The 115,343-nt window shown below is 72.4% G+C and carries 94 protein-coding genes, 2 tRNA genes and 1 pseudogene (2 of these 97 cut by a window edge); 66 read left to right on the top strand and 31 right to left on the bottom strand.

The window, feature by feature from the left end; all coding sequences use genetic code 11:
• Together P3H78_RS02765 and P3H78_RS02760 are read right to left on the bottom strand one after the other, a co-directional pair.
• Positions 1-1,089, bottom strand: the 5' portion of a protein-coding gene (locus P3H78_RS02765) for an ROK family transcriptional regulator (RefSeq protein WP_276107088.1). 210 nt of this gene lie to the left of the window's left edge; 1,089 of the gene's 1,299 nt are visible here — the first part of the coding sequence; its start codon is at positions 1,087-1,089; its stop codon lies beyond the left edge, outside the window.
• 221 nt (positions 1,090-1,310) lie between these two features.
• Positions 1,311-2,408 (bottom strand): mechanosensitive ion channel family protein, encoded by a 1,098-nt coding sequence (locus P3H78_RS02760; protein ID WP_276107087.1) that lies wholly within the window; start codon positions 2,406-2,408, stop codon positions 1,311-1,313.
• Positions 2,409-2,742: 334 nt separating this feature from the next.
• Between P3H78_RS02760 and P3H78_RS02755 the strand changes: the two genes are divergently transcribed.
• The gene (locus tag P3H78_RS02755; RefSeq protein WP_276107086.1) at positions 2,743-3,279 is read left to right on the top strand and encodes an HNH endonuclease; all 537 of its coding nucleotides are present in this window, start codon (positions 2,743-2,745) and stop codon (positions 3,277-3,279) included.
• Positions 3,280-3,395: 116 nt separating this feature from the next.
• On the opposite strand, the gene P3H78_RS02750 is transcribed toward P3H78_RS02755, so the two are convergent.
• Entirely contained in the window at positions 3,396-6,425 is a 3,030-nt protein-coding gene (locus tag P3H78_RS02750; protein WP_276107085.1) for a glycoside hydrolase family 84 protein, read from the bottom strand.
• A gap of 228 nt (positions 6,426-6,653) precedes the next feature.
• Between P3H78_RS02750 and P3H78_RS02745 the strand changes: the two genes are divergently transcribed.
• The 3 genes from P3H78_RS02745 to P3H78_RS02735 all read left to right on the top strand — a co-directional run bounded on the left by P3H78_RS02745 (position 6,654) and on the right by P3H78_RS02735 (position 9,793).
• The gene (locus P3H78_RS02745) at positions 6,654-6,947 is read left to right on the top strand and encodes a hypothetical protein (RefSeq protein WP_276107084.1); all 294 of its coding nucleotides are present in this window, start codon (positions 6,654-6,656) and stop codon (positions 6,945-6,947) included.
• 9 nt (positions 6,948-6,956) lie between these two features.
• Positions 6,957-9,446 carry a 4-alpha-glucanotransferase gene (gene malQ, locus P3H78_RS02740; RefSeq protein WP_276107083.1) on the top strand — a complete coding sequence of 830 codons (2,490 nt, stop codon included), beginning with the start codon at positions 6,957-6,959 and terminating at the stop codon, positions 9,444-9,446.
• Positions 9,447-9,523: 77 nt separating this feature from the next.
• Positions 9,524-9,793, top strand: coding sequence for a hypothetical protein (locus tag P3H78_RS02735; RefSeq protein ID WP_276107082.1), 270 nt, complete (start codon positions 9,524-9,526; stop codon positions 9,791-9,793).
• 271 nt (positions 9,794-10,064) lie between these two features.
• On the opposite strand, the gene P3H78_RS02730 is transcribed toward P3H78_RS02735, so the two are convergent.
• On the bottom strand, positions 10,065-10,655 hold the full coding sequence (locus P3H78_RS02730) for a TetR/AcrR family transcriptional regulator (RefSeq protein ID WP_276107081.1): 591 nt from the start codon (positions 10,653-10,655) through the stop codon (positions 10,065-10,067).
• Positions 10,656-10,786: 131 nt separating this feature from the next.
• Here P3H78_RS02730 and P3H78_RS02725 point away from each other — a divergent pair, with 131 nt between their 5' ends.
• On the top strand, positions 10,787-12,262 hold the full coding sequence (locus tag P3H78_RS02725; protein ID WP_276107080.1) for an FAD-dependent monooxygenase: 1,476 nt from the start codon (positions 10,787-10,789) through the stop codon (positions 12,260-12,262).
• 162 nt (positions 12,263-12,424) lie between these two features.
• A complete protein-coding gene (locus P3H78_RS02720; RefSeq protein ID WP_276107079.1) occupies positions 12,425-13,195 on the top strand; it encodes an SDR family NAD(P)-dependent oxidoreductase in 771 nt (256 codons plus the stop codon).
• Positions 13,196-13,400: 205 nt separating this feature from the next.
• On the opposite strand, the gene pepN (P3H78_RS02715) is transcribed toward P3H78_RS02720, so the two are convergent.
• Together pepN (P3H78_RS02715) and P3H78_RS02710 are read right to left on the bottom strand one after the other, a co-directional pair.
• Entirely contained in the window at positions 13,401-15,980 is a 2,580-nt protein-coding gene (gene pepN, locus P3H78_RS02715; protein ID WP_276107078.1) for an aminopeptidase N, read from the bottom strand.
• Between the two features lie 207 nt (positions 15,981-16,187).
• A complete protein-coding gene (locus P3H78_RS02710; RefSeq protein ID WP_276107077.1) occupies positions 16,188-17,204 on the bottom strand; it encodes an aspartate-semialdehyde dehydrogenase in 1,017 nt (338 codons plus the stop codon).
• 339 nt (positions 17,205-17,543) lie between these two features.
• Between P3H78_RS02710 and P3H78_RS02705 the strand changes: the two genes are divergently transcribed.
• Complete coding sequence (locus P3H78_RS02705) at positions 17,544-17,993, top strand: NUDIX hydrolase (RefSeq protein WP_276107076.1); 450 nt, start codon at positions 17,544-17,546, stop codon at positions 17,991-17,993.
• A gap of 281 nt (positions 17,994-18,274) precedes the next feature.
• On the top strand, positions 18,275-20,038 hold the full coding sequence (locus tag P3H78_RS02700) for a TIGR03767 family metallophosphoesterase (RefSeq protein ID WP_276107075.1): 1,764 nt from the start codon (positions 18,275-18,277) through the stop codon (positions 20,036-20,038).
• 17 nt (positions 20,039-20,055) lie between these two features.
• Here the strand turns inward: P3H78_RS02700 and P3H78_RS02695 are convergent, their stop codons facing one another.
• Both P3H78_RS02695 and pepN (P3H78_RS02690) read right to left on the bottom strand, forming a co-directional pair.
• A complete protein-coding gene (locus P3H78_RS02695; protein ID WP_276107074.1) occupies positions 20,056-21,105 on the bottom strand; it encodes a hypothetical protein in 1,050 nt (349 codons plus the stop codon).
• Between the two features lie 218 nt (positions 21,106-21,323).
• Positions 21,324-23,909: an aminopeptidase N gene (gene pepN, locus P3H78_RS02690; RefSeq protein WP_276107073.1), complete on the bottom strand. Its 2,586-nt coding sequence runs from the start codon at positions 23,907-23,909 to the stop codon at positions 21,324-21,326.
• A 162-nt stretch (positions 23,910-24,071) separates the two neighbouring features.
• Here pepN (P3H78_RS02690) and P3H78_RS02685 point away from each other — a divergent pair, with 162 nt between their 5' ends.
• The gene (locus P3H78_RS02685) at positions 24,072-24,740 is read left to right on the top strand and encodes a mycothiol-dependent nitroreductase Rv2466c family protein (protein ID WP_276107072.1); all 669 of its coding nucleotides are present in this window, start codon (positions 24,072-24,074) and stop codon (positions 24,738-24,740) included.
• Here P3H78_RS02685 and P3H78_RS02680 read toward each other — a convergent pair.
• Entirely contained in the window at positions 24,727-24,969 is a 243-nt protein-coding gene (locus P3H78_RS02680) for a hypothetical protein (RefSeq protein WP_276107071.1), read from the bottom strand. The genes P3H78_RS02685 and P3H78_RS02680 overlap by 14 nt on opposite strands.
• 333 nt (positions 24,970-25,302) lie before the next feature.
• Complete coding sequence (locus P3H78_RS02675; RefSeq protein ID WP_276107070.1) at positions 25,303-26,694, bottom strand: amino acid permease; 1,392 nt, start codon at positions 26,692-26,694, stop codon at positions 25,303-25,305.
• A gap of 430 nt (positions 26,695-27,124) precedes the next feature.
• Here P3H78_RS02675 and P3H78_RS02670 point away from each other — a divergent pair, with 430 nt between their 5' ends.
• The gene (locus tag P3H78_RS02670) at positions 27,125-27,706 is read left to right on the top strand and encodes a biotin transporter BioY (protein WP_276107069.1); all 582 of its coding nucleotides are present in this window, start codon (positions 27,125-27,127) and stop codon (positions 27,704-27,706) included.
• Positions 27,707-28,573: 867 nt separating this feature from the next.
• Here P3H78_RS02670 and P3H78_RS02665 read toward each other — a convergent pair.
• On the bottom strand, positions 28,574-30,049 hold the full coding sequence (locus tag P3H78_RS02665; RefSeq protein WP_276107068.1) for an amino acid permease: 1,476 nt from the start codon (positions 30,047-30,049) through the stop codon (positions 28,574-28,576).
• Between the two features lie 217 nt (positions 30,050-30,266).
• Between P3H78_RS02665 and P3H78_RS02660 the strand changes: the two genes are divergently transcribed.
• Positions 30,267-30,752, top strand: coding sequence for a ribose-5-phosphate isomerase (locus tag P3H78_RS02660; RefSeq protein ID WP_276107067.1), 486 nt, complete (start codon positions 30,267-30,269; stop codon positions 30,750-30,752).
• Positions 30,753-30,822: 70 nt separating this feature from the next.
• Positions 30,823-31,635, top strand: coding sequence for an Fpg/Nei family DNA glycosylase (locus tag P3H78_RS02655; RefSeq protein WP_276107066.1), 813 nt, complete (start codon positions 30,823-30,825; stop codon positions 31,633-31,635).
• 82 nt (positions 31,636-31,717) lie between these two features.
• On the opposite strand, the gene P3H78_RS02650 is transcribed toward P3H78_RS02655, so the two are convergent.
• Entirely contained in the window at positions 31,718-32,956 is a 1,239-nt protein-coding gene (locus P3H78_RS02650) for a GNAT family N-acetyltransferase (RefSeq protein WP_276107065.1), read from the bottom strand.
• 162 nt (positions 32,957-33,118) lie between these two features.
• On the opposite strand from P3H78_RS02650, the gene P3H78_RS02645 reads away from it, so the two are divergent.
• On the top strand, positions 33,119-34,300 hold the full coding sequence (locus P3H78_RS02645) for a PP2C family protein-serine/threonine phosphatase (protein ID WP_276107064.1): 1,182 nt from the start codon (positions 33,119-33,121) through the stop codon (positions 34,298-34,300).
• A gap of 97 nt (positions 34,301-34,397) precedes the next feature.
• Positions 34,398-34,889 (top strand): HD domain-containing protein, encoded by a 492-nt coding sequence (locus P3H78_RS02640; RefSeq protein ID WP_276107063.1) that lies wholly within the window; start codon positions 34,398-34,400, stop codon positions 34,887-34,889.
• On the opposite strand, the gene P3H78_RS02635 is transcribed toward P3H78_RS02640, so the two are convergent.
• Positions 34,879-35,982, bottom strand: coding sequence for an acyltransferase family protein (locus P3H78_RS02635; RefSeq protein WP_438827895.1), 1,104 nt, complete (start codon positions 35,980-35,982; stop codon positions 34,879-34,881). The two genes, P3H78_RS02640 and P3H78_RS02635, sit on opposite strands and share 11 nt — an antisense overlap.
• Positions 35,983-36,544: 562 nt before the next feature.
• On the opposite strand from P3H78_RS02635, the gene P3H78_RS02630 reads away from it, so the two are divergent.
• On the top strand, positions 36,545-36,739 hold the full coding sequence (locus P3H78_RS02630) for a hypothetical protein (RefSeq protein WP_276107061.1): 195 nt from the start codon (positions 36,545-36,547) through the stop codon (positions 36,737-36,739).
• A 369-nt stretch (positions 36,740-37,108) separates the two neighbouring features.
• On the opposite strand, the gene nicT is transcribed toward P3H78_RS02630, so the two are convergent.
• Positions 37,109-38,188, bottom strand: coding sequence for a Nickel transporter NicT (gene nicT / locus P3H78_RS02625; RefSeq protein WP_313884378.1), 1,080 nt, complete (start codon positions 38,186-38,188; stop codon positions 37,109-37,111).
• Between the two features lie 466 nt (positions 38,189-38,654).
• On the opposite strand from nicT, the gene P3H78_RS02620 reads away from it, so the two are divergent.
• Positions 38,655-39,263 (top strand): superoxide dismutase, encoded by a 609-nt coding sequence (locus tag P3H78_RS02620; protein WP_276107334.1) that lies wholly within the window; start codon positions 38,655-38,657, stop codon positions 39,261-39,263.
• Between the two features lie 446 nt (positions 39,264-39,709).
• Here P3H78_RS02620 and P3H78_RS02615 read toward each other — a convergent pair whose 3' ends face one another.
• Positions 39,710-40,801 carry an alcohol dehydrogenase family protein gene (locus tag P3H78_RS02615; protein ID WP_276107059.1) on the bottom strand — a complete coding sequence of 364 codons (1,092 nt, stop codon included), beginning with the start codon at positions 40,799-40,801 and terminating at the stop codon, positions 39,710-39,712.
• Positions 40,802-41,259: 458 nt separating this feature from the next.
• Positions 41,260-41,333: transfer RNA gene (locus P3H78_RS02610), tRNA-Gly, on the bottom strand.
• A gap of 197 nt (positions 41,334-41,530) precedes the next feature.
• Between P3H78_RS02610 and P3H78_RS02605 the strand changes: the two genes are divergently transcribed.
• The 5 genes from P3H78_RS02605 to clpX all read left to right on the top strand — a co-directional run bounded on the left by P3H78_RS02605 (position 41,531) and on the right by clpX (position 46,422).
• Positions 41,531-41,607, top strand: a tRNA-Pro gene (locus P3H78_RS02605).
• Positions 41,608-41,786: 179 nt separating this feature from the next.
• Complete coding sequence (gene tig / locus P3H78_RS02600) at positions 41,787-43,190, top strand: trigger factor (RefSeq protein ID WP_276107058.1); 1,404 nt, start codon at positions 41,787-41,789, stop codon at positions 43,188-43,190.
• A gap of 290 nt (positions 43,191-43,480) precedes the next feature.
• On the top strand, positions 43,481-44,086 hold the full coding sequence (locus P3H78_RS02595) for an ATP-dependent Clp protease proteolytic subunit (protein WP_276107333.1): 606 nt from the start codon (positions 43,481-43,483) through the stop codon (positions 44,084-44,086).
• Positions 44,087-44,255: 169 nt separating this feature from the next.
• Positions 44,256-44,936 (top strand): ATP-dependent Clp protease proteolytic subunit, encoded by a 681-nt coding sequence (locus P3H78_RS02590; protein ID WP_276107057.1) that lies wholly within the window; start codon positions 44,256-44,258, stop codon positions 44,934-44,936.
• A 199-nt stretch (positions 44,937-45,135) separates the two neighbouring features.
• On the top strand, positions 45,136-46,422 hold the full coding sequence (gene clpX, locus P3H78_RS02585; protein ID WP_276107056.1) for an ATP-dependent Clp protease ATP-binding subunit ClpX: 1,287 nt from the start codon (positions 45,136-45,138) through the stop codon (positions 46,420-46,422).
• 76 nt (positions 46,423-46,498) lie between these two features.
• Here the strand turns inward: clpX and P3H78_RS02580 are convergent, their stop codons facing one another.
• Positions 46,499-47,500, bottom strand: a complete 1,002-nt coding sequence (locus P3H78_RS02580; RefSeq protein ID WP_276107055.1) for a hypothetical protein — start codon at positions 47,498-47,500, stop codon at positions 46,499-46,501.
• Positions 47,501-47,636: 136 nt separating this feature from the next.
• Here P3H78_RS02580 and P3H78_RS02575 point away from each other — a divergent pair, with 136 nt between their 5' ends.
• From P3H78_RS02575 to P3H78_RS02500, 17 genes are all read left to right on the top strand, one after another.
• Positions 47,637-50,261 carry a valine--tRNA ligase gene (locus P3H78_RS02575; protein ID WP_276107054.1) on the top strand — a complete coding sequence of 875 codons (2,625 nt, stop codon included), beginning with the start codon at positions 47,637-47,639 and terminating at the stop codon, positions 50,259-50,261.
• A 178-nt stretch (positions 50,262-50,439) separates the two neighbouring features.
• Entirely contained in the window at positions 50,440-51,897 is a 1,458-nt protein-coding gene (gene folC / locus P3H78_RS02570; protein WP_438827900.1) for a bifunctional tetrahydrofolate synthase/dihydrofolate synthase, read from the top strand.
• A gap of 6 nt (positions 51,898-51,903) precedes the next feature.
• Positions 51,904-52,269 carry a DUF4233 domain-containing protein gene (locus P3H78_RS02565; RefSeq protein ID WP_276107052.1) on the top strand — a complete coding sequence of 122 codons (366 nt, stop codon included), beginning with the start codon at positions 51,904-51,906 and terminating at the stop codon, positions 52,267-52,269.
• A gap of 64 nt (positions 52,270-52,333) precedes the next feature.
• Entirely contained in the window at positions 52,334-52,747 is a 414-nt protein-coding gene (ndk, locus tag P3H78_RS02560; RefSeq protein WP_276107051.1) for a nucleoside-diphosphate kinase, read from the top strand.
• A gap of 288 nt (positions 52,748-53,035) precedes the next feature.
• Positions 53,036-54,055, top strand: coding sequence for a rod shape-determining protein (locus P3H78_RS02555; RefSeq protein ID WP_276107332.1), 1,020 nt, complete (start codon positions 53,036-53,038; stop codon positions 54,053-54,055).
• 159 nt (positions 54,056-54,214) lie between these two features.
• A complete protein-coding gene (gene mreC, locus P3H78_RS02550; RefSeq protein WP_276107050.1) occupies positions 54,215-55,153 on the top strand; it encodes a rod shape-determining protein MreC in 939 nt (312 codons plus the stop codon).
• A 14-nt stretch (positions 55,154-55,167) separates the two neighbouring features.
• On the top strand, positions 55,168-55,839 hold the full coding sequence (gene mreD / locus P3H78_RS02545; protein ID WP_276107049.1) for a rod shape-determining protein MreD: 672 nt from the start codon (positions 55,168-55,170) through the stop codon (positions 55,837-55,839).
• 138 nt (positions 55,840-55,977) lie between these two features.
• Entirely contained in the window at positions 55,978-58,230 is a 2,253-nt protein-coding gene (mrdA, locus tag P3H78_RS02540; protein WP_276107048.1) for a penicillin-binding protein 2, read from the top strand.
• Positions 58,227-59,426: a rod shape-determining protein RodA gene (gene rodA / locus P3H78_RS02535; protein ID WP_276107047.1), complete on the top strand. Its 1,200-nt coding sequence runs from the start codon at positions 58,227-58,229 to the stop codon at positions 59,424-59,426. The genes mrdA and rodA overlap by 4 nt, the downstream gene beginning before the upstream one ends.
• Positions 59,427-59,855: 429 nt before the next feature.
• On the top strand, positions 59,856-60,371 hold the full coding sequence (locus P3H78_RS02530; RefSeq protein WP_276107046.1) for a hypothetical protein: 516 nt from the start codon (positions 59,856-59,858) through the stop codon (positions 60,369-60,371).
• A 4-nt stretch (positions 60,372-60,375) separates the two neighbouring features.
• The gene (locus P3H78_RS02525) at positions 60,376-61,404 is read left to right on the top strand and encodes a COG1361 family protein (protein ID WP_276107045.1); all 1,029 of its coding nucleotides are present in this window, start codon (positions 60,376-60,378) and stop codon (positions 61,402-61,404) included.
• Between the two features lie 365 nt (positions 61,405-61,769).
• Entirely contained in the window at positions 61,770-62,480 is a 711-nt protein-coding gene (locus tag P3H78_RS02520; protein WP_276107044.1) for a hypothetical protein, read from the top strand.
• A 301-nt stretch (positions 62,481-62,781) separates the two neighbouring features.
• Positions 62,782-64,281: a CYTH and CHAD domain-containing protein gene (locus P3H78_RS02515; protein WP_276107043.1), complete on the top strand. Its 1,500-nt coding sequence runs from the start codon at positions 62,782-62,784 to the stop codon at positions 64,279-64,281.
• 72 nt (positions 64,282-64,353) lie between these two features.
• Positions 64,354-66,333, top strand: a complete 1,980-nt coding sequence (locus tag P3H78_RS02510; protein ID WP_276107042.1) for a TIGR03960 family B12-binding radical SAM protein — start codon at positions 64,354-64,356, stop codon at positions 66,331-66,333.
• 355 nt (positions 66,334-66,688) lie between these two features.
• Positions 66,689-67,135 (top strand): replication initiator, encoded by a 447-nt coding sequence (locus P3H78_RS33270; RefSeq protein ID WP_313884377.1) that lies wholly within the window; start codon positions 66,689-66,691, stop codon positions 67,133-67,135.
• A 373-nt stretch (positions 67,136-67,508) separates the two neighbouring features.
• Positions 67,509-68,396 (top strand): hypothetical protein, encoded by an 888-nt coding sequence (locus P3H78_RS02505; RefSeq protein ID WP_276107041.1) that lies wholly within the window; start codon positions 67,509-67,511, stop codon positions 68,394-68,396.
• 44 nt (positions 68,397-68,440) lie between these two features.
• Positions 68,441-68,713: a hypothetical protein gene (locus P3H78_RS02500; protein WP_276107040.1), complete on the top strand. Its 273-nt coding sequence runs from the start codon at positions 68,441-68,443 to the stop codon at positions 68,711-68,713.
• Positions 68,714-68,825: 112 nt separating this feature from the next.
• Here P3H78_RS02500 and P3H78_RS02495 read toward each other — a convergent pair whose 3' ends face one another.
• A complete protein-coding gene (locus P3H78_RS02495) occupies positions 68,826-69,023 on the bottom strand; it encodes a hypothetical protein (protein ID WP_313884376.1) in 198 nt (65 codons plus the stop codon).
• Positions 69,024-70,007: 984 nt separating this feature from the next.
• Between P3H78_RS02495 and P3H78_RS02490 the strand changes: the two genes are divergently transcribed.
• Together P3H78_RS02490 and P3H78_RS02485 are read left to right on the top strand one after the other, a co-directional pair.
• Complete coding sequence (locus P3H78_RS02490) at positions 70,008-72,158, top strand: SpoIIE family protein phosphatase (protein WP_276107039.1); 2,151 nt, start codon at positions 70,008-70,010, stop codon at positions 72,156-72,158.
• A 299-nt stretch (positions 72,159-72,457) separates the two neighbouring features.
• The gene (locus P3H78_RS02485) at positions 72,458-73,987 is read left to right on the top strand and encodes an MFS transporter (RefSeq protein WP_276107038.1); all 1,530 of its coding nucleotides are present in this window, start codon (positions 72,458-72,460) and stop codon (positions 73,985-73,987) included.
• A gap of 304 nt (positions 73,988-74,291) precedes the next feature.
• Here P3H78_RS02485 and P3H78_RS02480 read toward each other — a convergent pair whose 3' ends face one another.
• A complete protein-coding gene (locus P3H78_RS02480; RefSeq protein ID WP_276107037.1) occupies positions 74,292-75,677 on the bottom strand; it encodes an NAD(P)-binding domain-containing protein in 1,386 nt (461 codons plus the stop codon).
• A gap of 238 nt (positions 75,678-75,915) precedes the next feature.
• On the opposite strand from P3H78_RS02480, the gene P3H78_RS02475 reads away from it, so the two are divergent.
• Complete coding sequence (locus P3H78_RS02475) at positions 75,916-76,287, top strand: ArsR/SmtB family transcription factor (RefSeq protein WP_276107036.1); 372 nt, start codon at positions 75,916-75,918, stop codon at positions 76,285-76,287.
• Positions 76,288-76,349: 62 nt separating this feature from the next.
• On the opposite strand, the gene arsB is transcribed toward P3H78_RS02475, so the two are convergent.
• Together arsB and P3H78_RS02465 are read right to left on the bottom strand one after the other, a co-directional pair.
• Positions 76,350-77,447, bottom strand: a complete 1,098-nt coding sequence (gene arsB, locus P3H78_RS02470; protein WP_276107035.1) for an ACR3 family arsenite efflux transporter — start codon at positions 77,445-77,447, stop codon at positions 76,350-76,352.
• Positions 77,444-77,752, bottom strand: coding sequence for an ArsR/SmtB family transcription factor (locus P3H78_RS02465; RefSeq protein WP_276107034.1), 309 nt, complete (start codon positions 77,750-77,752; stop codon positions 77,444-77,446). Before P3H78_RS02465 ends, arsB begins: the two co-directional genes overlap by 4 nt.
• 128 nt (positions 77,753-77,880) lie before the next feature.
• Between P3H78_RS02465 and P3H78_RS02460 the strand changes: the two genes are divergently transcribed.
• The gene (locus P3H78_RS02460) at positions 77,881-78,306 is read left to right on the top strand and encodes an arsenate reductase ArsC (RefSeq protein ID WP_276107033.1); all 426 of its coding nucleotides are present in this window, start codon (positions 77,881-77,883) and stop codon (positions 78,304-78,306) included.
• Between the two features lie 239 nt (positions 78,307-78,545).
• Here the strand turns inward: P3H78_RS02460 and P3H78_RS02455 are convergent, their stop codons facing one another.
• Positions 78,546-78,941, bottom strand: a complete 396-nt coding sequence (locus P3H78_RS02455; protein ID WP_276107032.1) for a hypothetical protein — start codon at positions 78,939-78,941, stop codon at positions 78,546-78,548.
• 182 nt (positions 78,942-79,123) lie between these two features.
• Here P3H78_RS02455 and P3H78_RS02450 point away from each other — a divergent pair, with 182 nt between their 5' ends.
• The 4 genes from P3H78_RS02450 to P3H78_RS02435 all read left to right on the top strand — a co-directional run bounded on the left by P3H78_RS02450 (position 79,124) and on the right by P3H78_RS02435 (position 82,741).
• Positions 79,124-79,936 carry a hypothetical protein gene (locus tag P3H78_RS02450; RefSeq protein ID WP_276107031.1) on the top strand — a complete coding sequence of 271 codons (813 nt, stop codon included), beginning with the start codon at positions 79,124-79,126 and terminating at the stop codon, positions 79,934-79,936.
• A gap of 242 nt (positions 79,937-80,178) precedes the next feature.
• The gene (locus P3H78_RS02445; RefSeq protein WP_276107030.1) at positions 80,179-80,778 is read left to right on the top strand and encodes a YcxB family protein; all 600 of its coding nucleotides are present in this window, start codon (positions 80,179-80,181) and stop codon (positions 80,776-80,778) included.
• 773 nt (positions 80,779-81,551) lie between these two features.
• Positions 81,552-82,106 (top strand): hypothetical protein, encoded by a 555-nt coding sequence (locus tag P3H78_RS02440; protein ID WP_276107029.1) that lies wholly within the window; start codon positions 81,552-81,554, stop codon positions 82,104-82,106.
• Between the two features lie 182 nt (positions 82,107-82,288).
• The gene (locus P3H78_RS02435; RefSeq protein WP_276107028.1) at positions 82,289-82,741 is read left to right on the top strand and encodes a hypothetical protein; all 453 of its coding nucleotides are present in this window, start codon (positions 82,289-82,291) and stop codon (positions 82,739-82,741) included.
• Positions 82,742-82,861: 120 nt separating this feature from the next.
• Here the strand turns inward: P3H78_RS02435 and P3H78_RS02430 are convergent, their stop codons facing one another.
• A complete protein-coding gene (locus P3H78_RS02430; protein ID WP_276107027.1) occupies positions 82,862-83,698 on the bottom strand; it encodes an alpha/beta fold hydrolase in 837 nt (278 codons plus the stop codon).
• Positions 83,699-83,772: 74 nt separating this feature from the next.
• Here P3H78_RS02430 and P3H78_RS02425 point away from each other — a divergent pair, with 74 nt between their 5' ends.
• Positions 83,773-84,738, top strand: coding sequence for an ArsR/SmtB family transcription factor (locus tag P3H78_RS02425; RefSeq protein ID WP_276107026.1), 966 nt, complete (start codon positions 83,773-83,775; stop codon positions 84,736-84,738).
• Positions 84,739-84,787: 49 nt separating this feature from the next.
• On the opposite strand, the gene P3H78_RS02420 is transcribed toward P3H78_RS02425, so the two are convergent.
• A complete protein-coding gene (locus P3H78_RS02420) occupies positions 84,788-85,315 on the bottom strand; it encodes a hypothetical protein (protein ID WP_276107025.1) in 528 nt (175 codons plus the stop codon).
• Between the two features lie 434 nt (positions 85,316-85,749).
• A complete protein-coding gene (locus tag P3H78_RS02415) occupies positions 85,750-86,049 on the bottom strand; it encodes a hypothetical protein (protein ID WP_276107024.1) in 300 nt (99 codons plus the stop codon).
• A gap of 196 nt (positions 86,050-86,245) precedes the next feature.
• On the opposite strand from P3H78_RS02415, the gene P3H78_RS02410 reads away from it, so the two are divergent.
• Positions 86,246-86,464 carry a hypothetical protein gene (locus P3H78_RS02410; protein WP_276107023.1) on the top strand — a complete coding sequence of 73 codons (219 nt, stop codon included), beginning with the start codon at positions 86,246-86,248 and terminating at the stop codon, positions 86,462-86,464.
• Positions 86,465-86,516: 52 nt separating this feature from the next.
• Here P3H78_RS02410 and P3H78_RS02405 read toward each other — a convergent pair whose 3' ends face one another.
• From P3H78_RS02405 to P3H78_RS02395, 3 genes are all read right to left on the bottom strand, one after another.
• Positions 86,517-87,041: a hypothetical protein gene (locus P3H78_RS02405; RefSeq protein WP_276107022.1), complete on the bottom strand. Its 525-nt coding sequence runs from the start codon at positions 87,039-87,041 to the stop codon at positions 86,517-86,519.
• 520 nt (positions 87,042-87,561) lie between these two features.
• A complete protein-coding gene (locus tag P3H78_RS02400) occupies positions 87,562-88,359 on the bottom strand; it encodes a VOC family protein (protein WP_276107021.1) in 798 nt (265 codons plus the stop codon).
• 125 nt (positions 88,360-88,484) lie between these two features.
• On the bottom strand, positions 88,485-88,883 hold the full coding sequence (locus tag P3H78_RS02395; RefSeq protein ID WP_276107020.1) for a BBE domain-containing protein: 399 nt from the start codon (positions 88,881-88,883) through the stop codon (positions 88,485-88,487).
• Between the two features lie 180 nt (positions 88,884-89,063).
• Here P3H78_RS02395 and P3H78_RS02390 point away from each other — a divergent pair, with 180 nt between their 5' ends.
• Complete coding sequence (locus tag P3H78_RS02390) at positions 89,064-89,255, top strand: antitoxin (RefSeq protein WP_276107019.1); 192 nt, start codon at positions 89,064-89,066, stop codon at positions 89,253-89,255.
• A 349-nt stretch (positions 89,256-89,604) separates the two neighbouring features.
• Here the strand turns inward: P3H78_RS02390 and P3H78_RS02385 are convergent, their stop codons facing one another.
• Together P3H78_RS02385 and P3H78_RS02380 are read right to left on the bottom strand one after the other, a co-directional pair.
• Positions 89,605-90,501, bottom strand: a complete 897-nt coding sequence (locus P3H78_RS02385) for a MerR family transcriptional regulator (protein WP_276107018.1) — start codon at positions 90,499-90,501, stop codon at positions 89,605-89,607.
• A 54-nt stretch (positions 90,502-90,555) separates the two neighbouring features.
• Positions 90,556-91,675, bottom strand: a pseudogene (locus P3H78_RS02380) (glutathione-independent formaldehyde dehydrogenase).
• A 330-nt stretch (positions 91,676-92,005) separates the two neighbouring features.
• Here P3H78_RS02380 and P3H78_RS02375 point away from each other — a divergent pair.
• The 14 genes from P3H78_RS02375 to P3H78_RS02310 all read left to right on the top strand — a co-directional run bounded on the left by P3H78_RS02375 (position 92,006) and on the right by P3H78_RS02310 (position 112,815).
• Positions 92,006-92,791 carry a TIGR03936 family radical SAM-associated protein gene (locus P3H78_RS02375; RefSeq protein WP_276107017.1) on the top strand — a complete coding sequence of 262 codons (786 nt, stop codon included), beginning with the start codon at positions 92,006-92,008 and terminating at the stop codon, positions 92,789-92,791.
• Positions 92,792-93,053: 262 nt separating this feature from the next.
• Entirely contained in the window at positions 93,054-97,151 is a 4,098-nt protein-coding gene (locus tag P3H78_RS02370) for an Rne/Rng family ribonuclease (protein WP_276107016.1), read from the top strand.
• 246 nt (positions 97,152-97,397) lie between these two features.
• Complete coding sequence (gene rplU / locus P3H78_RS02365) at positions 97,398-97,718, top strand: 50S ribosomal protein L21 (protein WP_010041937.1); 321 nt, start codon at positions 97,398-97,400, stop codon at positions 97,716-97,718.
• Between the two features lie 14 nt (positions 97,719-97,732).
• Complete coding sequence (gene rpmA, locus P3H78_RS02360) at positions 97,733-97,987, top strand: 50S ribosomal protein L27 (protein WP_061922958.1); 255 nt, start codon at positions 97,733-97,735, stop codon at positions 97,985-97,987.
• Between the two features lie 149 nt (positions 97,988-98,136).
• Positions 98,137-99,573: a GTPase ObgE gene (gene obgE, locus P3H78_RS02355; protein ID WP_276107015.1), complete on the top strand. Its 1,437-nt coding sequence runs from the start codon at positions 98,137-98,139 to the stop codon at positions 99,571-99,573.
• Between the two features lie 621 nt (positions 99,574-100,194).
• Positions 100,195-101,766, top strand: coding sequence for an alkaline phosphatase D family protein (locus tag P3H78_RS02350; RefSeq protein WP_276107014.1), 1,572 nt, complete (start codon positions 100,195-100,197; stop codon positions 101,764-101,766).
• A 539-nt stretch (positions 101,767-102,305) separates the two neighbouring features.
• Positions 102,306-103,805: a bifunctional cytidylyltransferase/SDR family oxidoreductase gene (locus tag P3H78_RS02345; protein WP_276107013.1), complete on the top strand. Its 1,500-nt coding sequence runs from the start codon at positions 102,306-102,308 to the stop codon at positions 103,803-103,805.
• 268 nt (positions 103,806-104,073) lie between these two features.
• Positions 104,074-106,161: a CDP-glycerol glycerophosphotransferase family protein gene (locus P3H78_RS02340; protein WP_276107331.1), complete on the top strand. Its 2,088-nt coding sequence runs from the start codon at positions 104,074-104,076 to the stop codon at positions 106,159-106,161.
• Positions 106,162-106,409: 248 nt separating this feature from the next.
• Entirely contained in the window at positions 106,410-107,636 is a 1,227-nt protein-coding gene (locus tag P3H78_RS02335; RefSeq protein WP_276107330.1) for a glycosyltransferase family 2 protein, read from the top strand.
• Between the two features lie 143 nt (positions 107,637-107,779).
• Positions 107,780-108,907: a glutamate 5-kinase gene (gene proB / locus P3H78_RS02330; RefSeq protein ID WP_276107012.1), complete on the top strand. Its 1,128-nt coding sequence runs from the start codon at positions 107,780-107,782 to the stop codon at positions 108,905-108,907.
• A 144-nt stretch (positions 108,908-109,051) separates the two neighbouring features.
• Entirely contained in the window at positions 109,052-109,513 is a 462-nt protein-coding gene (locus tag P3H78_RS02325) for a DUF8830 family protein (protein WP_276107329.1), read from the top strand.
• Positions 109,514-109,650: 137 nt separating this feature from the next.
• Positions 109,651-110,937, top strand: coding sequence for a glutamate-5-semialdehyde dehydrogenase (locus P3H78_RS02320; RefSeq protein WP_276107011.1), 1,287 nt, complete (start codon positions 109,651-109,653; stop codon positions 110,935-110,937).
• A gap of 134 nt (positions 110,938-111,071) precedes the next feature.
• A complete protein-coding gene (locus P3H78_RS02315; protein ID WP_276107010.1) occupies positions 111,072-111,644 on the top strand; it encodes an SCO2584 family spore wall biosynthesis protein in 573 nt (190 codons plus the stop codon).
• 100 nt (positions 111,645-111,744) lie between these two features.
• Positions 111,745-112,815, top strand: coding sequence for an SCO2583 family membrane protein (locus tag P3H78_RS02310; protein ID WP_276107009.1), 1,071 nt, complete (start codon positions 111,745-111,747; stop codon positions 112,813-112,815).
• Between the two features lie 48 nt (positions 112,816-112,863).
• Here P3H78_RS02310 and P3H78_RS02305 read toward each other — a convergent pair whose 3' ends face one another.
• Complete coding sequence (locus P3H78_RS02305) at positions 112,864-114,042, bottom strand: M48 family metallopeptidase (RefSeq protein ID WP_276107008.1); 1,179 nt, start codon at positions 114,040-114,042, stop codon at positions 112,864-112,866.
• Positions 114,043-114,150: 108 nt separating this feature from the next.
• Here P3H78_RS02305 and P3H78_RS02300 point away from each other — a divergent pair, with 108 nt between their 5' ends.
• The 3 genes from P3H78_RS02300 to nadD form a co-directional block, all read left to right on the top strand.
• Positions 114,151-114,318: a hypothetical protein gene (locus tag P3H78_RS02300; protein ID WP_276107344.1), complete on the top strand. Its 168-nt coding sequence runs from the start codon at positions 114,151-114,153 to the stop codon at positions 114,316-114,318.
• A gap of 131 nt (positions 114,319-114,449) precedes the next feature.
• Positions 114,450-114,605, top strand: a complete 156-nt coding sequence (locus P3H78_RS02295; protein WP_276107007.1) for a hypothetical protein — start codon at positions 114,450-114,452, stop codon at positions 114,603-114,605.
• Positions 114,606-114,708: 103 nt separating this feature from the next.
• On the top strand, positions 114,709-115,343 hold the 5' portion of the coding sequence (gene nadD / locus P3H78_RS02290) for a nicotinate-nucleotide adenylyltransferase (protein WP_276107006.1). 40 nt of this gene lie beyond the right edge of the window; the window shows 635 of its 675 coding nt (coding positions 1-635); it begins with the start codon at positions 114,709-114,711; its stop codon lies off the right edge, out of view.

The raw sequence follows: 115,343 nt of genomic DNA, 5'->3' as shown, positions 1-115,343 counted from the left end.
CGCGGTGAGCGACTCCCCGGCGAGGACGACGAGTTCGGGGTCGACGACGCAGACCAGGGCGGCCAGGCCGGTGGCCAGCCGGGTCGCGTACGTTCGCAGCAGCTCGCGGTGCGGCCCGTCCGTGCGGTCCGCGGCGCGGGCCACGAGGGCCGCGGCGGCCCCCGGCCGGGGCCGGGCGGGGACGTCCGGGACGCCCAGCTCGCGGGCCAGCGCCAGCAGCGCCCGGGAACCGGCCAGTTCCTGGAAGCCGCCGCTGCCGGCCCGGCCCACCCCGCGGACCAGGGGGGCGCCGGGCACGGGCAGGAAGCCGACCTCGCCGGCGCCGCCGGTCCAGCCGCGGTGCAGCCGGCCGCCGAGCACGAGGGAGGCGCCCAGCCCCTCCTGGTTCCACAGCAGGACGACGTCCTCGTGGCCGCGGGCGGCACCGAGGCGCTGCTCCGCGACGGCGGCGAGGTTCACGTCGTTCTCGTGGTCGACCGGCATCGGCAGCGCGGCGGCGAGTTCGTCGAGCAGGGCGGGGGAGTGCCAGCCGGGCAGGTGCGAGGCGTAGCGCAGCCGCCCGGTGCCCGGGGCGAAGGCGCCGGGCGTGCCGACGACGAGCCGGCGGACGTCGCCGCGGGCCAGTCCCGCCTCCTGCAGCGCGCCGTCCAGGGCCTCGGAGACCTGCCGGACGGCGGACGAGGACGAGGGGGCGGCCGCGTCCGGCCGGGGTGGGCGGCCGGCGGACCGGGACCGGCCCGGCGTGGACAGGGTGTACGTGCCGACGGTGCGGCCGGTGACGTCGGCGACGGCGGCGTGGATGCGGCCGGGGGCCACGTCCAGTGCGGCGGCGTGGGCGGCGGCCGGGTCGATGGCGTAGAGCCGGGCGCCGGGTCCCGGACGCCCCGCGCTGGTGCCGGTGGCCCGGACCAGTCCGGCCGCCTCCAGCCGGGCCAGCAACTGCGAGGCGGTCGGCTTGGACAGGCCGGTGAGGCGGCCGATCCGGGTGCGGGACAGCGGGCCGTGCTCCAGGAGCAGGTCGAGGGCGGCGCGGTCGTTCATGGCGCGCAGAACGCGCGGGGTGCCGGGCGTGCCGGCCGGTCCGGCCATCGTGCGGTGACACCTGCCCCTCGCCGTCCGCCGTCCGGCGGGACCGGCCCGAAGTCCGCCGCGGGGCGGCGGACTCCCGTGCCTCCGCCCACTGTCAGGAAGGTTTCCTGTTCGGCTGGGAGGACGGTAGGCCCGTGGCTGAGGGGTCGTCAACAGGCGGCGCCCCCGCGGGCGACGGGGTCGTCACCTGCGGGGGCGCGGGCCGGTTGCGGGGCCGGCGGCTACTTCGCGGGCCCCGGGCGCTGCGCCGTGAGCGGCGTGGCCGCCTCGGCCTGCGGGGAGGCGGCGTTGGAGTACACCGAGGGTGCGGCCACCGCCGCCGTCGGGTCGGGCTCGTCCTCCTCCACAGGGGCGGTGGCGCCGCCGACGATGCGGATGTCCGCCGCGTCGAAGGCGCGCTTGATCCGCCAGCGCAGCTCCCGCTCGACCGCGAGGGCCTTGCCCGGCATGGTCCGGGCGGAGACGCGGACCACCATCGAGTCGAGCAGGACGCTGTCCAGGCCGAGGACCTCGATCGGGCTCCACAGGAGCTCGTTCCAGGGCTCCTCCTTGCTCATCGTCGCGGCGACCTCGTCCAGCGTCTCCTTCAGCCGGTCCAGGTCCTCCGCGGCCCGGACGGTCACGTCCACGCCCGCCGTCGCCCAGCCCTGCGACAGGTTGCCGATCCGCTTGACCTCGCCGTTGCGCACGTACCAGATCTCGCCGTTGTCGCCGCGCAGCTTGGTCACGCGGAGCCCGACCTCTATCACCTCGCCGGAGGCGATGCCCGCGTCGACCACGTCGCCGACGCCGTACTGGTCCTCCAGGATCATGAAGACGCCGGACAGGAAGTCGGTGACCAGGTTGCGCGCGCCGAAACCGACGGCCACACCGGCGACACCGGCGGACGCCAGCAGCGGGGCCAGGTTGATCTGGAAGGCGGACATCACCATCAGCGCCGCGGTGCCGAGGATCACGAAGCTCGCCACCGAGCGCAGCACCGAGCCGATCGCCGAGGAGCGCTGGCGGCGCCGCTCGGCGTTCACCAGCAGACCGCCCAGCGCCGTGCCGTTCGTGCCCGGGGACGTGCGGTTCATCCGGTCGATGAGCTTGGTGATCGCCCGGCGCACCGCGACTCTCAGGACCCCGGCGATCACCAGGATCAGCAGGACCTTCAGGCCGATCGCCAGCCATGTGGACCAGTTCTGCTCGACCCAGCTCGCGGCGTTCGTCGCGCTCTCCTGGGCGTCCTGGAGCGTGGGGACCGTCTGGGTCGGCGTCCCGGACGGGGACGGCGACGGCGACGGACCGGCGGCCAGCAGGACGGCGGACAAGGACACGGCAGGTACCTCCAGGGTGCGTTCCGCCCGCCGGTGCTGCGGTCAATATCGTCTGGGTCACGAAAAGGTCACCGGACGGGGCAGACCCCCCACAGTAACGGGGCGTGGTGTGTGGATCCGCGTGAAGTTCCGGGGAGATCCGCCACGAGGCGCGCCCCACCCCGCTGAACAGGCCGTGTGAAGGGGGCGCCCCGCGGGGGATGCATCAGGTGTGGTCGAAAACACTCCCAGCCCGTTACCGGGACATGGTGGCGCTTCCACCAGGCATGAGGGGAGACTGGCTGCAGATCGTCCCGGCGCGAGCCACGCGCCGCCGGCGTACAAGGAGGCATCCGTGCCGCATGTCCTGGTCCTCAACGCGTCGTACGAGCCCCTCGGCGTCGTACCGCTCCGCCGCGCGCTCGTCCTCGTCCTGGAGAACAAGGCCGTCTCCCTCGAGGAATCCGGCGCCTTCCTGCACAGCACCACCGTCACCGTCCCCGCACCCAGCGTGGTCCGGCTCAAGCGTTTCGTCCGGGTGCCCTACCGCGGCCCCGTACCTCTGACCCGGCGGGCGCTCTTCGCCCGCGACGGGGGCCGGTGCATGTACTGCGGTGGCGTCGCCACCAGCGTCGACCACGTCGTCCCCCGCTCCCGCGGGGGCAAGCACGTCTGGGACAACGTGGTGGCCTCCTGCCGCCGCTGCAACCACGTCAAGGCCGACCGCCACCTCGTCGAGCTGGGCTGGCGCCTGCGGCACAAGCCCGCCCCGCCCGCCGGCCTGGCCTGGCGCATCATCGGCACCGGCCATCGCGATCCGCGCTGGCTGCCCTACTTGCAGCCGTACGGCGCGGACGACGCGCTGGCCCGGATCGACGGCATCTCCGCCTGAGGGTCCGGGCCTTCGTCCGGCCCGGCCCGCAGGGGCGCCTCAGGTGCCCGGGAGCGCCGGACCGCGGGCGTGCCCGGCGCGCGGCCGGCCCAGGAGGAGCGGGCCGCGGCACGCGCTCAGTCCGCGACCGCGTACGCCTCCACCGACCACAGGGAGTAGCCGTACGGCGTGGCCCGCCTCTCGCCCTGGATGCGGACGTAGCGGACGTCCTTCTCGTCCATGCGCAGGGACTCGCGGCCGCCGTGGCCGTCGCGGACGGAGGCGGCCGTGCGCCAGCGGCGGCCGTCGGGGGAGACCTGGACCCGGTACGCGGCCGCATAGGCGTCCTGCCAGTGCAGGACGACCTGGCCGAGCCGGACGGGGCGGGCCAGCTCCACCTGCCACCAGGCGCCGTCGTCGGCGGGGGACGACCAGCGGGTGCCGGTGGTGTCGCCGTCGTTCGCCGCGGACGCCGGGAAGTCGGCCGTCTCGTCGCCCGAGGAGCTCGCCGTGCCCGTACGGGCGGCGTCCGGGCCCGCGGTGCGGGGGAAGGCGCGCAGCGTGAGCGTGCGGGTCGTCCCGCCGAAGGAGAGCCGGACCTCGTACGGCCGCGACGGCGTGTGCGCCGGCACGGTCACCTCGACCGGGACGGTCACCGCGGTGCCGCGCGGCACCGTCGGCGCCACGGCGGGCACCCGCACGTGGACGCCCTGCGGGGCCCGCACGGTGAGCCGGCCGCGCACGTCGGCCGGGCGCTGCGCGGTCAGCCGCACGGACAGTCTCTCGGTGCCGCCGATCTCCGCGTCCGCGACCGCGCCCGGCAGGTCCATGCGGACGGCGGGGGAGTCGGCGAACCAGGGCACCAGATGGCGTACCCGCCCGGAGTCCGCGCCGGTCACCCGGACCGCGTCGGCCTGCGTGCCGGCGACCGCGGCGGGGGACGGCACCAGGGCCGGCGGGTGGGTCACGGGGTCCGCGGGCGGCGGCGTGCGGGGCACGAGCGCCGGGGGGTGCGTCACCGGGTCGGGCGACGGCGGCTGCCCGACCGTCAGCTCCGTCGCGCCGCGGTCCGCCAGCGGCCCCAGCCGGCACCAGCCCTGCCCGGGGACGTGCACCTCGACGTCCCCGCGGGTCCCCGGGTCCGCCAGCACCGACACGGCGGCCAGGGGCCGGGCGTGCGGGAAGCGCACGAGGCTCCCCTGCGCGGCGCCCGCGGCCGGTTCCTGCGCCAGGCCCGCCCAGGTCTCGTAGGCCGTCCGCGCGCGGTCGAGGAAGGGGTCCAGGACGCCCTCCCCGACCGTGACCCCGCCGCGCCGCAGTCCGGTGCGCAGCCGCTCCAGCGCCCGGTACGCCGTCCACGCCGCCGCGGCGTCGCCGGAGCGCTGGGCGCGGAGCATGTCCAGGGCGGTCGTGCCCGCCTCGCCGTAGCGCGCCGCCTGCGCCGACCAGGGCGCGACCTCCGCCGCCAGGCCGCGGTCGCCGGCCAGCCGCGACGGCAGCTCCCGCAGGACCTCGAAGGCGGACCGCAGCCGCCGCTCGGCCGTCCGGTCCGCGGCGGCGCCGGTGCCCTCGCGGGCCCGCCACAGGTCCGCGATCAGCGGGCGCAGATACGCCGACTCGGTGCCGCCGAGCACCGACGACGCGTCGTTGCCGGCCAGCGCCGACAGCGCCTCGGCGCGCCGTCCGTCGCCCGCCGCCAGATCGGCGACCGCCGCCCGCCAGGACTCCTCCGGGCGGTAGTCCCGCGGGTTCCAGGCGTAGTCCGCCGCCGTGAACAGCGGGATGCGGGAGGCCTCAGCCTGCTCCATCGCGTTGGCGAGGAGTCCCGCCGACCCGCTCGCCACGGCCGGCTCACGGCCCGTGTAGGGGCCGAGGAAGATGCGGTCCTCGGCGTAGTCGTTCACCGGGTAGTTGTCCATGGTCACCAGCGGGTGCCCGAACGCGTCCCGGGCCTCGGCCAGCTCGCCCCCGGTGATGGTCCGCGGCACCACGCCCACGCCGGTCCAGGCCACCTGCACGCTCTCGTCCAGGGCGCCGGCCAGGGTGGTGCGGTAGGGCGTCGCGCCGTCCTCGTAGTACTCGGTCGGCATCAGGGACAGCTGCGCGGCCTCGGGGTGGCGCTCCGCCAGGTACCGGGCCACCGTGTTCGCCACCTGCGCCTGCGCCCGGGCCGCCGCCTCGGGACCCGACCCGAACCGGGCCGGGTCCGCCGTGCAGTGCCACTCGCTGTAGCTGACGTTCTGGAACTGCAGCTGGAAGGCGCGGAAGCCGAGCGCCCACATCGCGTCCAGCTTCCGGGTCAGCGCCCGTGTGTCCGCGTCCGAGGCGAAGCACAGCGACTGGCCCGGGGCGACCGCCCAGGCGAGGGTGACGTGGTTGCGCCGCGCCCGCTCGGCCAGCTCCCGGAACGCCGCCCGCTGCCCCGCCGGGTACGGCTCGCGCCAGCGCTCCTGCCGGTAGAGGTCGTCGCCCGGGGCGTAGAGGTAGCGGTTCTGCTTGGTGCGGCCCATGAAGTCCAGCTGCCCGAGCCGCTGGGCCTGCGTCCAGGGGGTGCCGTAGAAGCCCTCGGTGGTGCCGCGCACGGCGGTGCCGGGCCAGTCGCGGACGGTCACGCCGGGCAGCGACCCGTCCGGGCGGACCAGCTGGCGCAGCGTCTGCACCGCGTGGAACAGGCCGTCCCGGCCCGCCCCGGTGAGCGCGACCGCACCGTGGCCCGATCCCCGGCCGACGGTGAGCAGATAGCCGCCCGCGGGCAGTGCGTGGTGCGGGTCGCCGTGCGGGAGTTCGGCGCCCGCCCGCACCACCAGGGCGTCCGCGGGCACGGGGTCCGTCGCCACGAGGTCCGTGACCGTCCGGGCCCCGGCCCGGCGCAGCAGGTCGCGCAGCGCCTCCAGGGCGTACGGGTCCGTCCCCGGGTCCGCGACCAGGGCCACCCGGCCGGGCACCCGGACCGGGCCGCCGGTCGTCCGCAGCGACTGCGGGCGCGGCCAGACGGCGACCCCGGCGGAGGACACGGGGGCGGAATCCGAAGAAGTGGGCGTGTCCGGGTGTGCGGGCCCGGTGCCCGGGTACGCGGGAGCCGCGACGGCCGCCGGACCGGCGCCCAGGGTTCCTGCGAAAACGGCGAACGCCAGGGCCGCCGCTCCCTTTCCGCGCCGAAGCTGCACGGACCCCCTCCTCGTCGTCGGCCCCCCCGGGGCGGTGCGAAGAACAACGAGCCCACCATCCGGGCGAACAGGTGTCAACGAGAGTGGCCGGAGTGCCGATTTTGCCCCACCCTGAAGCGAGCGGAATGTGACCAGAGGCACGTTCTCGGCCTTTCTGCGTCTGCCTTCGCGCGCACGGGGTAGGGCTGCGGTAATCCACCGATCGCCGCACTCGACAAGGAGGCCCCCGTGGCCGCACCGGCACAACTTCTGCTCCCGGCCCTGTCCAAACCCGCCGCGGATCCGTCCGCCGCAGATCTCGACCTGTCCGCCTTCAGCACGCAGGGCACGGGCGCCGAGGCCCCGCTGACCAGCGAGCCGCCGCTGCCCGACGCCGAACCCCTGACCAGCGAGCCGCCGCTCGCCGAGGCCTCGCCCCTGACCAGCGAGTCCGCCCCCGACTTCTCGGACCCGCTCGGAGCCGAGCCCCTCCCGGCCGACGCGGACCCCTCCGGCGCGCATCCCTCCCCCGCGAAGAGGTAGACGACGCAGATGACGGCGCCACGGCCGGCCTTACCCTCACCCGAGGACCTGACCCGCCTCGCCGAGCTGCACGGCGTGGCCACCTCCTACAGTCCCTCGCCGGGCCGGACGGTCGCGGTCTCCGCCGCCGCGGTCGTCGCCGCCCTGGCCGCCCTCGACGTCGACGCGAGCACACCCGAGGCCGCCCGCGCCGCCCTCACCGCCGGTGAACGCGCCCTCACCGGCCGCCTGCTGCCCCCGACGGTGGTCCTCTGGACCGCCGCGCCCGCCCGGAGCGCCCTGCCCGGGGCCGCGACGGCGCCGCCCGCGCCCGTGACCGCGGCGCCCGGGGCCCCGACCGCGGCACCCCCGGCCCGCACGGTGGCCGCGGGGTCCTCGACCGCAACCGTGACCGCGGGGTCCGGCCGGGCGGACGGCGGTCCCCGGGAGACGGGGACGCCCCCCGCCGTGGCCGCGCTGCCGGCCGGCACCCGGCTGGCCGTCGAGACCGAGCAGGGGTACGTCCTCTCCTCCGCCGACGGCCTCCCCCCGGGCCTCCCGCCCGGCGTCCACCGGCTGACCGCCACCGCTCCCGACGGCCGCACCGGACAGGCCCACCTCGTCGTCGCACCGCCCCGGCTGCCCACCCCGCCGGGGCGGTCGTACGGCCTCCTCGTCCAGCTGTACTCCCTGCTCTCGCAGCGCTCCTGGGGCATGGGCGACCTCGGCGACCTCGGCGAGCTGACCGCATGGGCCGGCCGGACGCTCGGCGCCGGATTCGTGCAGGTCAACCCCCTGCACGCGGCCGTCCTCGGAACCCCCACCGACCCCTCCCCGTACCGGCCCTCCTCCCGCCGCTTCCCCGACCCCGTGCATCTGCGCGTCGAGGACGTCCCGGAGTACCCCCACGTCGAGGACCGCGAGCGGCTGCACGCCCTGCGGGAACGCGCCGCACGGCTGCGCACCGGGGTGCTCGGCGAGGGCGCGCTGATCGACCGCGACGCGGTCTGGGCGCTCAAGCGCGAGGCGCTCGACCTGGTCGCCCGGGTCCCGCTCGGCCCCGGCCGCAGCGCCGCCTACGCCGCCTTCCTCGCGGAGGAGGGCCGGGCGCTGGAGGACCACGCCACGTGGTGCGCCCTCGCCGAGGTCCACGGCTCCGACTGGCACGCCTGGCCCGCCGCGCTGCGGGACCCGCGCTCCCCGCAGACCGCCCGCGCCCGCGCCGACCTGCGGGACCGCGTCGAACTCCACCGCCGCCTCGCCTGGCTCACCGACACCCAGCTCACCGCCGTGCAGCGCACCGCGCGCGAGGCGGGCATGCCCGTCGGCGTGGTGCACGACCTGGCCGTGGGCGTGCACCCCGGCGGCGCCGACGCCTGGGCACAGCAGGACCACTTCGCGGCCGGCATGTCGGTCGGCGCCCCACCGGACGCCTTCAACGCCCGCGGCCAGGACTGGGGCTTGCCGCCGTGGCGCCCCGACCGCCTCGCCGCTTCCGGCTACGCGCCCTTCCGCCGCCTGCTGCGCGCCCTGTTCCGCTACGCGGGCGCCCTGCGTATCGACCACGTCATGGGCCTGTTCCGCCTCTGGTGGGTCCCGCAGGGCGAGCCGCCGACCCGGGGCACCTACGTCCGCTACGACGCCGAGGCCATGCTGGCGGTCCTGGTCCTGGAGGCGTCCCGGGCCGGAGCGGTCGTGATCGGCGAGGACCTGGGCACCGTCGAACCGGGCGTGCGCGAGACCCTCGACCGGCGCGGGGTGCTCGGCACCTCGGTGCTGTGGTTCGAGCGGGACTGGGAGGGCGACGGCCGCCCCCTTCCGCCGGAGCGGTGGCGCGCCGACTGCCTGGCCACCGCCACCACCCACGACCTGCCCTCCACCGCGGCCCGGCTCACCGGCGACCACGTCGCCCTGCGCGACCGCCTCGGCCTGCTCACCCGCCCCCTCGCGGACGAACAGGCGGAGGCGGCGGCGGACGTGCGGGAGTGGCTGGGGCTGCTGCGGGAGCTGGGACTGCTGGGGGACGCGGGTGCGGCCCCGGGCCCGGCCGCGGGCGCCTCGGCCCTGAACGCGGGCCCCTCGGCCCTGCACGCGGGCGCCTCGGCCCTGCACGCGGGCGGAGGCCCGGCCCGGGCGCCGTCGGCGGAGGAGGCCGAGATCCAGGCGCTGCACCGCTTCCTGCTGCGCACCCCCGCCCGGATGGTCGGCCTCTGGCTGCCCGACACCGTGGGCGACCGCCGTCCGCAGAACCTCCCCGGCACGTGGGACCAGTACCCGAACTGGCGGCTGCCCGTCGCCGACGCGGAGGGCCGCCCGGTCACCCTGGAGCAGCTCGCCGCCTCCCCGCGGCTGCACGCGCTGACGGAGGTGCTGCGCACCGGGCTGCGGGCCGCCCCCGCCGTTCCGGCCGCGGCCACCCCGGTTGAGGTTCCGGCCGCTCCCGACGCCGTCCCGGCCGCTCCCGACGCCGTCCCGTCCGGCCCGGGCAGCTTCCCCGCCGGCCCGGGCGGCGCCCCGTGAACGGGGGAGACCGGCTGCCCCGGGCGATACGGCACCCCGGACGCGCGGCCGGTTCCGGCGTTCGCTACTTTTGCACCGTGGACAAGAAGAACGCCCTGCGCGCCGGCGCCCTGGCCGCCGGTACGACGCTGATGATGCTGCTCATGTCGTCCCCCGCCCTCGCGCTGACCCGCGACGACGGCGACGACCCCGGTCCGGGCCTGAGCGTCGTCCAGACGCTGGGGCTCTTCGTCGTCGCCCCGATCGTGCTCTTCGTGGTGATCGCCGGCCTGGTCATGGTGCTGGACAAGTCCCGCAAGACGCAGAAGGGCGCCGGCCGCAGCGTCGAGGCCAAGGCCAAGGCCTGACCGGCCCCACCGGCCCGTCCGCCGCGGCTCCGACCGCACCGGACGGCCGCGGCGGTACGCCCGCCGCGCTCTGACACCGAGGGCGCCGGCCCCGCCCCCGTACGCGCACCGCCGTACGGGGGCGAGGCCGGCGCCCTCGCCGTTCGCCCCCCCGCGCCGCTGTGACGGCCCCCGGGCCGTCCGCACCGGCTCCTGCCTCCCCGCACCGCCCGCGCCGTCCGTGTCACCCGGCGCGCCCGCGTCGCCCCGTGCCGCCCGCACCGCCCCCGGCTCACGGGCTCGGTGCCGTCAGGTACCTCTGGAGTGTGGGGCCCAGCCAGGCCACGACCTCCTCGGGGGCCAGTTCCACCGCCGGGGGCAGCCGCAGGACGTACCGGGTCAGCGCCAGCCCGAGCAGCTGTGCCGCGCACAGGGCGCTGCGCGTCGGGACCTGCTCGGGGTCCGGGCACACCAGCCGGGTGACCGGGAGCAGCTGGTCCCGGAACACCGACCGCATCCGCTCCGCCCCCACCGGGTTGGTCACCCCCACCCGCAGCATTGCGGTCAGCTCCCCGTTGTCCTCCCACAGGCCGAGGAAGTGCGCCACCAGCGCCCGGCCGACCTCCTCGCGGGGCAGCGCCGCGATGTCCGGCAGCCGCAGGTCGACCGCGACGGCCGTGGCGAACAGGGCCTCCTTGTTGCCGAAGTACCGCATGACCATCGACGGGTCGATGGACGCGTCCCGGGCGATGGCCCGGATGGTGGCGCGGTCGTAGCCGTCGGCGGCGAAGCGGGCCCGTGCCGCGTCGAGGATGGCGGCGCGCGTGGCGTCGGAGGAGCGGCGGGAGGGGCCGGGAGTGGCCCCCGGGGCGGAATCCAGCATGCCTACAACCGTAGGCCAACATGCGTAGGCCAACAAGCGTTGACATCTCCGCCGGAGCGGGTCTACGTTGGTCAACGAGTGTTGGTCAACAGGTGTTGGCCAGCGTGCGTCGGCTTGTCAGGAGGCTTCCCATGACCGGCATCACCGGCAGCTCCACCCCCGCCCACGCCCCCGACCCGGCGTCCGTGACCGTCGTCGGCGCCGGACCCACCGGCCTGCTCCTGGCCGGCGACCTCGCCGCCGCCGGCGTCCCCGTCACCCTCGTCGAGAAGCGGCCGCAGGGGATCAGCAACCTCTCCCGCGCCTTCGTCCTGCACGCCCGCAGCCTCGAACAGCTCGACGCCCGCGGCCTCGCCGACGACCTGGAGTCCGTCGGCCGTCCCCTCGGCCGGCTCGAGCTCTTCGGTGGTTCCTTCCTGGACCTCACCGCGCTGCCCTCCCGCTTCCGGCACGTCCTGGTCCTCCCGCAGTACGAGGTCGAGGAGGTCCTGCTGCGGCGCGCGATCAAGGCCGGCGTGGACCTCCGCCACGAGACCGAGGTGACCGGGCTGACCCAGGACGCGGACGGTGTGACGCTCGGCCTCCGCGGGCCCGGCGGCCGTCCCGACTCGCTGCGTGCCGGGTACGTCGTCGGTACGGACGGGATGCGCAGCGCGGTGCGCCGGGCGATCGGGCTGCCCTTCCCGGGCCGTTCGGTGATCCGCTCCGTGGTCCTCGCGGACGTGCGGCTCGCCGAGCCGCCGGAGACCCTGCTCACCGTCAACGCCGTCCGCGGGGCCTTCGCCTTCCTCGCGCCCTTCGGCGACGGCTACCACCGGGTCATCGGCTGGCGCCGCGGCCACGAGGCGTCCGAGCGGGAACCGGTCGGCCTCGACGAGGTCAGGGAGATCACCCGGCTCGCCCTCGGCCGCGACTTCGGCATGCACGACGCGCGCTGGATGTCCCGCTTCCACAGCGACGAACGCCAGGCGCCCGCCTACCGCGTCGGCCGGGTGCTCCTCGCCGGGGACGCCGCCCACGTCCACAGTCCGGCCGGCGGCCAGGGCATGAACACCGGCCTGCAGGACGCCGCCAACCTCGGCTGGAAGCTCGCCCAGGTCGCCCGCGGGCACGCCCCGGACGCGCTGCTCGACACCTACCAGGACGAACGCCACCCCGTGGGCAGGTCGGTGCTCCGCAGCAGCGGCGGCATCATCCGCCTGGCGATGGCCGCGAACCCGGTGACGCTGGCGCTGCGGGCCGGGCTCGTCACCCTCCTGGCCGGGGCCTCCCCCGTCCGCCGTGCGATGATCGGCCGGATCACCGGCCTCGGCTACCGGTACCCGGCCCCCCGCGGCGCCCACCGCCTCGCCGGCACCCGCGTCCCCGACGTCGCGCTCGCGGGCGGCGGCCGGCTCTACGAGGCCCTGCGCGGCGGGCGGTTCGTGCTGATCGGCCCGCGATCCCACGACGTCCGGCCGGACCGCGCCGGGCGGCTGACCGCGGCCCGCTGGGCGAGCGGCCGCCGCACGACGGTGCTGGTCCGCCCCGACGGCTACGTCGCCTGGGCCGCCGACTCCGCCGACCCGGCCGCCGTCGAGGCCGCCCTCGACACCCACCTGGGCTGAGCCGGCCCGCCCGGCCGGCGCGGCACGGACGGGAACGCGCCGCGGACCGACGAGAACGGGCCCCGTACGCGATGAGTACGGCGGCCGAGGCCAGTCTTCAGGTACGGGACGTCGACGTCCCCGCCATGACCGGCCGGCTTCACCGACCTCCAGGAGACCACCATGCTGCTCACCGACAGGACCGCCGTCGTCTACGGAGCCGGCGGGGCCATCGGCGGCGCCGTCGCCCGTGCCTTCGCCCGCGAGGGCGCCCGGGTGCACCTCGCGGGACGGACCCGGGCGACGCTGGAGGCGGTGGCCCGGGACATCGAGGGGGCCGGCGGACAGGCGGAGCCGGCCGTGGTCGACGCCCTCGACGAGGCCGCGGTGGAGAAGCACGTGGCGGGCATCGGGGACATCGACGTCTCGTTCAACCTGGTCACCCGGGGAGACGTGCAGGGCGCCCCGCTGACGGAGCTGTCCGTCGACGACTTCCTGCGCCCGGTCCTGAACGGCACCCGCTCCGCCTTCCTCACCGCCCGCGCCGCCGGCCGCCGCATGGCCGCCCGCGGTTCCGGCGTGATCCTGGCCCTCAACAGCGGTTCGGCCCACGGCAGTCCGATGATGGGCGGCACCGGTCCCGCCGACGCGGCCGCCGACGCCCTGGTGCGGAACCTGGCGACGGAGCTGGGCCCGAGCGGTGTGCGGGCCGTCGGGATGTGGGCGGCCGGGGTGCCCGAGACGCTCACCCGGGACAAGCTCGCCGCGGTCGACCCGGCCATGGCCGAGGTGGACCTCGACGCCGTGCTCGCCGGGCTCGCCGGGATGCGCATGACCCGCCGCAACCCGACCCTCGCGGAGATCGCGGCCACGGCCGTCTTCCTCGCCTCCGACCGCGCCGCCGGCATCACCGGCACCTTCGTCAACGTCACCGGCGGCATGGTCCCCCGCTGACCGCACGCGGGACCCGCACCCACGCTCCCTGACGCGCCCGCACGTACGCCCCGCGCCCCCGGACGCCCCCGTCCGCCGCCGCACGCGGACCCGCCGCACGCGGACCCGCCGCACGTGGGCGCGCCGTACGGCGAAGGGGGCGCCCGGCCGGTCGCCGGGCGCCCCCCAGGGCTTCATCGAGCCGGGCCCGCGGGCCCGGCTCGGGTCACGCCCCGGCCGCCGCCGCGTCCGCCGCCTGGGCGCGCAGCGCGCGCTCGACGCCCGAGCGGGACTCCGAGACCAGCCGGCGCAGGGCCGCGTTCGGCTCCGCGGAGGCCAGCCACTCGTCCGTACGGCGCAGGGTGTCCTCGGACACCTGGACGGTCGGGAAGAGACCGACCGCGATCTGCTGGGCCATCTCGTGCGAGCGCGCGCCCCAGACGTCCTTGACGCTCGCGAAGTACCGCTCCACGTAGGGAGCCAGCAGCTCGCGCTGGTCCGTCTGCACGAAGCCGCCGATCACGGCCTCCTGCACGGCGTTGGGCAGCTTGTCGGACTCGACGACCGACGCCCACGCCTCCGCCTTGGCCTCCGCCGTCGGGCGGGCGGCACGGGCGGTGGCCGCGTGGCGCTCGCCCGCGGCGGTCCGGTCGCGCTCGTACTCGGTCGCGATCTCCGCCTCGTCGAAGCGGCCCACGGACGCCAGCCGCTCCACGAACGCCCAGCGCAGCTCCGTGTCCACGGCCAGGCCCTCGACCGTCTGGGAGCCGTCGAGCAGGGCCTCCAGCAGGTCCAGCTGCTCCGGCGTCCGGGCCGTCGCCGCGAAGGCGCGCGCCCACGCCAGCTGGTGGTCGCTGCCCGGCGCGGCGGTGCGCAGGTGCGCGAGCGTGGCGTCGGTCCAGCGGGTGAGCAGGGCCTCGCGCGCGGCCGGGTCGGCGTACAGGTCGACGGCCAGCTTGACCTGGCGGTGCAGGGACTGCACCACGCCGATGTCCGACTCGCGGGCGATGCCGGACAGCGCCAGGGAGAGGTAGTCGCGGGTGGCGAGTTCGCCGTCGCGGGTCATGTCCCAGGCGGACGCCCAGCACAGGGCGCGCGGCAGCGACTCCTCGAAGTCGCCGAGGTGCTCGGTGACGAAGGCGAGCGACTGCTCGTCCAGCCGGACCTTGGCGTACGACAGGTCGTCGTCGTTGAGCAGGACGACGTCCCCGCGGTGCTTGCCGGTCAGCTGCGGCACGGCGGTCAGCTCGCCGTCCACGTCCAGCTCGACGCGCTCGCCGCGCACCAGCCGCCCGCTCGCCGCGTCGCGCGTGTACAGGCCGACGGCGATGCGGTGCGGGCGCAGCGTGGGCTCGCCCTGCGCGCCGGCCGGCAGCGCGGGGGCCTCCTGGCGCACGGCGAAGGAGGTGATGACGCCGTCGGCGTCGGTCTCGATCTCCGGCCGCAGGACGTTGATGCCCGCCGTCTCCAGCCACGCGCGCGACCAGGTCTTCAGGTCGCGGCCCGAGGTCTCCTCCAGCGCGGTCAGCAGGTCGGTCAGGCGGGTGTTGCCGAACGCGTGGCGCTTGAAGTACGCCTGCACGCCCTGGAAGAACTCGTCCTGCCCGACGTACGCGACGAGCTGCTTGAGCACGCTGGCGCCCTTGGCGTACGTGATGCCGTCGAAGTTGACCAGGACGTCGTCCAGGTCCCCGATCTCCGCCATGATCGGGTGGGTGGACGGCAGCTGGTCCTGGCGGTAGGCCCACGTCTTCATCGAGTTCGCGAAGGTGGTCCAGGCGTGCGGCCAGCGGGAGCCCGGCGCGTGCGCCTGGCAGGCGATGGACGTGTACGTGGCGAACGACTCGTTCAGCCACAGGTCGTTCCACCACTCCATGGTGACCAGGTCGCCGAACCACATGTGCGCCAGCTCGTGCAGGATCGTCTCGGCGCGCATCTCGTAGGCCGCGTCGGTCACCTTCGAGCGGAACACGTACTGGTCCCGGATGGTCACCGCGCCCGCGTTCTCCATCGCGCCCGCGTTGAACTCCGGCACGAAGAGCTGGTCGTACTTCTCGAACGGGTACGCGTAGTCGAACTTCTCCTGGAACCAGTCGAAGCCCTGCCGGGTGACCTCGAAGATCGCGTCCGAGTCGAGGTACTCGGCGAGCGAGGGGCGGCAGTAGATGCCGAGCGGCACGCTCTGCCCGTCCTTCTCGTACACGCTGTGCACGGCGTGGTACGGGCCCGCGATCAGCGCGGTGATGTACGTCGAGATCCGCGGCGTCGGCGCGAAGGCCCAGACGTTGTCCTGCGGCTCCGGCGTGGGCGAGTTGGACACGACGGTCCAGCCCTCGGGGGCGCGCACGGTGAACTGGAAGGTGGCCTTCAGGTCCGGCTGCTCGAAGGACGCGAAGACGCGGCGGGCGTCCGGCACCTCGAACTGGGTGTAGAGGTAGGCCTGGTCGTCGACCGGGTCGACGAAGCGGTGCAGGCCCTCGCCGGTGTTGGTGTACGCGCAGTCGGCCACGACCCGCAGGACGTTGCGGCCCGGCAGGAGGCCCGGCAGGGCGATCCGCGAGTCCGCGAAGACCGCGGCGGGGTCGAGCGCGTCACCGTTGAGCGTGACCTCGTGGACGGCGGGCGCCACCAGGTCGATGAAGGACTCGCCGCCGTCGCCGGCGACGTCGAAGCGCACGGTGGTCACGGACCGGTAGGTGCCGCCCTCCTGCGCTCCCGAGAGGTCGAGATCGATCTCGTACGAGTCAACGGTGAGCAGCTTCGCCCTGTGCTGCGCCTCTTCGCGAGTCAGGTTTGTGCCAGGCACGCGGTCATCTCCTCGTGAATGTGTGGGTTGCGCCATCCTTCCACGTCATGTCCGTCCAAGGCGATGTCCGGATCCCGGCGGTGCCCCGGACCCGCAGGACGGCCCGGACCCGCGCGATCCCCGGAACGCAGGACGGCCCGTCCGTGGCACGCGTCCACGTCCGGGCCGTCGGGTGCGGGGAGGGCGGGTCCCCGCGGAGGAGCCGGGTCAGCTGCGCAGCTCCGCCGCCACCAGCTCGGCGATCTGCACGGCGTTCAGGGCCGCGCCCTTGCGCAGGTTGTCGCCCGAGAGGAAGAGCGCCAGGCCGTTCTCCACGGTCTCGTCGCGGCGGATGCGGCCCACGAACGACGGGTCCTTGCCGGCCGCCTGCAGCGGGGTCGGGATGTCGGAGAGGACCACGCCCGGGGCGCCCGCCAGCAGCTCGGTCGCGCGCTCCGGGGACAGCGGCCGCGCGAAGCGGGCGTTGACCTGGAGGGAGTGCCCGGAGAAGACGGGGACGCGCACACAGGTGCCGGAGACCTTCAGGTCCGGGATCTCCAGGATCTTGCGGGACTCGTTGCGGAGCTTCTGCTCCTCGTCGGTCTCGTTCAGCCCGTCGTCGACGATGCTGCCGGCGAGCGGGAGCACGTTGAAGGCGATGGGGCGCTTGTAGACGCCCGGCTCGGGGAACTCCACGGCCTCGCCGTCGTGGGTGAGCCGGTCGGCGTCGGCGACCACCTTCTGGGCCTGGCCGTGCAGCTCCGCCACGCCCGCGAGACCCGAGCCCGACACCGCCTGGTAGGTGGCGACGACCAGCGCCTCGAGCCCCGCCTCCGCGTGCAGCGGCTTCAGCACCGGCATCGCGGCCATGGTGGTGCAGTTCGGGTTGGCGATGATGCCCTTGGGCCGGTTCACGATCGCGTGCGGGTTCACCTCGGACACCACCAGGGGCACGTCCGGGTCCCGTCGCCAGGCGGAGGAGTTGTCGATCACGACGGCGCCCTGGGCGGCGACCTTCTCGGCGAGCGCCTTCGAGGTCGCGCCGCCCGCGGAGAACAGCACGATGTCCAGGCCGGAGTAGTCCGCGGTGGAGGCGTCCTCGACCGTCACCCCGTCGAGGACCGAGCCCGCCGAGCGGGCCGAGGCGAACAGCCGCAGCTCGGTGACCGGGAAGTCGCGCTCCGTGAGGATCCTGCGCATGACCGTGCCGACCTGACCGGTGGCTCCGACGATTCCGACCCTCACGGTGTCTCCCTACTGTGTCGCGTACGTGCCCGAGTGCCGGACCCGGGCCCTACCATCATGCGGCCGACCCCGGTCCGGGTGTCCAATTCTTTGCACGGCCTGCCCGAGGGCTGGGACGACCCGTACCGCGCCGCGGTTGCGGTTCTGCGGTGCGCGCCGCGCCCGGGCCGCAGGAAAACGCCCGCCCGGCTCCCGCGACCGCAAGCTGTGCTGCCGGGGCCCCTGCCCCCCTCCCGGCGCCGCATACGGCGATGTGACGCATCCCTCGGAAGCGGAGGGCGGGTGCCCGGTTGCCCGGACCTGCGGGTGCGGCCCGCCCGCACGGGCTAGCGTCGCGGTGTGCGCCAGACCTTGAGGGTGGCGGCCTACGCCGTGTGCGTCCGCGACGGACGCCTGCTGCTCGCCCGCGGCCGCGACGGCCACGGCGACCCCGAGTGGACGCTGCCGGGCGGCGGTATGGAGCACGGCGAGGACCCCCACGACACGGTGCTGCGGGAGGTGGGGGAGGAGACCGGCTACCGCATCGAGGTGGCCGCCCTGCTCGGCGTGGACTCCGTCCGCCTCCGCCTTCCCCGGGGTTTCGGCCGCCGGCGCGACCATCACGCCGTGCGCCTGCTGTACACGGGCCGGATCACCGGCGGCGAGCTGCGCCCCGAGGTCGGCGGCACGACGGACCTCGGGGCCTGGCACCCGCTCGAGGAGGTCCCCGCGCTGCACCGGGTTCCGCTGATCGACACCGCCCTCGCCCTGTGGCGCACCCACCCCGCCCCGGGCCCCGCCGCCACCTGACCCCCGCCCCCGTCCCGAGTCGGGCCCCCGGCTCCGGCCCCCGCGAGCCCCTCCCCGCTCCGCGAGATGAACGGGGCGTGACCGGTTCCGGACCGGCCGGCGAGCGGGCGAGGACGCGCAAGGTGGCCGCAGGTCCACGTACCGTGATCGGCGCCGCGCGTTGCCGCCGCGTTCACGCACAGGTCACCCCCGGTGCCAACCATCCCAGGAGAGCGGGACGTCCGCGCCAGCGGCCGCCCCGCGACCACTGCCGCCGCGTTCGCACCCGGGGAGACCGCGCCATGCCGCGCACACGTTCTGTCACCACCCCCGCGCTGGGGGTCAACCGCCGCACCCTCCTCGCCGCCGCCGGCGCGGCGTCCGTCTCCGCGGGCGTCGGCTACGCCCTGCGGCCCACCGACAGCGCGGCCGCCACCCGCGCGCCCGGCGCGGGCGCCGAGGCGCCGGTCGCGTCCTCGCGCCGGGCGGCGCCCGCGGCCCCGCCCGCCCCGTACACCAGGGGCACGACCCTCGCGACGGTCGCCGCGCCGCACGGCGGCACCGGCTACCGCAGGCTCGGCGACGGCCCGGGCTGGTCGCGCGTGGTGCGCTCCGAACTGGCCGCGGCCAAGCCCGGCCGCGCGGCCCGGCGCACGGCACTCGCCGCGTTCGTGCAGTTCACCGACATGCACCTGATGGACACCCAGCACCCGCTGCGCCTGGAGTTCCTGCGCTCCGCGGACCGGCACGCCTGGCGCCCGCAGGAGGCGCTCACCGTGCACGGCGCGATCTCGCTGGTGGAGCGGGTCAACGCACTGCGGGGCGCCCCCGTCACCGGCGCCCCGCTGCACTTCGTGATGACCACCGGCGACAACACCGACAACAACGCCCACTCCGAACTGGAGTGGTTCATGAAGATCATGAGCGGCGGCCGCTTCGCCGCGAACACCGGCGACCCGCACCACTACGAGGGCGTCCAGAACAGCGGCCTGAAGCTGTACTGGCAGCCCGACTCGCCCCTGCGCGACGCCGACAAGCAGTCCGGTTTCCCCCAGCTCCACGGCTTCCTCGCGGCCGCGTTGCGCGAGGTCCGCAGCCCCGGCCTGAACCTGCCCTGGTACTCAACCGTCGGCAACCACGACGCCCTGCCGCTCGGCTGCTACGCGCACGGCGACCCGTACCTCGCCGAGTACGCGCGGGGCGGGAAGAAGCTGATGACGCTGCCGGCGGCCGAGGCGAAGAAGCTCCAGAGCGCCATCGCGAACGGCACGGACCCGAGGGGCACCGGCTTCCGCGACCTGCTCAAGGCCCACGCCCGGGACATGCGGTCGGTCACCCCGGACGCGAGCCGGGCCCCGTACACGCCCGCCGACTACCTCCGGGCCCACCTGGACCCCGCGCACGCCGGCCACGGACCGGTCGGGCACGGCTACTCCTCCGCCAACCTGGACGCGGGCACGCAGTACTACAGCTTCCGCATCGCCGACGACGTGATCGGCGTCAGCCTCGACACCACCGACCCCGGCGGCCACTTCGAAGGCTCGATCGGCACCGCCCAGCTGGACTGGCTGGACCGCACCCTGAGCGACCACAAGGACGCGCACGTGGTGGTGTTCAGCCACCACACCAGCACGACGATGAAGAACACCCGCCCCGACCCGGCCCGCCCCGGCGAGCGCCGGCACGACGGCGCCGAGGTCCTCGCCGTGCTGGGCCGCCACCCGAACGTGCTCGCCTGGGTGAACGGCCACATCCACAAGAACGTGGTCACCCCGCACCGGACGTCCGGCGGCCGCTCCTTCTGGGAGATCTCCACCGCCTCCCACATCGACCACCCCCACCTGGCGCGGATCGTGGAGCTGGTGGACAACGGTGACGGCACCCTGTCGGTGTTCACCACCCTCGTCGAGTCCGCCGCGCCGCACCGTACGGACTTCGCCGACCTGAGCCAGACCGGACTCGCCGCCCTCTACCGCGAACTCGCCTTCAACGCGCCCGGCGCGAACCCCTCGCTCGCGGGCGGCCCCGGGGACCGCAACACCGAGCTGCTGCTGAAGAAGGGCTGAACCGCCCCGCTCCGCCACTACCGGGGCAGCACCACGACATACGCGGCCGGATCGCGGTCGGCGGACGCCATCAGGGCGGTGCGCACCACCGCCGCCTGCTGCTCCATCGTGTCCCGCAGCCTGCGCGGGGACATGTGCACGACCGTGATGCCCAGGCGCTCCAGGTGCTCGCGCTTGCGCGCGTACTCCGACCCCGCGGCGTCCTCGTCCTGGCGGGGCGCCCGGGTGTCCAGCTCCACCGCGACGGCCTGCTCCGGCCAGTAGGCGTCCAGGCCGCCCAGGTGGGGGCCGCCGGGCAGCCGCAGGTCCACGTTCCACACCGGGTCCGGCAGCCCGTGCTCCCGCACCATCCGGTACAGCCGGTCCTCCGCGACCGACCGGCCCTCGGCCAGCAGCGAGTCCACCGCGTCCACGATGTGCGGCAGGTTCAGCAGCCGTGCCTCCGTCAGTTCCCGTACCACCGCCGCCGGTTCGCAGTGCCCGCCGCGCACCGCCTCCGTCAGCAGCCGCCGTACCGCCTCCGCGTCCGGGAGCCCGGCCACCGCGTCCGCGAGGGCGCGCGGGACCGGCGCCACCGGCAGGCCCGTGACCGTCGCGGGCGCGGGCAGGTCGGCGGTGCGGACGATCCGCGCGCAGCCCGCCGACCGCAGCCGGCGCAGCCGCGGCACCAGGACGTCGATCCGCTCCAGCGACAGCAGGGCGGGCGCGGTGGAGAAGCCGTGCAGGGTCAGCGCGGCGAGCCCGGTGACCATCACCTCCGCGTACGCCGGCCGGTACGGCCGCTGGGCGGTCGGCTGGGACGGCACCCCCGGGGTGGTGCGTGCCTGCGGGGTGCGGGCGGCGTACTTCAGCACCGCGTGCAGCAGCTCCTCGCCGGTGGGCGGTCCGGGGTGGAGCAGGAAGACGCCGGGAAGGACCTGCTGCCAGCGGCCGCCGGGGCGGCACCGCTCGCTCGTCTCGGCCGCGGAGAACCCCTGGGCGCGGAGCTGAGCGGCCGTCAGCACCTGGCGGTGGACCTCGCCGAGGTGGTGGAGGGTGCGGGGGGAGAGCGGGGTGTTGTGGTTCATGAACGGGACTTTCCCGCCCTCGGGACCCCCGCGAACCGCTGTTACACGCCCGTCGACAAATCCAGACAAGCCCGCACTAAAGGACGGGTGTTCGGATGCCGAAAACCCCTGGTCCGTCCGCGGAGGGCCAGGGGTTACGGCGCATCATGGCTGTATTTCGTAACGGTCACCCGGGGCCCGGGCCTTGGCCATGGATCCGGGTGGGGAGGTGCGGGCGGCTACCGTCCGGCCGCCGCGTCGCACTCCTGTGCACGCAGCGCCCGCGCCAGGTCGTCCCGCGCCTCCAGCACCAGCCGGCGCAGGGCGGGCGGCGCGTCCTCGTGCGCGGCGAGCCAGGCGTCGGCCTCGGCCAGCGTCCGGGGGGAGTGCCGCAGCGAGGGGAACAGCCCGCGCACCACGTCCATCCCGATCTGGATCGACCGCTCCGCCCAGACCCGCTCGATCGCCGCGAAGTACCGCTCCGCGTACGGGTCGAGCAGCTCCCGCTGCGAGGGCTGCTGGAAGCCCGCGATGGTCGCCTCGACCAGCGCGTTCGACAGGGCGTCGGACTCCACCACCTGCGCCCACGCCTGCGCCTTGACGGCGGCCGCGGGCCGCGCCGCCAGGCAGCGCACCTGGTGGCGCTTGCCGGAGGCGGTGTCGTCCCGGGCCAGCTCCTCGGCGAGCACCTTGTCGTCCGCGGCCCCGTGCACCGCCAGCGGCTCCAGGAACGCCCAGCGCAGCTCCTGGTCGACGGCCAGTCCGGGGATCTCCTCCGTCCCGTCCAGCAGCCCCCGCAGCAGCTCCAGTTCGTCCGGGGCCGAGGCCACCGACGCGAAGAAGCGCGCCCAGGCCAGCTGGTGCTCGCTGCCGGGCCCGGCCTGCCGCAGCTCCCGCAGCGCGCCCTCGGCGACCAGGCGCTCCCCGGTCTCCCGCCAGTCGGGTGCGACGTAGTGGACCAGCGCCGCATCCGCCCACGCGTGCAGCATCTGCAGCACGCCGATGTCGGACTCGCGGCCCGCGCAGCGCAGCACCAGGTCGAGGAAGTCCCGCGCGGGCAGCAGCGCGTCCCGGGTCAGGTTCCACAGCGCCGACCAGCACAGGGCGCGGGCCAGCGGGTCGGTCAGGTCGCCGAGGTGCGCCCGCAGGGTCGCCAGCGAGGTCGTGTCGAAGCGGATCTTGCAGTACGTCAGGTCGTCGTCGTTGACCAGCACCAGCTCCGGCGCCTCGGCGCCCGCCAGCTCCGCCACCACCGTCCGCGGCCCGGCGACGTCCACCTCGGTCCGCGCGTACCGGGTGAGGGCTCCGTCCGCCGTGCGCCGGTACAGGCCCACCGCGACCCGGTGGGGCCGCAGCTCCGGGTGCGACTCGGCCGCCTCCTGGACGACCGCCAGCTCCTCGACGCGGCCCGCCGCGTCCAGCAGCACCTGCGGGGTCAGCGAGTTGACCCCGGCGGTCTGCAGCCAGGAGCGCGCCCACGCGGCCATGTCCCGGCCGCCGGTCTCCTCCAGCACCGCCAGCAGGTCGCCGAGCCGGGTGTTGCCGTAGGCGTGCCGCTTGAAGTAGCGCCGGGCGCCCTCCAGGAAGGCGTCCTGCCCGACGTAGGCCACCAGCTGCTTGAGGACGGAGGCGCCCTTGGCGTAGGTGATGCCGTCGAAGTTGAGCTTGGCGTCCTGCAGATCCCGGATGTCGGCCGTGACCGGGTGGGTCGAGGGCAGCTGGTCGGCGCGGTAGGCCCACGCCTTGCGCCGGTTGGCGAAGGTGATCCAGCCGTCGGTGAAGCGGGTCGCGCCGACCAGCGAGAACGCGCCCATGAAGTCGGCGAAGGACTCCTTCAGCCACAGGTCGTCCCACCACTCCATGGTGACCAGGTCGCCGAACCACATGTGCGCCATCTCGTGCAGCACCACGTTGGCCCGGCTCTCGTAGGACGCCCGCGTCACCTTCCCGCGGAAGATGTACTCCTCCCGGAAGGTCACCAGGCCCGGGTTCTCCATGGCGCCGAGGTTGTACTCCGGCACGAACGCCTGGTCGTACTTGCCGAAGGGGTACGGGAAGTCGAAGTGGTCGTGGAAGAAGTCCAGGCCCTGCCGGGTGACGAGGAAGACGTCGTCGGCGTCGAAGTGCTTCGCCAGGCCCTTGCGGCACAGCGCGCCCAGCGGGATCTCCAGCCGCGTCCCGTCCGCGAGGGTCCGCTCGTAGGAGTCCGTCACGTAGTGGTACGGCCCGGCGACCACGCAGGTGATGTACGTCGAGATCGGCTTGGTCTCGGCGAACCGCCACAGGCCGTCGTGGAGTTCGCCCGCGCCGTTGCTCCACACCGTCCACTCCTCGGGCGCGCGCACCTCGAAGCGGAACGGGGCCTTGAGGTCCGGCTGCTCGAAGTTGGCGAAGACCCGGCGGGAGTCGGCCGGCTCGTACTGGGTGTAGAGGTAGACCTCGCCGTCCTCGGGGTCGACGAAGCGGTGCAGGCCCTCGCCGGTGCGCGAGTAGGCGCACCGGGCGTCGACGACCAGTTCGTTGTCGGCGGCCAGGTCCTCCAGGCGGATCCGCGTGCCGTCGAAGACCTCGGCCGGGTCGAGGTCGAGCCCGTTGAGCGAGACCGCGGTGACGGTCGGCGCGACGAGGTCCGCGAAGGAGGAGGCGCCGGGCTCGGCGCAGCGGAAGCGGATCGTGGTCACCGAGCGGAAGGTCCGCGGCCCGCTCTCGCCCTCGGCATGCTCGCCCGTCGCGGAGCGCACGTCGAGAGAGACGTCGTAGCTCTCGACCGACAGCAGGGCGGCCCGCTCCCGGGCCTCGTCGCGGGACAGGTTCTCACCGGGCACGGGTGGTACTCCCTCGATACGTCTCGGATGTCGGACACGACAGATCGGCACCGATCCTGCCATGCGCCCCGTGGGCGGGGCACCGGGGAATGCGGCGGGACGGCGGGATGTTGCCGGTTCAAAGACCACGTACGTCCCCGTCGCGATGTTCCGAGGAGAGCCATGTCGCAGAGCGCGACCGAGAACCCGTCCGGCAGGACCCCCGTCGACTTCTGGTTCGACCCGCTGTGCCCGTGGGCGTGGATGACGTCCCGGTGGGTGCTGGAGGTGGAGAAGCTGCGGGACATCGAGGTCCGCTGGCACATCATGAGCCTCGCGGTCCTCAACGAGCCCAAGCTGGACGAGCTTCCGGAGCACTACCGCGAGCTGCTCACCACCAAGGCGTGGGCACCGGTGAGGGTCGTGACCGCCGCCTGGCAGAAGCACGGCGACGACGTGCTCGGCCCGCTCTACACCGCGCTCGGCACCCGCTTCCACAACCGGGGCGAGGGCCCGACCCGCGAGGCCGTCGAGGGCGCGCTCGCCGACGTGGGCCTGCCGGCCGACCTCATCGACTACGCCGACCAGGAGAACTTCGAGTTCGACGCGGAGCTGCGGGCCTCCCACAAGGAGGGCATCGACCTCGTCGGCCAGGAGGTCGGCACGCCCGTCATCGCGGTCCCCGGGGCCGACGGCGAGCAGCTCGCGTTCTTCGGCCCGGTCGTCACCCCCACCCCGAAGGGCGAGGACGCGGCGCGGCTGTGGGACGGCACCCTCGCGGTCGCCTCGATCCCCGGCTTCTACGAGATCAAGCGGACCCGCACCGCGGGCCCCGACTTCAGCAACCTGTAGGGATCGCGAACCCGGGCGGCAGGAAGCCGCCCAGGCGCCAGTTGTTCTTGCTCTGGACGCGGCGGCAGCCCCCGGCGGTGCAGCGGTGGTAGGCCGACGGGGCGAAGCGCCGCCCGTCCAGCAGCGGCAGCAGGACGTCGCCTGCCGCCGTGATCTCCCCGTCCCGCAGACCGCGGAACTCCTGCATCGTGTCGTGGCAGGTCGGGCTGGGGCACCGCACCGTGCTCATGAGCGCCTCCTCGGGGCTCCGGCGCGCGGCCCCGGGCCGCGCCCGGAAGCAGCCTAAGCCGCCGCCCGCGCTCCCGCCCGGGATGCGGACGGCGGAGGGCCCCGCGCGTCACGTCCGCACGGGGCCTCCCTCTTTCCGCCTGCCCGCGTGAAGGGTGAGAAGGCGATCACGAGGCAGGACGACCGGTGCAGGTCCGTCCGGGTGCGGGCATCCCCCCGCGGACCTTATTGCGAATAACTTTCAACTACAACATGGCAACACGAGAGCGGGTCCGGGCAGCGGAAAGGCCCCCACGTGTCTCACGCGAGGGCCTCTCCGGCCGGAAGGGGCGCGTCAGCTCCGGGCGCGACGGCGCTGCCAGGCGTAGCCGACGGCGGCCAGCGCCAGGGTCATGCCGCCCGTGGAGTACAGCTGCACCCGCGTGTCGGCCTCCCGTGCCATCAGGGCGAAGATCGTCACCATGCCCGCCAGCGCGACCCAGGTCAGCCACGGGAACGCCCACATCCGCACCACCAGCTTCTCCGGCGTCTCCCGCTCCGTCCGGCGCCGCAGCCGCAGCTGCGAGACGGCGATGAAGATCCACACGACCAGGATCACCGCGCCGATCATGTTCAGCAGCCACGGGAAGACGTCGTCGGGGCGCCAGTAGCTCAGCAGCACGCACACGAAGCCGACCACGCACGACACCAGCACCGCGACCCGCGGGGCGCCGCCCGACACCCGCGCCAGCACCCGGGGGCCCTGGCCGCGCTGCACCAGGGAGAAGGCGATGCGCGAGGAGCCGTAGATGTTGGCGTTCATCGCGCTCAGCAGCGCGACCAGCACCACCACGTTCATCAGCTGGCCCGCGCCCGGGATGCCGAGGTGGTCCAGGGTGGCCACGTACGGGCCCTTCTCCACGACCTCCTTGGAGTCCCACGGCACCAGCGTGACGATGACGGCCATGGAGCCCACGTAGAACAGGCCGATGCGCCACATCGCGGTCCGCACGGCGCGGGCCACGCCCTGCACCGGGTTCTCCGACTCGGCCGCGGCGATGGTGACCGTCTCCAGGCCGCCGTAGGCGAAGACCGAGGCGAGCAGGCCGACCACCAGGCCCTCCCCGCCGTGCGGCAGGAAGTGGGTGAGGTGCGAGGCGCCGGGGGAGGGGGTGCCGGGCAGGACGCCCGCGATCGCGAGCACGCCGAGCACCAGGAACAGCGTGATGGCGCCGACCTTCAGCGCGGCGAACCAGAACTCGAACTCGCCGAAGTTCTTCACCGCGGCGAGGTTGGTGGCACAGAAGACCACCATGAACAGCGCCACCCACGCCCACTCGGGCGTACCCGGCAGCCAGCCGGTGACGATCTTCGCGGCGCCGATGCCCTCCAGGCCGACGGCCGTGCACAGCAGGACCCAGAAGGACCAGCCGGCGGTGAAGCCCGCCCACGGGCCGAGCGCCCGCTCGGCGTGGGCGGAGAAGGATCCCGACGACGGGTACGCGGCCGACATCTCGCCGAGCATCCGCATCACCAGCATCACGAGGAGGCCGGAGACGGCGTAGGCGACGACGATCGACGGGCCGGCGGCGGCGATGCCCGCGCCCGACCCGACGAACAGGCCGGCGCCGATCACGCCGCCGAGGGCGATCATCGACAGATGTCGTTGCTTCAGGCCGTGGGACAGGGCGGCGTCGTCCGCCTGCGGCGGCGTACCGACCGTGGTGCTGGTGGTGCTGCTGGGCATGGGAGCGGCTCGTCCAGTGCGTGAGGCGGGCAAAATCGCCCACAGTCTCCGTGCCATCCCCGCCGCGGCGAACAGGGCGCCCACCATCCGGACGGCCGCCGCACACAGAGTGAGACCCCGGACGGCCACGGTGACCGGGCGCCGGGGCCCGGCGTGCCCTCGGTCCGGCGCCCCCGCGGATCCCCCCGCCTCCTCCCGCGTGGGTGCGGCCCTTTGGCGAGTCCCTACAGGCGCGCCGAGGCCGTCCCGCGTAGCCGGAACCACGCGACCTCAGTGACCGGTGTCACGTCGCGGCGTGTGTAGGGCCCATCTTTGTCAGGAGCCCACCAAGCGCCGGTTCCCGCCTTTGTCGATCGCTGACGGTGATCGGCCGACGGCCCTGGGATAGCGTCACGATGTTCCCCACCGGCCCTCACTCCGCGGAGACCCCATGAGCACCGCTGCCGCACCCGCCCGCCCCGGGCTGGTCCTCGCCGACCTCCTGCCCTCCTCCCGCGTCCGGGACGTGGCGCTCGTGCTCGGCGGCGCCGCGCTCACCGGCCTCGCCGCGCAGATCTCCGTGCCCGTGCCGGGCACGCCGGTGCCGGTGACCGGCCAGACCTTCGCCGCGCTGCTCGTCGGCACCGCGCTCGGCGCCCGCCGCGGCTTCCTCTCCCTCGCGCTGTACGCCCTCGCGGGCGTCGTGGGCGTGCCGTGGTTCGCGGGCGGTGCCTCCGGCGCGGGCGCGCCCTCCTTCGGCTACGTCCTCGGCATGGTCCTCGCCTCCGCGGTGGTCGGCGCGCTCGCCCGCCGCGGCGCCGACCGCTCGGTCTGGCGCACCGCCGCCACCATGCTGCTGGGCGAGGCCCTCATCTACGCCGTCGGCGTGCCCTACCTGGCCCTCTCCGCCGGCCTGTCGGCGTCCACCGCGATCGCGGTCGGCCTGACCCCGTTCCTGATCGGCGACGCCCTCAAGGCCGCACTCGCGATGGGCGCGCTCCCCACGGCATGGAAGCTCGCCGACCGCCACTGATCCCTCCGCCCACGGGGCACCCCGAGAGGCCCGGCAGAGCGACGCGACCCGCGTCCCCGGCCGGGCCTCTCGCGTACGCCGGGCTGTTCTGCGGGTGGGTACCGGAGCACCCCACCGGCCTTGCCGGGCCCTCGGGTCTTGCCTGGCCCTCGGGCTCTGTCCGGCCTCGGGTCTTGCCTGGCCCTCGGGCTCTGTCCGGCCTCGGGTCTTGCCCGGCCTTGGGTCTTGTCCGGCCTCGGGCTCTGTCGGGCCCCCGGGCTCTGTCCGGCCCCGGCCCTGTCCGGCCCCGGGCCGCGGCCCGGCCCCGAGCGCTGCACCCGCGGACGGAGAGGCTCCGCGGGCACGGCCCGCCGCCGCCGACGGGGGCTCCCCCTGTCACCCCCGTCCGGCCGCCCCCCCGCCTGCTGCCCTCCCGGACCGGTATGCACCTCTGCGCCAGGCCGCCGGGCCTCCGCCGTCGCCCGTGCCACGGCCTGCGGCCGCGGTGCCGAATCCGTCTCGGCGCCGACCGACGGGACGGGGGGCCCGGGCCCCGGGTACCGGGTACCAGGTACCGGAGGAGCCTCCGGCCGGGCGGCTGCCCGCCCACCGCGCCGGTCCCGCGGGTGCGACCGGCACGGCCGCGGGGTGCGGTCATCCCCCCGTCGTGTCCGCGGCGCCTGCCGTGCCCCGGCGGGTCGCACCGCCCGCGCTGCCGTGCCCCCGCCGGGGGAGCCCGCGTGGCCGCCGCCGGCCGCTCGCGGCCGCGAACCGGCATCAGGAAGGCCCGAACCGGCATCAGGAAGGCCCGAACCGGCACAGAGAGACCCGAACCGGCACAAAGAAAGAGGGAGCCCCGAAGGGCTCCCTCTCTCGTCGGCGGGTGCGTCAGCCGGTCGTGACCTTCGGCTTCTCCTCCACCGGGGCGACCGCGCCGCGGTCACCCGTCAGCTTCTGCTTGACGAGGGCGACCAGGATGACCACCGCCGCGACTCCCAGCGACAGCAGCACCGTCGTCCGTCCGCTGCTCTCACCCTGGGTGTCGGTGAGCATGTAGCCGAGGACGAAGACGATCAGCCCGGCCGCGGCCCAGGTCAGGTACGGGTACAGCCACATCTTCACGACGAGCTTCTCCGGGGCCTCGGCCTGGAGGATCCTCCGCATCCGCAGCTGCGAGAAGCAGATCACCAGCCACACGAACAGGGCGACCGCGCCGGAGGAGTTGACCAGGAACAGGAAGACCGTGTCCGGGAACTTGTAGTTGAAGAAGACCGCGAGGAAGCCGAACAGCACCGAGACGGTGATCGCCGCCATCGGCACACCGCGGCTGTTGGTCCGCGCGAACGCCTTCGGCGCGTCACCGCGCCGGCCGAGCGAGAAGGCCATGCGGGAGGCCGTGTAGAGGCCCGAGTTGAGGCAGGACAGCACCGAGGTCAGCACGATGAAGTTCATGATCTCGCCCGCGTGGGCGATGCCCAGGGAGTCCAGGGCGGCGACGTAGGAGCCCTTGTCGGCGATGGACTTGCTGTCCCAGGGGATCAGGGAGACCACGACGAGGATCGAGCCGAGGTAGAAGACGCCGATGCGCCAGATGATGCTGTTGGTGGACTTCGTGACCGCCTGCTGCGGGTTCTCCGACTCGCCGGCCGCCAGCGTCGCGATCTCGCTGCCCATGAAGGAGAAGACGACCAGCAGCACACCGGTCAGGATGGATCCGGGTCCGTGCGGCAGGAAGCCGCCGTGCCCGGTCAGGTTGCCGAAGCTCGCCTGGTCGCTGTGCACGCCGGGCAGCACGCCGAAGATCGCCAGCAGGCCGACGACGATGAAGGCGCCGATGGCGACGACCTTGATGCCGGCGAACCAGAACTCGAACTCGCCGTAGGAGCCGACGGAGACGAGGTTGGTGGCGGTGAGCACCACCATCACGATCAGCGCCCACCCCCACTGGGGCACGGCCGGTATCCAGCCGGCGAGGATCTTCGCGCCGGCGGTGGCCTCCACGGCCAGCACGACGACCCAGAAGAACCAGTAGAGCCAGCCGATGGAGAAGCCGGCCCAGCGGCCGAGCGCGCGGTCGGCGTGCGCGGAGAAGGAACCCGAGGTGGGGTTCGCGGCGGACATCTCGCCGAGCATCCGCATCACGAGGACGACGAGCGTGCCGACGAGGGCGTACGACAGCAGGATGCCGGGGCCGGCGGTGGCGATGCCCGAGCTGGAACCGACGAAGAGTCCCGCTCCGATCACGCCACCGATGGCGATCATGGACAGGTGTCGGTTCTTGAGTCCGGCCTGAAGCCCGGAACCGTGTCCTTCGGGGCTTTCATGGCCGCTTCCAGCCTGCTGCGGGGTCGGCTGCGAGGTCATGGACGGATTTCCTTTGCGCCGGGTGAGCGGTTTCCCGTACGAGCGGCGTACGAGTTGGTCCAGTGAATCTGAGGCAACTCAATTCGTGAACCTTCGAAATCCAATCGTTACTTGAGGTTTCCTTGAGGTTTGTAATGTGGCTCACATTTCTTCGAGTGTTGTGATAAGGCGTCGCCCTGAGGCGGCCACCCCCGAACCGCCGTGACACACTCGGACCATGCGCGTGTATCTCGGCTCGGACCATGCCGGCTTCGAACTCAAGAACCACCTCGTCGAGTGGCTCAGGGAAGCGGGCCACGAGCCCGTCGACTGCGGACCGCACATCTACGACGCCCAGGACGACTACCCGCCCTTCTGCCTGCGCGCAGCGGAGCGCACGGCCGCGGACGCCGACGCCCTCGGCATCGTGATCGGCGGCTCAGGCAACGGCGAGCAGATCGCGGCGAACAAGGTCGAGGGAGTGCGTGCCGCTCTCGCCTGGAGCGAGGAGACCGCCTCGCTCGGCCGGCAGCACAACGACGCCAACGTCGTGGCGGTCGGCGCCCGCATGCACACGCAGGAGGAGGCGACGAAGTTCGTCGAGACCTTCCTCGCCACGCCCTTCTCCGGCGACGAGCGGCACATCCGCCGCATCGACATGCTCTCGGCCTACGAGACGACGGGCGACCTCCCGCCGATCCCGGCCCACCACCCGCAGCAGTAGGCACGCCCGCGGCCGGGCCCCGGCACGGGCCGCCGCCCGGCCGGGCCCCCGCCCGGAAAGGACACCGCACGTGCCGGAAGGGCACACCATCCACCGGCTGGCCCAGGACTGCGCGGCCCGCTTCGCCGGTGGCGGCCCCCTCGCCGTCCGCAGCCCGCAGGGCAGGTTCGCCGACGCCGCGGCCCTGCTCGACGGCAGTCCCCTGCGCACCGCCGAGGCCCACGGCAAGCACCTCTTCCTCGGCTTCCGCGACGGCGAATGGATCCACATCCACCTCGGCCTCTTCGGCAAGGTCGCCTTCGGCGCCGCCCCCGCACCGCCGCCCACCGACACGGTCCGCCTGCGCCTGGCCGACACCGCCTCCTACGTCGACCTGCGCGGTCCCACCAGCTGCGCCCTGATCACCGGGGCGGAGAAGGACGCCGTGCACGCCCGGCTCGGCCCCGACCCACTGCGCCCGGACGCCGACCCGGCCACCGCCTACGCCCGCGTCCGACGCAGCCGTACGACGATCGCCGCGCTCCTCATGGACCAGAAGGTGATCGCCGGCGTCGGAAACGTCTACCGCGCCGAGGTCCTCTTCCGGCACGGCATCGACCCCTACCGCTCGGGCCGCGACATCACCCCCGCCGAGTGGGACGCGATGTGGGGCGACCTCGTGGACCTGATGCGCGAGGGCGTCCGCACCAACCGCATCGACACCGTCCGCCCCGAGCACACCCCCGAGGCGACGGGCCGCCCGCCGCGCGTCGACGACCACGGCGGCGAGGTGTACGTCTACCGGCGCGCCGACCGGCCCTGCCACCTGTGCGGCAGCCAGGTCCGCACCGCCGGACTGGCCGCCCGCAACCTCTTCTGGTGCCCGACCTGCCAGCACGCCTGACCCGCGGCCGCCGGGCCCCCGGGGGCTCACCGGCTCCCGGGGGCGAGCCCTCCCGGGAGCCCGGCAGGGCCCTCGCCGGCGCCTAGAACCCGTGCGGCAGCCACGGCGCCACCGCCGAGCCGAACGCCACCGACGCCTCCGCCAGCGCGCCCTCCCGCAGCTCCCGCACCCGCCCCGCGGCCCCCAGCCCGGCCAGCGGCACGCCACCGAGATAGACCGAACCCAACTCCCGTACGGACAGGGCGAGGTCCGCCGGGTCCGCGGTCCGCTCGCAGGACGCCCCCTTGGCGTCCCCGGACAGCCGCCAACGCCCCGTGTTCCAGGGGCAGAAGGCGTCCTGCACCTCGAACACCACGTCCACCGGCGTCTGGTAGGTGCGCGCCGCGAGCGCCGCACCCACGTCGACCGGGCGCAGGTACAGCGCGTCCTGCAGCCGGAGCCGGCAGCGCCGCACGTCCGACACCAGGTACTGCCACGCGTCGTCCACCGGGCGGGCCCGCACGCTCAGCGTCGACGTCAGGTCGATGCCGAACAGGAAGCGCCACAGCGCCGCCCCGGACGCCGCGTCCAGCGCCGCGAGGTCGCTCAGCACCACCGTGCCCTCGGCGCTCCCCTCCTCCCAGGAGGGCCTGACCCGGAACCGCGCGTACCCGACGGTCACACCGTCCCGCTCGGCCACCACGCACTGCAGCGGCGACGCCCCGCGGCGTCGGCGCTCCGAGTCCAGCAGCGCCGCCCGCTCCCAGCCCGGCCCCCGGGCCAGCATGCCGGGCCGTCCGGCCACGGTCCGCGCGTACACCGCCTCGCAGGCGTCCAGCACGGCCTCGGGCGCCGCGTACCGCAGCCGTACGGCGTCGGTGCCGGGCGGCACGGACAGCGCGACCCGGGCGGTGTCGATCTCCGCGCCGAGGCCGATCGCCGCCACGCCGTACCCGAACCGGCCGTAGATGGCGGGCTCCGAGGCGGTCAGCGCCGCCAGCGGCTCGCCCAGGGCGCGCACGTCCTCCAGCTGGCGCCGCATCATCGACGTCAGCACCCCGCGCCGCCGGTGCGTCGCGGACACGCTCACCATGGTCACGCCCGCCGTCGGCACCAGGGCCCCGCCCGGCACGGTCATCCGGAAGCTGAACGCCCCCGCCGTGCCGACCAGCTCGTCCCCGTCCCAGGCGCCGAGCGAACGGCCGAACTCGGTGCGCGACCGGTCAAGTTCCCGTTCCTGCGGAGACGGCCCCTCCCCGAAGGCGCGCACCAGGTGCTCCCACCACTCGTCCCACTGCTCGGGGCGGAGCACTTTCAGCTCGGTCGTCAGGTCGGTCGCCATGCGTCATGCCTATCAAGGCATTCGGAGAGCGGCGAACGAATTTCCCCCGGGGGGCAGCGCGGCGGCTTTCTGTGAAGTTCACTGTGAATTCGAGCCTCGGACGGGGGACAAGTGGGACCTCCCGTGCCAGGCGCCCGGTCCGATGGATAGGGTCCCGAACTGATGGCAGCAGGACGAGCGCGGCGCGCGGAGGCCGACACGTTCACGGCCCGGTGGAAGAAGCAGTGGCACCGGGCCCGGGTCGGCGTGCGCAGAGCCGCGGTCGACTACTTCCGCGGCAACGGCTCGGACTGGGTGGCGCTCGGCGGCCTGCTGATCACCATCCCGGTCATCGCGGCCCTCACCCTCGCCGACCCCGTCTGGATCTCGCCGGTCGCCCTGGTCCTGCCCATCGTCGCTGGCGGCCTGCTGCTGCGCCCCGCGAGCCTCCTCGGCCTGTACGCCGCCGGAGCCACCGCCCTCATCGTGGAGTCGGTGCGCCTCGGCCCGTACACCGACGGCCCCTCCCGGGTCACCCCCGGCGTGGTGCTGGTGGTCGCCGCGTGCGGCTTCTTCGGGCTGCTGATCGCGCAGTTCCGCAGTCGGGTCGGCGTGCCCTGGCGGCGCGGCGGCACCATGCTGTTCGACCTGCGCGAACGCATCCGGGTGCAGAGCAAGCTGCCCGACCTGCCCGGCGGCTGGCACCACGAGATGGCGCTGCGCCCGGCCGGCGGCCAGTCCTTCTCCGGCGACTTCGTGGTCGCCGCCCGCACCAACGGCGGCCGCACCCTGGAGGTCGTCCTCACCGACGTCTCCGGCAAGGGCATGGACGCCGGATCCCGGGCGCTGCTGCTGTCCGGGGCGTTCGGCGGCCTGCTGGGCAGCCTGCCCCCGCACGCGTTCCTGCCGGCGGCCAACGGCTACCTGCTGCGCCAGGACTGGGACGAGGGCTTCGCCACCTCGATCCACCTCGTGCTGGACCTGGACTCCGGCGACTACGAGCTGTACTCCGCGGGCCACCCGCCGGGCCTCCAGCTCAGCGCGGGCAGCGGCCGCTGGGAGGAGAAGACGGCCGAGGGGCCCCTCCTCGGCGTCTACGACGGCGCCCAGTTCGACCCCGTCAAGGGCACCCTGCGCCCCGGCGACGTGCTGATGCTCTTCACCGACGGCCTGGTGGAGACGTCGGACCGGGACATCGTGGAGGGCATCGACCGCCTCACCGGCGAGGCCGACCGCTACGTCGCCGGAGGGTTCCACGGCGCCGCCTGGCACCTGATCGAGGCCGTCGCCAAGGACGTCAACGACGACCGGGCCCTGCTGCTGATCTGCCGCGAGGGCCCGACGGCGCAGTCCCTGCCGCACTGACCCGCCGGCGCCCGCCCGGCCCCGCCCGCCTCCCACGGCCCGGACCGTTGCGCCCCGGCACTGCCCCGCCGCGTCCCGGCCCGGCACACTGGGGGCCATGAACGACACGCGCCGCCCGCTCACCCCGGCCGAGGCCGAGACCGTCGCCCGCGCCGCCCACGCGGGGCAGACCGACAAGGCGGGACGTCCCTACGCCGAGCACTTGGCAGCCGTCGCCGAGGGGGTGCGCGCCCGCGGCGGCGACCCGGACCAGATCGCCGCGGCCTGGCTGCACGACGCCGTCGAGGACGACGCCCTCTCCGCCGCCTGGCTGCGCGAGGCGCCGCTGAGCCGCCGCGCCGAGGACATCGTGCTGGCCGTCACCAAGCGGGCGGGGGAGGAGCCCCGGGACTACGCACGGCGCATCCTCGCCACCCCCGGCGCGCTCCTCGTGAAGGAGGCGGACCTGGCGCACAACGCCGACCCGGCCCGCCTCGCGGTCCTCGACGAGCCCACCCGGACCCGGCTGACCGACAAGTACGCCCGCATGCGCGCCCTCCTCGGCCTCGCCGGGCAGGACGCGGACCCGGGCGTAACAGCTACGCGCTGACCTTCTCCCGCGGCCTCTGCTCCGCCTTCCGGCGCTCGCGGGCCAGGGCGGCCGCGTCCTGCTTGAAGGCCCACTCCATCCTCGGCTCCATCGCCCACCGGAACATGCGCTGCACCGGCTTCGTGCAGAGCACGGTGACGACCGCGCCCGCGAGGAGGGTCACGAGGATCTCGCCGAGCGGGTGGTGCAGCCAGGCGTGGTCGAACCAGCCCCGGTAGTCGGCGGCCTTCACGAGGAAGCCGTGCAGCAGATAGCCGTAGAGGGTGCCCGCGCCCAGGGACGTGAACCACATCCGGCGCCCGGGGACCCAGGAGAAGAAGCAGGCGGTCAGCACCAGCGAGCAGCCGAAGAGCGCCAGCACCATCACCGGACCGCACCACCACGGCGCCCCCAGCTCCTGCGCGGAGTCGCGGTGGAAGAACCAGGCGGAGTTCATCCGGGGCACCGCCCACCAGCCGACGGCCAGCGCCGCCGCGAACACCGGCACCGCCACGATCCGCACCGAGCGCCGGCGCACCAGCCGGAAGTGCTCCTGCTTCAGGCACAGCCCCAGCACGAAGTACGGCAGGAACTGCAGGACGCGCTGGAGGTCGAGGTCGTCACCGATGTTCGGGGACACCGAGGCCAGCATCGCGAGCGCGAGGGCCAGCGGCAGCGGATGGCGGACCAGCTTCCAGATCGGGGTGGTGAGCCGCCAGATGAACAGCGCGCACAGGAACCAGGTCAGGTACCAGGGGTCGAGGAGGCTGATCTCCTGGTGCGGGGCGTGGTCGATGACGCGCTTGAAGAGCGGGTACGCGGTCTCGAAGAGGACGTAGGGGACGGCGACACCGGTGATGAGCCGCTTGAGCCGGTCCGGGCGCATGTCGAAGCTGCGGGAGAAGAACCCGGAGATGACGATGAACGCCGGCATGTGGAAGGCGTAGACGACCGTGTAGACGGCCTCGAGGATCCGGCTGTCCGCCTTGAGGGGCTCCCACGAATGCCCCATCGCCACCAGCACGATGGCCAGGTACTTGGCGTTGTCGAAGAACGCGTCACGCTGCTTGCCCGGCGTGCCGCTCTGCTCCGCGGGCTTGCGGGGGCTCGGCACGCCCGGAGCCGGCGACTGTGCCGGGGGGAGCGGCGCTCTGTTCTGGCCGGGGGACGAGGCAGCGTGGAACATCTGAGGCACCCTAGCGTTGTCCGTGGGATTCCGTAAAACCCCCGACGTCCCTCCTACTTATTGGGAGCGGCTACCCGGGATTTGGCGAAGGAGACGTGTCCGCCGGCGTGACGGCGGACACAGGATGTGTGTCGTTTGTGTGCATCCCCCTGATCCCCAATGTCCTGATTCTTCCTGACTAATTGGTGCATAGGGCCGTGTCTGCGGGAACAATTCGAATTACCTGCGCACGTGATGAGTGGATACGGAAACCATGGCTCTGAAATTCCTGCGCGGGCGACTGCTCGAATTGCCGTGCCAGGGACGGCGGATGCGGTCCGCGGGCCGGGTCCGCCGGGCCTGCGCGGCACCCCCGCGCCACGGCCGGGACCGATGTTGCGTCAGCGGCCGCATACGCAGGGCAGGTTGGTGGCACGATGGTTCTGGCGGAGGCGTGCGGGGCTGGCGCCGCCGGGCCGGGAGAGCGGACCGACCGAAGGTGTGATCAGTTGTGGCCATTTCACTGTCCGTGGTGCTGCTTTTGGCGATCATCCTGGTGGTGTTGCTCCGCGGGGGATCGATCAAGGCCGGGCCGGCCATCGTGGCCATGCTCTTCGGCTTCTTCCTCGCCTCCACCGGTATGGCCCCGTCGATCAGCCGCTTCCTCCACTCGATAGCGGACACGATCAACTCGATCAGCTTCTAGGGCCGGGGGCCCGCGCGTCCCGCCGGGGCGTCCGGGGCCCGGGACGCGCGTCTCCTGCCGGTCGCGCGGATGAAACGCGTCGGGGCCGGGCCGGAGGCGATCCTCCGGCCCGGCCCCGGGCCGTGCAGAGCGGGCGACGGGAATCGAACCCGCGTAGCCAGTTTGGAAGATCGCGTATGCGGGTGCGCGCTGAGCTGGCGAGACGGTGACCTGCGCGTTCCTGGGACGCTGCCCGCCGTTCCCCGCCGGTCGCCGCCCGGTCGGGCACGCAAGGGGCACGGTGCCTGCCAGGGTTAGGGGCACGGTGCCTGCCAGGGCTATTCGTAGATCCGAGCGGCTGTCCTTGGCGAGGGGGCCCGAGGAGCTGTGTCAGTGTCGGTCTGCCTGCGCTTCGGCCGGGCGCAGCCCCTCGCTCCACTTCTCCTCGATGCGTCCGAACTTCCAGACCGCCAGGGCGACGGCCCAGGTGGCGAAGAAGAGCCCGACGATGACGAAGCCGATCATGTTCAGGTCGAGACCGGAGATCCAGTCCCAGAAGGCGCCGTGCAGGTCGAGCTTCTCGGCGAGCAGGCCGAGCAGTTCGACGGTGCCGATGATGAGGGCCACGGCGACGGACAGGCCGGTGATGGTGAGGTTGTAGTAGACCTTGCGGACGGGCTTGGAGAAGGCCCAGCCGTAGGCGAAGTTCATGAACGAGCCGTCGATGGTGTCCAGCAGGGACATGCCGGCAGCGAAGAGGACCGGCAGGCACAGGATCGCGTACCAGGGAAGGCCGGAGGCGGCACCGGATCCGGCGAGTACCAGCAGGGCGATCTCGGTGGCGGTGTCGAAGCCGAGGCCGAACAGGAGGCCGAGCGGGTACATCTGCCAGGGCTTGTTGATCGACTTCATCACGCGGCCGAGGAGGCGGTTCATGAAGCCGCGCTTGTTCAGCTGCTCCTCCAGGGCGGCCTCGTCGAAGTGGCCGGAGCGCATCTGCCGGAAGACCTTCCAGATCCCGGCCAGGATGACGATGTTGATGATGGCGATGACGTAGAGGAACGTGCCGGAGACGGTGGTGCCGATGAGGCCGGTGACGTTGTGCAGCTCCGAGTTGTCGTTCTTCACCGGCGAGGCGAGGGTCTTGATGCCCAGCGAGAGCAGGAAGGCCAGTCCGAAGACGATGCTGGAGTGGCCCAGGGAGAACCAGAAGCCGACCGACAGTGGGCGTTGGCCGTCTTCCATGAGCTTCCGCGTCGTGTTGTCGATCGCGGCGATGTGGTCGGCGTCGAAGGCATGCCGCATGCCCAGGGTGTAGGCGGTCACGCCGATGCCGATGCCGAAGCTCTTGGTGCCCAGGCTGTAGTGCTCCGGGGCGACGATCGCCACCAGGGTGAACCAGCCGATGACATGCAGTGCGATGACGAAGGCGGCCATACCTGCGGCGCGGCCCCACTCGGCGCGGCTCATGGCGGCGAATATGCGCTGCCGACTGGTCCGGGGGGCATCGGCGGTTGGGGGCGCGGCAGTCATGGGCCTTCTTCCTTGGTTCGCGGGCGCCACACAACCTAGACGCCCCTCGGACGTAGTTGCAACAAAGACGCATTAATGCCCGAGGGGTGCAGAGTCGCCTTGCGCAGGGGCAGGCCTTGGAGCCTCTGCGCGCTGGAGAACGCTCGCGACGCCGCCGGCAGGCACGACCGTGAGCTGCGAAGGGCGCGTCACCCGTCGGGGATGAGTCGCGCGGGGCCGGCCAGGTCCGGCGGACGCCGGCTGAGAAGACGATCACCTCTCGGGAAGGACTGCACCACCGAAAGCTGACGGGCCGACCCCGCTGCAGACAATGTTGCTGCACTGCTCAGGTTGTTGCAAGTTCTTCGCAATAGAGCCGTAGGCTGTCTCAGGACGATCAACCCACTTGAAGGAGACGCGCCAGATGGGCACCTACGCGCTTCCCGACCTGCCCTACGACTACTCAGCGCTCGCTCCGGCCATCACGCCGGAGATCCTGGAGCTGCACCACGCCAAGCACCACGCCGCCTACGTCAAGGGAGCCAACGACACGCTGGAGCAGATCGCGGAGATCCGCGACCAGGACCAGATCACCCCCACTGGCCTCGTCGGGCTGGAGAAGACCTTCGCCTTCAACGTCTCCGGGCACGTCCTGCACTCGATCTTCTGGCAGAACCTCTCCCCGGACGGCGGCGACCGCCCCGGCGGAACCCTGGGCGCCGCGATCGACGAGCACCTGGGCGGCTTCGAAGCGTTCAAGAAGCAGCTCACCGTGGCCACCACGTCCGTGCAGGGCTCGGGCTGGGGCGTGCTCGCCTGGGAACCCTTGGGCAAGCGGCTCATCGTGGAGCAGGTCTACGACCACCACGGCAACGTCGGCCACGGCAGCACCCCACTGCTCGTCTTCGATGCCTGGGAGCACGCCTACTACCTGCAGTACAAGAACGTCCGACCGGACTACGTGACCAAGCTCTGGGACCTGGTCAACTGGGAAGACGTCGCCGCCCGCTACGCCGCGGTCGCCGGCGCCTGACCCGCGTCGTCATGCCCTGATCAGGGATTCGGGGAGTTCGGCTCTCCCGTTGAAGCAGCGTTGCCTGTGCTGCGGCCTCCTCACCGCGGCACAGGCAACCCCCTCCACCCACCACTGGCCCCAGCTCCCATCCCGTCCGCTGTCGACCCGCACACCAGAGATGGCCCGAACCGGGTGTCGCGGCGTGCCCCTCGATGCGAAGTATGGGCACGGTGGTCGCTGAGGGCTGCTGGGCACGTCGAACGGCCGCTTGGGGTTGCCAGCGGTCGGGAGTGGTTGTGGTGGTTGCCGTACTTCCCTGCTGTACAGGGCTCGCGCCCAACGGCCGTGTGGACCGCGCCGCGGCTGACGCAGTGGTCGCGGGCGAGGGCCGCGACCGAGCGGCCTTCCATGTATGCGGTGCGGACGGACCGGTCCGCTCGGGCAGCCGGAGCCAAGGATTCGGGTCAGGGGACGACGATCAGCTTTCCTACATGCCGACGCCGGGCGAGTTGTTCCTGGGCCTCGCGTACCTCCCTGAGCGGGAAGGTTGCCGCGACGACCGGTCTGACGTCGCCACGTCGGGCAATCTCCACCAGGTGGTCGAAGATCTGCGGCGTGTGCATGGTTGAGCCCACCAGCGAGAGATTGGCGAGGTAGAGGCGCCGGACGTCGATGTTGACAGCCCAGCCGTCGAGGGCGCCGGCAACGACCCAGCGTCCCCCGGCCCTCAGCAGTCCGAGGCCGGGGCCGAGGACGGCGCCGGCAACGACGTCGATAACGGCGTCGTATCCCTCCGGTGCGGCCGCCGCCGCGTCGGCGAGCACCTCATCCCGTCGCCTGTCCACCACAGCGTCCGCACCAGCGCTACGGACGGCCTCTCCCTTGTCACCGCTGCACACTGCGACGACCCGGGCCCCACGGGAGTGGGCCAGCTGGACCGCAGCCAGGCCGACACCGCCCGAGGCGCCGGTGACGAGGACGGTGTGGCCCTCCGAGACGGACCCGCGGTCGAGCATGCCCAGGGCGGTGCCATAGGCGATGGGGAGGGCGGCCAGTTCCACGTCCGTAAGGGGCGACCCGTCGACGGAGTGGGCGCGTGCGCTCGGCACCACGACGTACTCGGCGAAACCCCCGTTCCGCTCGCTCCCGAGCACGTCGGCCGGGCGCGCGTCCGGTCCCGGGCCGTCGTACTCGGCCGGGTCCACCAGCACCCGCGTCCCGATCAGTCCGGTGGCTGCCCCATCACCGGAGGCCACCACCGTGCCGGCCACGTCGGCTCCCTGGATGCGTGGGAAGTCGAGCGGACCGAGCCATCCCGTCCTGACGTCCGGGTCCTCCGCTGCCCCGTAGGAGCCTTCGCGGGTCCACAGATCGGTGTTGTTGCAACCTGCCGCGTGTACCCGCACCAGCACCTCGCCCGGCCTCGGGCGGGGCACGGGCACCTCGCGCTCCTCGATCACATCGAGGTCTCCGTGGCCGGTGATGACGACGGCCCGCATGGTGCGGGGAAGGGGCGGTGACACAAGTCCGAACGCTGGCGGGGAGGTCGGTGACATGGAGAAAGGGTCTCATGTGGCCCCGTTTACCCCTTGATCACCGGCCCGGGGATGTTCCCCGAGACCGGTCTGGTCTCCGACCATGAGCATGAGCGCTGAGCACCTGGGTGTGCCTGAGCTCCTGGCCAACGAACATCAACACTCCACCTCCCCAGCTTCCATCCCGTCCGCCGTCGACCCACACACCGTGGAGCGGGCGTTGCCCGCCAGGGGCCGTAACGGGCTCAGCTCTGCGAGCGCCCACTCCCGGCTGCTGGAGGTCGTACTCCGCCGTCAGAACGCGCCCAGGCCCCATGAAGTCGCGGGCGTACTCGGTGATCTGTCCGTGCTGGTCCCAGTAGTGACTGGCCATGCTGAGGGCAGGTAGGGGCACGCGGGGGACGCAGGACTGAACGGAGCCCCGGGAAGCAATCAGGGCCAGGCGGAGGAACTAGCCTCCGACCTGGCCCTGATGCATGTGGAGCGGGCGACGGGAATCGAACCCGCGTAGCCAGTTTGGAAGACTGGGGCTCTACCATTGAGCTACGCCCGCACACTCGTGCCGAAGATCGCGTGATCGCGGCACAGAAGGCATCGTAGCGGGTCGCACGCGGTCGTCGCACACCGCTTCACGCGGACCCGCCCGGATCGGGCCGTCGCGCCGGTCGAGTGCTCCGACGCGCCCCGGGGGCCGCCGGTGGTCGGGCGGCCGTTCCGTCGGCGGGCATGTACCCTACGTGTCGCACCTGACGGGGTGTGGCGCAGCTTGGTAGCGCGTCCGCTTTGGGAGCGGAAGGCCGTGGGTTCAAATCCCGCCACCCCGACCATCCGCCGGTCCCCGGCCCGCACCACCCCGTGTGATCGCCTTTTGGGGCGCTGACCGCCTGCGGTTACTATGCAAGCTGCACGCCCGTGTCTGATTCCCTGAAGTCCTCCGGGCGGCGAATCCGCCGGACCTCTCTGGCTCCGGCAGAAACCCAGCAGTCAGCCACAAGGAGACCGAACCGTGAAGAGCGCCGTGGAGACCCTGAACCCGACCCGGGTTCGGCTCACTGTCGAGGTGCCCTTCGAGGAGCTCAAGGACAGCCTCGACGCGGCGTACAAGAAGATCAACCAGCAGGTCACGGTCAAGGGCTTCCGCAAGGGCAAGATCCCCGCGCGCGTCATCGACCAGCGGTTCGGCCGCGGTGCCGTCCTGGAGGAGGCCGTCAACGACGCGCTTCCGAAGTTCTACACCGAGGCGGTCAACGAGGCCGAGCTGAGCCCGCTGGGCCAGCCCGAGGTCGACATCACCGAGCTGAAGGACGGCGAGACGCTGAACTTCACCGCCGAGGTCGACATCCGCCCGGCCGTGGAGATCCCGGACTACTCCGGCATCGAGGTCGAGGTCGACGCCATCGAGGTCACCGACGAGGACGTCGACAAGGCGGTCGAGCAGCTCCGCGAGCGCTTCGCCTCGACCAGCCCGGTCGAGCGCGCCGCCGAGGACGACGACGTCGTCACCATCGACCTGGAGGCCAAGGTCGACGGCGAGGTCCTCGAGGACGGCGTCGCCGCCGGCGTCTCCTACACCATCGGCTCCGGTGAGCTGCTCGACGGCATCGACGACGCCGTCAAGGGCCTGTCCGCGGGTGAGGAGGCCACCTTCGCCTCCGAGCTGAAGGGCGGCTCGGCGGCCGGCAAGGAGGCCGAGGTCACCGTCAAGGTCACCCAGGTCGCCGCGCGCGAACTGCCCGAGCTGGACGACGACTTCGCGCAGCTCGCCTCCGAGTTCGACACGCTGGAGGAGCTCCGTGCCGACAGCCGCAAGCGGCTGGCCGACATGAAGCAGTACGACCAGGCCACCCAGGCCCAGGAGCGTGTCCTGGACAAGCTGCTCGAGCTGGTCGAGGTCCCGGTCCCCGAGAAGCTGCTCGAGGACGAGATCAACACCCGCAAGCACAACCTCGAGCACCACCAGCTCGGCCAGATGGGCCTGACCCTCGACAAGTACCTGGAGATCCAGGGCAAGACCGCCGAGGAGTTCGACACCGAGACCCGCGACGCCGCGGTCAAGGGCATCAAGACCCAGTTCGTGCTGGACGAGCTGGTCAGCAAGGAGAAGCTCAACGTCAGCCAGGAGGAGCTCACCGAGCACCTCATGCGCCGCGCCGCCTCCTCCGGCATGTCCCCCGACGAGTTCGCCCAGGCCGTCGTGCAACAGAACCAGGTTCCGCTGCTGGTCGGCGAGGTCGCCCGCGGCAAGGCCCTGGCCGTCGTGGTCGAGGCCGCGACCGTGAAGGACACCAACGGCGAGATCGTCGACCTGGACGACGAGGACGAGGCTGCCGAGGCTGCCGAGGCTGCCGAGGCTGCCGACACGACCGAAGCCGCCACCGAGGGTGAGGGCGAGGAGAAGGCCGAGGCCTGATTCCCGCGCGCCCACGGCAGACGCACGACGGGCCCCGGAACGCGACACGCGTTCCGGGGCCCGTCGCCGTATCCGGTACGGCCATGTCGTCGGGCATGCGCTGACAGCGAACAGTCGCAGAACCGGGATGGCACCCGCCTGCCTGCGCGTTAGGGTCCATGAATACGAGGGCAGGGGAGTCCCCGAAAGCCGCCGCGCACGGCGGCGCGCCAGGGACCCGCGCCCCGGCAGAACACGTGAGACGGCCCGGCGCCGTCGTAAGACGAGCAGGTGGATACGTGACGAATCTGATGCCCTCCGCCGCCGGCGAGCCCTCCATCGGTGGTGGCCTCGGCGACCAGGTCTACAACCGGCTGCTCGGCGAGCGGATCATCTTCCTCGGCCAGCCGGTCGACGACGACATCGCGAACAAGATCACCGCACAGCTGCTGCTCCTTGCCGCGGACCCCGACAAGGACATCTTCCTGTACATCAACAGCCCCGGTGGTTCGATCACCGCCGGCATGGCGATCTACGACACCATGCAGTACATCAAGAACGACGTGGTGACCATCGCCATGGGCCTGGCGGCCTCGATGGGGCAGTTCCTGCTCAGCGCGGGCACCCCCGGCAAGCGCTTCGCGCTGCCGAACGCCGAGATCCTGATCCACCAGCCCTCCGCCGGCCTGGCCGGCTCGGCCTCGGACATCAAGATCCACGCCGAGCGGCTGCTGCACACCAAGAAGCGCATGGCCGAGCTGACCTCCTTCCACACCGGCCAGTCGGTCGAGCAGATCACCCGCGACTCGGACCGCGACCGCTGGTTCGACGCCCACGAGGCCAAGGACTACGGCCTCATCGACGACGTCATCACCTCGGCCGCCGGCATCCCGGGCGGCGGTGGCACGGGGGCCTGAGCCGCTCCCACGGGGCCCGCGGCCCCGTGACCCCGCCGGACGCCGGTGCGCCCGGCGGGAGCCCCGCGGACCACCGGCGGCCCCACCGGGCCCACCCGGTCCCCGCGGGGGCGCAAGCGCCCCGGCCCGCCCACCGGCCGACCGCCCAGCCCTTCTCCAGGAGACACTCGTGAACGACTTCCCCGGCAGCGGCCTCTACGACCGCACGCGCGCCGAGTACACCGGCCCCTCGGCCGAGTCCCGCTACGTGATCCCGCGCTTCGTGGAGCGCACCTCGCAGGGCGTGCGCGAGTACGACCCGTACGCGAAGCTCTTCGAGGAGCGCGTGATCTTCCTCGGCGTCCAGATCGACGACGCCTCCGCCAACGACGTGATGGCGCAGCTGCTGTGCCTGGAGTCGATGGACCCCGACCGCGACATCTCGGTCTACATCAACAGCCCCGGCGGCTCCTTCACCGCTCTGACGGCCATCTACGACACGATGCAGTTCGTCAAGCCGGACATCCAGACGGTGTGCATGGGCCAGGCGGCCTCCGCCGCGGCTGTGCTGCTGGCGGCCGGCACCAAGGGCAAGCGCATGGCCCTGCCGAACGCCCGTGTGCTGATCCACCAGCCCTACAGCGAGACCGGCCGCGGCCAGGTCTCCGACCTGGAGATCGCCGCCAACGAGATCCTCCGCATGCGCTCGCAGCTGGAGGAGATGCTCGCGCGGCACTCCAACACCTCGCTGGAGAAGATCCGTGAGGACATCGAGCGCGACAAGATCCTCACGGCCGAGGAGGCCCTGGAGTACGGCCTCATCGACCAGATCGTCTCCACCCGCAAGATGAACAACGCCGACGTGCGCTGACGCGCAGTGGGCATACCCCCTGCTCACGGAGGCCGGGGGAGTGTCGTCTGCCGCCCTTGGCACGGTTTGCCACACTGCGCGTCGCAGTGAACCGCGCCAAGGGGGGCCCGAACCAGGGGCCCGGCAAGGTACCGTCGAGATAAGGCAGCACCAGGAGCCGCTGGACCTAGGCGTCTCCCAGGCGAAGGGGAAGCACACCGTGGCACGCATCGGTGACGGCGGCGATCTGCTCAAGTGCTCGTTCTGCGGCAAGAGCCAGAAGCAGGTCAAGAAGCTCATCGCAGGGCCCGGTGTGTACATCTGCGACGAGTGCATCGACCTGTGCAACGAGATCATCGAGGAGGAGCTCGCCGAGACCAGCGAGGTGCGCTGGGAGGAGCTCCCCAAGCCCCGCGAGATCTACGAGTTCCTCGACGGGTACGTCGTCGGCCAGGAGGCCGCGAAGAAGGCCCTGTCCGTCGCGGTGTACAACCACTACAAGCGGGTCCAGGCCGGCGAGAACGGCGGGGCGCAGGGCCGCGACGACGGCATCGAGCTCGCCAAGTCGAACATCCTGCTCCTCGGGCCGACCGGCTCGGGCAAGACGCTCCTCGCCCAGACCCTCGCCCGCATGCTGAACGTCCCGTTCGCCATCGCCGACGCCACCGCGCTGACCGAGGCGGGGTACGTCGGCGAGGACGTCGAGAACATCCTGCTGAAGCTGATCCAGGCCGCCGACTACGACGTCAAGAAGGCCGAGACCGGCATCATCTACATCGACGAGATCGACAAGGTCGCCCGCAAGAGTGAAAACCCGTCGATCACCCGCGACGTCTCCGGCGAGGGCGTGCAGCAGGCCCTGCTGAAGATCCTCGAGGGCACCACGGCCTCGGTCCCGCCGCAGGGCGGCCGCAAGCACCCGCACCAGGAGTTCATCCAGATCGACACGACGAACGTCCTGTTCATCGTGGGCGGCGCCTTCGCGGGCCTGGAGAAGATCATCGAGTCGCGGGCCGGCGCGAAGGGCATCGGCTTCGGCGCGACGATCCGCTCCAAGCGGGAGATGGAGTCCAAGGACCTCTTCGAGGAGGTCATGCCGGAGGACCTGGTGAAGTTCGGGATGATCCCCGAGTTCATCGGCCGTCTGCCGGTCATCACCTCGGTCCACAACCTCGACCGCGAGGCCCTGCTGAAGATCCTGGTGGAGCCGCGCAACGCGCTGATGAAGCAGTACCAGCGCCTCTTCGAACTCGACGGTGTGGAGTTGGACTTCGAACGCGAGGCCCTGGAGGCCATCGCCGACCAGGCCATCCTCCGCCAGACCGGCGCCCGCGGTCTGCGCGCCATCATGGAGGAGGTCCTGATGTCGGTGATGTACGAGGTGCCCTCCCGCAAGGACGTGGCCCGCGTCGTCATCACCGCCGACGTCGTCCACTCCAACGTCAACCCGACCCTGATCCCCCGCGACGCCCGCGGCCGCGGTCCCGGCGAGCAGAAGACGGCCTGACGCCGGACGTCCGGCGGACACACGCCGAAGGGGCCCCGGTCGCGAGTCGACCGGGGCCCCTTCGGCGTGTCGGCGGTCAGGCCTTGACGCGGACCTCCGCACGGAGCCGGGTGGTGATGTCGGCGGCGGTGTCCTTCGGCACGTCGGCCGTGTTGTCGCCGGGGGACACCATCCCGATCGTGCTGTGGTCGGCCCAGGCGCAGAACCAGTCGGACTGCTGCTTCTTGGAGAGCTGGTTGGTGCCGCGCGCCTCCTGGCACTTCATGACCGCGCCGTCCATGTCGACCGACTCGGGCTCGCCGACCAGCTCGCTCTTCGGGGTGGAGCTGCTGCCCGAGGAGGAGTTGTTCTTCTCGAAGCTCTTCCTGATGCTCGCGAAGAACGCGTCCAGCGAGGCCTCGGGGTCGGAGATCTTGCCGTACGCGCCGACCAGCTGCAGGCCCTTGGCGGTGAGGAGCTGGGTCTGGCTGGGAGCGGTGGAGGGGTCGCTCGGGTTGTAGTGGCTGAAGTCGGCCGTGGAGTAGACGCCGAAGACGGCCGTGCCGTTCTGGACCCCGCTCTTCTCCAGGTCCTTGACGGTGGAGGAGTCGCTGCTGGTCCCGCCGTCCTTGGTGACCCTGTTGTAGTCGCCGAGCGCCTTCGCCGGCGTCGTCAGCTTGTGCGGGCCGTCGTCGCTGAGGCCGGAACCGCCGCCGACCACGAAGTACGCGCCGACCGCGATCGCCGCCACGACGGCCACACCGCCGATGATCAGTCCGGCCTTCTTCTTGCCGCCGCCCGGGGCCGGCGGCTGCGGGGCGCCGTAGGGCTGCTGGCCGTAGGGCTGCTGGCCGTACGGGGCCTGCTGGCCGTAGGCGTTCGGCTGCGGCGGGACTCCCTGCGGGGCCTGCTGGGGGTAGCCGTAGCCGGGCTGGGACGGCGGGGGAGGGGTCTGGGGGTAGCCGTAGCCGGGCTGCGGGGCCTGCGGCGGCTGGCCGTAGGGACCCGGCTGGCCGTACGGGCCCGGCTGCCCCGGCTGACCGTACGGCCCCGGCTGCTGGGGCCGGCCGTCGTACGGGCCCGGCTGGTTGTTGCTCATTTCTGGGTTCCCCTCCAGAGTTTTACGTGTTCCCGACATCCTGACGCAGCGGGCGGGGGCTCACGGCATCGGGGGGCGCACCGTTACAGAACAAACGCGTTTCGGGGCAGCGCGGTGGCACCCCTAAACTGACCCCGTGACCGAGAACGCTCAGCAGCAGCCACCAGCGCCCGACTCCGAACTGCCGACCCAGTACGCGCCGGCCGACGTAGAGGGGCCGCTGTACGAGCGCTGGGTAGAGCGCGGTTACTTCGAGGCGGACGCGAAGAGCGACAAGCCGGCGTACACCGTCGTCATCCCCCCGCCCAACGTCACGGGCAGCCTGCACCTCGGGCACGCCTTCGAGCACACCCTCATCGACGCCCTCACCCGCCGCAAGCGCATGCAGGGCCACGAGACGCTGTGGCAGCCCGGCATGGACCACGCCGGCATCGCCACGCAGAACGTGGTCGAGCGCGAGCTGGCCAAGGAGGGCAAGTCCCGCCACGACCTGGGCCGGGAGGCCTTCGTCGAGCGCGTGTGGCAGTGGAAGGCCGAGTCCGGCGGCCAGATCAGCGGCCAGATGCGGCGCCTGGGCGACGGCGTCGCCTGGTCCCGTGAGCGCTTCACCATGGACGACGGCCTGTCCCAGGCCGTCCAGACCATCTTCAAGCGGCTCTACGACGACGAGCTGATCTACCGCGCCGAGCGCATCATCAACTGGTGCCCGCGCTGCCTGACCGCCATCTCGGACATCGAGGTGGAGTATCAGGACGACGACGGCGAGCTCGTCTCCATGCGCTACGGCGACGGGGACGACTCCATCGTCGTGGCCACCACCCGCGCCGAGACGATGCTCGGCGACACCGCCGTGGCCGTCCACCCCGACGACGAGCGCTACCGGCACCTGATCGGCAAGCTCATCACGCTGCCGCTGACGGACCGTTCCATCCCGGTCGTCGCGGACGCCCACGTCGACCCGGAGTTCGGCACCGGCGCGGTCAAGGTCACCCCGGCGCACGACCCGAACGACTTCGAGATCGGCCGCCGCCACGGCCTGCCCTCCATCACGGTCCTGGACGAGCACGCCGTCATCGTCACGCACGGCCCCTTCCAGGGCCTGGACCGCTTCGAGGCCCGCTCGGCCATCGTCGCCGCGCTGCGCGCCGAGGGCCGGATCGTCGCCGAGAAGCGCCCCTACAGCCACTCCGTCGGCCACTGCTCGCGCTGCAAGACCACGGTCGAGCCGCGGCTGTCCATGCAGTGGTGGGTGAAGGTCGGCCCGCTCGCCGAGGCCGCGGGCGACGCGGTCCGCGACGGCAAGGTCAAGATCCATCCGCAGGAGATGGAGAAGCGGTACTTCGACTGGGTCGACAACCTCCACGACTGGTGCATCTCGCGGCAGTTGTGGTGGGGCCACCGCATCCCCGTCTGGTACGGGCCGGACGGCGAGGTCGTCTGCGTCGGTCCCGACGAGGAGCCCCCCACCGGCGAGGGCTGGCGCCAGGACACCGACGTCCTCGACACCTGGTTCTCCTCCGGCCTGTGGCCCTTCTCCACCCTCGGCTGGCCCGAGCAGACCGAATCGCTCGCGAAGTTCTACCCGAACTCCGTCCTGGTCACCGGCTACGACATCCTCTTCTTCTGGGTCGCCCGGATGATGATGTTCGGCCTGTACGCGATGGACGGCACCCCGCCGTTCCACACCATCGCCCTGCACGGCATGGTCCGCGACCAGTTCGGCAAGAAGATGTCGAAGTCCTTCGGCAACGCGGTCAACCCGCTGGACTGGATGGACAAGTACGGCTCCGACGCCCTGCGCTTCACCCTCGCCCGCGGCGCCAACCCGGGCGTCGACGTCCCGATCGGCGAGGACTGGGTCCAGGGCTCGCGCAACTTCGCCAACAAGATCTGGAACGCCACCCGCTTCGCGCTGATGAACGGCGCCACCGTCGAGGGCCCGCTGCCGGACGCCTCGCGGATGTCGCCGACGGACCGCTGGATCCTGTCCCGGCTCAACTCCGTCGTGGCCGAGGTCGACGCCCTCTACGACGACTTCCAGTTCGCCAAGCTCTCCGACGCCCTCTTCCACTTCGCGTGGGACGAGGTCTTCGACTGGTACGTCGAGCTGTCCAAGACGACGTTCCAGGCGGGCGGCGAGGCGGCCGAGGTCAGCAAGCGCGTCCTCGGCGAGGTCCTCGACGTCACGCTGCGGCTGCTCCACCCGGTGGTCCCCTTCGTCACGGAGACCCTGTGGACCACGCTCACGGGCGGCGAGTCGGTCGTCGTCGCCGCCTGGCCCGCCGACTCCGGCTTCCGCGACGCGGCCGCCGAGCGGGAGATCGAGGCCCTGCAGTCCGTGATCACCGAGGTCCGCCGGTTCCGCGCCGACCAGGGCCTCCAGCCGGGCCAGCGCGTCCCGGCCCGGCTGACCCTGGACGGCACCGCGCTCGCCGCGCACGAGGCGGCCATCCGCCAGCTGCTGCGCCTGCAGCCGGAGGGCGAGGACTTCGCCCCGACGGCGACCCTGCCGATCGCGGGCGCCGAGGTCGCGCTGGACCTGTCCGGCACGATCGACGTGGCCGCGGAGCGCAAGCGCCTGGCCAAGGACCTGGCCGCCGCCGAGAAGGAGAAGGCGCAGGCCACGGCCAAGCTGGGCAACGAGGCGTTCCTCGCCAAGGCCCCGGACAACGTGGTGGACAAGATCCGCACCCGGCTGGCCAAGGCCGAGGCGGACATGGCCCGCATCCAGGCGCAGCTGGAGAAGCTGCCGCAGGCGTAGCACCCGCGGCCCGGGGCGGCACCCCGCGGCCCCGCACGCACGCAGTCGAAGGCCCCCGGAGTTCCCGCTCCGGGGGCCTTCGCCCACGTCTGTCACCGGGGCTCCGTAGACTGGCCCCGTGAGCGACCTCCCCCCGCACGACGACGAGCAGCCCGACCCCCTCGACCCCTTCGACGAGATGATCGCGGCGGAGACCGACCGCGACCCGGATCTCGCGGTGATCGAGGCCGGCAGCCGCACCCTGCGCACCCAGGGCGGCCCGCCGTCCGCCGACGTGCCGGCGCGGCCGGAGGACCCCGAGGTCGACCGTGCCCTGCGCGAGGTCGAGGCGGAGCTGGCCGGCCGCTGGGGCGAGACCAAGCTGGAGCCCTCGGTCAGCCGCATCGCCGCGCTGATGGACGTGCTGGGCGAGCCGCAGCGGTCGTACCCCTCGATCCACATCACCGGCACCAACGGCAAGACCTCCACCGCCCGCATGATCGAGGCCCTGCTCGGCGCCTTCGAGCTGCGCACCGGCCGCTACACCTCGCCGCACGTGCAGTCCATCACCGAGCGGATCAGCCTGGACGGCGCCCCGATCTCCGCCGAGCGCTTCATCGAGACGTACGAGGACGTCAAGCCGTACGTGGAGATGGTCGACGCGGCGCAGGAGTACCGGCTGTCCTTCTTCGAGGTGCTGACCGGCATGGCCTACGCGGCCTTCGCGGACGCGCCGGTCGACGTGGCCGTCGTCGAGGTCGGCATGGGCGGCAGCTGGGACGCCACCAACGTGATCGACGGCGACGTCGCCGTGGTGACCCCCATCGACCTGGACCACACCGACCGCCTCGGCTCCACCCCCGGCGAGATCGCCACCGAGAAGGCCGGCATCGTCAAGCAGGGCGCCACGGTGATCATGGCGCAGCAGCCGGTGGACGCCGCCCAGGTGCTCCTGAAGAAGGCCGTGGACGTCGACGCCACCGTCGCCCGCGAGGGCCTGGAGTTCGGCGTCGCCGCCCGCCAGGTGGCCGTCGGCGGCCAGCTGCTCACCCTGCGCGGCCTCGGCGGCGAGTACCCGGACCTCTACCTGCCGCTGCACGGCGCCCACCAGGCACACAACGCGGCCGTCGCGCTCGCCGCCGTCGAGGCGTTCTTCGGGGTGGGCGCCCAGCGTGCCGAGCCGCTGGACGTGGAGACCGTGCGCAAGGCCTTCGCCGCCGTGGCCTCGCCGGGCCGGCTGGAGATCGTCCGCCGCTCGCCCACCGTCGTCCTGGACGCCGCGCACAATCCCGCGGGCGCCCGGGTGACGGCCGAGGCGATCGGCGAGGCGTTCCAGTTCAGCCGCCTGATCGGCGTCGTCGGCGCCAGCGCCGACAAGAACGTGCGCGGGCTGCTGGAGGCCTTCGAGCCCGTCTTCGCCGAGATCGTCGTCACCCAGAACTCCACCCCCCGTGCGATGGACGCGGACGAGCTGGCCGCGCTCGCCGTCGAGGTCTTCGGCGAGGACCGGGTCCAGGTCGAGCCGCGGCTGCCCGACGCGCTGGAGGCCGCGATCACGCTGGCCGAGGAGGAGGGCGAGTTCTCCGGCGGCGGTGTGCTCGTGACCGGCTCCGTCATCACCGTCGGTGAGGCCCGACTGCTCCTGGGGAGGGGCTGACTTCTCGTGCGTACGCTGTGTTCCTCGACCCTGATCGGCGAGTTCTTCGTCATCGGCTTCGCCGCGCTGGTCGCGATGAAGGACCCCACGCTGTCCTCGGCGACCGTGTGGACGGTCAGCGGTGTCGCCATGCTGCTGTGCGTGCTGCTGTGCGGGGTGATCAGCCGCCCCGGCGGTGTCGTCCTCGGCTGGGCGCTGCAGATCGCGCTGATCGCTTCCGGCGTGGTCGTCCCGATGATGTACTTCATGGGTGCCGTCTTCGCGGCGCTGTGGTGGGCGTCGGTGCACTTCGGCCGCAAGGTCGACGAGGCCAAGGCCCGGTTCGCGGCCCAGGCCGCCGAGGCCGGCTCCTCCCGGGCTGACGCTGCGTGACAGCGGCGGGGACACGCCCTGTAACCTCGTGCCACCGCACACCTGCCAGGAATAGGAGTTCCCCGTGAGCCAGCGCACCCTCGTCCTGCTCAAGCCCGACGCCGTCCGTCGTGGCCTGACCGGCGAGATCATCAGCCGCATCGAGCGCAAGGCGGGCTGGCGGATCACCGCGCTGGAGCTGCGCACCCTGGACCAGGACACGCTGGAGCAGCACTACGGCGAGCACAAGGGCAAGCCCTTCTACGAGCCGCTGGTGGAGTTCATGTCCTCCGGCCCGGTGGTGGCCCTGATCGTCGAGGGCGAGCGGGTCGTCGAGGGCGTCCGGGCGCTGGCCGGCCCGACCGACCCGATCGCTGCGGCGCCGGGCTCGATCCGCGGCGACTTCGGCGTCATCGTCCGGGAGAACCTGATCCACGCGTCGGACTCCGAGGAGTCCGCCGAGCGCGAGGTGAAGATCTTCTTCCCCGGCCGCGCCTGATTCTTCACTGACGCCGCGTCAGGAGTTCACCGTTCCTGACCTGGGGCGGCCGTGACAAATCGGCCGCCCTGTGGCATATGCGTGCCGATCGGGGGAACGCGTGCCCCCGATGGCCCGTCTCCAGAAGCGAGGCAGTACGCCATCTGCTGACAATGGCGGAGACCCTCGCGCAGTGTTCGTGCAGGCGCGTCTACGATGGAAGCCTTCACGTCACAGCACCCACCTCGCCGTCCTGAAAAGCCCTTGCAAGCTCCCGGGAAGGCCAGACGAATCCTGATGGGGAACTCAATGTCGTTCATCGGCCGTGACATGGCTGTCGACCTCGGGACCGCCAACACGCTGGTGTACGTCAGGGGTCGCGGGATCGTACTCAACGAGCCGTCCGTCGTCGCGATCAACACGAACACCGGTGGCATCCTCGCGGTCGGTGCCGAAGCCAAGAAGATGATCGGGCGCACCCCCGGCAACATCGTCGCCGTCCGCCCGCTCAAGGACGGCGTCATCGCCGACTTCGAGATCACCGAGCGGATGCTCCGCTACTTCATCCTGAAGATCCACAAGCGGCGGTATCTGGCGCGCCCCCGGGTCGTCGTCTGCGTGCCCTCCGGTATCACCGGTGTCGAGCGCCGTGCCGTCATCGAGGCCTCGTCGCAGGCCGGCGCCCGTCAGGTGCACATCATCGAGGAGCCCATGGCCGCGGCCATCGGCTCCGGCCTGCCGGTCCACGAGGCCACGGGCAACATGGTGGTGGACATCGGCGGCGGCACCACGGAGGTCGCGGTCATCTCCCTCGGCGGCATCGTCACCGCGCAGTCCATCCGCGTCGCGGGCGACGAGCTGGACAACGCGATCATCCAGCACGTCAAGAAGGAGTACTCGCTCCTGCTGGGTGAGCGCACGGCCGAGCAGATCAAGATCACGATCGGTTCGGCGTACGAGCTCGACTCCGACGAGCACACCGAAATCCGCGGCCGGGACCTGGTCTCCGGCCTGCCCAAGACCGTCGTCATCTCGGCCGCCGAGGTCCGCAGGGCGATCGAGGAACCGGTCAACGCGATCGTCGACGCCGTCAAGACCACCCTCGACAAGTGCCCGCCGGAGCTGTCCGGCGACATCATGGACCGCGGAATCGTTCTGACCGGCGGCGGAGCGCTGCTGCGCGGTCTGGACGAGCGGCTGCGCCGGGAGACCGGCATGCCGATCCACATCGCGGAGGACCCGCTCGACAGCGTGGCCCTCGGCTCCGGCAAGTGCGTCGAGGAGTTCGAGGCGCTCCAGCAGGTCCTCGACGCCCAGCCGCGCAGATGACGTGACCCTTCGATTCCGCCGTACGAGACGATCTCCCCTCGTGCGGCGGATCGTTGGTATAGAGGCACAAGCTCCCCCAAACGGGCCCCAGGGTGGGCGTTTTCGGCGTCGTCCCGGGGGCCATCCCGATTCCAACGAGGAAGGGCACGGCCGCCGCACGTGAGGGACACGAAAGAGAGCCGGCTGCTCCTGGTGCTGCTGATCGCGATCGCGTTCGCGCTGATCACGGTCGACATCCGGGGCGGGGAGAACTCGCCGGTCGACGGGGCGCGGCAGGCCGCCGCCACCGTCTTCGGCCCGATCGAGAACGGCGTGTCGGCCGCGGTGAACCCGGTCGGCAACGCGGTCTCCGCCGTCCGGGCCTCCGGTGAGCGGCACGACCGGCTCGCCCAGCTCGAGAAGCAGAACGCGGCCCTCAAGGCCAAGCTGGGCAGCGACGAGCGCAACCACAGCCGCCTCAAGCAGCTCGACTCGATGCTCAAGCTGGCCGGCAACGGCCAGTACGGCATCAAGGGCGCCCAGGTCATCGCCATAGGAGCGGCCCAGGGCTTCTCCTGGACCATCACCATCGACGCCGGCGCCAGCGACGGCATCCGGCGCGACATGACCGTCGTCAACGGCGACGGCCTGGTCGGACGGGTCACCACCGTCGGCCCCGACTCCTCCACCGTGCTGCTCGCCAACGACCCCGACTTCACCGTCGGCACCCGCATCGAGGGCAGCGACGAGCTCGGCTTCGCCTCCGGACAGGGCGACCGCCCGCTGCGCGTCCAGCTGCTCGACGCCAAGGCGGACGTGAAGAAGGGCGACCGCCTGGTCACCTTCGGCTCCGAGGGCGACAAGCCCTTCGTGCCCGGCGTGCCCGTCGGCATCGTCTCCCGCATCGACCCCTCGGGCGGCGACCTCACCCGCACCGTCTACGTCACCCCCTTCGTCGGCTTCAGCAGGCTCGACGTCGTCGGCGTCGTCGTGCAGGCCCCGAAGAAGGACCCCCGCGACGAGGTGCTCCCGCCGAAGCCCAGGCCGACCCCGACGCCGACGGTGACCGTCACGGTCACCCCGTCCGCCGACGCGACCGCCACCGACCAGCAGCAGTAGGAGCTCGAAGTCCCATGCGCCTCAACCGGATCCTGCTCTCCTCCGCGCTGGTCCTGGTCGCCCTGGTGATCCAGGTGAGCGTGCTGTCCCGGCTGCACCTGCCCGGGGCCGTCCCCGACCTGCTGCTGCTCACCGTGCTCGGCCTCGCGATGGTCTACGGCCACGTCGGCGGCGCCCTCGTCGGCTTCGGCGCCGGACTCCTCGCCGACCTCGCCCCGCCCGCCGACCACGCCGCCGGCCGCTACGCCCTCGTGCTCTGCGTCGTCGGCTACCTCGCCGGCCTCATCAAGCCGGAGAACGGCCAGGTCAGATCCGCGAGCGGCCCCATGGCCACGGTGGTCGGCGCGGCCATCGGCTCCACCCTGCTGTACGCGGGCGTCGGCGCCCTCGTCGGCGACACCGCCGCCCGCCACGTCGGCCTCGGCGGCCTGCTCTTCACGGCTGTCCTGTACGACCTGCTGCTCGCCCCGTTCGTCGTCCCCGCCATCATGGCGCTGGCCCGCCGCGCGGAGCACGACCCGCTCTCCGAGACGTCCGCCGCGAAGAAGGGCACAGACATCTCCGCCGGCTGGCTCTCCTCCGGCACCGGACTGCGCATCGGCGGCCAGCGCAACGGGCTGCGGGTCAAGGCCGCCCGGGCCCGCACCGCCCGCGCCGGACGCATCAAGGGGGTCAGGAGACTGTGACCGCACGGCACCGGGCCGCCCGCCGGCCTCACAGCTTCGTCGGATATGACTCGTACCCGCAGCCAGAGGGGGAGGCGGCCGCAGTGACGAGCGCCTCCCCGTCTCCCACCACCACCCGTGAAGGAATGGGCTCGGCCCATGACTAACATCCCGGAGACCGGACGGACCCCGCGCGTCCAGACCCGGCTCGTCGTCATCCAGATCCTCGTCCTCTCCCTCCTGGGCACCCTCGGCGGGAGACTCTGGTACCTGCAGATCCGCAACGGCGCCCAGTACCAGAAGGAGGCGTCGGGCAACCACGTCCAGCAGGTCGTCCAGCCCGCCGTGCGCGGCTCGATCCTCGACGCCCGCGGTGTCGCGCTCGCCGACAACGAGACCCGGCTGGTCGTCTCCGCCTCCCGCACCGACCTGCTGAAGCAGAAGGACGACGGCAAGGCGGTGCTGGCCAAGCTCGCCGGCGTCCTCGGGATGAACCCCGAGGACGTCGCGCAGAAGGTCCGGCTGTGCGACGCCAAGACCCCGCAGCCCTGCTGGAACGGTTCCCCTTACCAGCCCATCCCCATCACGGACAAGGCCACCCCGCGGCAGGCCCTGCAGATCCGCGAGCGCTCCGAGGACTTCCCCGGCATCACCGCCGAACCGGAGGCCGTGCGCCGCTACGGCGGCCCCGGCAAGTCCAACACCGCCCAGGTCCTCGGCTACCTCTCGCCCGTCACCGACAGCGAGATCCAGCAGGCCAAGGACACCGACTCGCCCTACCTGCGCTCCGACATGGTGGGCCGCTCCGGCCTGGAGCGGCAGTACGACCGGGAGCTGCGCGGCAAGGCCGGTGTCACCCGGTACGAGGTCGACAACCTCGGCCGGGTGATCGGCAAGGCCCAGTCCGACGCCGCCCAGTCCGGCTCCAGCCTCGTCACCAGCATCGACGCCCGCGTCCAGCGGGTCGCCGAGTACCAGCTGAACGACGCGATGACGAAGGCCCGCCAGCAGTTCGACGACATCACCGGCGAGAACTACAAGGCCGACTCCGGAGCGGTCGTGGTCATGGAGGCCAAGACCGGCCGGATCGTCGCCATGGCGTCCGCCCCGACCTACGACCCGAACGTCTGGGTCGGCGGCATCTCCGCCAAGGACTACAACGCGCTCACCGGGAAGAACTCCGACTACCCGCTGCTCAACCGCGCCATCCAGGGCCAGTCCGCACCCGGCTCGACCTTCAAGGTCGTCTCCACGGCCGCCGCCGTCCAGGCCGGCTACGACTTCAACGGCAACTACCCCTGCACCAGCTCCTACTCGGTCGGCGGTCAGGTCTTCAAGAACTTCGAGGGGGAGAACTTCGGCCCCATCTCCCTCGGCCGCGCCCTGGAGGTCTCCTGCGACACCGTCTTCTACGGCCTCGCGGACAACCAGTGGAAGAAGGACGGAGGCATCAACCCGAAGAAGGGCCAGCCCAAGGACTACTTCTTCAAGACCGCCCACCAGTTCGGCCTCGGCAAGCCGACCGGCCTCGACCTGCCCAACGAGGTCGGCGGCCGCGTCCCCGACCGCCAGTGGAAGCTGGACTACTGGAAGGCCAACAAGGACGGCTGGTGCAAGACCGGCAAGAAGGACGGCAGTTACGTCGAGAAGATCGCCTACGAGAACTGCCTCGAGGGCAACAAGATGCGTGAGGGCGACGCGATCAACTACTCCATCGGGCAGGGCGACACCCTCGTCACCCCGATCCAGGAGGCGATGATCTACGGCGCCATCTCCAACGGCGGCACCCTCCACGTCCCCACCATCGGCAAGGCGATCATCAGCCCCGACGGCAAGCACGTCACCGAGATCCAGCCGAAGGCCCGCGGTCGGCTGCCCATCACCCCGGCCACCCGCAACATGATGGACCAGGCCCTCGCCGGCGTGGCCACCCGCGGTACCGCCGCCTGGAAGTTCTCCGGCTGGCCGCAGGACAAGATCCCGCTGCACGCCAAGACCGGTACCGCCGAGGTCTACGGCAAGCAGACCACGTCCTGGCTGGCCACCTACACCAAGGACTACTCGGTCATCATGACCATCGCCCAGGCCGGTACCGGATCCGGTGCCTCCGGCGAGGCGGTCCGCAACATCTACAGCGCCCTCTACGGCGTCCAGGGCGACGGCTCGGTCGACAACAAGAAGGCCCTGCTGCCCACCCCGCAGAAGGACCTCCCGAAGGTCCAGCCGGACGGCACCATCGCCGCCCCGAAGATCCCCCAGGACCCGGCCGAGGACCAGAAGGCCGACCAGGCCGGCGGCGACGGCTCCCAGGGCGACCAGCAGCAGCCGGCCACCAGCCCGTCGCCCACGGCCGGCAACCGCAACACCCGGCGGCGTACGCGCCGGCCCAGGAGCCGGAGGACCCCCGCATGACCGGCGCGAACAGCTTCTCCGTCCCCGGCTACGGGCCCGAGCGGGCCGGATGGACCCGGGTCTTCGCCCGCGACTCCGTCGCCCGCCGGCTCGACTGGCCGATACTGCTGTCGGCGATCGCGCTGTCCGGCATCGGCTCGGCCCTGGTCTTCTCCGCCACCCGCAACCGCACCGAGATCAACCAGGGCGACCCGTACTACTTCCTGCTCCGGCACCTGATGAACACCGGCATCGGGCTCGCCCTGATGCTCGGCACCGTCTGGCTCGGCCACCGCGCCCTGCGCAACGCCGTGCCGATCCTCTACGGCCTGTCCGTCCTCGGCATCCTGCTGGTGCTCACCCCGCTCGGCTCCACCGTCAACGGCGCCCACTCGTGGATCGTGCTGGGCGGCGGCTTCTCGCTCCAGCCGTCCGAGTTCGTCAAGATCACGATCATCCTGGGCATGGCGATGCTGCTCGCCGCCCGGGTCGACGCCGGAGACAAGAAGTACCCCGACCACCGCACCGTCCTGCAGTCCCTGGGCCTGGCCTCCGTCCCCGTCATGATCGTGCTGCTGATGCCCGACCTCGGGTCGGTCATGGTCATGGTGGTCATCATCCTCGGCGTGCTCCTCGCCTCCGGCGCCTCCAACCGCTGGATCTTCGGCTTGATCACCGCGGGCGCGCTCGGCGCGCTCGCGGTGTGGCAGCTGCACATCCTGGACCAGTACCAGATCGCCCGCTTCGCGGCCTTCGCCAACCCCCGCCTCGACCCCGCGGGCGTCGGCTACAACACCAACCAGGCCCGCATCGCCATCGGCTCCGGCGGCCTCACCGGCGCGGGCCTCTTCCACGGCTCGCAGACCACCGGCCAGTTCGTGCCCGAGCAGCAGACCGACTTCGTCTTCACCGTCGCCGGGGAGGAACTCGGCTTCCTCGGCGCCGGACTGATCATCGTGCTGCTCGGCGTGGTGCTGTGGCGCGCCTGCCGCATCGCCCGCGAGACCACCGAGCTCTACGGCACCATCGTCGCCGCCGGAATCGTCGCCTGGTTCGCCTTCCAGGCCTTCGAGAACGTCGGCATGACCCTCGGCATCATGCCGGTCACCGGCCTGCCCCTGCCGTTCGTCTCCTACGGCGGCTCGTCCATGTTCGCCGTCTGGGTCGCCGTGGGACTGCTCCAGTCCATCCACGTGCAGCGGCCCATGTCCGCCTAGACGACCAACTACGAGGGGTGCCTGGGGAGACGAGTTCCAAGGGGTGCCTGCGGAGATGGGAACGAGGGCGTGACGTGAGGGGCTCGATCTGGTGCGGGCGCTCGGCCGCGTTCGCGGCGCAGCGGGCGGACCTCGGACAGTGCGTCGTCCGGGCTCCTGCCGGCGCCGCCGCGCGGGGCGGTGACGGCGGCTTCGACGACCGCGAGGTCGCGGTGCGGGCTCGACTTCCCGTGGGTCGGCGACGCCCCGCGGCGCATCGCCCAGGACGGGCCGGGCTTCGCTCCGGCTGAAATGTGGTCATTCGTCTGGTGGAGTGCGGCGCGCGTCGGCTTGTGCGAGCAGGCAGCGCCCGATTGTCTGCGTCACGTCAGCCAGCATGTCCGCTGTCAGCCAGGATGCCGCTGGCGGGCGGCTACTTCGGGAGTCACCGTGCGCGCACGAATCCTGTCTGTCGCGGCCGCAGCCGCTGCTCTCGTCCTGGTCCGGCCGGGCCCCGTCGTCGCGGCGTCCGACCCCGGCACCACCGTCACGTTCGCCGTCAGGTCCGGCGCACTGACGCTGTCGGTACCGGCCAGCGCCAACCTCGGCGCGGGAGCGCCCGGCACCGTGATCAGCGCACCGATCGGTCCCGTGACCGTCACCGACGATCGCGCCCTCCTCTCGGCCTCCTGGACGGTGACCGCGGCGGAGACGGACTTCACGAGCAGTGCGTCGACGGTGCCCGCCACCAGCGCCACCTACGCGGCCGGGACGGTGACGACGACCGGTACCATCACCGCCACCACGACGGACGTGACGCTGAGCAACTCCGGGCAGGTGGTGGTCACCGGGAGCGCCGGTGTCGGAGACAACACCGCGACCTGGAACCCGACCGTCGCCGTCGCCGTGCCCGCCGGCGCGGTCGGCGGGGCCTACACCGGAACGCTGACCCAGTCCGTTGCCTGACGGAATGAAGGGTGCGCCCCGTTACTGGATCCTCCTGCTGGCGCTGGCCTTCGTGCAGGCGGCCGGGGTCGCGCCGGCGGCGGGTCAGGGGGCGCCCGGGGCGTCCTCCGCCCGGGGCCCGGCTGCGGGCAGAACCATCGGTATCAAGCTGCTCGACGCCCCGGAAAGTCGTCGCGCCGATCCCCGGGCGCACGCCTACATCGTCGACCACGTCGCTCCCGGCGCGACCATCGAGCGGCGGGTGGAGGTCACCAACGAGTCGTCCGGACCGATGCACGTCGACGTCTACGCCGCGGCGGCCACCATCGCGAAGGGGAGGTTCACCTTCGCGCCGGAGCGCACCCCCGACGAGCTGACCGGCTGGACGTCCCTCGATACGACGGGCCTTGAGCTGGCGGCCTCCGAAACGGCGCGGGTACGCACCACCGTCCGGGTGCCGAGGGACGCCGCCGCCGGGGAGCGGTACGGCGTCATCTGGGCGCAGACGGGCACCTCCACGGACCGCTCGCACACCATGACGATGCTGGGCCGGGTGGGCGTCCGCATGTACATCGACGTCGGCCCCGGTGGTGAGCCACCCTCGGACTTCAAGATCGAGCGGCTCTATCCGACCCGAGCCCGCGACGGGCGGGCGGAGGTGCGCGCCAGGATCCACAACACGGGGGGCCGTGCCCTGGACATCAGCGGGGCACTCTCCCTCTTCGGCGGGCCGGGCGGACTGCGCGCCGGACCGTTCTCGGCCAGGACGGGCACCACACTGGCTCCGGGCGACCTCGCGGAGACGGTCGTCCCGCTGGACGCACGACTGCCGGACGGCCCGTGGACCGCGGCGTTCACGCTCAAGAGCGGCCTGGTCGCGCACACCACGCGCGCCACCCTCACCTTCCCGGCGACTCCCGGGAGCACCGGAGCGGTCGCTGCGTCGGCCGCCCGGCAAGGGCGCTTCCCCACCCCTGTGGCCGCCGGGCTCTCCGCCCTCGTCCTCGCCGCTCTGTGCCTTCTGCCGTCCAGGTTCCTCAGGCGCCGCCGGTGACCGCTCCGGCCGAGTCCCGACCCCGCAGCCGACGGATCTGCTCCGTGGCCGACGCACGACGGCCGTCGCCGAGCCCGTCACCGCTCCTTGTGCGCCGGCGTCGTCGCCGCCGCTCCGACCTCGGCGCACCACTGGCCCACCCACTGTGTGCGTCGAGCCCCGTGTGCTCGCCGCGGTCCCGTCGTGTCATCTGCGCGGGCCCACGCACGGATTGCGTAAAGTGATCCTCATGTCACGATGAGTGTCCACAGCTTGTTGTCGACGGTTTGGAAGCGGAGATGTCGATGTTCAGGCAGGGGAGAGGGCGGGCTGGAGCAAGCCGCGGCACGGGGGGCACGGGCGGCGTGCTCCGACGGTGGCGGAGGGTGCGGGCCCGCACGTCGAGCGCGGCCGTGACGGCCGGGCCGGCCGTCACGGCGATCGTCCTGGTCACAGCCTGGACCGCCACGGTTCAGCGCGCCTACGACGCCCAGGTCGGCGACAGGGCGGTGCCGGTGATCGACACCTTCACCACCACCGGCCTCGCCGAACCCAGGGGCACTGCCACCACCGACCCCGAACGCACCGACACCACCGGCAGTACCGGCCTCGCCTTCACGGTCGTCCCCGTCAGCCGCCCCTCCCTGACCATCACCAAGAGCCACGCGGGCACCTTCACCCGGGGCGAGGGCGGCGTGTACACCATCACTGTGGGCAACGCCACCGCGGCCGCCCCGACCAACGGCACCGCGGTCACCGTCCACGACGCCCTCCCCGCAGGTCTTCGGGCCGACAGGATCACCGGCAGGGGATGGCACTGCACTCCGGCCACCCTCACCTGCACCCGCAGCGACGTCCTGCCCGCCGGGCACAGCTACCCGCCCGTCACCCTGAAGGTCGACGTCTCCTGCAACGCCCGTGCACGGGTCACCAACACCGCTACCGTCACCGGAGGCGGTGACACCACCACCCACACCGCCACCGACACCACCACGATCAAGCACCACGGGCACGACGGCCACGGCCACCACGGTGAGGGGCACGACGGCGACGGGCACGACGGGCGTCACGACCACTGCGATCGCCACGACCAGTGACAGCACCCGGCCCGCGTGGACGGGGCGGAAGGCGTGACAGACGCTTGAGGGCGGCCCGTTCCGAGGGGAAGCGTCCGCAGGCGGTGGCGGCCCTGCGGCAGCGGGCGTCCAAGGGCTCGATGGCGCTGGTGGTGCACGCGCTTCCACGAACGGCTCGTCCTTCACCCCCGTGGACCTGATCAGCCGGCTCCTTGCGGCCCGCACCGGCCCCGCCCGCCCACCTGGCCGGTCCGGGCCGGTCGGCGGGCGGAGGCCGCCCGGCCCCCTGCCGCCACGGCCGCCCTGCCACTAGATTCAGGTCATGGCGGACGTGAAGCGCGAGATCGAGCGGAAGTACGAGGCCGGGGCCGGCGGCCTGCCCGACCTGACCCGCGTCGGCGGGGTCGCGGCGGTCCTCGACCGGGGCGTCGCCGTGCTCGACGCCGTCTACTACGACACCGCCGACGAACGCCTCGCCGCCGCCGGACTCACCCTGCGCCGCCGCACCGGCGGCTCCGACGCGGGCTGGCACCTCAAGTTCCCGGTCGCCCCCGGCGTACGCGACGAGATCCGCGCCCCCCTGACCGACACCGTCCCCGACGACCTCGCCGGACTCGTCCGCTCCCGGGTCCGCAGCGCCGAGCTGCTGCCCCTGGTCCGGCTGCGCTCCGAACGCGACGTCCGCCACCTCGTCGACGCCGACGGCGCCCTCCTCGCCGAGGTCAGCGCCGACTCCGTCCGGGCCGAGCGGCTCACCGGCGACGGCGGCACCGCCCGGTGGACCGAGATCGAGGTCGAACTGGCCGACGGCGGCGACCCGGCGTTCCTCGACCGTGTGGAGAAACGGCTGCGCAAGGCGGGCGTCCACCCCTCCGCGGCCCCCTCCAAGCTCGCCCGTGCCCTCGAGGAGACCGCCCCGGCCCGCCGCCCCCGCACCGAGCCGCCCGCCCCCGCCACCGCCGGCGACCACGTCCTCGCCTACCTCCGCGCCCAGCGCGACGCCCTCGTCGCCCTCGACCCCGCCGTCCGCCGCGACGTACCCGACTCCGTGCACCGGATGCGCGTCGCCACCCGCCGGCTGCGCAGCACCTTCCGCACCTTCCGCACCGTCCTCGACCCCGACACCACCGGCCCGGTCGCCGACGGGCTGAAGTGGCTGGCCGACGCGCTGGGCCTGGACCGCGACCAGGAGGTCCTCGCCGAACGCCTGACGGCCGCCGCCGACGGCCTCCCTCCCGCCCTGCTCCTCGGCCCCGTGCACCGGCGCCTCACCGCCTGGTCGGGCGCCCGCCACGGCAGCGCCCGCGGCCACCTGCTCGGCGTCCTGGACTCCGCCCGCTACCTGGGCCTGCTCGACGCCCTGGACGCCCTGCTGGCCGACCCGCCGCTCACGAAGAAGGCCGGCCGCAAGCCCCGGAAGGTGATCGCCGCCGCCGTGCGCAAGGACCTCGGCCAGGTCGCCCGCCTGATCGCCGAGGCCCAGGACCGGCCGCCCGGCGAGCAGCGCGACCTGGCCCTCCACGAGGCCCGCAAGAAGGCCAAGCGCACCCGCTACGCCGCCGAGGCCGCCACCGGTGCCCTCGGCACCCCCGCCCGCTCCCTGACCGCCTCCATGAAGTCCCTGACCACCCTGCTCGGCGACCACCAGGACAGCGTCATGGCGCGCCGCGTCCTGCGCGAGCTGTCCGCGGTGGCGCACGCGGCGGGGGAGAACACCTTCTCCTACGGGCTGCTGTACGGCAGGGAGGAGGCACGCGCGGCGGCCGTGGAGGCCGAGCTGCCGATCCGGTGGAAGCAGGCCGGCGCCGGGGCGGCCCTCTGACCCCGTACGGCGCAGTCCCCCGGGCGGGTTACGCTAGATGGTCACCCCTGTCAGCTCACGAAGGTCCGCGAGATGCCTGCCGAAGCCGCCGAGACTGTCGAGTCTGTGTTTCCGCAGCTCGAAGCACTGCTCCCGCATGTGCAGAAGCCCATCCAGTACGTCGGCGGAGAGCTCAACTCCACGGTCAAGCCCTGGGAGTCCTGCGACGTCCGCTGGGCACTGATGTACCCCGACGCCTACGAGGTCGGGCTGCCCAACCAGGGCGTCATGATCCTCTACGAGGTGCTCAACGAGCAGGAGGGCGTCCTCGCCGAGCGCACCTACAGCGTGTGGCCCGACCTGGAGGAACTGATGCGGGAGCACGCCGTCCCGCAGTTCACCGTGGACAGCCACCGCCCGGTGAAGGCCTTCGACGTCTTCGGCCTGAGCTTCTCCACCGAGCTGGGCTACACCAACATGCTCGCGGCGCTGGACCTGGCCGGCATCCCGCTGGAGTCCCGGGACCGCACGATCGACGACCCGATCGTCCTGGCCGGCGGCCACGCGGCCTTCAACCCCGAGCCGATCGCCGACTTCATCGACGCGGCGATCATCGGCGACGGCGAGCAGGCCGTGCTCGACATGACCCGCATCATCCGGGAGTGGAAGGCCGAGGGCCGCCCCGGAGGCCGCGAGGAGGTCCTCTTCCGCCTGGCGAGGACCGGCGGGGTGTACGTCCCGGCGTTCTACGACGTGGAGTACCTGCCCGACGGCCGCATCGGCCGCGTCGTCCCGACCCGGTCGGGCGTCCCGTGGCGGGTGTCGAAGCACACCGTCATGGACCTCGACGAGTGGCCCTACCCCAAGCAGCCCCTCGTGCCGCTGGCCGAGACGGTCCACGAGCGGATGTCGGTGGAGATCTTCCGCGGCTGCACCCGCGGCTGCCGCTTCTGCCAGGCCGGCATGATCACCCGCCCGGTCCGCGAGCGCTCCATCACCGGCATCGGCGAGATGGTGGACAAGGGCCTGAAGGCGACCGGCTTCGAGGAGGTCGGCCTGCTGTCCCTGTCCTCCGCGGACCACAGCGAGATCGGCGACGTCGCCAAGGGCCTGGCCGACCGCTACGAAGAGGACAAGATCGGCCTCTCCCTGCCCTCGACCCGTGTCGACGCCTTCAACATCGACCTGGCCAACGAGCTGACCCGCAACGGCCGCCGCTCGGGCCTCACCTTCGCCCCCGAGGGCGGCTCCGAGCGCATCCGCAAGGTCATCAACAAGATGGTCTCGGAGGAGGACCTGATCCGCACCGTCGCCACCGCCTACGGCAACGGCTGGCGCCAGGTGAAGCTGTACTTCATGTGCGGTCTGCCGACCGAGACCGACGAGGACGTCCTGCAGATCGCCGACATGGCGACGCACGTCATCCAGAAGGGCCGCGAGGTGTCGCGGTCCAACGACATCCGCTGCACGGTCTCCATCGGCGGCTTCGTCCCCAAGCCGCACACCCCCTTCCAGTGGGCCCCGCAGCTCTCCGCCGAGGAGACGGACGCCCGCCTGGAGAAGCTGCGCGACCGGATCCGCGGCGACAAGAAGTACGGCCGCTCGATCGGCTTCCGCTACCACGACGGCAAGCCCGGCATCGTCGAGGGCCTCCTCTCCCGCGGCGACCGCCGCATCGGCGCGGTGATCCGCGCGGTCTACGAGGACGGCGGCCGCTTCGACGGCTGGCGCGAGCACTTCTCCTACGACCGCTGGATGCAGTGCGCCGACAAGGCCCTCGCCCCCACCGGCGTCGACGTCGACTGGTACACCACCCGCGAGCGCGCCTACGAGGAGGTCCTCCCCTGGGACCACCTCGACTCGGGCCTCGACAAGGACTGGCTCTGGGAGGACTGGCAGGACGCCCTCGACGAGACCGAGGTCGAGGACTGCCGCTGGACGCCGTGCTTCGACTGCGGGGTGTGCCCGCAGATGGACACGGCCATACAAATCGGCCCGACCGGCAAGAAGTTGTTGCCGCTGACGGTCAAGAACGCCGGTCCGACGCCGGCTTCGAGCGGTCACACGCACTGACGTGAGCGAGACACTCGATCGGGTGATGGAGGCGCTGGCGGGGGTGAGTGAGGAGGAGGTGGCGACTGCGCTGGCTGCTGTCGGCGTTTCTGAACGTCGGCCGGCGGCCCAGAAGCGGGCCCTCTGTACGCCCCTGCCGGAGTCGGCAGGCTGCTCGCGCATTCGCTCAGAGGTGGAGTGCGTCTGAGCCCGCTGCGGTGTCGGGCGTCGATCTGCATGGGCCGGACACCAGGAGATCGACTCGACGACCGGGCCGGTATCCCGAGGGGTTCACGTCCGCGGGGCTACGCAGGTCATGCGCTTGGCCAGACGGCGCCGGCGCCGGCACTGACGCTGTGGCTGCGTACGTAGCCAAGTGCGTCACCAAAGGCGCGAGCGAGACAGGCGCCGCACCGACCACTCTCCCACTGCCCGAGCGGACGTCGAGGCTGTACCCGCCACCGAACACGTCCGCGCCCTCCTACGCACCTGCCGGCGACTCGGTGGACTGCCTGAGTTCGAGCCTCTCCGCCTCCGCGCCTGGGCTCACACCCTTGGCTACCGGGGCCACATCCTCACCAAGTCCCGCGTCTACTCCACGACGTACGCGGCACTGCGAGCGGAGCGCGCCCAGCACGCGGGTCACCTCGCCGCTCCCGACCAGGTCACCGAACAAGCGTGGCGCTACGTCGGGTCCGGACACACACCCGGCGCTGCCCTCGTAGCGGCCGGCATCGCAGACGACCTGGTGGAGTCCCGGCGGCTCCGCCTGGAAGCCAGGCGGGCGGGGAGTGAGGCCAGTGACTGTCACGCCCGAACCTGAGCCCCTATCTGCCCCCCCGGCGCCGCTCGTGGTGGTCAGCTCCAGACCCACGAGCCTGATCGAGAGCGAGATCGTGATCGTCGGTGATGACGGTGCGGAAGAGCCGTTCGACCCCGTGGGGTGGTTCGAGTGACAGGCTTCACAGAGGCCATCTCGGACGACTCCGTCGGAGCTCGATCGTTACCGAATGTCCGAAATTCCCGCATCAGGGAAGCGTCGGTTCACCATCTCATGGCCAAGTGTGGATAAAGGGACGGACTTTGCCTCGCAGATCGAGGGATATCCCCCCGTCGAAGGTTTGCGTTTGATCGTGTAGAAGTTGATCAGTTCGCGTTGACCTGCGGACCGGAACCACTCTTGGGGGAACAACTTCATGCACAGACGTGCAATAGCCGGGCTTTCCATCCTCGCCGGCGTAGCCGCCCTGACCACGACTCTGGCGCCCGCCGCGGCGGCTGACACGTCCAACACCACCGCTCCTTCGGCGGCGGTGATCGAAAGGGCGACCGGGACCGACAACCTGCTCCCGGCCGACGCGAACACGACGGCCAACGGTGCTCAGGTGACGCTGCCCGCTCGCGGTGACGAGCCCATCAAGGCGACGAAGGGCGACACGACCGTTGCCCTCACGCTGCCGGCAACCGGGGCGAAAGAGCAGTCCAGCACCAGCGGCACCGATGTCTTCGCCGGGAGCGACTCATCCGTCAGCGCGGCGGCGCAGGCGACGACCGACGGGGGGTTCCGCGCGCTGTTCACGCTCGGCGACGCCAACGCTCCCCGGCAGCAGTCGTTCACGCTCTCCCTGCCTGCCGGGGCGACCGTTCGTCAGACTGCCGAGGGCGGCCTCGTAGTCTTCAACGACGCCGGAACGATCATCGGCGGCCTGGAGACGCCGTGGGCCAAGGACGCCAACGGCAAGGCGGTGCCGACGTCCTACACCGTCGAAGGCAACACGATCACGCAGACGGTCACCCCGGACTCCGACACCGCCTTCCCGGTGGTCGCCGATCCCAAGTGGACGTGGGGGATCATCAGCGGCACCGTGTACTTCAACAAGAAGGAAACGGCCCACGTGGCCTCGAACGCGGGCTTCGTGGCCGTATTGTTCGCTGCCGCACCGCCGCCGTTCGACGCCTATGGCATCCTGAACGCCGCGAACATTTCCAGGGTTGCCTGGAACGCGGACTCCGACCACAAGTGCGTGGAGGTCAAGGTGCCCACGTTCCTTCCGTACGAATACTCCGGCGGCTACTGCAAGTAAATCGCCCGCGGAAACTCGACACCCGTAGAGAGAGGATCGAGGACATGGAATCCTTCGCAGGGCCGTCCATCCTCGTCGCGGCCGCGGCGCTGCTCCTGGCGCTGAAGTACCGCCGCCGCATGGCCGGCCAGCAGTCGCTGCGCGTCATCTCCACGGCCTCCGGCCGTATCGCCGTTGTGGTGGCCTTCCTTGTCGGCTGTGCCTGGGCGTGGTCCCAGGGGCCGTCCGTCATCAATGCCGGCGTACTGGGCCTCGGCCTGGCACTTCTGGTCGGCGCGGCCGCCGAGTTCGTCCTGGGCAGGACGGCTCGGCGCTGACACGCTGATGTTCACGTTCGGGGTCGGAATCCGTGAGGTTCCGGCCTCGAACGAGTGCTGCGGTTGCCCGAGTGTTTCCGGACGTGGCGACACCGACCGGCCCGCGACCGCGTCAGAGGAACTTCGTCGCCCCGTCGGGACGTCGGGTCGGCTGCTTCTTGCCCCGCTGATCCAGTGCATCCTGAAGGCTCTGGAACTGCTCCTCGGCGAAGATCGGATCGGCTACGCGGATCGGCTTCGCGTCGTTTCCCAGGACGATCTTCGAGCGGCGCACGCCCCCGTTGCGGTCCTCTTCCACCCGGTATCCCATGAGTGCAGGGTTCCTGAGCCGGCGGAGCATTGGTGATGCGGTCAGGCCCGGACCGCAGAGTCCGGCGCGTACGAGGATCCTTTCCCCTCGGCGCCCAGGCCGTCGTCCAGGACACCGCTGCCCGGCCCTGGAAATGCCCCGCACATCGCCTGTGAAGTGGAGTGGGTCCGAGGGCTCGTCCCAGGCTTGTGCGTGAGTGCGTGGCCATTGAGCCCCCTTCCTGATGGGAGGGGGCTCAATCGGTCTGGTGGCGTATGAGGCCGTGCCCTGGCGTTGAGGAGTCCCCTCCGCGCAAGCCGAGTCACAGGCTTGTCCACTGGTTCAGGTGCCCGCGCACGGCGCGGGCCGGCCCTTGGAGCCTCGCCCCCACACGCCTTCTGCGCAGGGGCCGGCCCCCTGGGGCCGCAGCAAACTACGGCCCCAGGAGTCGATCACCGCATGGAGCGGGCCGCGGTCAAGGCGGTGCCTCCGGCGGGGGATCGGCCGGCACCGGGATGGAGGGGGCGCCGTTCCCGACTGCGGGCCCGTAGAGGGCGTGTGCGGGGAGCTCCCATGCCGCCCGCCGTCGACCCAGGCGGAGCCCAACGGACGCGGCCCCTGGCGTCCAGGTGGTTCGTACAGTGGCACGCTCCACCTCGACGCCAGGAACCACGCCGGCTCCACGGTGTGTGGGTCGACGACGGACGGGATGGGAGCGGGGGTGAGTAGTGGGCGCAGGATGAGGCGAGGCCGATTGCAGACCCCACCTTCGCATCAGACGCCCTGCCCAAGGGGCCCACCGGCAAGATCCTCGAGCGTGACATCGGGGGCTCACGACTGAGCAGTACCCGCACATCCCCCCGTCGTTCTCCGAAAGCAATGGTCAGCCGGGGTGGGCGGCCTGTCGCGGAGAGGGCATTGATCACCGTGCCGGGCCTGCCCGTGCCTGCCTACGCTGGGGTGGAGGGGGTGCCGAGAGCGAACGACGGGACCGGTGGGATGGGCATGCCAGACGAAACACCCGGCCGCCAATGGAGAGCGGATGAGTCGGCGCGGCCCATACCGCGCGAGGCGGACCTGGCGATCCTGGATGCGCTGTTCACGCAGTCGCCGATGGGCGTGGCCGTGTTCGACACCCAACTGCGCCTGGTCCGTGCAAACCCCGCGCTGGAACGCATGCATGGTGTTCCGAACGCCGAGCTCCTCGGCCACCGACTCAGTGAAGTCCTGCCCGCGCTTGACGCCGCCGGGATCGAGAGCCGGCTCGCACGGGTCTTGGAGACGGGTCTGTCCGTCGTCGGTACGGAGCACCGTGGTCGTACACCTGCTGATCCGAGCAGGGACCACGTATGGCTGACGTCATCGTTTGCACTGACTGGACAGGACGGCCGACGTCTGGGCGTCACCGATCTGATCATGGACGTCACCGACCGTCACCGGGCCCGTGAGCGACTGGCCCTCCTCGACGAGGCCAGCACCCGCATCGGAACGACACTCGACGTCACACGCACGGCGCAGGAACTTGCCGACGTACTCGTTCCGCGCTTGGCCGACCTCACCTCGATCGACCTCCTGGACGGCGTCGTGAGGGGCGAACAAGCCCCTCCCTCCGGCGCCGGCGACAAGACGCTGCGCCTCGTGGCCCGCAAGGCCTCCCATCCGGGGTTCACTGACGGGCTCCAGCTGGTCGGGGGAGTTCAGGAGTTCGCCCCTGACTCACCCCATGCCCAGACCCTCTGCGATGGGCAGCCTCGACTGTTGCCTGCCGTCGGCCCGGACGTCGACTGGGTCCGGAACTCTCTTGACCCTCGGACTCAAGCCATGCTGACGTACGGGACCCACTCCATGATGGTGGTGCCCCTGCGCGCCAGAGACACCGTGCTCGGGCTGGCCCACCTGTACCGCACGGCGGCCCGCCCGGACGCTTTCGAGCCTGACGACCTGGTCTTCGTGCAGGAGCTGGTCGCCCGCGCCGCCGTCTGCGTGGACAACGCCCGCCGCTACACCAGCGAGCGCGCCACAGCCGTGACTCTCCAGCAGAGCATGCTTCCGCGCAGTGTCCCCGACCAGAGTGCCGTCGAGGTCGCGCACCAATACCGTCCGGCCCTCGCACACGCCGGGGGGAGCGGCTGTTGGTTCGACGTGATCCCCCTCTCCGGCGCCCGCGTGGCCCTCGCCGTCGGCGACACACCCGCCACGGGTGTCGAGGCTGTCGCCTGCATCGGGCAGATCTGCTCCACCGTACGCACGCTCGCGCAGCTCGACCTCGCCCCTGAGGAGGTGTTGGCGAGGCTCGACGACATGGTGCCGCGGCTGGTCGAACGCGAACACACGGCAGGTTCCGCAGCGATCCTGGAGAAACTCGTCGGGGCCACCTGCCTGTACGCGGTCTACGACCCCGTTTCCCGCCGCTGCGTCATGGCGAGCGCCGGACACCCTCCGCCCATCGTTGCCGACCCGGTCGGCCAGGTCCACTTCGCGGATCTGCCGTCCAGCGAGCCGCTGGGACTGGGCGATCCCGTCTTCGAGCCCCACAAGACCGAACTCGCCGAGGGCAGCACCCTCGTTCTGTACGGACAGAGCTTTCTGGCAGCCCGCAACGCAGACCAGGCACTGCAAGAACGGCTCAGCGCGCTCATCGCACAGAGCCACCTTCCGCCGGACGACATCAGCCAGGCCGTAGCCAACGCTGTCGCCCCCCACCTGGCGGCCGAGGACGACCTCGCGTTGCTCCTCGCCCGCACCCGCTCGCTCGACGCCGAGCACGTCGCCACCTGGGACCTGCCCTGCGACCCCGCCGCCGTCGCCAGCACCCGCTCGCTCACGGCACGAAGGCTCGACCAGTGGGGGCTGGGGCATCTGACCTTCACCACCGAACTCATCGTCAGCGAACTGGTCACCAACGCCATCCGCTACGGAGCCCCGCCGATCCGACTGCGACTCATTCTGGACCGGATGCTGATCTGCGAGGTCAGCGACGGCAGCGGCACCTCACCGCACATCCGGCGGGCCGCCACCGTCGATGAAGGCGGACGCGGGCTCTTCCTCGTCGCCGAATGCTCCCACCGCTGGGGAACGCGCTACGACGCCGCAGGCAAGACCATATGGGCCGAACAACCCCTCACAGAGACTCCCCCTCGCAGCGTGCAGCCGTGACAGCTGCACGACCCGTATGACCGTCTCCGACCGGGGTGTGCGGCCGGCGGCCCGGACGATCCGACCGCTTGCCCGGCCCGCCGCACCGCCCTGCTGCTGCGCTCTTCCGGCGAGGGCGCCTACTCCATCGAGCCGAGCTGTGGGCGCCGGCGCTCAGGCTTTCGGAGGCCCGGCGTCCGTAGTCCTCGTGCCCGAAGAGGCCGTGTCTTTCCGTGCGTGTCGGGCCCGGGGAAACCCGACGGCGCGCAATGGCCGGGTTAGTGTCGACCGATATGCGACGAAGCCCAGGAGGCGCTGCGGTGCCATCCGCTGAGTCACCCACCACCTCGACGCCCCTGCGGATCACCCTCGCCCTCGCCCTCGCCTTCACGGTCACCGTCGTCGATCCGCTGGTGCTCGGCCTGAATCTGCCGGAGGTGAACCGGGCTCTCCATGTGCCGCCGCAAGTCGTGGGGTTGCTCGGCGGGGCGGCGACGCTGGTGATGGCCACCTCCGTCCTCGCCGCGGGCAGGCTCGGGGACTCCATCGGGCTCAAGCGGCTGCTGATGCTGGGACTGGTCTTCGTCACGGTCGCCGACCTGCTCTCCGTTTTCTCGCCCGGCTATGGCTTCCTGCTTGCGATGCGCTTCCTGGCCGGGCTGGGGATGACCGCGCTGCTGGCAGTGCCGCTGGCCCTGCTGAAGGTGTCGGTGACGCCGGAGAAGCGGCCGGTCGCCATCGGTGGCTTGATGGCCGTTGACGTGATCCTGTGCGGGGTGATCCCCGCGTTCGCGGGCTGGGCGGTGACGGTCGTCGGCTGGCGGTTCCTGTTCCTGATCGCCCCGTTGCTGTGCTTGGTGTCGCTGTGGTTGACGTCCCGGTACGTCCCGGAGTCACCCGTCCAGCCGGGCCATCGCCTCGACGTGGTGGGTGTCACCCTGATCGGGGCGACTCTTCTGGCCCTCGTCGTCGGCCTCGCCGCGGCGCAGAACGGCATTCTCCGGCCCGAGACATGGGTGCCGTTGTTGATCAGCCCGGTCCTCGCCGCGCTCTTCGTGCTTCATGCACGCCGTACTCCGGAACCCGCCGTGGACCTGACACTGTTCCGCAGCGCACCGTTCAAGGTGGCCTTGGCGGCGACCCTCACGCTGAACTTCCTGATCGCGGGGCTCGGCATCGTCCTGGGGCAGTTCGGCAGCGTTGTGCTGTCGCTCTCACCCGAGTCCGTCGGCCTGCTGTACCTGCCCGGCACACTGCTGATTGCCGGCACCGTGATCCTGGCCGGGAGCCTGATCGGGAAGCGCAGCCCGCGACCGGTGATGATCATCGGTCTGGTGGTGATGGCGGCAAGTGGACTGCTGCTGGCGGGCACCGCCGGCCCCGCGATGGCGCTGTGGCTGCTCGTGCCGACCACATGGCTGTGCAACCTCGGGTCGGTGGTCACTTCCGCATCGGTGTCCGAGACGGTCCTCTCCCAGGCACCGCCCGGGCACTCCGGCGCGGTGGCCTCCGTCCAGATGGCCTTCGCGATGACCGGCGCCGCTCTCGGGCCCACCGTCTACGTTCTGCTTCTCAATCTCTTCTTCCAGCGGCAGTGGTTGATGGACGCGAAGTCACGCGGACTGTCGGTGGCCCGGGCCGGGCAGGCCGTGGATGCCGTGCGCAGCGGACTGGCGCAGACTCCGGGCAGCACCGTGTACGACCCCAACCTGCTCCGTCAGGCCTCAGGGCTGGACCTCGGGCTGGACTTCACCAACGGGCTACGGCTCACCATGCTGATCGTCAGCATCCTGCCGCTCGCGGTGGCGGTGCTGGCCTTCCTGCTGATGCCCCGCCGAAAGACAACATGAGCCCACCTGCGCGTTCGGCATCGGTAGGGGCCGGTTTCGGATACTGAGCCGTAGTCCGCTCATGCAAGGCCCTTGGGGCTGCTGCACGATCGGGTGACATCTGAACTGGCCTGCCCTGTGCGGCGGGTGGGAAGGAAGGATGTCGCTGTGCGCAAGTCTTACCCGGATGAGTTCCGCCAGGACGTCGTGCGGGGGCGAGGAACCGCGGCTTGGGTGTGACGGTGGAGCAGGTGGCCACCCGCGGGCGGCCGCGACCGGTCCCCCGATCCGGTCGCGGCCCCGCGGCGGCGGGTGGGAAGGCTGTTCACGCACCGCAGCAGCCACCCGCCGCCGCGTCTTCGGCAGGGGCGTTTGCGCCGAGCTGGATCAGCTGGGGTGCCGGGGTGCAGCATCCACCACCGGTCTGCTCCGCCTCGGGGGCGTCGAACAGGCCCGCTCCGCCGCACACCCCGGTTTCCGGGAGGGTGAGTTCGACGCGGTCGGCGGACTCGATGTCGCCGGCGATGGCGGCCACGACGGAGCGGACCTGCTCATAGCCGGTCATCGCGAGGAACGTCGGAGCGCGACCGTAGGACTTCATGCCGACGAGATAGACGCCCTGCTCCGGGTGGGCCAGCTCCTGGTGGCCGTGCGGGTAGACGGTGCCGCAGGAGTGCTGGTTGGGGTCGATCAGCGGAGCGAGCGCAATCGGGGCCTGCAGGCGTTCGTCCAGGCCGAGGCGGATCTCCGACAGGAACGACAGGTCGGGGCGGAAGCCGGTCAGCACGATCACCTCGTCCGCCGGCTCCAGGCGGCGGCCGTCGTCGGCGACGAGGACCACGCGGCCGTCGCCGTCGCGCTCGATCACTTCGGTGCGGAAGCCCGTTACCGCGTCCGCGTGTCCGTCGTCCACTGCCGCCTTTGCCGCCAGGCCGAGCGCGCCGCGGGCCGGGAGCTGGTCGGCTGTGCCGCCGCCGAAGGTCGACCCGGAGATGTGGCGGCGCAGGATCCATACGGCCTTCGTTCCCGAACCGTCCTCGGCCTTGGCCAGGTCGGCGAGGTAGGCCAGCGCCGTGAACGCCGAGGCGCCGGAGCCGATGACAGCGGTGCGCTTGCCTGCGTACCGGGCCCGCACAGCCGGGTCCTTCAGGTCGGGAACGCGGTAGGTGATCTTCTCGGCTGCCGCCCGCTCGCCAAGGGCGGGAAGGCCGCTGCCGCCGGCGGGGCTGGGGATGGTCCAGCTGCCGGAGGCGTCGATGACCGCCCGGGCGAACAGTCGCTCTTCCCGGCCGTCGGCGTGCTCGACGTGGACGACGAAGGGCTGCGCCTCGCGTTCGGCGTCGACGATCCGGTCCCGGCCGGTGCGCGAGACGCCGGTTACCCGGGCGCCGGTGCGGACCTTGTCGCCGAGCACGTCGGCGAGGGGCTTCAGGTAGAGGTCGGCCCAGTCTCCGCCGGACGGGTGGATCCCCGCGTCCGGCTTGCTCCAGCCGGTGGGAGCGAGGAGTTTTTCGGCGGCCGGATCGACCACTTCACCCCATGGGGAGAACAGCCGCACGTGTGCCCACTCTCGCACCCCGGCGCCGGTGGTGTGTCCGGCTTCCAGGACCACGGACTCGAGGCCGCGCTCGGCCAGGTGGGCAGCGGCGGCCAAGCCGATCGGTCCGGCCCCGATCACGACGACGGGCAGCTCGGTGGTGGGCGCGTTCACGGCGACTCCTTGCGTGTTTCGACGTTTGTCGATGGCTTGCGCCGCAAGCATGGCACCTGTATCGATAGGCGTCAACATAGACATTCATCGAATTCAAAGGGTTCGCGAGAGGCGTGGAGGGTGCGGGGATCGGCGGTAGCCGGGCCGGCTGTGCAGCGGTGCATCACTCCAGCAGGGGGCGGCGGCCGCGCCGACCCGCCCCTGGGCCGCCTGGTTCGACATATGTCAACATAGATGTATGTCGAATGCCAAGCTGCCGCCGCTGCTCGAACCCGAAGGCCAGGGTGGGGCACCGTGCTGCCCGCCGCTCGCCGAAAGGCCCATGACTGCCGAAGAGGCTGAGACGGCTGCCCGCATGTTCAAGGCGCTCGGTGACCCGGTTCGCCTGCGGCTGTTTTCTGCGGTCGCCTCGCACGAGGGCGGCGAGGCGTGCGTGTGCGACATCTCTGATGTCGGAGTCTCCCAGCCGACCGTCTCGCACCACCTGAAGAAGCTGAAGGAGGCGGGTCTGCTGACCTCCGAACGGCGCGGCACCTGGGTGTACTACCGAGTCGAACCGTCCGTTCTGGCCGCGATGGGCCGGCTCCTGGTCCTCCCCGCGGCTGCGTGATCCCAAAGGTTCACGGGAAAAGCGAACCCCGCCCCGCGGTACGGGGCGGGGTCGCGGCGCGTCTAGGTCACGGGAGCCTGAGCACGGGTGGTGAACTTCTGCCGCCGGGCGAGGGAGACGTAGACCAGGGCGACCAGGACCGGAACCTCGATGAGTGGACCGACGACGCCTGACAGGGCCTGGCCGGAAGTGACGCCGAAGGTGGCAATGGCCACCGCGATGGCCAGCTCGAAGTTGTTGCCGGCGGCAGTGAAGGCGAGGGTGGCGGTGCGGTCGTAGGCGAGGCCGATGGTCTTGCCCAGGGTGAACACGCCGAACCACATGATCGCGAAGTAGACCAGCAGCGGCAGCGCGATTCGGGCTACGTCCAGCGGCTGGGAGGTGATCGTCTTCCCTTGCAGGGCGAAGAGGATGACGATCGTGAACAGCAGGCCGTACAGCGCCCATGGGCCGATCCTCGGCAGGAAGCCGGTCTCGTACTTCTCGCGACCGAGCTTCTCCTCACCGATGCGGCGGGTGAGGAAACCGGCGAGCAGCGGGATACCGAGGAAGATGACTACGTTCAGCGCGATCTTCCACATGGAGACGTTCAGGTGCTGGCCGTCACCCAGGCCGAGCCAACCGGGCAGCAGATCGAGGTAGAACCAGCCCAGCAGGCCGAACGCCAGAACTTGGAAGACCGAGTTGAGGGCCACGAGGACAGCGGCGGCTTCACGATCGCCGCAGGCGAGGTCGTTCCAGATGATGACCATGGCGATGCATCGGGCGAGCCCGACGATGATCAGGCCGGTGCGGTACTCGGGTAGATCCGGCAGGAAGATCCAGGCGAGGGCGAACATCACCGCAGGTCCGACGAGCCAGTTGACGACCAGCGAGGACGCCATGAGCTTCTTGTCACCCGTCACCGCGTCGAGCTTGTCGTAGCGGACTTTGGCCAGCACCGGATACATCATGATCAGCAGGCCGATGGCGATCGGCAGGGAGATACCCCCGATCTCCACCTTGGCCAGCGCGTCGTTCAGTCCGGGGATGGCCCGGCCGAGGCCGAGGCCGACGGCCATGGCGAGCAGGATCCAGACGGCAAGGAAGCGGTCGAGCGTCGACAGCTTCGCGACGATCGAGGTCTCCTCGGCAGTCGCGGGTGCTTCAGTGCGGGTCACGGGCAGGCCCTCTTGTTCTCGGCGGCGTTCCGGGCGGACTCGGCCAGCTCTGTGAACCGACCGGCGAGGTGGGCGATGACGTCCGGGCGCAGCTTGTAGTACGTGTACCGGCCGCAGGGCTCCGTATCGACGACTCCGGCCTCACGCAGCACCTTCATGTGGTTGGAGAGGTTGGTCTGCTTCGCCCCGGTCTCCTCGACCAGGTGCGTGGTGCAGAGCGTCTCCTTGGCGAGCAGGGTGACGATCTGCAGCCTGAGTGGGTCGGCCAGCACCCGGATCAGATCAGTATCGACTGACGTCAGCATGGACTGATACTGTCACATCAGTTGGGGCTGATACCAGTCCAGGCTGATCTCAGGGAACTGCATCCCGACGTCCCGTCGGCGTACCGCCTGAAGGGGCTCCGCCCGGTCCGCTTGTGAAGGAAGAACCGATGTCCTCCAGTCCGCTCGCCTCCGTGCTGTTCGTCTGCGTCCACAACGCCGGACGCTCACAGATGGCCGCCGGATTCCTTTCCCACCTCGCGGGCGACCGGGTCGAGGTCCGCTCCGCCGGTTCCGTACCCGGCGACCAGGTCAACCCCGCCGCGGTCGAGGCCATGAAGGAAGTCGGCGTCGACATCTCGGCCGCCACGCCGAAGGTCCTCACCACCGAGGCCGTTCAGGCGTCCGACTACGTCATCACCATGGGCTGCGGCGACGCCTGCCCGATCTTCCCCGGCAAGAAGTACCTCGACTGGGCGCTGGAGGACCCGGCCGGCAAGGGCGTCGAGGCCGTGCGCCCGATCCGCGACGAGATCAGGACCCGCATCGAGGCCCTGATCGCCGAGATCGACGCCACCGCGAAGCACCATGACTGACGCTCACTGCCACCAGCACACCGAACGCGCAGCACGGGTGAGTGTCTGACTGCGTGACAACGCTGACGCACAGTGGCGGACGAGCGCGGACGTCAGCGAACCATCAGCACAGGTGAAGAGCACACCACCTCAAGGCAGGGCTCTCCCCCACGTTGCTTCGGGCCGAAGAGGTCCGGACTCGAGAGGCTCGCGCAGTCAGCAGGCGTCATGCTGTCCGCGCGGCTCCCGCACCCCTGCCGTCAGGCCGGCGCAGGCATGAAGCCGCCGCGCGCGGCGCCGGAGGACAGCAAGGCAGACCAGTCGAGTGCCTCCGGCAGCCGGTCCAAAGACATGACCACTGCTCCGCCGGCCTGCTCCGCATCGGCGCACCATTCGCCCATGCCGCTCGATGCCGTGTCATCGTCCGCCCCGCCGACCACCGGCGCAGCGAGTGCGGGGACGACGACTCCGTGGTCGCCAGGTCCGTCCACGACGCACAGGGTGAGGCGGGGGACGATGCTCCATCCCTCGCACGAGGGCACCGCTCCGTCGGGCGCGATCAAGGGGGGCAGGGCGTCGTGGACGGGCGCGCCCGCCAGCAGGAGCACAGGCGTGGCACCACGAATGAAGAGGGTGTTCTCAGGTTCCAGCAGCACGGGACCACTCTCGCAGGCTGGACCACCGGGGCGGCAGGCGGGTGGAGAAGGACCACGCGCGCGCCGAGCCGGGGAGGGTGGCGGGACGACGAAGCAGGGTGGTCCGCACGGCAGGAACCACACGGCCACGCGTTGAGTCCGTTTCACTCACGACAGCACCCACTCAGTGCCACTCTGATCCCATGGGAAGCGAAGCCCCGCCACCAGGCCATCCACCACGAGTTCTCAACCCTCTCTGGATCATCGCGCTGTTCCTGGGACTTTCCGAGACGACCGTCGGCATTGCGGCCGCCCAGTCGAGCGGCTGGGTTCAAGGGCTACTTGCAGTCTTCGCGGTCGTGTTCCCCGTATTGGTGTCCACAGCGTTCTTCGTCATCCTGTGGCAACGGCCCGAGGTGCTGTACGCACCAGGAGACTTCCCGGAACACGTATCGATCGGTACGTACGTGGACGGCATGCGTCGCCGAACAACCCCGGGCCCCGACACCATCCAAGCCGTCGTCACCGACATGCTGCACACTGTCCTTCCACCCGCCTTGGACAGCACCTCAGACCCTTCCGACGTACTGGACGAGGCGCTGGACAATGCCAAGAGAGCACTTGCCGAGCGCACTTTGACCGTCGATGTGAGTGCAATGACCGACATTCCCGGGGACCTGTTCCAGTGCACAGCCTTCAGCACCCAGACAGTGAGCGGCTTCCTCGACTCGCTCTGGACCTGTCTTCGCGACTTCGTTCCGCCGTTTCGGTACGGACGGGATTGGGTTCTCCTGGACGGAGAAAGCAACAAGAAGCTCAGAGATCTGGGATCCTTTTGGGCTGCGCGGAACCATACCGAGGCAGACCACAGACTCCTGAGCGGCGTGGGTATTACTCCGGACTCACGACTCAGTGCAGTTCGCTTGGATGGAAGCAGGATGCGCTCACCCGGAAATCACGCTCTGGGCGCATCCCCAAGACGGCCTCCGCACCCCCGGGCACAGGGAAGAACGTGACCGGGCTCCCCGTCCTGGTCGGCGGTAGGCGCCTTCCGGGACGCGACGCTCTGCGGGTCGTTGATCCCGGACAGTCCACGGGGACCGTCGGCGCACAGGATCGGCGCAGCCGGGTTCATCCCCCTGTCGACCGGACAGGCCGGTGAGCCACGCGATCACGGCTTGGCTCGGCAGGAGTCTCGTCCACCGACCGCCACACTATGATCCGTAATTCATACCGTCGGGAGCACTGGGGCGAGGGCATGCAGGCGCTGACGCTGAACTATGTGCCAGAGAGCGACGACATCGCGGAATTGGCCGCCAAGTCCCCGACACGGCGCCGCTCACGCAACAGGGCGTCGGTCAACTCAGGCGTAAGCCTCGCACTCACGGTGATCTTCGGCGCGCCCTGGACAAGCTCCGGCTATCAGGCTGACACCTCGCTCATCACGGTGGCGTGCGCGGTGATGTCCGTGGGCTACGGCTACCGGGCAGTCGCGCTCTCCTCCCGTCGGGCCCTCCTCCGCAGCGCATGCAGGGTCTGGAACCGTTCGCCCGCCCTGCGGCAGCCTCACGAGGAGGTGATCACCGAGGACGCTCTGACCGTGAGCACGGAAGGCGTTACGCACATTTACGCCTGGTCAACGTTCCACGAGTTGGTGGAGTACGACCGCCAGTTCGTCCTGATGGACCGCTCAGGCAAACCCTCAGTCGCTCTGCCCAAGCGTGGACTGCCGGACCCGTCACTCGTTCCGGTGTGCCGCCGCGTCCTCAGCCACTGCCTCGAGGAAGCGGCACACCGGCGCAACACAGCAACCATGGAGACCCCGGCCGACCGCCGCCGGTCCCCGCCGACCGACTGACCAGCAGGACGGACCTCAGGGGCCGCCCGCCCCTGGTTCCCGTCGAGGGGGCCCGAGGCGCGGCCCCCCGGGACCGTGCCACTCCTGTGCCGGAGCGGACGGGGGCTCACGGGGAACCGGGGGTCCCGAGGGCTGCATTCGACCCGCCCTACCGATGGCAGGGAATCCGCTGGTCACGTGTGGTGACGACCAGGGTCGTCCCAGGCGTCGGTCGCCCCGCGTCGCTACGGGGTTTCTCGCAGCCCATGCAGCCTTCCGGGGGCAAAGACCCCTTCGGCGCGGGGTATACGGGCCGCTACGGGACGCCTGTCGGGTCCGGCGGGCCCGAGGTGGCCGGGCTCGCCGAGAGGGGGAGCGGATGAGGCCGGAATCTTGGGCGGCGGAGAGGCTCAGAGTCGCGTTGGGGGCTGCCGGCGCCGTGGCCGCATGCGGCCTGGTGGGTGCGGTGCTGTCGGCTTCGGGGGCCCCGCAGACGTACCCGGGCCGCCGCTGCCGGAGCAGCCGTAGCCGGTGGACGCGGTGGCGACCAGCTCGTGCAGCGCTACACGGGACGTCGCTGAGCTGGTCACACGGGCGAGCCAGGTCCTGGCGGCCCCCTGCGTCCGCGTCTGCCGGTGCCCTGGCGGGGGTGAACACGACCGGCGGCCCGTGGCCACGGTGACGGAGCAGCTCGGTCCGGCGGTTCTCCGCTGTGGTGCCCCGAATGCGTGTGCGGGGGCCGACGTGCCGGTGCGCTGGTTGCGTCCTCGAGGGGTGAGGGCCACCGTGAACAGGTGATTCTTGTCCCGGGCTGGATGTGGCAGCGGGGGCCGGTGAGCCGGGCCGTGGGCGTCGGCCTGGCCGCCGGCTTCTTCTTCGGAGCCTTCGTTCTCGTCGAGGCGATGTCGTGGGTGGCCGCCGCGGTGGTTTTCGTGGTGCTGGGCCTGTTGTACGGGATCCGAGTGGCGCGCCGGATGGCCAGGATCTGGCCCGCGGCCAAGGACATGAACGGCGTCGACCGTGCGGCCGTGGTGCGCGCCACCCGGCGCGGCGAGGCCGTCGGCGATCCACGGCTGGCTCCTGCGGTCGTCGAGTACGCCGGCGCCCTGCGCCGGACCGCCGAGGAGGACCGGTTGGGCCGCTGGGTCGTCCTGCTCGTCACCGCGCTGGCGGTCGCCCTCGCCGTGTACGACACCGCGATGAGCACGACCGGCGAGACGATCGCCTCGTGGCTGGTGGTCGTGCTCCTCCTGGCCGACCTGATGTGGTGGCCTCGCCGTCGAGCCGTGCTGCTGGCCCGAGCCGATCGCGCAGAGGCGTCGGCCCGCCGCATGACGGACGCGGGCTGAACAGGGGAGGGGGCGGGGGCCCGCGCCCCGCGCTGGCCACGGCATCGCCGGCGTCCGCGCAGACGGCGGTTCCCTGCAATTCCGCGGCGCTGGTCAGCGCCGTCACCAATGCCGCCGCCAACGACACTCTGGACCTGGCACCGGGGTGCAAGTACGTCCTGACCGCGTCGCTGCAGGTCAGCGTGCCCCTTACCATTCATGGCGACAATGCGACGATCACGAGGAACACGAGCGCGGCGGCATTCGGGCTCCTGAAGGTCAACGCCAACCTGAACCTGGACCGGATCACAGGCATCGCCGTCGACGGACGGCTCGCACTCGTCCGCAGCCGGGTGGTCAACAACACCGCCGGTGAGAAGGGCGGGGGCATCGCCAGTGACGGCAACGTCGCCGTGGAGGACAGCAACATCAACGCCAACGCCGCGGTGGGGCCGAGCGGTGTGGGTGGCGGGTACGCCAACATCGGCCCCGGCACCGCCACGCTGACCGGCACCAACGTCAACAACAACCGTGCGACGAACGCGCCCGGCGGATTCGACAACGAGGGCGGACCCGTCACCCTGGACAGATCCCGGGTGAACGGCAACGTGCCCACCAACTGTGCTCCGACCGTGGTCGTCGGCTGCCGCGGCTGACCACGGAACGCGTAGGTGAACGACAGGTGCACGGGCCCACGGCCTCCGACTCCCTCGGAGCCGTGGGCCCGTGTCGTCCCTCGACGGCAGCGCCGGGCGACGAGGGCGGCGGGGAGTGGCTCAGCCCAGAAACGCCATGGTGGCTGCCACGAACCGCTCCGCGTCGTCGAGCCACGGGAAGTGTCCGGCTCCGGGCTGGACGGTGAATTCGGCGTTCGGGAACAGCGCGGCCAACTCGGCCACCGCGGGGGGAGGGGCGCCCGGGTCGACCTCCCCGGCGAGCAGGAGCGCCGGTGCCCCGAACCGGGCGAGTGCCGCGCGGGTGGCGTCCGGGTCGTAGGCGCCCCGGGCGTTGAAGGCGGCCACGACGTCCCTGCTCGTCTGCTCCTCCTCGGCAGCCTGATGGGCGCGAGCCGCCTCGTCCCAACGGCCGTAGGAGAACGGTGCGATGGCCTGCCAACTGCCGGCAGTGGCCCGGCCCGCCCCGATCGCCTCCAGGGCGGCGAACGCCTCCGGGAACCACGGTTCGTCCCGGCGCAGTTGCACGGTCTCGCGCCGCAGTTCTCCGGTGATCCCGATGGCGACGGCCCGGACGCTCGGCGTGATCAGCGCGAGCCGGTCCACATGTTCCGGACGGCGGCCGACGTACTGCACGGCCAGGTTCGCACCGGCGGAATGCGCGAGAAGATCCATCCGGGTCAGGCCCAGATGCCCGCGCAGGGCCTCCACGTCGTCGACGAGCCGGTCGCAGCGGCAGGAAGCGATGTCCGCGGGCATCGCGGACCGCCCCGTGCCGCGGAGGTCGAGCATGATCAACTGCCGGTGCGCGGACAGGCCGCCCAGCTCGCCCAGGTAGGCAGAATCCTGCGGCCCGCCGGGCAGGCAGACCACCGGCGGACCGTTCCCGACCACGCGGTAGGCGAGCTCGGTTCCGTCGTACGAGGTGAAGAATTCCATGCCGGACAGCCTGGGGCCGGCGACCGGCGTCGGCCTATCGTTCAGCTACGGCTACATGATGGGGCGGGGCACGGTTGGCAGTCGAGATCAGGTTCACGGCGGCGTCGGTGGCGAAGGTGCGGTTCGCCGTCTCGCCGCTGGGCGAGACGGTGCTGGCGCTTCGGATCCTGTTGGGCCCGGCCGGCCACGCGGTGCACCGGCCGTGGGTGCGAGGGGCGCGGCCGCTGCTGGCGGGCGAGCGCGAGCTGCCGCTGCTGCGAGCGCTCATCGCCGGGTCGCTGCCGTCGTTCCTGTTCCCGGTGCCGGAGGAGCGGCTGCCGTCCCTCTCGGCGGAGCTGGACATGCTGCGGGCCACCGAGGAGGGCTTCTTCCGGCGGGAGTACGGCGCCGTACGGGGCCTGTCGGGCGAGGAGGCCCCCGAGCCGGCCGCCGTGCTGCCGCGGCTTGCGGAAGCGCTCGACCGGTGCCACGAGCTGCTGATCGCCCCGCAGTGGGGCCGGATGCGTGCGGTGCTGGAAGCCGACATCGGCAGACGCGCGCTCACCCTGGTGGACGGTGGGGTCCAAGGGCTGTTCGCCGAGCTGCACCGGGATGTCGCCTGGGAAGGCGGTCAGTTGGTGGTGCACGGCCGGCGCACCCCGCACTCGGTCCACACGGTGGACACCGGCGGGCACGGCCTGGTCCTGCTGCCCAGCGTCTTCAACTGGCCGAACGTGGGTGTCGACAAGGCCCCCGTCGCGGCCGCCTCGATCCGCTACCCGGCGATGGGCGTCGGCCTGCTGTGGGAGCCGCCTCCGCAGGCGCTGACGGGTCTGGCCCCGGTGCTGGGCCGCACGAGGACGGCGGTGCTCACCGCCCTGGCCGAACCCCTGACGACGGCGGCTCTGGCCAGGCTGCTGGACATCACCCCGAGCGCCGTCTCCCAGCACCTGGGTGCGTTGCGCGGGGCGGGCCTGGTGTCGACGCAACGCAAGGGCCGCACGGCGCTCCACCTGCGCACGGCACGAGCGAACCACCTGTTCGGCAGCTCCGCCCCGTGACCCGCGGTACGCCGCACCGAGGGCGGCCCGGACCCCGAGGCTGCCGCCGTCAGTTCCAGAGCAGCTCCATCACGGCGCGGAGCCTCCCGCGCCCGGCGAGTTCCGGGGCACCGGCCTGCGGGAGCGGGAGCGGGCGCGGCCGCAACCAGGCATGACGGCGGCTCCTCCCCACGATGTCACCACTGCACGCGGCCGCTGCGGCGCCCACCACCGGGACACCCACGAGCATCAGCAGCACGGGCAGAACGCCGCCCTCCACGCTGACGGCCACCTCGCCGAGGAAGAGCGTCCCGGCAACAAGTCCTGTCAGGACCCGGCGAAGCAGGCCGTGAGAGGTCAGCCGGTCCGGCGCGAGGGCCAACGCCGTACCGAGCAGCAGCCCCAGCGCCGCACCCACGAACAGGCTGCCGGCCACGAGGACCACTCCGGAGACGAGCGTCGACGGCACGCCGTGCCGGTGCCCCAGCACCCACGCGACCGTCACGCAGGCCGCCCCCACGGTGCTCCAGCCCAGCGCGCAGAACCCTCCGACGGCCAGGCCGAACCGCAGACCCCGCATCACCACGCCACGCTTCACCGATCCCCCCTCGCGCCTCAGCCTACGTCCTCCGGGGCGAGACTCTTCGAGTGAAAAACCGGAGCAAGCCCACCTGACCGGCGGTTCGCTGGTTGTTGGGGGGATCTGCAAACCATACGTTCGGCTCCAGCGCGCACGGCGGCGGTGCCCGTGTACGGAGTTCGTCCCCACCTGCCCCAGACCACGAAGTCGAGAGGAACAGTCATGCGCCTGATCCGCTGCGCTCTCGCTGCTGCAACCGTGGCGGCTTCCGCCGCAGCCGTCGGTACGCCTTTCTTCTACACGGACTGGATGCGCCAGCCGTCCACTGCCCCGCAGATCCGCATGGTCAGCGCCCCCGACATGCCGCAGAAGGAATCCGCGTCGCCCCAGCCGACCGTGCCGAGTCCGAGCCCGTGGGAGGCGGTGCCTCCCTGTTACAGCTACGGCGGCCCCTACTGCGGCTGGGTGGGGACGTACTGGGGCGGCTGCGACAAGGAGTGGGGCCTGAGCTTCGGTATCAAGAGCCCCGACTGGATCTGCCGCCACGACCCCCGCCCGAGCTCCTCGGACACCGCCAGCCCCTCGGACACCGCCAGCCCCTCGGCCGCCCCCAGTCCCTCGGGCGCGTCGGCCTCCGCCGGAAGCAGCGGTTCCTCGGCCACGCTCAGTCGCTTGGCCGTCCCCCACCGCTCCTCCAGGCGCCACCACTCGGTCACTCCCGGTCCCGCGGCCACGTCCAGGCCCGCGGCCACCCCCAGCCCCCTCGGCCACCGCCGGAAGCAGCAGTTCCTCCTGAGCGGTCCCGCCAGGAGGCCTCCGGCGGCCGGGCACAGTGATGGTGCGGACCCGCCGGCGGCGGTCGAACCACAGGCGCCGCCGGGGGAAGAAGGCCCGCTGGGCTCCCGCCCCGGTCTCCCCGCCGGGGTCGCCCTGCCCCAGCCCCAGCCCATGCCGGACCGTGACAGCCCGGCGGACGACACCGCGCGTCCTTCCCCGACCGTGCATCAGGCCGCGGAGGGCTACGCCTTCACCTGCCTGACGGCCGCGTGGGCCGGACGGAGCTGCACGGATGCGGCGGCGTCCCTGCGCGGCCTGCTCGGCCGCCTCCTCGGCGGTCGGCCGTTCGTCGGCGAGTACGTCCCGGGCGGCAGCACCCCGGGCTCCTGAGCGACGCGATGTCAGGGCCCGGGGTGCTGCCGGTTCCCCCACCGGCGGAGTGTCACTCGGCGGAGCGACGCCTGCGGAACCAGGCCGCCGCCAGCACTCCCAGCGCCAACAGCACACCGCCGGCCGCGATCACGATGCGCTTCGCGCTCAGCCGGCCGGCGCTCCAGCCGGCAGCCCCGCTGTCACCCGGAACAGGAGTCTCCTGACCCTTCCGGGGTGACGGGGAGCCATTCCCGTTCGCCGTCGCACCACCATGCGGACGAGCACCGTCCTCGCGGTCACCGTCGTCCTCGCGGTCGGTGCAGTGGGTGGCCGGGAAGGGGAAGAACCGCTTGTGGCGATCGAAGGCCTTCACCTCGAGGAGCGGATGCACCCGGAAGAATTCACGGATCGCAAACTCGTACTGGCCGGTCGTCTGGGTGGGATAGGTGACGTCCATGTACGTCGAGACGCTGAAGCCGGTCCACGGTGCCGTCGGCGACTTGGGCGCGGAATCCGGGTCCACCTGAAGGACGAGGGCCTCCGGTCCCCGCCGGCTGTTGGTGAGAATCGCCCTCAGGTTCTTGTCGATGAGCACGACACGGCGGTGGCTGTAGCAGTTGCGCCAGGGATTGCGGTGGCCGTGGCGCCCGTCCCCGTCATGGAGCCACAGGGGGCTGGACGCGTGCGGTGCAGATGCCTGCGCGGCGACGGCGGCCGAGGGTGACGCGAGGGCGACAGCCGCACCCGCCAGCGGCGCTGCAACCCAGGCACGAAGATTCATCCGATGACCTCCATGGGGGGCGGACGCAGGCGACCGCCTGCTGGGCGACACATCCGAATCTCAGAAGAAGTTAAGAGAATTCGACTCGTCACATCGCGAACACCCTCGGGCCGCGGCACTCCTTGTCACCCGCCCGCAGCAGTCCCGGCGGAAGAAGCAGGTCGTGGGCGGCTCCGGAAGGTCACCCGCAGCGAGGGGCGCGGTGGGCCGCCGCCGGGGCCGGTGCGGTCCACCGGCCCCGGCGGGACCTCCGACACCACCGGGCCCGGCCTACGGCGTCCCCCGGCCATGAGGGTGCGTCAGTGGGCTTCCGCGGACGGAGCGGCGCCGAGCGTCACTGCGCCCGGGATCCCTGCATCGGGGCCGGTGTGATCATCGCGAACGGGGCGCCCTGCGGGTCGGTGACCACGGTCATCCGGCCGGCCATCATGTCGAACGGCGGGGCGAGGACGGTGCCGTTGCGCTTGACCAGGGCATCCACGGTGGAGTCGACGTCGTCGACCGCGAAGTAGGTCAGCCAGTGGGCCGGGGTGCCCGGCGGATCGTTGGCGAGCAGCGTGACGCCGCCGACCGCCCGGCCGCCGACCCGCAGCTCCCAGTACGCGTCCGCGCCCTCCAGAGGCGCGATCTCGATGCCGAACGCCTCGCGGTAGAAGGCGGTGGCGGCGGGCAGGTCGCTGGTGTGCAGCTCGTTCCAGGTCAGCGCGCCCGCCTCGTTGACCACCCGCGCGCCGAAGAACTCGCCGGGCTGCCAGACGCCGAACACCGCGCCCTGAGGGTCCGAGGCGATCAGCATCCGGCCGAGGGTGCCGACGTCCACCACCGGGACGAGGAGGGTTCCCCCCGCGGCGACGATCGCGTCCTGGGCCGCCTGGGCGTCGGTGGCGGCCAGGTAGCTGGTCCAGACGGTCGGCGGTTCCGGCACCCCCTCGGGGGCCGTCGCCGGGCCGATGCCGGCCACGGCCCCGCCGTGCAGCTCGCAGACCGCGTACCCGCCGAACTCGGCCGGGCCGGGCCGGCCCTGCCAGCCGAGCAGATCACGGTAGAAGTCCAGCGCAGCCTGCTGGTCCTTCGCCATCAGATCGACCCAGCACGGGGTCCCGGTGGCGTATGGAGTGGTGACTTCGGGCATGTCTCACCCTTCGTGGAATGTCCTTTGTGTCACCATTTCGCCGCGCCGCGCGCTCATCAACTCGACACGCCCGCCCCGGCGGGCGCGTCGGGGCCGGGGGAGGGTGTGCCGGGCACGCGGGGGCTTCACCGGGCCGGTCGGCAGGCTGCCGGCGGGATGCTCTGCTCGTACCGGAAGACGTTGTGGGGGTCGTGCACCGCCTTGATCCGGCGCAGGCGGTCGACGTTGTCCGCCCAGTAGGCGGTCTCCCAGTCCTGCAGGCCGATGTTCGGGACCTTGCCGTTGCCCGTGCCGCGGAGTGCCCAGAGCTGGTCCGCGTGGTCGCCCGGGTCCGCCTCGATCGCGTCGGCGCCGTCCTCGCCCTCCGCGACGACGATCTCGGCGCCGATCAGGTTGCCGCAGGCCGTGCCGAGCCGGCGGGTGAGGAAGCCGAAGCCTCCGCCGAGCGTCGCGCCGGCCAGGCCCACGCTGCCCTCCGTGCTGGTCGACGCCTTCAGGGTCTCCCCGCCGACCGGGGGTCGCACATGCACGCCCGGCGGGGCGGGCGGGGCCGTGCGGCGGGGGCGGCGCGATACGGACAGGGGCACCCGTTTGGTGCGGAGCGGACCGGGTCACCCGTCTGGAGTGCTCGGTCGGCAGGGCCGCGTACCGGGCGGACTTGCCGGGAAGGACCGAGCTCACCCCATCGACGCAGGGAGACCGCCGTGAGCATGATGGACAAGCTCAAGGGCCTCTTGAAGGGGCACGAGGGCCAGGCCCGGACGGGCATCGACAAGGCGGGCGACTACGTGGACCAGAGGACCCAGGGAAAGTACAAGGGCCAGGTCGACACCGCCCAGGACAAGCTCGGCGACCAGCTGGGGGTCGACGACAGGGAGCAGCGTCCGCCCCAGTAGCCGCCCCGGTCACGGACCCGGGCCGGGCGGTGCCCGGCGGTCGCGAGGGAGCGGCCGGCCGGACGCCGCCCGGTGGTGCGTGCGGGAGCCGGCGGTTCCGGGCTGCCGGGGTCCGGCCCGGGGTCCCCGCGCGTGCGCGCGCGGGAGGGCCGGCTGTCCTTGTCTCGCTGTTCGTGCTGGTGACGCCGGACGAGGCGCGCGCGCCCGCGCTGATCGTGGCGGGGCTGCCGCTCGCGGGCGGAGTGTTCTTCGCGGGTCTGCTGCTGGTCCGCCGGCAGGCGCTGGAGACGGAGCCGGGGACGTGGAGGGCTTCCGGCACTGAAGGCCGGGCGGCCGCCCGGCGGGGCGTTCAGCCCGCGGCCGTGGCGGCGGTCAGCGCCTCGCGCAGCCACCGGTCGGCCGCGCCGAGGGTGGGCTCGGGGGTGAGCCGTCCGGCCAGCTCCCAGTAGCGCGCCATCACCGGATGGCCGGCAGCGTCCGGCCGCGCACCGAGGGCCCGGCGGAAGGCGGGAGTGTCCCGGGTGCCCTCGGCCCGGGCGTGTGCGGCGACGTAGGCGTCCAGGGCCTCGCCCGGGCCGGGGGCGCCGCCGGAGCGTCGTGCGGTCTCCACCAGCGCGTACGCCTCGTGCAGCCCGTCGTAGAGCAGGTCCGGGTGCACGGCCGTGGCGGGCCGGTGGGCGGCGAGGCACCGGTCGGTGGCCTCCACCGCCAGGGCGTGCAGGCGGGCGAGGGCCAGTACCTGCTCCGGCTCCGGGTCCGGCGGGGGCTGCGGCACGGCCGCGTCGACGACCGCGGTGCGCAGCCGGGCGGACAGCCGCACCGGCAGCAGGCGGCGCCAGAAGTGCGCGAGCGCGGCGGTGCTGGGCGGGACGCCGATCTCCCCGATCAGCGCCAGGTGTGCCGCCCGCTCCTGTGCGGTGCCCTCCTGCAGGGCGCGCAGTGCCGCCTCGCGCCAGCGCAGCGCGGCGAGCCGGCCGCCCACGTCGTCCAGCCGGCGGGCGACGAGCTCCTCCAGCGTGTCCCCGCGGTCGAGGACCCGGGCGATCTCCGGGACGGAGACCCCGAGGGAGCGCAGGGAGCGGATGGTGCGCAGCCGGCCGGGCGCGTCGGCGCCGTAGCGGCGGTGGCCGCCGTCGCTGCGCGCGGTCTCGGGGAGCAGGCCGCGGTCGGAGTAGAAGCGGACCGTCTTGACGGTGGTCCGTGCCTGGGCGGCGAGTTCGCCGATGCTCATGTCGTCCGAAGACACGGGGGGACCTCCCTCGACGGGAGGTCCCAGCTTAGCCGTGCGGACCCTCCGGGATCAGGCCGCGAGGGCGTGCCCGGGGTGCAGGACCACCTTGGTGCAGCCCTCGATCCGCTGGTCGAACTTCTCGTAGGCCTGCGGGGCCTGGTCCAGCGGCAGTTCGTGGGAGACCACGAAGCTCGGCCGGGCGCGCCCGGCGATGATCATGTCCCGCAGCTGGCGGTTGTACCGCTTGACGTTGCACTGGCCGGTGCCCATGCGCTGGCCCCTTCTCGAACATCCGGCCGATGGAGACCAGCAGTTGGCCGTGCTTGGCGTGCTCGTCGGGGCCGCCCGGGTCGGACGGCACGTACAGGCCGGGGATGCCGAGCATGCCCGTCGGCCGCACGGTCTCGACGAGGGTGTTGAGGACGACGGCGGGCTCCTCGTGGCTGGCGTCGTGCGCCTGGGCCTGGTAGCCGACCGCGTCGACGCCCTTGTCCGTGCCCTCGCCGGCGGTGTGCTCCTTGATCTGCTCGGCCGGATCCCCCTGCGTGAAGTCGATGGGGATCGCCCCCATCTCCTCGGCCTTCGCGAGCCGTTCGGGCACACGGTCCACCGAGAACACCTTGGCCGCACCGCGCAGCAGCGCGGAGTACGCGGCCATCAGGCCCACCGGTCCCGCGCCGAAGACGGCGACGCTCTCGCCGGGGGACACCTGCGCCAGTTCGCAGCCGTCGTAGCCGGTCGGGAAGATGTCGGCGAGCAGTACGAAGTCGGTCTCGAACTCCTCGCCGGGCGGCAGCCTCAGGCAGTTGAAGTCGGCGAAGGGCACGCGCAGCCGCTCCGCCTGGCCGCCGGTGTAGGGGCCCATCGCCACGTATCCGTAGGCGCCGCCGGCGAATCCCGGGTTCACGGTCAGGCAGAACCCGGTGCTGCCGGCGAGGCAGTTCTTGCAGAACCCGCAGGCCACGTTGAAGGGCATCACCACGCGGTCCCCCTGGGCGAGGGACGTCACGCCCGCACCGGTCTCCTCGACGATGCCGAGGTTCTCGTGGCCGAAGACGATGCCGGCCTCGGCCGCGGTGCGGCCCTCGTACATGTGGAGGTCCGAACCGCAGATCGCGCTGGACGTGACGCGGACCAGCACGTCGTTCGGAAGCTGGATGCGCGGGTCGTCGACGTCCCGCACGGTCACACTGAAGGGCTTCTCGTAGACGACGGCTTTCCCCCGGGACCACCTCCGTGTCGCTCCGGGCGGGGAGCTGGGGCGGTCCTGGCCTGTGCGGCCCCGGCCGGGGCCGCACAGGGGGAAGCGGTCAGCCCGCCGCCGTTCGGATCCGGTAGTTCCAGGGAACGCCGCCGCCGGGGCGCCTGCAACCTCCGGACGGCCCGCGGGCCCGGCGGCGGCCTGCGGGAACCATGGGGCCGCGCGGCACGTACTCTTGGTAGCAGGACGACCGCTCTCACGAAGGACTGAACGACACTGGGCAAGCGACAGCCCGAAGGCCCGCCGCCCGCACCCGCGGTGCAGCGCATCCGACTGCGCTACACCAAGCGCGGCCGCCTCCGGTTCACCAGCCACCGTGATTTCCAGCGCGCCTTCGAGCGTGCGCTGCGCCGTGCCGAGGTGCCGATGGCGTACTCGGCGGGGTTCACGCCGCATCCGAAGGTGTCGTACGCCAATGCCGCACCCACCGGCACGGGCAGTGAGGCGGAGTACCTGGAGATCGCGCTCACCGCGCCCCGGGACACGGAGCACCTGCGGGAGCTTCTCGACGAGTCGATGCCCGCGGGCCTCGACATCGTCGACGCCGTCGAGGCCCGCACCTCGGGTCTCGCCGACCGGCTGACCGCCTCCGTGTGGGAGCTGCGGCTGGACGGCGTCGACCCGGCCGAGGCCGGGCGGGCCGTCGCGGCCTTCACCGCGGCCGACGCGGTCGAGGTCCAGCGCCGCACGAAGAACGGCCTGCGCACCTTCGACGCGCGCCCCGCGGTCGTGAGCCTGCGGGTCGCGGAAACGCAGAGTGAGCAGGCTGATAGGCCGACCGGCCGCCCCTGTGCGATACTGCGGCTGGTTGTTCGGCACGTGACGCCTGCCGTACGACCCGACGACGTCCTGTCCGGTCTCCGCGCCGTGGCCGACCTGGCGCCGCCGGTCCCCGCTGCGGTGACCAGGCTGGCGCAGGGGCTGCTCGATGAAGAGACCGGCACGGTGACCGACCCGCTCGCGCCCGACCGCGAGGCAGACACGGCCGCCCCGGCCGCAACAGAAGGGGCCGCCGATCCTGCCGCCGCGAAGGCGCCGGTCTAGGGAAGGTCCCGTAGGGACGGACGCCGTAAGCGCCGCCCTCGGACTCGGGAGCCACCTGGGTCGGGCAGCGCACCGACCAGAAGACTTTCGCCAGGCCGTGCCCGACAGGGGTACGGAACCGGCGAGACAGGACACAGAGAGCTCCCGTGCGGCGCCCGCGCCCCGGACGGCGGCACCGCGCATCGCGCGAGCCGCGGACGTCACCGGTGATCCCCGCCGGACCAGGCGCGGCGCCCGGGAGCCTGACGGGAGATACGCCCGCATGCTCGAACCGACCGAAGCCGTCGAGTCCGCCCAGGGCTCCGAATCGAACACCCCCAGCGACACGCTGCCTCCGCGCCGCCGGCGCAGGGCCGCGTCCCGCCCCGCGGGTCCGCCGGCCGCCACCGAGGCCCCGGCCGAACTGACCGCGCCCGCGGTCCCGGCGGCCGCGTCCGCCGACCTCGCCGACGACGAGGCCGACCTCGCCGCCGAGCCGGAGCAGATCCGGGCCGCGGTGACCGAGGAGCAGGCCACGCCGCAGGCGGAGCCCGCACCCGCACGCCGCACCCGCCGCCGCGCCTCCGCGCCCGCCGGCACTCCGAAGGCCGACCAGGAGGCACCGGCCGCCGAGACCGTGGTGACGGCCGCCGCCGAGGCGCCCGCCACCGACGACAGCGCCGCCGGGTCCGTGGAGAGCGGCGAGGACGCCGCCCCGCGCCGCACCCGCCGCCGCGCCACGCGCCGGGTCTCCGCGCCCGCCGAGGCGGACGCAGCGACGACGGCCGAGCCGGCCGCCGAGAGCGCCGCACCGCAGGCTGCCGCCGAACCGGCCGCCGCCGGGAGCACCCCCGAGGCGCCCGCCGCCGAGGCCGCCCCCGCCCGCCCGCGCCGCCGTGCCACCCGCCGCGCCGCCGCGCCCGCCGGTGCCCCGGCCGCCGAGGCCGCCGCCGCGACCGCCGTGAGCTCCGCCGCCGACAGCACCCCCGAGGCACCCGCCGTCGAGGCGCCCGCCCAGAGCGCCCCCGAGGCCGCCGAGGACGAGGCCCCGCGCCGCGGCACCCGCCGCCGTTCCACCCGTCGTGCCACCGCGCCCGACGGCGCCCCCGAGGCCGCTGCGGAGTCCGAGGCCACCACGGCCGCCCCCGCCGAGTCCGCGGCGGCCGCCCCCGCGCAGGCCGCCGCCCCCGTCGCTCCCGCGGCCGAGGCGCCCGCGGAGGAGACCGGGGCCCGCCGCGGCCGCCGCCGCACCGTGCGGCGCGCGGCCACCGGGTTCTCCGAGCCCGCCGGCTCCACCGGTGCGCCCGACGCCGAGGGGCCGCGCAAGCCCGCCCGCCCGTCGGTCGCCGTCTTCCAGGCCCCCGTGTTCGCCGAGCCGCAGTTCCAGACCCCGGAGCGGGCCGCCGCCGCGGCCGCCGCCGAGGCCGCCTCCGTCCCGGAGTCGAAGCCGCAGGCCGGGGCGTCCGAGCAGCAGGCCGCCGACGAGCGGGCCGAGCAGCAGGAGCAGGGCGGCTCCCGGCGCCGTCGCCGCCGCCGCGGCGGCGAGGGGACCGAGGCGCAGCCCGCCGAGAAGGCCGCCGAGCCCGCCGAGCAGGCTGCCGAGTCCGCCGAGGAGGACACCGAGTCCGCCGAGGACGCCACCGACACCGACACCGACACCGACGACGGGGAGGAGACCGGCTCGCGCCGCCGCCGCCGCCGCGGTGGCCGTCGCCGTCGCCGGGGCGACGCCTCCGGAGAGGACGGTGCCGAGGACACCGACGAGTCCGAGGACGCCGCCGCCGAGCAGGCCGCGCAGGACGCCGAGGACACCGCCGAGCAGGACGAGGAGGACGCCGACGACGAGCAGGAGTCCGGCTCGGGCGGCTCCAGCAGCAGCCGTCGCCGTCGCCGCCGCCGTCGCCGTGCCGGGGACGGCGGCTCGGAGAACGAGCCGTCCGCCGACGACCCGGAGCGCACCGTCGTCAAGGTCCGCGAGCCGCGCAAGGCCGGCGAGCCGGCCGACGAGGTGCAGTCCATCAAGGGCTCGACCCGGCTGGAGGCCAAGAAGCAGCGCCGCCGCGAGGGCCGCGAGCAGGGCCGCCGTCGGGTCCCGATCATCACCGAGGCCGAGTTCCTGGCCCGCCGCGAGGCCGTCGAGCGCGTGATGGTCGTCCGCCAGCACGGCGAGCGCACGCAGATCGGCGTCCTTGAGGACGACGTGCTCGTCGAGCACTACGTCAACAAGGAGCAGTCGACCTCGTACGTCGGCAACGTCTACCTCGGCAAGGTGCAGAACGTGCTGCCGTCGATGGAGGCCGCCTTCATCGACATCGGCAAGGGCCGCAACGCCGTCCTCTACGCCGGCGAGGTCAACTTCGAGGCGCTGGGCATGGCCAACGGGCCGCGCCGCATCGAGGCCGCCCTGAAGTCCGGGCAGTCCGTGCTCGTCCAGGTCACCAAGGACCCGATCGGCCACAAGGGCGCCCGCCTGACCAGCCAGGTCTCCCTCCCGGGCCGCTACCTCGTGTACGTGCCCGAGGGCTCCATGACCGGCATCAGCCGCAAGCTGCCCGACACCGAGCGGGCCAGGCTGAAGGGCATCCTCAAGAAGATCGTCCCCGAGGACGCGGGCGTCATCGTGCGCACCGCCGCCGAGGGCGCGAGCGAGGACGAGCTGCGCCGTGACGTCGAGAGGCTCCAGGCGCAGTGGGAGGAGATCAAGAAGAAGGCCAAGAGCGGCAACGCCCCCACGCTGCTCTACGGCGAGCCGGACATGACCGTCCGGGTCGTCCGCGACATCTTCAACGAGGACTTCTCCAAGGTCGTCGTCAGCGGTGACGAGGCCTGGTCGACCATCCACGGCTACGTCGCGCACGTCGCGCCCGACCTGGCGGACCGGCTGTCGCGCTGGACCTCCGAGGTCGACGTCTTCGCCACGTACCGGATCGACGAGCAGCTCGCCAAGGCGCTGGACCGCAAGGTCTGGCTGCCCAGCGGCGGTTCGCTGGTGATCGACCGGACCGAGGCGATGGTCGTCGTCGACGTCAACACCGGCAAGTTCACCGGCCAGGGCGGCAACCTGGAGGAGACGGTCACCAGGAACAACCTGGAGGCGGCCGAGGAGATCGTGCGCCAGCTGCGGCTGCGCGACCTCGGCGGCATCATCGTCATCGACTTCATCGACATGGTCCTGGAGTCGAACCGCGACCTGGTGCTGCGGCGCCTGCTGGAGTGCCTGGGCCGCGACCGCACCAAGCACCAGGTGGCCGAGGTGACCTCGCTGGGCCTGGTCCAGATGACCCGCAAGCGGGTCGGCCAGGGCCTGCTGGAGTCCTTCTCCGAGACCTGCGTCCACTGCAACGGCCGCGGTGTCATCGTCCACCTCGAGCAGCCCGCCGCGGCGGGCGGCAACGGCGGCAAGCGCCGCAAGCGCGCCCGGGCCGGTGCCGAGCAGCCGCACGAGCACGAGCACGAGGCCGCCACCACCGCCGAGGAGGAGGCGGAGACCGAGGCCGAGGTGGCCGCCGAGATCGCCGAGCCGGTCGCGCTGCCCGCGCCGGAGATGGCGCCCGACGAGGAGCTGTACAGCAGCGTCGCCGAGGCCGAGGCCGCCGCCACGCGCGGCCGGTCCCGGCGCCGGGCGACCCGCAGGGCCTCGGCCCCCGCGGGCGCGCCGAAGGCCGCCGCCGACGGTTCCGGGCCCGCCGTGCCGAAGGCCGCCGCCCCGCTGGAGGCGGAGCAGCCGCTGAGGCCGGAGCCCGCCGCCGAGGCGCAGGCCGAGCCGGTGGCCGCGGAGGACCCGGTCGTCGCGGCCGAGGCCGCCGCGGAGGCCGCGCCCAAGGGCCGTACCCGTCGCCGGGCGACCCGCAAGGTGTCCGCGCCGGCCGGTTCCCCCGCGGGAGCCGAGACGTCCGTGGTGACCGTGTCCGAGCCCGCGCCGCAGGCCGAGGCCGCCCCGGCGGCCGAGCAGCCGGTGCCGGCCGAACAGCCCGAGCCGGTCGCGGAGAGCGCCGCTCCGGCGCGCACGCGCCGCCGTGCCGTGCGGAAGGCCACCGCGCCGACCTCCGCCGAGGAGACGGCCGTCGTGGTCGTCCCGTCGGCGGAGGAGGCTCCCGCCACGGAGGCCGCCGGGACCGTCGAGCCGGACGCGACGGACGTGACGGACGAGGACGCCGCCCCGGCCAGGAAGACGGCCCGCAAGGCCGCCAAGAAGGCCACGGCGAAGAAGGCCGCCACGAAGAAGACGGCGGCCACGAAGACCGCCGCCAAGAAGACGACGGCCAAGAAGGCGGCGAAGACCGCCAAGACGGCCACGGCGGCGAAGAAGACGGCGGCGAAGAAGACCGCGGCGGCTGAGCAGCCGCTGTCCGCCGTCACGGTCTCCACCGACGAGGGCTGACGTACGTCGCCCGCACGGTGTGCGCGCGGTCCGGGTGACCGGGCGCACACCGGCGGGGCCCGGCCCGGTTTGACCCCTTCGGCCGCGGCCCCGTAACCTTGACCGTCGGCGTGTCCCCTGTACACGCCTTATCCCCGTAAACCTTTTTCTCCTCCCGGGCACACGGTTGGCCGGGAGAGGCTGTCCGCGGTGCCGGGCGGCTGGCCTGCGGGGGTGCCGTTTCCCGAGCGAGAGAGTGAGATCCGCGTGTACGCCATCGTGCGCAGCGGTGGTCGCCAGCACAAGGTTGCTGTCGGCGACATCGTCGAGGTTGACAAGATTTCCACTGCCCAGGTGGGCGACACGGTCGAGCTCTCGACCCTGCTCGTCGTCGACGGCGACTCCGTGACCAGCGACCCGTGGGTGCTGGCCGGCATCAAGGTCCAGGCCGAGGTCGTGGACCACCACAAGGGCCAGAAGATCGACATTCTGCGCTACAAGAACAAGACCGGCTACCGCCGTCGTCAGGGCCACCGCCAGCAGTACACGGCGATCAAGGTCACTGAGATCCCCGCGGCTGCGAAGTAAGGGACTGAGAACAGATGGCACACAAGAAGGGCGCATCGTCCACCCGGAACGGTCGCGACTCCAATGCCCAGCGGCTCGGCGTGAAGCGCTTCGGCGGCCAGGTCGTCAACGCGGGTGAGATCCTGGTCCGCCAGCGCGGCACCCACTTCCACCCGGGCGCGGGCGTCGGCCGCGGCGGCGACGACACGCTGTTCGCGCTGCAGGCCGGTGCGGTGGAGTTCGGCAGCCACCGTGGCCGCAAGGTCGTGAACATCGTTCCGGTCGCCTGAGCAGCCTGATTCCAGGTCTCGGACCGAACATTTCGCGAGGCGGACCTCACTTCCCGGGTGGGAAGGCGGGTCCGCCTTTCGCGTGTTGACCCCTCGTAGTAATCCGTACGCCCCCGGCGCCCGCCGGGGATCCCCAGGAGGCACTCACCATGACCACCTTCGTGGACCGCGTCGAGCTGCACGTCGCCGCGGGTAGCGGAGGCCACGGCTGTGCCTCCGTCCACCGTGAGAAGTTCAAGCCGCTCGGCGGCCCGGACGGCGGCAACGGCGGCCGCGGCGGCGACGTGATCCTCACCGTCGACCAGTCGGTGACCACGCTGCTCGAATACCACCACTCCCCGCACCGCAAGGCCACCAACGGCAAGCCCGGCGAGGGCGGCAACCGCTCCGGCAAGGACGGCGAGGACCTCGTCCTGGTCGTCCCGGACGGCACCGTCGTCCTGGACAAGGCGGGCAACGTGCTCGCCGACCTGGTGGGCCACGGCACCTCGTTCGTCGCCGCGCAGGGCGGCCGGGGCGGCCTCGGCAACGCGGCACTCGCCTCGGCGCGGCGCAAGGCGCCCGGTTTCGCCCTGCTCGGCGAGCCGGGGGACCTCCAGGACATCGTGCTGGAGCTGAAGACCGTCGCCGACGTCGCGCTGGTCGGCTACCCCAGCGCCGGCAAGTCGTCGCTGATCTCGGTGCTGAGCGCGGCCAAGCCGAAGATCGCGGACTACCCGTTCACCACCCTCGTGCCCAACCTGGGCGTGGTGACGGCCGGTTCGACCGTGTACACCATCGCCGACGTGCCGGGCCTGATCCCCGGGGCGAGCCAGGGCCGCGGGCTGGGCCTGGAGTTCCTGCGCCACGTGGAGCGGTGCAGCGTGCTGGTGCACGTGCTGGACACGGCGACCCTGGAGTCCGACCGCGACCCGCTCTCCGACCTCGACATCATCGAGGAGGAGCTGCGCCAGTACGGCGGCCTCGACAACCGCCCCCGCATCGTCGTCCTCAACAAGATCGACGTGCCGGACGGCAAGGACCTCGCCGAGATGGTGCGGCCCGACCTGGAGTCGCGCGGCTACCGCGTGTTCGAGGTGTCGGCGGTCGCGCACCTGGGGCTGAAGGAGCTGTCCTTCGCGCTGGCCGACCTCGTCGGGCGGGCCCGCGCGGCCCGGCCGAAGGAGGAGGCCACCCGTATCGTCATCCGGCCGAAGGCCGTCGACGACGCCGGCTTCACCGTCACCCGTGAGGAGGACGGGCTGTTCCGGGTCCGGGGCGAGAAGCCCGAGCGCTGGGTGCGGCAGACCGACTTCAACAACGACGAGGCCGTCGGCTACCTCGCCGACCGCCTCAACCGCCTCGGTGTCGAGGAGCAGTTGATGAAGTCCGGCGCCCGCGGCGGCGACGGCGTCGCCATCGGTCCCGAGGACAACGCGGTCGTCTTCGACTGGGAGCCGTCCGCCATGGCCGGTGCGGAGATGCTCGGCCGGCGCGGCGAGGACCACCGTTTCGAGGCTCCCCGTCCGGCCGCGCAGCGCCGCCGCGACCGCCAGGCGGAGCGGGACGAGGCGGAGCGGGAGTACGACGACTTCGAACCGTTCTGACGGCTCCGCACCGCCGGGTGCCCGGCCGACCGGCGTGCTGCCGGCGGCGGGGCGCCGGACGGCGCCGAACCCGGTCCGGGCCCTTGCGGCCGTCCCGACACGCGTCGGTGCCGGCCCCGGCCCGCCGGGGGAGCGGCGTGGTCCGGTCGCGTCGTGAACGATGCGGTGTCGCCCGTGTTCCGGTCGCGCGGCGCGCGGTCGCCCGGGGCGGCGTAGTCCGTCCTCCGCGCCGCCGACCGTCGTCGTAAAGTCCGCGCATTGCCGACCGTCGTCCCACGGTCCGCCGCATTGCCGACCGTCGTCGTACGGCCCGCCGCATTGCCGTACGGCCCGCAGCATCGCCGACCGTCGTCGTACGGACCGCCGCGTCGCGACGGCTGTCGAGGGTCGCCACGGTGTTCGCCTGCCCGGCCGGTGGCGGGGTGGGGCGGCAGGGTCGAACACCTGGTCAGTGAGTGTCGTCCGGTGGCGCGGTGGGCCCGGCGTGGCACGATCACGGCTTCGGGACGTCCGTGTCACGGTCCCGTGCCGCCCCGCGGTCCGTCGGGCCGTGTCGGCCTCCGGGCGGCGCGCGAGGGCCGGCCGGCGTCCGGCCGGGCCCGCAGGCAGGGGAGTTCGACGATGACCGGAACATGGCCGTCCGACCGCCGCCGTCTGCTGGCCGGCGGTGCCGCCGTCGTCGGCGCCGCGGCCGCCGCCCCGCTGTGGCGGCAGGCCGCCGCCCGCGCGGCCGGACCCCGCCTGCCGGAGGGCGTGTTCGGGCTCGGCATCGCCTCCGGCGACCCGCTGCCGGACGGCGTGGTGCTGTGGACCCGGCTCGCCCCCGAACCGCTGCACGGCGGCGGCATGCCCGACCGCGCGCTGCCGGTGGAGTGGGAGGTGGCCGGCGACGAGCGGTTCGCGCAGGTGGTCCGGAGGGGCGTGGCCGCGGCCCGGCCCGGGTGCGCACACAGCGTCCACGTGGAGGTGCACGGACTGCGTCCGGACCGCCCGTACTGGTACCGCTTCCGCGCCGGCGGCCGCCTCTCGCCCACCGGCCGCACCCGCACCGCGCCCGGCCCGCGCAGCAGCCCCGGCGGTCTGCGCCTGGCCCTGGCGTCCTGCCAGAACTGGCAGCACGGCTACTTCACCCCGTACGCCGACATACTGCGGCAGGACCCGGACGTCGTGCTGTTCGTCGGCGACTACATCTACGAGTCCGCCCCCTCCGCCACGGCCGTGCGCCGGCACGCGGGGCGGGGGGAGCCGCACACCCTGGAGCAGTACCGCAACCGGTACGCGCAGTACCGCACCGACCCGGACCTGGCGGCGATGCACGCGCGGGCCCCCTGGGTGGTCGCCTTCGACGACCACGAGGTCGACAACGACTTCGCCGGCCGGCTCCCGCAGGATCCCGGACGCCAGTCGCACGCCGCGTTCACCGCCCGGCTCACCGCGGCCTTCCGGGCGTACTACGAGCACATGCCGCTGCGGGCCGCGGCCGCGCCGTCCGGGCCGCACCTCCGGATGCACCGCCGCCTGGACTTCGGCCGCCTGGCACGGCTGCACGTGCTGGACACCCGGCAGTACCGCAGCGGCCGCGCGAGGACGCCGCAGGGCGCCCGGTCGCCGTCCCTGTCCATGCTGGGCGGCGCGCAGCGGCGCTGGCTGCGGGACGGGCTGCGCGACTCGCCCGCCCGCTGGAACCTGGTCGCCTCGCAGGTCATGATGGCCGAGGCCGACCTGCGCGCGGGCCCGGGCACGCGCTGGTACTACGACGCCTGGGACGGCTACCGGGCCGAACGCACCGCCCTGCTCCGGCAGTTCCGCTCGGTCCGCAACCCGGTCGTGCTCAGCGGCGACCGGCACCTGACGATGGTCAGCGATCTCCGGGAGGACTTCACCGACCCCGGGTCGGCCGTCGTCGGGGCCGAGTTCACCGGCACCTCCGTGTCCAGCAACGGCGACGAGGACCAGGCCGCCTTCCACGCCCTGTGGGAGCCGCGCCGGGCGGACAACCCGCACTGGAAGCTGGTCGACGCGCACCGCGGCTACCACCTCCTCGACATCGGCCGGGACGGCATCGACGCCCGGGTGCGCGTCGTGGACACGGTGCTGCGGCCCTCGGCGGCCGCGGGCACGGCGGCGACGCTTCGGGTCGAGGCGGGCCGGCCGGGCGTCGAGCTGGTGCGCGCGGCGGCCGTGCCGGAGTGATCCGCGGAACCGCCCGGAACTGTCCGTTCCGCCCCGTAATCAACCGTCTCCGCGGGTCGCGCGTATAACGTTCTCTTACCTGCCCCGAGACCGAAATGCTGCGGAATCTTGATGTCGAATTCCGGGACAATGGGCGGCTCGTTGACAGGGATTTCCGGGGCCCCTCGCAACCCCGCGGTGCCGCATATGGAGAACGCGTGCAGTCCGTCGCCCGGGCGCGTGAAGGCCCCCCTCCGCACCCGCGGGCCGACCCCCAGAGGCCGGGCCAGGTCTGATGATCGGCTGCTCCGGGCGGCGCGGAGCCCGCTCCGGCGGATCGTCACGCAATGCGGGAGAGGGCGTTACGCAGGGCAGTGGAGGGCGTCTGTGGAGTAACTCACAGCAATTCCACAGACGGTACCGAGGTGCCGCGGCCACTAGCCGTGCAAGGTGAATGACAGGTTGCGCGCAGATATGCGTCGAGGGGCGCTCGTCTTGCACTGCGCTAACCATAAGTGGGAGCATTTCGAAGTTCCCCGTTGCCCCGAGGTAGGTCACCTGTGTCCCAGCACATAGCCAAGCCCCGTACCACCGCCGTGATCCTGGCCGGTGGTACCGGTCAGCGCGTGGGTCTGTCGATCCCCAAGCAGTTGCTGAAGATCGCCGGCAAGGCAGTCATCGAGCACACCCTGACCACCTTCGAGAACACCGACTCCATCGACGACATCATCGTGCTGATGGCCCCGGGCTACGTGCCGGACGTCGAGAAGATCGTCGCCAAGGCCGGTTTCCGGAAGGTCACCCGGGTCATCGAGGGCGGCTCGACGCGGAACGAGACCACCGAGCGCGCCATCTCCGCCCTCGGCGAGGGCCTGGCCGAGGGCGAGGACCGCAACGTCCTCTTCCACGACGCCGTGCGCCCGCTGCTCTCCCGCCGGGTCATCGACGACTGCGTGGCCGCGCTCGACCGCTACCAGGCCGTCGACGTCGCCATCCCGTCCGCGGACACCATCATCGTCACCCGCACCCACGGCGAGGACGGCGAGTTCATCACCGAGATCCCGGACCGCTCCCGGCTGCGCCGCGGCCAGACCCCGCAGGCCTTCAAGCTGTCCACCGTCCGCCGCGCCTACGAGGTGGCGGCCGGCGACCCCAACTTCCAGGCCACGGACGACTGCTCGGTGGTCCTCAAGTACCTGCCGGACGTGCCGATCCACGTGGTGGCGGGCGACGAGTACAACATGAAGGTGACGCAGCCGGTCGACGTCTTCATCGCCGACAAGCTCTTCCAGCTCGCCTCCACCGCCGCGCCCGAGCAGAACGGCGAGGAGGCCTACCGCGAGCTCCTCACCGGCCGGACGGTCGTCATCTTCGGCGGCTCCTACGGCATCGGCAAGGACATCGGCGAACTGGCCGAGTCCTACGGCGCGAAGGTCTACGCGCTGGGCCGCTCCACCACCGGCACCCACGTGGAGAACCCGGAGGAGGTCGACGACGCGCTGTCCAAGGCCTACGCGGAGACCGGCCGGATCGACTACGTGGTCAACACGGCGGGCGTGCTGCGCATCGGCAAGCTCGCCGAGACCGACAACGCCACCATCGAGGAGGCGCTGAAGGTCAACTACCTGGCCCCGGTGCAGATCGCCCGCTCCTCGTACAAGTACCTCGCGGAGAGCAAGGGCCAGCTGCTGCTGTACACGTCCAGCAGCTACACCCGCGGCCGCGCCGAGTACAGCCTCTACTCCTCCACCAAGGCGGCCATGGTGAACCTCACCCAGGCACTGTCGGACGAGTGGGCCGGCGACGGCATCCGCGTCAACTGCATCAACCCGGAGCGCACCGCCACCCCGATGCGCACCAAGGCCTTCGGTCAGGAGCCCGCGGGCTCCCTGCTGTCCTCCGAGGCCGTGGCCCGCACCTCGCTCGACGTGCTGCTGTCGGAGCTGACCGGCCACGTCATCGACGTGCGCCAGCAGGACCCGACGGCGGGCGCCTCCCAGGCCTCCGGGTTCGAGCAGGCGCTGGCCGGAGTCCTGGACCGCCAGGACGGCGTGGCCTGACCGGCGGGACACCGTGGCATAATCGTCTGTTAAACAGACAACTGCCCTTCAGGCCTCTGTGGTTCCCCGTATGCCGGGTGTTCACAGGGGCCTGAATCCGTAAGCTCCCCCGCCGCCCCGAAACACCCTCGAAGTTTCACAAGGTCCCAGGTCGGCCCCCTCGGAATCGCCGTCCTCGTCCGGCCGTTCGGGACCATGCAGTCACATGACCGGCACCCCTCCCCAGAGCAGGTTCCCCGTGATATCCACCGCTATACGCGTCGCCCGGGTGGGCAGTGCGGCCGAACTGGCCGCGGCGGCCCTCATGATGCTGGGCTACCCCTGCCTCATGCTGGCCGCGCTCGTCCCGAGCGTGTACGCCTTCGCGGCAGCGGCCGCCGTGACGTACCTGGCGGACCACTTTCTGCACCGCAAGGGCAGCTATCTGATCAACCGGCTCGGCAAGGTCCGGGCCGGCCTGTCCATCCGCTTCCTGGTCCGGCAGCTGCTGCTCGTCCTGCTGCTCGCCCGCCTCGACCTCGCGGACGACCTGGTCTTCTACTGGGCCACCGCCGGCTTCATCGCCTTCTACGGGCTCCAGGCCCCGCACGGTGCCCTGGTCACCCTGATCCGCAACCGCCGCCGGATGCCGGTCGCCACCCGCAACGTCGACCTGGCCTCGCGCATCCGTATCCCGGACGCGCCGCCGCGCCGCCTGCTCGCGCGGTCCGCGGAGAAGATGCTGCACCTGGACCTCCCGGCGGTCGGCGGCGTCCTCGCCGCGGGTGCCACGACGGCGGCCCGGTACGCCTACCTCGGGATCGCCGTCACCCTGGGTCTGGGTGTCCTCTACGTCCTCGTCCTGCTGCCGTACATCCGCGGCCGCAGGATCCCGCCGCGGGCCGACGTCGTCCTCGCCGCAGTCGACGACTGGCTGGCCTCGTACCGGCCGGAGACGGTGCTGTACTTCTCCGGCTCCAAGGACTCCGCGTACCAGGTCAACATGTGGCTGGAGACGATGGAGCAGCTGGACAGCCGGCCGCTGATCATCCTGCGCGAGCGCGCCATCCTGGCCAACCTCGCGGCCACCACGGTCCCCGTCGTCTGCGTGCCCGGAGGGGTGCACCTGATGAACATGGACCTGTCCTCGGTGCGGGTCGCGCTGTACGCGGCCAACGTCGGCAAGAACATCCACATGCTGCGGGTGCCGACCGTCAAGCACGTCTTCATCGGCCACGGCGACAGCGACAAGCTCGCCAGCGTCAACCCGTTCAGCAAGGTCTACGACGAGGTGTGGACCGCGGGCCGGGCCGGCCGCGACCGCTACGCCATCGCCGACGTCGGTGTCCGCGACGACGACATCGTCGAGGTCGGGCGGCCCCAGCTGGCGCCGATCCGGCCCTGGGCGGGTGTGCCCGAGGACCGCATCCCGACGGTCCTGTACGCCCCCACCTGGGAGGGCTGGGACGACAACCCCGGCAACACCTCCATCCTCCTCGCGGGTGAGAACATCGTGAGGAAGCTGATCCAGGCCGACCCGCCCGTGCGCGTCCTGTACAAGCCGCACCCCTTCACCGGCACCCGCAGCGCGCAGGCCAAGGCCGTGCACCAGCGGATCACCGCCCTGGTCGTGAAGGCCGCCGCCGAGCGCGCCGCCGACCCGCGGTTCACGACCGCCGCCGGTGCGGCGGCGGACCGGACCGCGGCCCGGTCCGAGCTGGCCCGGGTCGAGGCCCGGCTCGCCGCCCTGGCCGGCGCGGCGGGGGACAGGGGCGACGAGGCCGAGGCCACCCGCGACGGCCTGGTCGACGTGGCCCGGCACGAGGAGGCCGCCCGGCTGCGCGGCGAGTGGAACGACGCCTACTGGCGCTCCTTCGGGAGCTGGGAGCACCGGGTCGTCACCGGTGCCCGGCCCCGCCTGTACGACTGCTTCAACGTCTCCGACGCGATGGTCTCGGACATCTCCAGCGTGGTCTCCGACTTCATCGCCAGCGGCAAGCCGTACGCGGTCACGGACTCGGCCGGGCTGGGTGCCGAGGAGTTCAAGCGGCACAACACCGCGGTGCGCGCCGCGGTCGTCCTGTCCAACGACGCGGCCCAGCTGGGCGAGCTGCTCGCCGCGGTGCGCGACGCGGCCGCCGACCCGCTGGCCGCGGAGCGCACCGAGTTGCGGCAGTACCTGCTGGGCCCGGACGAGCCCGCGTCCATCGACCAGTTCAACGCGGCGGTGGACGGCCTCGCGCGCAAGGCGGAGGCCCGCAACGTGGGCCAGGCCGCGCGCGCGGCCGGCGTGGCGCCCGAGACGCCGCTGGCCAACGCGGTGCCCGGCCAGCGCATGGCCGCGGCCGGCGAGACCGACACAGTGGTCACCGGCTGACCCCGGTCCACCAGGCACGAGGCCCGGCCCGGCGGACGTGATCCGCGGGGCCGGGCCTTTACCGTCTCTTACCGTCGCCGCCTAGCGTACGAGACGATGTGTGTGCCATGTGACCCGCGTCACGAAACGTGGAGGTCCGGGCAACCGGTCGCCGGGGCCGGCCGTCTTCCGAGGTGACGATTGATGCGATACGGGAGCTGCGGGAGCGGTCTTCCGCGGGCTGGGGGATGCAGGTGCAGGGGGACGGCGTGACCGGGCGGCAGCCCGATGTCAGCGTGATCATCGGGGCGTACGAGGCGATGCCGTACCTGGTCGAGTGCCTGGCGTCCGTCGAGGCGCAGACCCTGGACCCGGCCCGCATCGAGGTCGTCGCGGTCGACGACGGTTCGACCGACGGCACCGGGGCCTGCCTCGACGAGTTCGCCGCCCGCGTCCCCATGTCCGTGAGGGTCGTCCACCAGGAGAACTCCGGCGGCCCCAGCGGCCCCCGCAACGTGGGCCTGAGCAGGGCGAACGGGCGCTACGTCTTCTTCCTCGACGCCGACGACCGGCTCGGCCCCGAGGCCCTCGAACGCATGGTCGCCATGGCCGACGAGAACGGCACGGACGTCGTCCTCGGCAAGGTCGAGGGGATCAACCGCACCGCGCCCAAGTCGATGTGGGGCAGGACCGTCGGCCGCACCGACGTCTTCTCGTCCAACATCAAGTTCACCCTCAGCGCGCAGAAGCTGTTCCGCCGCGCGATGCTCGAGCGCCACGGCATGCGTTTCGACGAGTCGCTGTTCACCGGCGAGGACGCGCTGTTCACCATGGAGGCCTATCTGCGGGCCGACGGCGTCTCCGTGGTCGCCGACCACACCTGCTACTACCTGGTGGGCCGGGACGACGGCAAGCACGTCACCAAGAGCGGCAGCTACACCCTGCGCTTCGACTCCGCGCGCGCCCTGATGACCCTGATCGCCGGAATGGTCCCGGCGGGCCCCCGGCGCGACGGGCTGATGGTCCGCCCCTTCCTCATCACGCTGCTGCCGCAGTTCGGGCCGAAGTTCCTCAAGGACAGCGACGAGGTCCGGCGCCACAAGATGGAGCTGGCCGCCCCGCTGATGGCCGCCCACTGGCGCGAGGGCGTGGCCCGCCGGCTGAAGGTGCACGAGCGGCTCCGCCTGTACCTGGTCGCGCAGGCGCGGACCGATCTGCTCCTGGACGTCGTGGAGTTCGTCCGGGCGAAGAAGCAGGCCGCCGCCCTCCTGGAGAAGCGGGGCACCCGGCTCTACCTCGTCTACCCGCACTTCCGCTCCGCGCCGGCCGGCGTCCCCGACCGGGTCTACCTCGCCGAGCCGCGCGAGGCCCGCGCCTACCCGGGCTGGCGGCGGACCGCCCGCTCGTCGTTCCTGCGCCGGGCGGCCCGCACGGTGCGCCGGCTGCTGCGCTCCGTCCGCCCGGCGGCCCCGGACGGCACCGCAGCGGCCGCCTGACCGGGACCCGCACCGCGCCGCGCCCGGCGTCCCGGTCGCGCCGGGATCCGTCGTCCGCGAAGTGGACCGGTGCGCGGCACCCGATCCGCTTCGCGTAGATTCGACCCGGGCAGCCGCACCGACGTGAGGGGACCGAGGGCAACGTGGCACAGGCAAGGCAGGCCGTGGGCGAGGCCCGCAGGATCGTCGTCAAGGTGGGCTCCTCGTCGCTGACGACCGCCACGGGCGGCCTGGACGCGGACCGGGTCGACGCGCTCGTGGACGTCCTCGCCAAGAGCCGCGGCGGGGGAGAACGGGAGATCGTCCTCGTCTCCTCCGGCGCCATCGCCGCCGGCCTGGCGCCGCTGGGCCTGCCGCGGCGGCCCAAGGACCTGGCCCGCCAGCAGGCCGCGGCCAGCGTCGGCCAGGGCCTGCTCGTCGCCCGCTACACCGCCTCCTTCGCCCGCTACGGCGTCCGCGTCGGCCAGGTCCTGCTGACCTCCGACGACATGAGCCGCCGCGCCCACCACCGCAACGCCTCCCGCACCCTGGACAAGCTCCTGGCGATGGGTGCCCTCCCCGTCGTCAACGAGAACGACACGGTCGCCACCGACGAGATCCGCTTCGGTGACAACGACCGGCTCGCCGCCCTCGTCGCCCACCTCGTCCGCGCAGACCTGCTGGTCCTGCTCTCCGACGTCGACGGCGTGTACGACGGCGACCCCGGGCGGCCCGGCACCTCACGGATAGCGGAGGTCCACGGCCCCGCCGACCTGGCGGACGTCGAGATCGGCAGCGCGGGCCGGGCCGGTGTCGGCACCGGCGGCATGGTCACCAAGGTCGAGGCGGCCCGGATCGCCGCCGCCGCCGGTATCCCGGTGGTGCTGACCAGCGCCGTCCATGCGGCCGACGCCCTCGCCGGCGGCGACACCGGCACCTGCTTCCACCCGACCGGCAGGCGGTCCGCCGACCGGCTGCTCTGGCTCCAGCACGCCTCCGCCCCGCAGGGCTCGCTCACCCTCGACGAGGGCGCCGTGCGTGCCGTCGTGGAGCGCCGCACCTCGCTGCTGCCTGCCGGGATCGCCGCGGCCGAGGGCGACTTCACCGCGGGCGACCCGGTGGAGCTGCGGGACTCCGCCGGACGCGCCGTGGCCCGCGGGGTCGTCAACTTCGACGCCAAGGAGATCCCCCGTCTGATCGGCCGTTCGACCCGGGAACTGGCGCGCGAGCTGGGCCCGGCGTACGAACGGGAGGTCGTACACAGGGACGACCTGGTGATCCTGGAGCCGTAATGGGGGGGAACGTCCGTCCACCCGGCTCCTGACTGTGGGGGACGTTCCGTAAAACCACCCCATGGAGGCGTGCGGCCTGCTCCACTCTTGTCTCGGGGACCCATTCCGCACGAGCACTGCGTAAAGGAGGCCGTCGTGAGACGAGTGCGCCCTGGGGCCGCGGTGTCCCGCGGTGGTGCCGGCGGCTCCGCGTCCCGTACGGCCGGCGAGGAGCGGGCCCTGACCAGCGTGGCGGCCGGGCACCGCTACGAGGGGCCCAAGGACCTGCCGCGGCTGTGGCACGTCACCCTCAGCGTCTCCGGCGACCGGGCCCCGCTCGGCGAGGTCCGGCGCGGCCTGGAGCAGCTCGCCCACGACCACCCCTTCCTGCTGACCAGCCGCTACGCGGACGACCACGCGGAGATCCGGTACTGGGAGGAGGCCCGCGACCTGCACGACGCGGCGGCCGTCGCGCTGCGCCTGTGGGGCGAGCACCGCCAGAGTGCCAAGCTGCCGCCGTGGGAGATCGTCGGCCTGGAGGTCATCGACCGCGAGACCTACCATCAGCGCCTCGCCGAGGGCTACGGCCCGCCGCCCGCGACCCCCGTGGGCGTCCACCCGTACTGAGCCGCAGGCCCGCCCGCCGGCGCCCGCGCCGGCAGCCGCCGGCCGGTGGGCAGCCGGCCCGGGTGGACGGTTCACGGTGCGTCTCGGGAGCTGGGACAACCGCTGAAGGCCCCGCCGCGGCGCACTACGCTTCCCTCATGACCACGCTCTCGCCCTACGACTCGATGTCCCCGGTCACCCGGGCCGCCTACCGTGCCAAGGCCGCCGCCGCCGACCTCGCACCGCTGCCGCGCGTGGAGAAGGACGACGCGCTGCTCGCCGTCGCGGACGCCCTGGAGGTCCGGACCGGCGAGATCGTCGAGGCCAACGCCAAGGACGTCGCCAGGGCCCGCGCGGCCGGCACCAGCGAGTCCGTCGTCGACCGGCTGACGCTCACCCCGGAGCGGGTGCGGGCCATCGCCTCCGACTTGCGGGACGTGGCTGCGCTGCCGGACCCGGTCGGCGAGGTCGTCCGCGGCAGCACCCTGCCCAACGGCATGGACCTGCGCCAGGTGCGCGTCCCGCTCGGCGTGGTCGGCATCATCTACGAGGCCCGGCCCAACGTCACCGTCGACGCCGCCGCGCTGTGCCTGAAGTCCGGCAACGCGGTCCTGCTGCGCGGCTCGGCCTCCGCCCACGAGTCGAACACCGCCCTCGTCCGGGTGATCCGCGACGCGGTCGGCGGCGCGGGGCTGCCCGCCGACGCCGTGCAGCTGGTGCCGGGGGAGAGCCGGGACAGCGTGCGCGAGCTGATGCGCGCCCGCGGCCTGGTCGACGTGCTGATCCCGCGCGGCGGCGCCTCGCTGATCCGGACGGTGGTCAACGAGTCCACCGTCCCGGTGATCGAGACGGGCACCGGCAACTGCCACGTCTACGTCGACGCCGAGGCCGACCTCGACACGGCCGTCGACATCCTGATCAACTCCAAGGCGCAGCGGGTCAGCGTGTGCAACGCCGCCGAGACCCTCCTCGTCCACCAGGACATCGCCGCCGCCTTCCTGCCGCGGGCTCTGGACGCGCTCGCCGAGGCCGGGGTGACCGTGCACGGCGACGAGCGGGTCATGGCCCACGCCGGGGACTCCCGGGCCACGGTCGTCGAGGCCACTCCCGAGGACTGGGAGACCGAGTACCTCTCGTACGACATCGCCGCGGCCGTCGTCGACTCCCTCGACCGGGCCGTCGAGCACATCCGGCTGTGGAGCTCCGGCCACACCGAGGCGATCGTGACGACCTCCCAGCAGGCGGGCCGCCGGTTCACCCGACTGGTCGACTCCGCCACCGTCACCGTCAACGCCTCCACCCGCTTCACGGACGGCGGGCAGTTCGGCTTCGGCGCGGAGATCGGCATCTCCACCCAGAAGCTGCACGCCCGGGGTCCCATGGGGCTCCCCGAGCTCACCAGTACCAAGTACATCCTCACCGGCGACGGCCACATCCGGCGTTGACCGGCCGGCCCGGGGCATATGCGTCCGGCACGCGTCACGGGCCCGTGCCGGACGCACGGCGACCGTCGTCCCGGCAGGTGGATGAATTTCCCTACTGTCTGCCCAGATTGACCCTCCAGGTCTAGTCTGGACCCGTGCCGGAGGACGTGGGGGGCATGCCGTTCCCGGACGGCTGGGAGCCCGACGACGACCAGGACCGCGGGGTGTCGGACGAAGAGTTCGCCTCCGTGGTGTTCGACGAGGCCTTCGTGCGGGCGGCCGTGATCCACGAGCCGACCGCGGTCGAGCGCCTCCTGGCCGCCGCGCAGGCCAGGGCCGAGGCGTCCGAGGCCGAGTCCCGCCGGGCCCGCGCCCGCGGCGAGCGGTACGAGGACGGCTACGGTCCCGACGGACCCGGTTTCGACCCCGACCACGACCTCGACGACCTGGACGAGTCCGACCTCTTCGACGGCCGCCGCGGCGCGCCGGGCGGCTTCGGCCGGCAGGTCCGCTGGCACCGCCCCGTCGCCTGGATGCTCGCCCTGGTCATGGGTATCGGCATGGTCGCCCTGGCCTTCGCCGCGGTCTACCGCGGCGGGGGCGCCGGCAGCCGCGACCGGGTGCCCGCACCCGCAACCACCGGCCTGGAACAGGGCAGCGCCGCGGCTCCCTCCGCGTCCGCCGGCACCGCCCGGTCACCCGTCCCGATGGTCCCGCGCACCCCCTGAGTTCCTCCCGCCCACCCCGTGCCATTCTTGGTGGGAACCTGTCAGAACTTGACACGGACCACTGCGTTTACCCGGCCTCCGTGCGACCTACCCTGAAGATATGGGAGGGCCTGGAGACCCACCTGAGGGGACACCCGAGGGCGCCCCCGGAGGTGCGGAGGACGAGTACCGATCCGTCGTCTTCGACGAGTCGTTCATCCGTGCTGCCCGCCTCCAGGAGTACTCCGCCCGGGAGCGGATGACCGACCACACCCCCGCCGTGCGCCGCCGCGCGCCCCTGCACCGCAGCCTGTCCCGGCAGGCACTGATCCTCGTGCTGCTGATCGCCGTGGCCTTCGGCACCGCCGTCTACATGGGCGTGCGCCACCCCTACCGGACCGCCGAGACCGAGCGGCCCGCCGAGCAGCTGCACACCACCGTCGTCCCGCTCGCCCCGCAGGGCCCGGTCCCCGGGGCCGCCGACGCCGAGTACCTGTTCGCCCACAGCCCGGCCGCGCAGTTCAGCATCGGCGCCGAGGGCATCCCGCTGCCCGCCGTGCGGCGCACCGCGCACTTCTCCGAGAGCCAGGTCGTCTCCGCGCTCACCGCCGCCAAGGACTACATCGTCGAGTCCTCCCTCCACCCGGAGGTGCTCACCGGCGGCCAGGTGCACCCCGTGCGGGCCCTGCTGGACGCCGGGCAACTGGACCAGTTCGACCAGAGCTTCGCCCACCCCGCCGCCGACGGGCGGCACACCCCGACCGGCTGGCTCGTGCGCTTCGACCCGGCCCGGGCGGAACTCGCCGACCGGGGGATCCGCGTACAGGGCAGCCTGCAGGCCACCGAGGCCGGCTCCTCCACCCTCGCGGTGAGTGCGGACCACGTCTTCGTCTACGCGCTCCGGCCGGCCGGGTCCGGCGCCCGTGCGCACGTCTCGCTGTTCACCGTCCGGCGCGAACTGCAGTTCCGCTTCAGCCGCGACGACCTGCGCCTGCACCAGGTCCAGCTGGTGCAGGCACAGGTCCAGGCCGGACCGCTGTCCTGCGCCGAGGACGCCGCCGGCCGGCTGCGGCCGCTGCTGGCCGGACAGACCGCCCGGGCGGGCGGCCCGGCCGGCACGGACCCGTACGCGACCGACGGCGCGCCCGCCCTGTGCGGGACCCTCGCCCCGAGCGCCGAGCCGAGGGTGTGACCGGGGCTCAGGGCCCCGCACGCCCCGTAGCGGCCTGATCCGAAGGCCCTAGTCGCCGCGGCCGCCGCCCGGTGCCCCGCCCTCGGACGGCCCGTCCCACGGCGAGCCGCCGCGCGGCCCGTCGTCCTGCGCGCCTGCGTCCCCGGGGCCTCCGTCCTTCGCGGCCCCGCCCTTCGGCGGCGCGGGGGACGTGAAGCCGTTGAAGCCGCGGCGGACCCGGCCGCCGAGGTCCCCGGCGCCGCCCGCCAGGTCGGTGACCAGCCGCATCAGCGGGTCCTTGGAGTTCTTGACGTGGTCGGCGTAGTGCGAGGCCGACTCGCGGAAGGAGTCGCCGACCGAGGCGTCCGCGTCCTCGCTGCGGCGCGGGTAGTGGCCGTCCATGAGCCGCTGGAAGTCGCGGGACTCCGCCCACCTCTTCAGCTCGGCCGCGCGGACCGTGGTGAAGGGATGGGTGCGCGGCAGCACGTTGAGGATCTTCAGGACGGAGTCGCGCAGGTCGCCGCCCGCCTCGTACTCCTCGGCCTGCTGGAGGAAGGCGTCCACGTTCATCTCGTGGAGGTGGTTGCCGCCGGCTATCTTCATCAGGCCCCGCATCGAGGCCCGCACGTCCTGCCCGACCAGCAGGCCCGCCCGGTCGGCGGACAGCTCCGACTTGCGGAACCACTCGCGCAGCGCCGTCACGAGGGCCATGATCGCGAGATTGCCCAGCGGGATCCAGGCCACCCGGACGGCCAGCGTCGTCAGGAAGAGCAGGATCGTGCGGTAGACGGAGTGGCCGGACAGGGCGTGGCCCACCTCGTGGCCGACGACCGCGCGCATCTCCTCTTCGTCGAGCAGCTCCACCAGCCCCGTGGTGACGACGATGATCGGCTCGTCCAGGCCGATGCACATGGCGTTGGGCTGCGGATTCTGGCTGACGTACATCGGCGGGACCTTCTCCAGGTCCAGGATGTAGCAGGCGTCGCGCAGCATGTCGTGCAGGTGGGCGAACTGCTGCTCCGACACGCGCACCGAGTCGGACAGGAACATCAGCCGCAGACTGCGCTCCGGCAGCAGGCCGCTGAGCGTCTTGAACACCGTGTCGAAACCGGTGAGCTTGCGCAGGGCGACCAGGGCCGAGCGGTCGGCCGGATGCTCGTAGGCGCGCGAGGAGAGCCCCGGGAAGCGCCTGCGCCGCCTGCTCGGCACGCGCGCGTGCCCCTCGTGCCCGTGGCCGTCGTCGGACATGCGGTCCCCCCATGTGTGCGTCTGTTCGTACCTGACCGGTGCGCCCCCGAAGCAGGGCCCAGCCCAGGCGGCGCTACCGTGGACGGGCAGCACAGCGAAGGAGTCCACGTGATGGAGCACCACCCCGCAGCCGCCCGGCTCGCCGAGGCCGCGACCGCGGCCGCCCAGCATCAGGGGTCGGGCAACCTGCTCAGGGTCGTCCTGGTCGTGATGGTGGTGGGCTGTGTGCTCACCGGCTGGTTCCTGTTGCGCGGGTACAAGCGCAACGACGACTGAGGCGCCCGGAAGGTTCCCGGCCCGGCGGCCGGCTTCGCCGAGAGGCGGAGTCGGCGTGATCGCCGCGGAGCCGTCCGCATACGATGAGCCGGACGTCCTTGTCCCGCCCACACGGATAGGTTCTGCCGAAGATGAGCATCCCGAGCACCGCTGCCCAGTTGGTCAACCTCGCCGAGGGCGAGGGCGGCAACCACCAGAGCCTCAGCCCGTTCGTCACCGGCGGCGGCGCGCTTCTCATCCTGCTGCTCCTGCTGTGGATCACCACCCGCTTCAACCGCGACCGCTGAGCCGCGCCGTGATCCGCCCCGGGACCGCCCCCTCCACGGCGGGGCCACCCCCCGGGGAGGCGTCGGCCGGAGCCCTCGGGCCGGGCCGGTAGGGTCTGCACGCATGGGAGAGCAGGACATGCCTACCGGTCCGGCGGGCGACACGGTGAAGCGCCCCGCGCACGGGCCCGGCGGCGGGCCGTCGACGCCGGGCAAGCGCCGCCTCGGCGTCATGGGCGGAACGTTCGACCCGATCCACCACGGGCACCTCGTGGCGGCCAGCGAGGTCGCCGCGCAGTTCCACCTGGACGAGGTCGTGTTCGTGCCGACCGGCCAGCCGTGGCAGAAGAGCCACCGCACGGTCTCCCCGGCCGAGGACCGCTACCTGATGACGGTCATCGCGACCGCCGAGAACCCCCAGTTCTCCGTGAGCCGCATCGACATCGACCGCGGCGGCCCCACCTACACCGTGGACACGCTGCGCGACCTGCGGGCCCTCAACCCCGACACCGACCTGTTCTTCATCACCGGCGCCGACGCGCTCGGCCAGATCCTGACCTGGCGGGACTCGGAGGAGCTGTTCTCCCTGGCGCACTTCATCGGGGTCACCCGCCCGGGCCACCACCTGACCGACCCCGGACTCCCGGAGGGCGGCGTCTCGTTCGTCGAGGTGCCCGCCCTCGCCATCTCCTCCACGGACTGCCGTGCGAGAGTCGCCAAGGGAGATCCCGTCTGGTACCTGGTGCCGGACGGCGTCGT

The organism is Streptomyces tropicalis (genome assembly GCF_029269835.1).
Classification (GTDB): domain Bacteria; phylum Actinomycetota; class Actinomycetes; order Streptomycetales; family Streptomycetaceae; genus Streptomyces; species Streptomyces tropicalis.
The sequence above is the reverse complement of the archived record's forward strand: the minus strand, read 5'-3'. Positions and strand labels throughout refer to the sequence as shown.

Coding starts and splice junctions, on each gene's coding strand:
- P3H78_RS02660 (WP_276107067.1), top strand. CDS start 30,267: ATGCGCGTGTATCTCGGCTCGGACCATGCCGGCTTCGAACTCAAGAAC.
- P3H78_RS02410 (WP_276107023.1), top strand. CDS start 86,246: ATGCCGGACCGTGACAGCCCGGCGGACGACACCGCGCGTCCTTCCCCG.
- P3H78_RS02650 (WP_276107065.1), bottom strand. CDS start 32,956: ATGGCGACCGACCTGACGACCGAGCTGAAAGTGCTCCGCCCCGAGCAG.
- P3H78_RS02640 (WP_276107063.1), top strand. CDS start 34,398: ATGAACGACACGCGCCGCCCGCTCACCCCGGCCGAGGCCGAGACCGTC.
- P3H78_RS02725 (WP_276107080.1), top strand. CDS start 10,787: ATGACCGGCATCACCGGCAGCTCCACCCCCGCCCACGCCCCCGACCCG.
- P3H78_RS02685 (WP_276107072.1), top strand. CDS start 24,072: ATGTCGCAGAGCGCGACCGAGAACCCGTCCGGCAGGACCCCCGTCGAC.
- P3H78_RS02460 (WP_276107033.1), top strand. CDS start 77,881: ATGTCCTCCAGTCCGCTCGCCTCCGTGCTGTTCGTCTGCGTCCACAAC.
- P3H78_RS02465 (WP_276107034.1), bottom strand. CDS start 77,752: ATGCTGACGTCAGTCGATACTGATCTGATCCGGGTGCTGGCCGACCCA.
- P3H78_RS02555 (WP_276107332.1), top strand. CDS start 53,036: ATGTCGTTCATCGGCCGTGACATGGCTGTCGACCTCGGGACCGCCAAC.
- nicT (WP_313884378.1), bottom strand. CDS start 38,188: ATGAGCCGCGCCGAGTGGGGCCGCGCCGCAGGTATGGCCGCCTTCGTC.
- P3H78_RS02430 (WP_276107027.1), bottom strand. CDS start 83,698: ATGGAATTCTTCACCTCGTACGACGGAACCGAGCTCGCCTACCGCGTG.
- P3H78_RS02665 (WP_276107068.1), bottom strand. CDS start 30,049: ATGACCTCGCAGCCGACCCCGCAGCAGGCTGGAAGCGGCCATGAAAGC.
- rodA (WP_276107047.1), top strand. CDS start 58,227: ATGACCGGCGCGAACAGCTTCTCCGTCCCCGGCTACGGGCCCGAGCGG.
- mreD (WP_276107049.1), top strand. CDS start 55,168: ATGCGCCTCAACCGGATCCTGCTCTCCTCCGCGCTGGTCCTGGTCGCC.
- P3H78_RS02620 (WP_276107334.1), top strand. CDS start 38,655: ATGGGCACCTACGCGCTTCCCGACCTGCCCTACGACTACTCAGCGCTC.
- malQ (WP_276107083.1), top strand. CDS start 6,957: ATGACGGCGCCACGGCCGGCCTTACCCTCACCCGAGGACCTGACCCGC.
- P3H78_RS02445 (WP_276107030.1), top strand. CDS start 80,179: ATGCAGGCGCTGACGCTGAACTATGTGCCAGAGAGCGACGACATCGCG.
- P3H78_RS02500 (WP_276107040.1), top strand. CDS start 68,441: ATGGAATCCTTCGCAGGGCCGTCCATCCTCGTCGCGGCCGCGGCGCTG.
- rpmA (WP_061922958.1), top strand. CDS start 97,733: ATGGCACACAAGAAGGGCGCATCGTCCACCCGGAACGGTCGCGACTCC.
- P3H78_RS02505 (WP_276107041.1), top strand. CDS start 67,509: ATGCACAGACGTGCAATAGCCGGGCTTTCCATCCTCGCCGGCGTAGCC.
- obgE (WP_276107015.1), top strand. CDS start 98,137: ATGACCACCTTCGTGGACCGCGTCGAGCTGCACGTCGCCGCGGGTAGC.
- folC (WP_438827900.1), top strand. CDS start 50,440: ATGATCGCGGCGGAGACCGACCGCGACCCGGATCTCGCGGTGATCGAG.
- P3H78_RS02700 (WP_276107075.1), top strand. CDS start 18,275: ATGCCGCGCACACGTTCTGTCACCACCCCCGCGCTGGGGGTCAACCGC.
- P3H78_RS02295 (WP_276107007.1), top strand. CDS start 114,450: ATGAGCATCCCGAGCACCGCTGCCCAGTTGGTCAACCTCGCCGAGGGC.
- P3H78_RS02320 (WP_276107011.1), top strand. CDS start 109,651: ATGACCACGCTCTCGCCCTACGACTCGATGTCCCCGGTCACCCGGGCC.
- P3H78_RS02695 (WP_276107074.1), bottom strand. CDS start 21,105: ATGAACCACAACACCCCGCTCTCCCCCCGCACCCTCCACCACCTCGGC.
- P3H78_RS02510 (WP_276107042.1), top strand. CDS start 64,354: ATGCCTGCCGAAGCCGCCGAGACTGTCGAGTCTGTGTTTCCGCAGCTC.
- P3H78_RS02670 (WP_276107069.1), top strand. CDS start 27,125: ATGAGCACCGCTGCCGCACCCGCCCGCCCCGGGCTGGTCCTCGCCGAC.
- P3H78_RS02370 (WP_276107016.1), top strand. CDS start 93,054: ATGCTCGAACCGACCGAAGCCGTCGAGTCCGCCCAGGGCTCCGAATCG.
- P3H78_RS02580 (WP_276107055.1), bottom strand. CDS start 47,500: ATGAGCAACAACCAGCCGGGCCCGTACGACGGCCGGCCCCAGCAGCCG.
- P3H78_RS02645 (WP_276107064.1), top strand. CDS start 33,119: ATGGCAGCAGGACGAGCGCGGCGCGCGGAGGCCGACACGTTCACGGCC.
- P3H78_RS02310 (WP_276107009.1), top strand. CDS start 111,745: ATGGGAGGGCCTGGAGACCCACCTGAGGGGACACCCGAGGGCGCCCCC.
- P3H78_RS02475 (WP_276107036.1), top strand. CDS start 75,916: ATGTCGAATGCCAAGCTGCCGCCGCTGCTCGAACCCGAAGGCCAGGGT.
- P3H78_RS02495 (WP_313884376.1), bottom strand. CDS start 69,023: ATGGGATACCGGGTGGAAGAGGACCGCAACGGGGGCGTGCGCCGCTCG.
- P3H78_RS02490 (WP_276107039.1), top strand. CDS start 70,008: ATGCCAGACGAAACACCCGGCCGCCAATGGAGAGCGGATGAGTCGGCG.
- P3H78_RS02680 (WP_276107071.1), bottom strand. CDS start 24,969: ATGAGCACGGTGCGGTGCCCCAGCCCGACCTGCCACGACACGATGCAG.
- P3H78_RS02720 (WP_276107079.1), top strand. CDS start 12,425: ATGCTGCTCACCGACAGGACCGCCGTCGTCTACGGAGCCGGCGGGGCC.
- P3H78_RS02350 (WP_276107014.1), top strand. CDS start 100,195: ATGACCGGAACATGGCCGTCCGACCGCCGCCGTCTGCTGGCCGGCGGT.
- P3H78_RS02525 (WP_276107045.1), top strand. CDS start 60,376: ATGAAGGGTGCGCCCCGTTACTGGATCCTCCTGCTGGCGCTGGCCTTC.
- P3H78_RS02595 (WP_276107333.1), top strand. CDS start 43,481: ATGCCCTCCGCCGCCGGCGAGCCCTCCATCGGTGGTGGCCTCGGCGAC.
- mrdA (WP_276107048.1), top strand. CDS start 55,978: ATGACTAACATCCCGGAGACCGGACGGACCCCGCGCGTCCAGACCCGG.
- P3H78_RS02305 (WP_276107008.1), bottom strand. CDS start 114,042: ATGTCCGACGACGGCCACGGGCACGAGGGGCACGCGCGCGTGCCGAGC.
- P3H78_RS02730 (WP_276107081.1), bottom strand. CDS start 10,655: ATGCTGGATTCCGCCCCGGGGGCCACTCCCGGCCCCTCCCGCCGCTCC.
- P3H78_RS02450 (WP_276107031.1), top strand. CDS start 79,124: ATGGGAAGCGAAGCCCCGCCACCAGGCCATCCACCACGAGTTCTCAAC.
- P3H78_RS02400 (WP_276107021.1), bottom strand. CDS start 88,359: ATGCCCGAAGTCACCACTCCATACGCCACCGGGACCCCGTGCTGGGTC.
- P3H78_RS02615 (WP_276107059.1), bottom strand. CDS start 40,801: ATGTCACCGACCTCCCCGCCAGCGTTCGGACTTGTGTCACCGCCCCTT.
- P3H78_RS02515 (WP_276107043.1), top strand. CDS start 62,782: ATGGCGGACGTGAAGCGCGAGATCGAGCGGAAGTACGAGGCCGGGGCC.
- P3H78_RS02675 (WP_276107070.1), bottom strand. CDS start 26,694: ATGCCCAGCAGCACCACCAGCACCACGGTCGGTACGCCGCCGCAGGCG.